Source organism: Acidicapsa acidisoli (genome assembly GCF_025685625.1).
Classification (GTDB): Bacteria; Acidobacteriota; Terriglobia; order Terriglobales; family Acidobacteriaceae; genus Acidicapsa; species Acidicapsa acidisoli.
On the sequence record NZ_JAGSYI010000002.1, the window covers coordinates 57,672 to 173,014 of the forward strand.

Below are 115,343 nucleotides of genomic sequence, written 5' to 3' on the forward strand. Positions count from 1 at the left end.
CTGGCGGAACTGGATCGAAATCAAAAGCACATCACGCAGACCGCCAAAGCGCTGGGCCTCGAACGCAGCCATCTCTACAAAAAGTGCCAGCAACTGGGCATCGATCTGCAAAACCTTCCCAATCGCGATTAAAACGAAGGCAAAGATCGTGGCTAAGGTCGGTACAATTCGATTCAAAGACACCTGGGGCCTTCGGGAGGCTCAATGCCTGCTTGGCTGTAACTCATTGCAGTCGGCATTCATCTATATGATTTTAGGAACAAGGACGCGTCCCGAAGCTAAGGGATCGGGCGTCTTGCAAGAACGACGGCAAAAACGACGATTGACAGGCGAGATCAAATCCGGAACGGCAGAAAAGGAAGCGACAGCGGCGCTCATTACTCGAGTGCTGGCCGGCGAATCGCATCTCTTTCACGACCTGATTCGACCAATCGAACGTGCAGTTTACGTGATGCTCCTCATGCTCCTGCGCAACGAGACAGACGCGGAGGATGTGACGCAGGAAACATTCATCAAGATTTACCGCAACCTGCATAACTTTCGCGGCGAATCCAAATTCAGCACGTGGGTGCTCTCGATCGCTCGCAACGAGGGTCTGGGCTGGTTGCGCAAACACGCATCTCGTCCGGAAGAGCCGTTGGAACCGGTGCTCGACGAGAGCAGCGGCGATTTTACCCCGGCGCTGCTCACCGACTGGCGCGAAGTACCAGCGGAGGCGCTGGAGCGCAAAGAGCTGCGCGCATGTCTGTGTCGAGCCATTATGGATTTACCCCCGATCTATCGAGAGGTCGTGCAGCTACGAGACGTTGATGAGCTCGATGTGCAGGAAACTGCGGAAGTACTTGGAATTACTCCGGGATCGGTGAAAGTAAGGCTGCATCGGGCCCGGGTCATGTTGCAAAAAGCATTGGTGCCCGTGTTGAAAGGATTTGCCCCGGCAACCAAACGGTCGTGGTTCGGGAGGCGCGCATGAAGATCGATTGCAGGCATGTCTGGCAGCACATCTCGTCGTATATCGACGGGGATGTGGACGCCGTCCTGCGTACCGAAATCGACCGTCACCTGGAGCACTGCGAGATCTGCTCCGCAGTCCTGGACTCGACCCGCAACGTAGTTGTGCTTATGGCCGACGATCGCGTCTTTGAAATTCCCCGAGGATTCAGTGAGCGGCTGCATCGGCGTCTGGATGCAGTGTTGGCAACGGGCCCTGGCGTAGACTGATTGTGAACTGACCCCTGAGTTATGGAAGTGAGTGCATGATGAGTAAATCTCCTGCGATCCTGTGCGTCCTGGTTCTCGGATTCGCGCTCTCGCCGTGTCGTACCGCGTATTCGGCTGGCGCCTTGAAGTCGAACATGGTTTTCTGGGCGGCGCAGCAATGCCACATTAACGGCACGGTGGATTATGGCTGTTTTCAGAAGAGCCTGGGCCGTTTTGAGCAGTTTGTCTTGCAGGATGAAGCTGGGTGGTTGCAAAAGTCGATCGTGGCCGAGGCTTTGGTCAAGACATACGATGCGCTGCACATCTCGTCGCCCGCTGAGGCTGCGGTGCGAGCCAAGGAACAGATCTACAGCAAGGCGAATGAGGCTCTCGACAAGAGGGAACTGGGTGAGATTAACGATTGCCGGGACGAGGCCAGTCCCGACGGCTGCCTGAAGACACGGTATTGCTTCAAGGAAGCATATATCAAGGTTAAGAATGTACTCGTGACCAACGAGCCGGAGCGGTTTCAAGCGGAGATTCGATGGTTTGACCGGGAGATCAAGGGGCACTGCTGAGTTTCTTTTCGAAAGCGGCTGATGCGCCTCACCAGACGTGGCAAGCGTTGGCCGGCATCATTGGCTGGCCCGTTTTGCATCCGAAGGCCCGACCAAATTCCGGCATATTTTGCACAACGCCCGTAATGCGAAATTCGTCTGGCGAGTGTTCATTGGTTTGCACTTGCAGGCGAATCTGCTCTGGGCGACCACCCCCGCACCATTGTTGCCCGTGAGCCAGAAAGAACTGCTGCGCGGGCGTGTATCCGCTGCCATCCCTGGCGTTCAGATCAATATTCTTGCGCTGGGCGTCCGCCTGTAACGCCACCCACGCAAGGCGCAACCCGCCATTGTCCGCGGTGTTTTCGCCCAGAGTGAGCTTGCCGTTTAATTTGACATCATCGACCGCGGTAAAGCTCCCATACTCCTTCACTTCGCAATCTGTCATCGCTTCGAATTTCTTCGCATCCTCAGCCGTCCACCAGTCGGATAAATTGCCATTGCCATCAAACTTCCGTCCCTCGTCGTCAAAGCCGTGCGTCAACTCGTGGCCAATAGTGCCGCCGATATGGCCATAATTTTCGGCATCGGTAGAGTTCGGACTGAAGAGTGGCGCCTGTAGAATACCTGCCGGAAAGTTAATGTCGTTCATGCTCTGGTTATAGTAGGCATTCACAGTCGGCGGAGTCATGCCCCACTCTCCGCGATCTACCGGCTTGCCTATTTTGGCTAACCAACGGCGATTTTCAAATTCTTCGCCACGCAAGCTGTTACCGGCAGCATCGCCACGAACGATCTTCAAGGAGGAATAATCCCGCCAATGGTCGGGATAGCCGACTTTATCCGCGATCAATCGCAGTTTCTCCTTGGCTTTGATCTTGGTCTCGGAACTCATCCAATCCAGTGTGTCTATCTCCTTATCCATCGCGTTCTCGATGTCCTTTACCATTTGCAGGGTCTTCGCCTTGCTCTCAGGAGGGAAATAAGCTTTTACGTAGGCTTCGCCCAGAGCTTCGCCTAACTCTGTGTCAGTCTCTTCGGCGCAGCGCTTCCAGCGATCCCGCTCCTGGATCTGTCCCTGTAACTCCCGATCGAAGAAGTTGAAGCGCTCCTCGCCGAAAGCAGTGGGAAGTGCAACGCGAGGTACAGCGGCGAGAAGATGCCATCGCAGATAGGTTTGAATGGTCTCGAGATCGGTGGACTTCAGCAATGCCGCTAATCCTTTGAAGAAATCCGGGTTCCTCACGTTTACTTCTGTGACCGGCGGTGCGCCAGTTCGCGCGAAGAAGTCTGTCCAGTTGATCTCGGGAGTTAACTTCGCCAGCTGCGAAACAGCCATAAGGTGATAGACATTCTTCGGATCGCGCCGAGATTCGACATCCATCGATATCCTGGCCAGCGCGGTCTCAAGCGTCATGATTCTCTGCGCATCACTCACCGCCTTGGCCTGCTGCTCACCCAGCAACTTCAAGGTATTGGTGAGATGCAGTATGTATTGCTGCCGGGTCTTTTCCGCGGCATCCCCTGTGCGCAGATAGTAGTCGCGCTCCGGCAGTCCAAGACCTCCCTGGTCTACTGCTGCGATTTGTTTACTCGCATCTTTGAAGTCCTGCTGCTCGCCGTAGCCGAAGAATGCATTTACATTGATCAGTTCGAAACCCGCAAGCAAACTGGTCAGTTCGCTCTTTGCCTTCATGTGCGCAATGCGGTCCAAATCCTGCTGAATGGGCATGAGTCCGGCTGCCTGGACGGCATCGTTATCCATGCAACTTGCGTAGAAGTCACCTACCTTCTTCTCGTTCGGCGTTCTTGAGGGACTATCTGTTTCCAATTTTTCAAGCAACGCGCGAAGCGCCAATTCGTTGTGCTGGAAAACTACATCCCATGGGTCGAAGGAAGACATATCTGCCGGAATCGGAAATACCTTGGTAAAGTTTCCGCATGCGTACTGAGCAAAATTCACGCAAGGATCTGCTGTCGTGTCGAGGAAGCGGGCATCCAGGCCCGTTGGCAGTGCAGAGTTCTTGTCTGCCTGCACTGTAGACTGCACTGTGGACTGCACCGTGGAATTGACCTGTGGATCTGCGAACGGAGCATCGATGGCGACAAAAGCGCCAACCAAAGCTAATACGGCAATAGCCCCATTATGCTTTTTCATCGCGTTCGGAACCTGCTTTTCAATCTGTTTTTGCTTCTGGGTTTGAAGCAGACCGATTGTCACACACATTTGGGCAGTTTTTCTAAGATAAAGCAGGAATTGTAAGTCGATGCTAAGTTAGAGGACTTTAGCCAGCCATTTCCCGGTGTGCGAATGGAGATTGGCGGCGATCTCTTCTGGCGTGCCTGCGGCTACTAACTGGCCGCCGCCGGAGCCGCCCTCCGGACCGAGGTCGATGACCCAGTCGGCGGATTTGATCACATCCAGGTTATGTTCGATGACCACCAATGAGCCGCCTCCGTCGATCAGTTTGCGGAGGGCTGTCAGAAGTTTTGAAACATCGTCGAAGTGGAGGCCGGTGGTTGGCTCGTCGAGGATGTATAGAACGCGGCTGGCGCCGGCAGTACGGACGTTGGCGCTCGCCGCTCGCACCTGCGCCAGATGCGCAGCCAACTTGACGCGCTGGGCCTCGCCGCCGGAGAGCGTGGTTGCCGACTGCCCGAGCCGCAGATAGCCGAGCCCTACTTCGTCCAGCACTGTCAGGCGGTCGAGCAGGCGCGGCAGGCCGACGAAGAAGCGAAGCGCTTCCTTCACGGTGAGGTTCAGCACCTCATGGATGTTCTTGCCCTTGTATTGAACGCTCAGAATTTTGGGCTGGAAGCGGGTTCCGTTGCAGTCCTCGCAGGGCAGTTCGACATCGGCGAGGAACTGCATTTCGACCGTGACGGTGCCGTCGCCTTCGCAGGTCTTGCAGCGGCCGCCGGGAATATTGAAGGAGAAATGGCCTGGGGTCAGCGATTGCTTCTTTGCCTCCGGCTGGGAGGCAAACAGTTCGCGTATCAGATCAAAGGCTTTGATGTAAGTGACTGGATTGGAACGAGGTGTGCGCCCGATCGGGGTCTGATCTACGAGCACCACGTCGTTCAGTCGCTCCGCGCCTTTGAGGTCACGGAAGAGTCCAGACGGATCTGCGCCGTCTGACTGGCCAAGGGCGCGCGCGACGGCGCGATACAGAACCTGATGGACCAGCGATGATTTTCCCGAGCCGGAGACGCCTGTGATCGCGACCAGCATGCCGAGAGGGATTTCGATGTCGATGTTCTTCAGATTGTTGGCACGCGCTCCGCGCAGAAGCAGCATTTCCCGTCCGGGCTCGCGGCGCCGAGTGGGAACGGGAATCGTAAGTTGGCCGGAGAGATAGCGGCCAGTGAGGGAGTTGGGGTTGGCGAGAATTTCTTCGACTGTTCCTTCGGCGAGCAGTTTGCCGCCGAATTCGCCGGCTCCGGGGCCAAGGTCGAGGAGATGATCGGCGGCGCGCAGGACATCCGGATCGTGTTCGACGACGAGGATGGTGTTGCCGAGGTCGCGCAGATTTTTAAGGATACGGATCAGGCGGTCGGTGTCGCGGGTATGGAGGCCGATGGACGGCTCATCGAGAACATAAAGCGCGCCTACGAGACGCGATCCGAGCGAGGTCGCCAGTTGGATGCGCTGGGCTTCGCCACCGGAGAGCGTGCTGGCGAGCCGGTCCAGCGTGAGGTAATCTAGACCGACGGCGTCGAGGAAAGTGATTCGTTCGCGGACTTCGTCTAGGATGGGGCCTGCGATCTCCTGTTGCATTTGGCCGAGGGTCAGTGCTCCGAAGAACTCCTTGGCTGCGGAAATAGTGAGCGCGGAGGCCTCGCAGATATTGCGGCCGCTGATGCGGACGGAGCGGGCTTCGGCGCGCAGACGCTGGCCGCGGCACTCAGGGCAGGTAGCGTAGCCCCGGTATTTCGAGAGCATAACGCGGACATGCAGCTTGTACTTCTTGCGCTCCATTTCGGCGAAGAAGCCGTAGATTCCGAGGAATCCGGTGCCGCCGGGACGCTTGTCGCCGTAAAGCAGCACCTCCTGCTGGAGCGGCGTGAGGTCTTGCCAGGGAACGTCCATAGGCACCGTCAGAGCCTTGGCCTGGCGCTTGAGGTCGGTGAACCAGGAACGGTATTTCGGGCGATTCCAGGGGTCGATTGCGCCGTCGTTGAGGCTCAGGGACTTATCGGGGATGACCAGGTTGAGATCGAAATCGATGGTGTTGCCAAAGCCCTGGCAGCGGGGACATGCGCCGAAGGGATTGTTGAAGGAGAACAGGCGCGGCTCAGGTTCGCGACCGGGTTTGTGGCAATTGCGACACTCGTAAGCTGTTGAAAATCGGTGCCTTGGACGCTGGCTTCCGTCGGCCAATTCTTCTCGCGGCACTTCTTCGAAGAGGACTTCGCCTGCCTCGCGATAGGCGATTTCGACGGCGTCGACGATGCGGGCGCGATTTTCCGGCGAAACTACGATGCGGTCAATGAGCACGAATACTGGAAGCGAGAAATCCAAGTCCAGGAGCGATTCGGGGCTTGAGAACTCGAAGATTTGTTCGTGCTGGTATAAACGATTGAATCCATTGGCTCTTAGCTCGACCAAGCGGGATTTCATCGCTTCCGACAAGGGCGATGGATCGGCTGCCGGCTTGGTGGTGGGCTTGCGGCTTCGCTTGACTGGAGTGGCTGTATCTTCCTGTTTTTCAATGGCTTGCGTACGGACGGGGAAGATTGCGTGCAGGCGCGTGCCGTCGCCGAGCGCGAGGATGGATTCTGCGATTTCGTCCACGGAATCGCGGCCGACCAGTCCGTCGCAATGGATGCAATGGACGGTGCCGCAACGGGCATACAGAAGTCGCATGTAATCATAGATTTCCGTTGCGGTTGCGACGGTCGAGCGGGGATTTCTGGTGGTGTTTTTCTGTTTGATTGCGATGGCTGGGGCGAGGCCGTCGATCAGGTCTACGTCGGGTTTTTCAATTCGTTCCAGGAATTGGCGGGCGTAGGCGGAGAGCGACTCTACGTAGCGGCGCTGGCCCTCGGCATAGACGGTGTCGAAGGCGAGGGAACTCTTGCCGGAACCGGAAACTCCCGAGACCACGGTGAGTTTTCCGTGGGGAATATCGCAGCTTATGTTCTTTAGATTGTGTGTCCGCGCGCCGCGGATCTGGATCGAATCGTTCAAAACTGGTGTCCTGACTGGGCCGCTTGGCCTGTGTTCGGTTCAGGGTTTGGGGCGCAAAAGTCCAATCCTGATTATAGGCTGAGCGGCATGAAAAGGTCCGATTTTGGCCTGCCGCACTGTCGCGATGAGCAACATAAAAGGTTCGATTTCTAAGACAGGTTCGCGGATTTCTTACGTAGAACAACGGATTGCGTAGAATAAGCGCCGGATTTTTTACGATGGAAATCAGTTTGGGCGAAACAGGAGGCGAAGTATGAGCAAAGCTGGGGATCGAGCACGAAAACTGAATCGCGAATGGGCCAGAAAGGAGGGGTATAAGGAGCAGCCGGGGGAGTTGGTTTTTCAGCCGCATACTCCGGAGGATTTCTTGATGGATGCGCGGAAGCTCAAGCTGAATGTGCATGAGTTTCGTGCGGCGTTCCGGGCTGGAGCGTTCAAGTCGATTTTGCTAAAGGGTGGGGGAGGACATTTTGAGATATTTGGAGAACCGCGAACTCCCCGGCGCAATCTTGCTTCGAACGGAGGATGGCTGATATTGGCGACGACGAGGGGAAAGAAGGACCGCACGTTTCGAAATCCGGAGACAGCGCTCGAATTGCTTTGCACCATGGGAGTGACCGAAGTGCGGGTAGAGTTGGAACACTGGCATCCGACACGGGTGAAGGAGTGGGCAAGAAAGCGGCCGGATATGGCGGAGCGGCTGCGATTCGCGCACGTGTGTGCGAGGGCTGGCGATCTCAAGAACCCGAACGAGGGCGGGGATACCACGCTTGACCAGCCAGATAAGGGCGAAGGTGCTTCCATGTTTTTGGCGGACGACGATCATGGGTTGACGAGGGAAGGGGATTTTGACTGGCCGGAGGAGTGACGGCCATGCGGTCGCGCTCTACTTCGCCTTTTACAACTTCTGCATGGTCCATCAAACTCTGCGCGTGACGCCTGCGATGGAAGCTGGCCTGTCCGATCACGTCTGGAGCGTTGAAGAATTGGTATCCCTGATACCAGAGCCAGAAGCCAAAAAGCGCGGACCTTATAAGAAAAGGGCTGAGTAGTAGGGCAGTTTGATAGAAGCCCTCCTCGGAGGGCTTTTCTCTTGCTCTTGGACTGGAGATCAAGAGATCATGTACGGCATGAACAGTTTCATTGCTGCTATACCGTGGCAGGTTTACCCGTTGCTCATGATTGCATTCGTGATCTTGATATTCATCAGGAACACGAAGAAGTACCGCCGTGAATTCGGTGATTCTCCAACGATAGAGGACATTCGCGCTCGCTATCCTCGCGCTAAGGTCATTCGCTTATGGAAGAAGCGTGGTTAATTCAAATTTCAAACTGACCCACTACCAAAAAATTCCCGAAAAATAAAATTCTCCCGACGGCTTGTAGAATTCCAACCTGGCCGTTCGTCGTTGTAGTGAAGGCCGGGCAAGCAAGCCCACCTGAAGACCATGACAGGAGAAAATATGCCGCAATTTCTGGTTGCTATTCAACACCCTGAGAACTATGAACTGCCCGATGCTGAAGCAATGATTCGCGACATCCGCGCACTGAACCGAGAGATGATCGCTGCCGGGGTGAGAGATTTTGCCGGTGGGCTGCAACCGGCGGGGAAGGCAAAATCGGTGCGTCAGCAGGCTGGCGGAGAGGTCGTTGTCAGCGATGGGCCGTATCTGGAGACGAAGGAGCATGTGGGCGGTCTGTGGCTGCTGAAGTGTGCCGACATGGACGAGGCGGTGGAGTGGGCGCGCAAGGCCGCCGTCGCTTGCAGGGTGCCGGTGGAGGTGAGAGAGTTCCTCGAAATACCAAAGGAATGGAAAGCCGAACCGGAGAGGTCTAACTAAGTCAGGAATTAACGAGAAGGAGCAGACCAAATGCGTTTCATGATGATCGTGATTCCGAAAGGATATGAATCGGCCGCGCCGGATGCAGTTCCCAGCGCGGAGGCGGTGGCGAAAATGCAGGAGTACAACCAGAGTCTGCAAAAAGCGGGTGTTCTGCTCGCGCTCGATGGACTTTTTCCGCCTTCGACCGGGGCGCGCATTTCGTACCTGGACGGCAAAGCTACGGTGACAGACGGACCATTTCCCGACGCCAAAGAAGTGATCGGCGGCTACTGGATCATTCAGGCGAGTTCGCGCGAAGAGGCAATCGAATGGGCCAGACGCGCGCCGATGTCCAACAACGAAATCATCGAAGTTCGACGCATCTTCGAGATGGGCGATTTCCCGCAAGATGTTCAGGTGGCAGCCGAGGGCTACGAGAAGCTGCCGCATTAGGGCAATTCTCTTTCCGCGATACGCCGAAGCGACAGCGAGAACAAAAAAATCTGGGCGGCTTGTAGAATTCCGGTCTGGCCGTTCGTCGTTCCAGTGAAGGGCAGGATAAGCAATCCGCCTGGAAGATCATTTCGAGGAGAAGACAATGCCGCAATATCTGATTGCTGGTTACATCCCCGACGATTTCGACCCGTCCCAAATGGACGAAGCTGCGGGTCGCGCCATCCACGAGCTCAATGCAGAGATGGAGGCCGCAGGCGTCCTGAAGTTCGCTTGCGGTCTGGGGTCTACGAAATCGCTGCGGGGGCAGTCCGATGGCGGAGCCCTCATCACCGACGGGCCATACCTTGAAGCCAAGGAACACGTAGGAGGTTTCTTGATATTGGAATGCGCTGACATGGACGAGGCGATGACATGGGCGCGCAAAGGCGTTGTCGGCCCCCAGGGGGGGATGGAAGTGCGGGAGATTTTCTTCGTGCCGGACCCCGCACAGGACTGAGCGGTAGGGCAACAGCGAAGTGGTGCTGCGCAGCGGCGTCTTCGGAACCCGGCTGGCGACAGACTCTAATCAACGAAGAAAGACACGTGGGCGGTGGTGACAGGCCACTGCACGCTGCAGGACGGCCTTGTTCGTGAAAAGGCCGATTCTCAGGAGGAGATCAATGTTGAAAAATAAGGTTGCCGCAATCACAGGCTTCGCACTACTCGCTGTGCTCGGTGCCGCGAATCACGCTATGGCGCAGGATGCGGCCACGCAGGATGCTACGACGCCCTATCCGAAGATGGCCCCGATCGAACAGTATTTGATGGATCGCGACGCGGAGATTGGGCTGGCGCGCAGCGCTGCTCCGGACGCCATCTCGCACGACGCCTCCATTGTCGTTCTGACCCGCCACGGCTACGAAACCGCAGTCGAAGGAAAAAACGGCTGGGTCTGCTGGGTGGGACGCGGCTGGCTGGCGATGTTTGATCATCCCGAATTCTGGAACCCGAAAGTTCGCGCCGCAGAATGCATCAATCCGCCCGCGGCCCGCTCCGTCCTTCCGTACGCCTACAAACGCACCGAACTCATCCTGGCTGGCCATTCGAAGCAGGAAGTCATCGCCGCTATCAAAGCCGCCATCGACAAGAAAGAATTGCCACCGCTTGAGCAGGGCACCGTCTCATACATGATGTCCAAGTCCTCTTACCTGACCGACGGCGGCGGCCACAATATGCCTCACATGATGTTCTACGAGGCCGAGAAAGACGGCACAGCCTGGGGCGCCAACCTGACCAACTCGCCGGTCATGGCGGTGAATTATTGGTACCTCTCCGGCGAAGACTACCCACAACTCAAAGCCTTCCCACCCCTGTCGGTTTTCTTGATAGCAGCAGAAAAATGGTCCGACGGCACTCCCGCGCCACCCATGTAGCTCCGCAAGCATAGAAACTTCAACCCCGTTCGACGTGTCAGCAGAGAGCCAGTACGATAGCGAGCAACGGCGATCCAACTGCGCTCTCAATCTGAGTTCAAGGCATCCAAGCATCGCTCAACCCAAAGGAGATTTCGCAATGCGATTCATGGCCATAATCAAAGCAAACCCAGAGACAGAAAAAGAAGGCTTCCACCCCGATCCACAGATGCTGCAGGATATGGGCAAGTTCAACGAAGAGCTCATGAAGGCCGGCGTCGTGCTCGCCATGGATGGCCTCCATCCAAGCTCTAAAGGCGCGCGCGTCAAATTCTCCGGCAACTCTCGTATCGTCGTCGACGGCCCTTTCACCGAGACCAAGGAGCTCATCGCCGGCTTCTGGATCCTGAAGGTCAAGTCGCTCGAAGAGGCCATCGAGTGGGTCAAGCGTGCCCCCAGCGGCGGCCCGGACGACTACGAAATAGAAATCCGCCAGATCGGAGAGATGGAAGACTTCGCATCCATCCTGACGGAAGAGGAGATCCAGTACAAAAAAGCGAAACGGGCTGAGCTCCCGAATCAGACCTTCAACAATTAGGCCGCACTTACATCCCCACTTGCATCCATGAATCGAAAGATGATGTGATCGGTAGCAGTGTCCGCTACCGATCCACATCACGTCCCACATCAAGCCCTGCATCGCACCATCGAAGCCGTCTGGCGCATCGAGTCCGCGCGCGTCATCGCCGGACTCACCCGCCTCACTCATGACGTCGGCCTAGCCGAGGACCTTGCACAGGAGGCGCTTCTCGCCGCACTCGAAACGTGGCCGCAATCTGGCGTCCCCGACAATCCCGGCGCTTGGCTGATGACAGCGGCCAAACGGCGCGCGATCGATTCGTTGCGTCGCGGAAGCATGCTCGTACAAAAGCATGAAGAGATTGCCCGCGAGTTGGAGTGGCAACAGGAGCGGCTTGGAGACGCTTTGGAGCACTCGCTTGATCAGGTGATCGATGATGACGTGCTGCGGCTCATCTTTACCGCGTGTCATCCCGTGCTTGCGATGGAAGGACGCATCGCGCTCACGTTGCGCCTGATCGGCGGCCTCACCACTGCGGAAATCGCTCGTGCGTTTCTTGTACCGGAAAAGACGCTGGGCCAACGCGTCTCTCGCGCCAAGAAGACCCTCTCGGAGGCACACGTTCCCTTTGAGACGCCTAGTGGGGACGAGTTGCGTAGCAGGGTTGAATCTGTGCTCATGGTGGTCTACCTGATTTTCAATGAGGGCTACACCGCGACCTCAGGCGATGAATGGATGCGGGCGGCTCTCTCTGAAGAGGCGCTGCGCCTCGGACGCATGCTGGCGCAGCTTCTCCCCGGCGAATCGGAAGTTCATGCACTTGTGGCATTGATGGAGTTGCAGGCATCGCGCAGCACAGCACGCCGCGGCAAAAACGGCGAGGCTATTTTACTGATGGATCAGGACCGCTCCTTGTGGGACCACGCGCAGATCCAACGAGGAATGACCGCGCTCGAACACGCGCAAAGGCTGGGCGGTGGCGCGAAACCCTACGCGTTGCAGGCAGCCATTGCCGCATGTCACATGCGCGCGCGTATCGCCGAAGAGACAGACTGGGACCGTATCGTTCTTCTCTACGACGCGTTGCTGCAAATCAATCCATCGCCAATCGTGGCACTCAATCGCGCAGTCGCCGTCGGCATGGCACAAGGCCCAGCCTCAGGACTCGATGCCCTCGACGCACTCGACGCAGCCGCCACCCTTGCCGGTGACTCTGCGCTAGCCGGGTACCATCTCTTTCCCAGCGTTCGCGGAGACCTGCTCATGAAGCTGGGCAGGCTCTCTGAAGCACGCGAAGAAATCCAACGCGCGATCGCAATGACCAAGAACCTGCGGGAACAGGAATTGCTCGCAAACAGGTTGAAGCAGTTGGAGAAGGCGGCCTCCGTATAGGTGCGGTTCTCTCCGTTGAAACGGGCATGTCGTCGCGGACATTTCTGGATTTACGTGAAATCGCCGATGTGCCCGTCACTACCGGTCTTCGGAGATGTCCAGAAGGTTTTGGATTCCAGATTTGCCGCAGAGGATGGGCCGATCTGGAATATTTCCTTCTTAACTTAGCGCCTATGAGTTAGTGGTCGGGGCTGGGATTGCGACGCGCCATTGGGGCGGGAATCGGCGCGGGTTGCTACTTGGCCTTGCCGCCTTTGCCGACTGCGCTCCAGCCGGTGGCGGCGCTGGGGACGGACTTTGTTCCTGCGGTCGCGGTTTTCACTCCGAGGGATGCGACGCCGATTGTGCCGCTGCCACCTTACCGGCAGTTGGTATCCCTTCGACGGATGAATTTTGTCGGACGATTCTTCCGCCCGATTCTCTATCGGGCGGTTCAGAGAACCGGCCGGGAGGGGCGCGGCGCGCAAGTTCAGGAAGTGACTCTTGGTCCGTCCGCGACCTGGACCTGAACGAGTTCATCGACGAGGGTGCGATAGTTGATCATCGCAGACCGCAGTTCCTCGGTGCTGGCTTCGGCCTTTCCGGGGCGGACGGCGACTCCGTGGGCTGAACGATAGTACTCCATCATGCGGGGATAGTTGACGGAGACGTCTTCGGCGCTTTGTTCGAAGCCGGCTACAGGATAGCCTCGTGCCAGGAGAAGCGCATTTACGAGTTCGTCGGCTTCTGTAACTGCGCCCTTGGGGTGATCGAGGAAGCGGGCTTCGACGGTGTGCCAGTCGGAGACGAAGCGCTCGCGCTGGGATGCGCCGAGTTCGCGGATTTTAAGCTTTTCGACGCGGGATTCGCGAGCTGCGAGGCCGGCTTCGGCTTTGCGTTGGGAGCCATGCTCCTCAACGGCGCGGTCGTATTCGGAGCCGAAGTGCTTGCGCAGTTTGACGGTGTTCCGCTTGCGCTGGACGAGATAGACGGCAACGCAGACTGCGATGACACAGACGGCGACGATCAGGATGGAAATTAAAGTGGGACTGGAAAAGTTTAGCGGCATCGCGTTCTCCTTCAGGAGCGGTGGACTGTCCACGGGGTCATGATATGAATCCCTCGTGGGAAGGCCGTTTGGGTTGAGTCCGCCCGGCTCTATCTGACAGCGAATGTTCTACGAGTCAGTGCTTTTCAGGGACTGACTGTGGATGTTTCCTCTCCATTGCCGGAGCAAAGATCGATCTGCTCCGACGTCCTTCACCGTAGCGGTGTGGATGGTCTACGTCTGAGCACTATGGACCGTTGAGAGGAATAGGGATTTGACTGCGGACAATTGCGAGGCGAGTGCTGGCGCTCAGGCCATTGGAGACGCGTGGTGTAGCCCATCTCCACACATTGAGGATGTGTGGAGATGGGTGCCCGAGAGGTTGGATTAGTTCTGGGGAGTTGCTGGTTGCTGAGTGGAAGCTCGATTGTCAACAGGTTGAGGGGCTGGGGCTGGCGCGACTTGCGACTGTGCGCCGGGAGCGGCTTGCTGGATGCCGATGGCGTCGCCAGAGACTACGAGCTGGACGCGTCTGTTCTGGGCGCGGCCTGCATTGGATGAGTTATCGGCGATCGGGTCGCTCTTGCCGAAGCCGGCTGCGGTGACGTTTCCGTTCTGCACGCTTTGCGATACGAGATAATCGCGTACGCCATCGGCGCGCTGCTCGGAGAGCTTCTGGTTGTATTCATCGGAGCCGATGTTGTCGGTGTAGCCTTCGACTTGCAGCTTGAGGTTGGGGTATGCGAGGAGGATTCCAGAAACCTTGGCGAGTTTTTCGCGGGCTTCCGGTTTCAGCGTGTACTTGTTGAAGTCGAAGAGCACGTCGGACATGTTTACGATCAGTCCGCGGGCTGTTTCTTTGGTTTGCAGTACTGCATTCAACTGCTCTTTGAGGCGTTCGCGCATCTGCTCGGTTTGCGCGGTGGCTTGCTGCGCGCTGGCTTCGGCTGCCTTTTGCGCGTCGCGCGCCTTTTGTGCTCGCGCTTCTGCTTCAGCAGCAGCGGCTTCGGCTTGCGCGCGATGGGCTGCTTCCTGCTCGGCTGCTAACTGCGACTTCTGGGCGTCCGCTTGCGAATTCTGCGCGGATTGTTCGGCGTCTTGCTTTGCTTTTAGCTGGGCGGCTTCGTCTTCCGCTTTCAATTTGCGGATGGTGATGATGCGCGCGTCTTCGGCGGATTGGACGGCCTCGCGGGCGAAGGTTATGGTTTCTTTGCGGTTGTCCTTGTGAAGATCGAGATCCTGGGCGTTCTTGAGCGCTGTCTTGGCGGTCTTCAGGGTGTCGTCGGCGTACTGGGCTGCTCCGGCGGCCTCTGCTATCTGTACTGCATTGACGGCTTCGTAGAGTTCCAGAGGGGAACGCTCGTCGCGGGTGATGGGATTGAGGACAGCGTGGCGTCCCGCTGTTTCGGCGTATGCTCCGCGGGGCAGGAGGGAGTAATGCGCATTTACATGCTCGATTACGCCCTGGGTCTTGTCTTCGATGACGACGTTCTGCACCACGACGATATCGCTGGGCATGGTGACGGCGAAGTAGGGTTCAGCGGTAATGATCAATCCAAACGTTTGCAGGTTCGAGGTTACGGTGATCTGGTTCTTGTCTTTGGAGCCGGTGGGGAGCACTTCGCCGAGGTTTACGGGGCGGCCTTCTGGCGTGATTGCCCACAGAACGTACGTCAGGTACTCGTTGCCGAAACCGTTGGCTGGGGTCAAGCCTTCGAGGTTGGCCTCGATGGAGGTACGGCCTGCTCGAGCCTCAACTTTGGCGGTGCCTTTGGCGTTCGGTAGAAGGCTTGTGCCTTCGAAGGCGATCTTAGTCGAGCTTCTGCGATGGAAATAGTTGATGGCTGGGATGTCGCGGCCTACGACCTGCACCTTGTAGACCGGAATGCCGTCGCGCATCTCGGCCTGACTGAGTGGTCCGGAGCCTTGTTGATTTGGCGTAGTCGTCGGATTTGATTCCTGCGCATTCAACGCTCCGCACATAACCATGGCTAAGATGAGTACACTCGAGTTTCTGAAGTTATTGATCATTTCGGTGTTACTCCTTCATTTGGCGTGTCGCATCCGGATTGGGATGTACAAAGTGTTTGCTTTAGAGACGTGATATCTCCTGCGCTGCCAATTGGTTCGAATGTTAGTCTTTTTACTGCGAAAGTTCTGGGCAATATAGGACAGTGCTTATTTCTATCTATGTTCGATTGTGCTCAGTAACATTGCGGGATTTGGTAATAAATACGTTGGCTAACAAAGCGCTGCACATCTGTATCAAGGGTATTCACCCAAGATTCGAGGTGGGTTTTATTGTGAATTGACTGGGTAAAGCATTCTGGACAAGCTGAACCCTCGGCAATCGTGGATCTTTTCCAACGCTTCCAGATCGGCTTTCAATTTCTCGCGGGCAATTATGAGGAAGCATTTGGGGCAGATTGATTCAATAAATCCGCCTGCAATCGGCCTGTGCGGGAAAGGCTGCTCGTTTCGATCGGCCATGGCTGGCCTCAGTTCTGTGGCTCTAATCCTATTCTAGAGCTGCAGGCTTCAGGATACTCTCGAATCCCAATATTCGGTGATGTTTAATTTTGGCATAAATATACTTCGTCCAGCACTCTCCTGTACGTTGGAAGCTTATTCGCAATTCGCGTGAAAAGATATCAATGGACGCGGGCATTAGGCTCGAACTTGTTTACCGTTCGTCCGATGTATGCCTTTGTCGCAAGGCTCTTAAGCGCAGGACGGATAGCAGCCCGGAGTGTGACCGTTCTCCACAGAGGACGCAACGAACCGGGAATCTAAATATCAGGCAGTGGGAAATATCCGAGAGACGCAAAGTCGAAGGGCGCATATGCCTACTGCCGCAGGAGGAACATTTCAAGAAGTCACCCCATCTCGATGATTTCACTCTTGGATGAATTTTCTAGAACCCCACAGTCTATCGAGGATCTCTAACCGGCAGATGTGGAGTTCTTCTCCGTGCTTCAAATCGCATTCAAGGACTTCCAACGCAACTGTCTGAAAGCAATCGGGGCATAGGGACTCTTGGTCTCCGTCTTCATTTGTACGGTGAAAAAATATGCGTGTAGTGTAGGTCAACGCCAGCCTCTTTTCGTAAAGAACCCTTGGTTAGATGCTCAACTCCAACCAAAAGCCTGTACAGTACAAGAAATCATTCTCAGAGGCTGGACGATCAGCGAAGGCGACCTTCCAAAAGCAACGGTCACGAATGAGGCCGCGCTAGAAATGTGGGAGAGGCTCAAACATTCGTTCAGTTGGGTTAGTCAGCGTAGTTAATACCCGGAATTTAGTAGTGTCTTAATTTTGGTGTAAGTATTCCCTCGTCGGCTAAAGCCGCATACAAGTGTGGCGTTTCAGGAGTAGCTGAAGCTGCACCCCTTTCAAAGCAAAGGCAAATCAGGACCTTAGCCGGGCTTGAGATGATTTGACAATTGCGGTTTGGGGCAGAATACTGATTGAGATGTTGAATCAGAGTCCGATTGTCGCGATTTCCTCTGCCATGTGCTGCTGTATGTGCATGTGTGGCGGGCCCGTGGCTGCGGTTCTGAGACGGCGAATGCGATAAGCGCATAGCAGTTTCAAGCAAAGCGGCCCGGGTCCACAAGGATTCGGGCCGTTTTGCAGTTTGCGGTGGGGAAGAAAAGCAGATCCTTCGCTTTGCTCAGGATGACAAAGTTTGTCCGTCATTCATGACAGAGCTTGTGGGCTGGGTTGAAAAAAGAAACCGAATCTGAAATTCAGAATCAGGAGAATGTGATGTCCGATACGGATCAGGCTAAGCAACATCTTGGAACTCTTGCTGTTCATGCGGGTCAGATGCCTGACCCAACAACCGGCGCTCGGGCGGTGCCGATTTACCAGACTACTTCGTATGTCTTTCAGGATTCGGATCATGCCGGACGGCTGTTCGGATTGAAAGAGTTTGGGAATATTTATACGCGGATCATGAATCCGACAACGGATGTTTTTGAGAAGCGGGTTGCGGCGCTTGAGGGCGGCGTGGCCGGGCTGGCCACGGCGTCGGGGCAGGCTGCGGAGACGCTGGTGATTACGACGTTGGCGGCGGCGGGAGATGAGATCATCTCTACGACTTCGCTGTATGGCGGGACTTACAACCTGTTTCACTACACGCTGCCGCGACTGGGAATTACGGTTCGGTTTGTGGATGCGGACGATTTTGACGGGCTGCGGGCTGCGATCAACGACAAGACCAGGGCGATCTATACCGAGAGTCTGGGGAATCCCAAGCTGGATGTGGTGGATCTGGAGCGGTTTGCCGCGATTGCGCATGAGCATGGGCTGCCGCTGGTGGTGGACAACACGACTCCGTCGCCGGCGCTGGTGAGGCCGATTGAGTGGGGCGCGGATATTGTGGTGAATTCGGCGACGAAGTTTCTGGGCGGGCATGGGACTACGATTGGCGGGGTGATCGTGGATGCCGGGAAATTCGATTGGGCGGCTTCAGGGCGGTTTGCCGAGTTTACGACGCCTGATCCTTCGTACCATGGACTTTCTTATGCGGAAGCGTTTGGTCCGCTAGCCTTTATTTTGAAGGCCAGGGTGCAGGGATTGCGGGATACGGGTGCGGCTTTGTCGCCGTTCAGTTCGTTCCTGCTTCTGCAGGGGATTGAGACGCTGCATCTGCGGCTGGAGCGGCATTCGCAGAATGCTCTTGCCGTTGCGCGTTATCTGGAACGGCATCCCGGCGTGGAGTGGGTGAACTATCCGGGGCTGGAGTCGAGCAAGTTTTATACGCGGGCGCAGAAGTATCTGCCTACGGGGCAGGGTGCGTTGGTCACGTTTGGAATTAAGGGTGGGTACGAAGCTGGGAAGACGTTGATCGATTCGCTGAAGCTGTTTTCGCATGTGGCGAATATCGGGGATGCTAAGTCGCTGGTGATTCATCCGGCTTCGACGACGCATCAGCAGCTTACGGCGGAGGAGCAGGAGTCGACGGGAGTTTCGGCGGAGCTGGTGCGGTTGTCGGTGGGGATTGAAGATATTCGGGATATTCTTGCCGACCTCGACCAGGCGATTGCCAAGGCTACGCCCGGGAAGAGGCAGGAGCTGGTGGCGCAGTGAGCGTTGTGACTCAGTCTGAGACGGAGACTTCAGAACGGACAACGAGTGGAAGCGCAGGCGCTCAAGGTCGAGCGCCTGCGCCGACATACGAGGGAGATTTTGTTCTGGAGGAACATCTGCTGCTCGATTGCGGGCGGACGCTGGCGAATCCAACGCTGCATTACTCGGTCTACGGGCGGCTGAATGCGGCAAAGGACAATGCGGTGCTGGTATGCCATGCGCTGTCCGGCTCGGCGCTGGTTGGGCTTTGGTGGCCGGAGCTTTTCGGGCAGGTTGCCGGATCGGACGCCGGGACTGGTCAGGGTTCTGGCGGGATCGTCGATCTACGGCAGGATTGCGTGATCTGCGTGAATCTGCTGGGATCTTGTTACGGGTCTACGGGGCCGGGTTCGGTGGATCCGGAGACCGGGCAGGTATATGGGCCGGAGTTTCCGCTGATCTCCATTCGCGACAATGTCCGGGCGCAGGCCCGGCTGTTGGACTCGCTTGACATCGCCTCGTTGCGGCTGGTTATCGGAGGATCGATCGGCGGGATGCAGGCGCTGGATTGGGCGATTCTGTTTCCGGAGCGGGTACATCGTGCGGTTGTGATCGGCGTTGCTCCGCTGGGCGCAATGGGATTGGCGTTGAATCATGTGCAGCGGCGTGCGATTCAGAACGACCCGGAGTGGCTGGAGGGAAGATATCTGCCGCAGCGGCAGCCGCAGAGGGGGCTCGCCCTGGCGCGGCAGATTGCGATGCTCAGCTACAAGTCCGCTCCGCTTTTTTCTGAGCGATTCGGTCGGAATCCGAATCGAAACGGCGAAGATCCGTGGGCGCTGGATGAGCACGGGGGTGGTTTGAGAGCCGATGCCGGGTCCGGAGGGCGGTTTGATGTTGCCGGATTTCTGGATTATCAGGGCGAGCGATTTCTGGAGCGCTTCGATGCAAACGCCTATCTGGCGATTCTGAGAACCATGGACACGTGGGAGCCGACGCGGGGATATCGCGACGCACAGGAGGCCTTCGGGAGGATTCGGGCGGAACTGACATTTATCGGTATCAGCTCGGATTGGCTATTTCCCCCGGCGGATGTGCGGCGATTGGCTGAGGCGGTTCGGGAGGTGGCTTGCGGGAACGGAGCGTGTGTGACGTACCGAGAGATGATCACAGACCATGGCCACGACGCGTTCCTGGCGGAACAAGCGGAACTTGTTTTCCTATTACAACCGGAGCATTCCGGGAATGTCTGATTCGCCGCTTGTCACTTCCGGCCTGTGTTTCTATAATCCCCACATCACCGCATGGAAGGCAGGACCCGAATATCGGCTACCCTGGGATCCAGCATCTAATTCTGTTTGGCAGTTGTTGGCAAATCGTTCCCTTGCGCGTGTTGCATCGATTATGATCTTTTTGATCTCCCAGGAGCATTGAATGAAGAAGTTTCTCCTCGCGTCCGTCTTCGCGTCTGCGTCCGCCTCTGTGCTTGCGCTGGCAGGGCTCACACTGGCTACTGCGCCCGCCCTTCTGGCGCAGGCCCCGGCTCCGGCTGCCGGCGACCAGCTCACCATCAAAGATCCTGCGGAGTTCAACGCCTATCAGAATTGCACGACGCAAACCACGCCTCAGGCAAAAGCTTCCGCCTGTGAAGGGTTTCTGACGCAGTATCCGCAGAGCATTGTGAAGAAAGCGGTGCTGAACGATCTGGTCGATGCTTATGCGGCAACTGATCCTGTCAAGACCATTGACACGGCGAAGAAGCTGCTGCAGATTGATCCGAATAACCTGAAGGCGATGTATCTGGTCGCTGCTCTCGAGAAGCAGCAGGCTGCGACCACGCCGGCCCAGGCCCCACAGTTGCTGGACGATGCGGCGGCGATGGCCACCAAGGGCTTGGCGGCGACCAAGCCGGCCGACGTGAAGGACGATGACTTTACGAAGCAGAAGGCTGCCACGGACCCCGTCTTCTATTCGATTCTGTCCAATGATCTGCTGGTTTCGAAGAAAGATCTCCCGGGTGCGGTTGCGGCGTTCCGCACTGAGCTCGAGTACCTGGCGAAGAATAACCCGGACGGCACCACAAAGGCTCCAGGGTTGAACGACACCCTGCTGCTCGGCCAGACGTATACGCAGCTGACCCCTCCGGATTTTGTCAACGGAGTATGGTTCCTGGCGCGTGCCGAGAATTTTGCTCCTGCCAACTACAAACCGGTCATCGATAAGCAGGCCAAGTACTATTACAAGCGCTTCCACGGAAAAGAGGACGGCTTCGACAAGGTTCTCGCTCTTGCCGCGACGACGATCTTCCCTCCGCCGGATTTCAAAATCGACCCCGCCCCGACATCGAAGGACATTGCTGACGGCGTCGTAGCGAGCACGCCGGATCTCTCTACGCTGGCGCTGGCTGACAAGGAATACATTCTTGCCAATGCCTCGAAGGAGAATGCGGAGAAGCTCTGGGCGCTGCTGAAGGACCAGGTCACGCAGATTCCGGGAACGGTGCTGGTCGCCACCGCGAGCCAGATTCAGCTTGCAGTGACCGACGACGCGAAGGCGGACAAGAAGCCCGACTTCACGATCAACATGAAAACGCCGCTGACGGACAAGGAAATTCCGGCAGTGGGCACGGATATCACCAACCTGATCGGAACGTTCGACTCTTACACGCAGAGCCCGGCTCAGATTATTCTGCGCGATGGAGAGCTCCAGACCGCGAAGAAGCCGGCAGCACCTCACAAGCCTTCAGCGGCGCACAAGAAGGCAGCTAGCTAATAGATGGATGGGTTTTGAATCGAACAAATGGGCATGGCGGGGCATCTCTTGCGGATGCCCCGTTTGCTTCTGGGTCCACTCGTTACGGCGACCTCTTTGGGTGGATGGTAAGCTTTAATCCAGATATGAAGGCTTGTTTATTTCAGATTTGGCTTATTCTTGTCGTGTTGGCTGGCCTAGGTTCGTGCTGGCGGGTGCAGGCTCAGACGGCTGCCGGGGCCAATCCCGGGTCTGATCTCGGGACTAATCACGGGTCTAATCACGGGACTGGGGATACACACGGTCTGACTGTAGGAGTGATTCACCCCAGGGAGACGCCTTCGCCGTTTCCACTGGATGCCAGGACTGGGCACGGACAGGCTGGGCAGGCTCTGGAGTTTCGTTCGCCGGAGCGGATGTCGGCGACGGACAGGGAACTGGCAGACGCCAACCAGGCGGAGATCGTCCGGCGAGCGGGCTTGCTGGGCTTCGATCTCCGGAATGATGGCAAAGAACAGGGAAGCTGGGGCTACGAGCAGGCAGTCTGCCCCGTGTTTCCGCAGCACGTGATTCTGGAGTATAGCCGCAACAATGGGCCAGGGGACGTGACGCTGTTCTCGGCTGTGATTCCGCGCGGCGAGGGTCATGTGCGGGTGATTCCGGTGCGGCGGCGCAGCTATTCGCTGTTTACGCCCGCTCCGTCGAATGCGCTCACTATAAACGACTTCAACCACATAGTTCTGGAGGGGCATGACGGTCTCTCGCCTGACTGGCTGACCCTGGGGCTTTGCTACACGGCGTTGGCTGGCGGACATGTACGGGCTGCCCTGCTTGCGCAGACGCCCGGGGCGGAGGTTTATCCGCTGTTGGCTCCTGCGATACTGATCGTTTCCGCCAAAGGGGGCGCAGAGGTCCGCTTTGACGATGAGACTCCGCATACGAAGGCGATGCAATGGAATCTGACATTTGCGCAGAATGGACATCTGCTTAAAGTACAGCACACCGCTTCCCGAGAACTGGTTGAGCGGCCGGTGCCGGGGAGTGCGGTGGAGGTCAAAGGCGCACCGTAAGGGGGCAGGTGGTTGATCTGAGCAGGCCTTGAACAAGCACTGAACAAGCCGGTCAATTAGGAAGATTCACATTCTCTGCTTGTATGGAGCAGCTTGAATAAAGGCAAAGGAGGGGCCTGCAGCAATGGTGGGGTGCTGCAGTGCTGCGCGCAGTCGCGCCGCTGTCCTCGCTTATTTACACTGCCGTCAATGCAGGAATATCCCGCAACACCTCGGTCAACTTGCCGGAATTGATCTCGTAGAAGAAGCCGTAGAGCTTGACATGCTTCGGCACTGCCGGGCTCGCGCGAAGCAGCTCAAGATCGTACTGGAGCGACTTCTCGAAATCCGGAATGGCCAGGCTATCGCGATCAAACAACGTCGAGATATCAGCGTGATAATCATCGTGGAACTTCCTGAAGACGCGCTCTGGAATGAACGAAGAAGTGCCGCAAAACGAGTGGTGAACCACAACGACATTTTGGACGTGGAACAAGTAATCCATCTCCGCTACCGTCATCAGGGCAGATGCGGCACGGCCGCCTGCGTTCGTCACGGTGAATAGGGTCCGCGTGGAACCAACCCGGTTTCCGGCTTCGTCGAGAATGACCTCGCCCGGGTAGACCTCGTCCCCAAAATGCCCGGCGACCGCCTGCGGGATGTCGGATGCGCGCGGATCAACGCAATAGATCACCATGGTCTTCATCGGGATGGCAAAGTTGAAGCCGTTGAAATTGGACTCATCGAACCAGGGTTGTCTCCTAGTTTCGAATTCGCTGTACTTTCCCATCTTCTGACTCCTTCTGCGGTTGACTGTAAGAAAGAGGTGTAGCTGCCGCCAGCCGCCTCCGAATCTAGACATCTTCGGCCACTCGAGAACAGCCGTGAAGCCGATGTGTTGATTAAGTCAGAGAAAATAAGGGGCGGCCATTGGACGAAGGTATCGATCGATACTTTCGTATCAGCGAACATTAAGCTCCGACTACTGCGGGGATATATGAGATCTAACGCCCTCCGTGGTCGGACCGGTCGCATAGACCGCTCCGGTTCCTTAGAGTGCGATTTTAGACGTTTGGTGTGGCGCCCTCCCCCATCCCTTCTCGCAGTTTATGTACGGGCTGAGGCCTGCGTCCTTCAAACGGACCCGTTACCTATTGCAGCTACTTATCGCGCTACCGGATGTAGTGCAGGATGGATGTGCCGGGAAATGGAGCGGCGGAGAATGTTAGCGCCAGGACGCACAAGGCGGCGGCGCTGAGCAGGATTCGCTTACGGTCCAGGGGTTCGTCGGTGGGCACTCGCGGATGGCGCATGGCGGGAATGAACAAGAGCAGGCCCCAGAGAACCCAGCCGATCCAGAAGAAGATTCCAGCGAGGATGAGTGCGATCGGCAAGATGAATCTCAGGCCGCGATGCAGGCGGGGAGAGATGGCGTAGAGGATGTGTCCGCCGTCTAGCTGGCCGCCGGGAATCAGGTTCAGGGACGTAATGAAGAGGCCGACCCATCCTGCGACGAGGACAGGGTGACGTAGCGCCAGTTCAAAGGACGGCGTGGCCGGGTAGAACCGGGCCAATGCGCTGTGCACGACGTTCAAGGTAAGCGAGTTGCCGAATCCGATGATCGGGGCGGCCTGGGCTGACGGAGGCATTGGTGCCGTTCGCGAGAGCAGGAAGCCGATGGCGATTACGACGAGCGAGGCGCAGTAGCCGATCAAGGGGCCGGAAACTCCGACATCCATGAGCGCCCGGCGGTTGGGAATGCGGCTGCGGATTTGGATGACTGCGCCGGCGGTGCCGCTGAGGGTGGGTGCCGGCAAGACCCACGGGAGGGTCGCACGAATGCCGTGTGCCCGGCAGGCGAAGTAATGGCCGAATTCGTGGGCGAGAAGAATGGCCAGCAGCGCTGACGAAAAGGGCCAGCCGAGCAGGAATCGGCTGGGATGCTCGATCAGCCAGGGCCAGGGCCAGAGATCACCCTCGTTGACTACCGTGGGCAGGCCGTCCAGGAAGTTCTGCATGAATCGGGCGCCGATGGCTGTGGTCGTGACCACACTGACGGCGAGCAGCACGGCAGGAAGACCGTACTCGCGCCAGCAGGAGGTAATGGGAATCCGCACATTGTGTACTAACGGGTTTGTCTCAGCCAAGACCTTCGGGCCTGAGCTTGAGTCCCGGGAAGTTTCCCACAATGAATTGCTCAACTTGCGTCTTCCCGCTTTGGAGCCATAGGTAGATCAGGATCATCCGAGTGCCGCCAGACGCCGGCAAATGGCGGGGACGGTCAACCCTGACTGGAGGAAGAATCCAGCGCATGAAGTTCCTTGCCTGGCTTGAAACGAACTGCTTTACCAGGCGCAATGCTGACTTCGGTGCCGGTTCTGGGATTGCGGCCAATGCCGGTCTTGCGAGGACGAACGCTGAAGACGCCGAATCCGCGCAACTCGATGCGGTCACCGGCGGCCAACGCCTGTTTGAGCCCCTCAAATACAGTGTCTACGGCCGCTTCCGCTTTGGCCCGCGGCAAGCCGGTCCGCTCAATAACGTGGTGCACTATATCCTGCTTGATCAATGTCCTAGCCCCTCAATCGAAGAGAATTTGGCGCCCTTGTGCTGTGGCCCGCAGGAGTGTCCTACTGGCGAGATGCTATTGGGAGTTGGCTCCGTTGTCAATCTTCGCGTACTCCAATACCATAAACAACTTAGGGACTTCGCGTCAGCATAAACGACACGAGGGGCTGGGTAGTTTGAAAAAAAGGCAAACCCTCAGGGGCTAAAGCCCCCGGATATTGCAAGATTCAATGTACGGGCTGAAGCCCGTACCCTTCAAACTGATCCACTACAAGCGCGGGACGAGAGGAAATTGTCAGAATGTCTATTCAAAGTGATCGCTGGATTCGGGAACAGGCGCTCCAGCACGGAATGATTGAGCCCTTCAGCGAAAAACAGGTTCGAGAGGGTGTGATTTCGTATGGCCTTTCGTCTTATGGCTATGATCTGCGTGTCTCCGATGAGTTCAAGATCTTTACCAATGTCAACAGCGCGATCATCGACCCCAAGGCTTTCGATGAGCGATCGTTTGTGAGCGTACAAGCGGAATCGGTGATTGTTCCACCCAATTCTTTTGCGCTGGCCCGGTCGGTGGAGTATTTTCGCATTCCCCGGGATGTGATCAGCATCTGCGTAGGGAAGTCGACGTACGCGCGATGCGGAATTATTGTCAATGTCACTCCCTTTGAGCCGGAGTGGGAGGGGTACGTGACGCTGGAAATCTCCAATACGACGCCGTTGCCTGCGCGTGTCTATGCCAACGAGGGGCTGTGTCAGATTCTTTTCTTCCGTGGCTCTGAGCCATGCGAAGTGAGTTACGCAGACCGTAAAGGCAAGTACCAGAAACAACAAGGGATTGTTCTGCCTCGTTTGTAATGCGCAGGGTTAAAGATTTCTAATTCACGACAGTAACAGGATGTAATCGGCAGGCTTTTCTCAGCTCAGGAAAATGCTTGCCGCTTTTATTGCTTCAGAGTTAAAATCTCGTCAATGTTACCTTCATGAGTGCAAGCCATGTGACCAACATGACATGGTGCGTCGCCTTATTGTGCCTGCTTCTTTAGAGGCGCGAGTTGGACGCTAGTGTGCTGGAATGACCGGTTCATGAAAAAAGACTTTGGCAAGGCGGGCTATGCAGGCTGTGCGCAGTTATCAACCCACCAGAGTGGGTCTATTTTCAAATGAACCGATTAGACGAACGGGAGTTCATAGCGCATTCGAGGATCATCCGACCATAGAGATTGTGGCCGGCGAGATCGAGACGCTTCTCGGCGACACTTCTCTTGCGTACCTGATCCTGGATGTGGGAAGCGATCCTGGGTGGATGGAAACGCAGGGGATGGTGCGCCGAATACGTCCGGATATTCGGCAGGCTTTGCTTGGCCCGTCTGGAGCTGAGGAATTCATTTTGCGAGCGATTACGGCAGGCGCACGCGCGTATCTCGACCCAAGCTGCGGGCCGCAGGTTGTCCGGCAGGCGATGGAGGTTGTCATTGAGGGATCTATCTGGGCGCCGCGCCGGCTGATCTCAAAACTCCTGGACGGGTTCATGAGTCAGAGCGTCCCAATGATGGAGCCCGCGGCTCCCACTTTTAGTCCGCGGGAACGGCAGGTGCTGGATCTTATTATGAATGCGTGTTCGAATCGAGAGATCGCAGATGAACTTGGCATAGAAGAGCGGACTGTCAAGGCATACGTCGCCAGCCTGATGCGAAAGACGGGAGTGGACAATCGCGTGTCCCTCTCTGTGCGCGTGACGCAGGGTTCACTGCGAGAACAGCGGAGTCTGGCGATATGAGCCGCTTGTGATGCCATTGCCTAAGTTGGTAAGGGGGTTGGTTCGAAGAGTGGGGCGACCCCCAGAGGCTTAAGCCCGGTGATGTAACCGGACGCAAGAGTCCTTGTCGAAGTTCCATAACTTGAAATTGCGATCGTCAAAACATTCCCTCGGCGGCTAAAGCCGGTTGAGTGGTTTGACTCCAAGACGTAGCTGAAGCCACGCCCTTTCAAAGCAGCCTGAACCCGGGATTGTTCGGAGGTTCCTTAGTGTGCGAACTGACGTTCGAACCCTTCATGCTGACCCACAACATGGGGTGGCTTCCGCATTCATGATTAGAAACTTTTAATGACGATTCTTATTAGAAGGAATTTGTGCGGAGCCAAGATAATCATGCTACATGACGCGCGATTTATGTTTCATGTTATTAGGTGAGTTTATTGGCGTGCAATAGCATAAGTTACTTCCAGACAGTGCCCGTTCGTCATGTTGTCTTATTTATTTGTGTACCGGATTATACAGACGTAACAACGCAGATCTGGGGAATGGACTTCAACGGGGAGATGGAAACCATCGTTCCGGTGAAGTCCTCTTTTTTTTGCGCGATTAGTTCGGCATGCTGTTAACGCATATTCGTATTCCTGTTCTGCTCCTTCCAACCTTTTTGGGGCGAATGGCGTCATACCAGTTGGGAATAGCTGGGCAATTGTCGAAGCGGGGTTAGTCCACGGTCGGGCCACTATTGCATTCGACACGGAATGGCATGTAGTTTTGACAGCGGAGCGCAATAAAGCTTCGCAAAACAGGAGAGAACGTATGAAAAAGATCACTTCCCCATTTCTTGCACTTTGCCTGGGTCTTCTAATCCCAGGTTTGACGACCGGCACGGCACGGGCCGCCGCTTCGCATGAGGATTTGCAGGATCGCGTTGATGCGGCCAAGGTGGTCGTGGATGAAATTGTGAACACACCGGACAACACCATTCCCCTGGGTATTCTGAAGCAGGCGACCTGCGTTGCCGTGATCCCCAGCCTTAAGAAGGGCGCTTTCATTGTAGGCGCCGAATACGGGCGGGGCGTCGTGACGTGCCGTACCGGCCATGGCTGGAGCGCTCCGGCATTTATTACGCTGGCAGGCGGCTCCTTTGGATTTCAAATTGGCGGCCAGGCAACGGATCTGGTGCTGGTTGCCGTGAATGATCATGGCTTTCAGGATCTGTTGAAGAGCAAGTTCAAGATCGGCGGCGACGCTTCGGCCTCGGCTGGACCAGTTGGGCGCAACTCGCAGGCGTCCACGGACTGGAAAATGGGCGCGGAACTGCTGACTTATTCGCGCAGCAAGGGACTGTTTGCGGGAATCGATCTCAACGGCGCATCGGTATCGCAGAGCACCGATGATACGGAAGCGTATTACGGACAGGCGCATGGATTCCGCACTATCCTCCATGGCGATATTGCGGTGCCGCCGGGAGCGGTGCCGTTTGTTCGAACTGTCGCCAAGGCGTTTGTGGATGCCAAGAATAACTAACGGCAGGGAATAGGCAACAGGGAACAGGGAATAGCGAGTCTCGGTCCAGATGCAGCAACTATTGCTGCATCTGGACCTGATGAACGCTGTTCCCTTTTCTATTTGGAAGTGCTTGCCTTCTATTGCTGTGTCCTTGTCCCTGTGTCCCAGCCCTCTGTCTGTCCTATTCTCTATTCCCTAGTCCCCGTTCTGAGGCGTTTACACTTGGGAAGGCAATTGCCTTGCGGACGGAATGACGGAAACTATCGAGTATTGGCTAGTATGGTTCATTGCGCATGGTCTGGGCTGGCTTCCGCGCTCGGTGGCACGCCTGCTGGGGGCTGGGGTAGGACGGTTGGTGTATGCGGTTGCCGGCCGGTTGCGTCGCACAGGGTTGCGCAACCTTGAGCTCGCGATGCCCGAAATGTCTGACGATGAGCGGTGGCGGATACTCAAGAGACTCTATCGCAATCTCGGTTGGCAACTGGCGGAGTTTTGCCGCATGGAGCGGTATACGCCGGAGAATACGGCAGACTGGATTCGCTATGAGGGGCTGGAGCGATTTCTAGAGGCGGAGTCGCGCGGCAAGGGTGTTCTCATCCTGACGGGGCATCTTGGGGCCTGGGAGCTTTCGAGCTTTTATCACTCGTTGATGGGACATCCGATGGGAATGGTGATTCGGCGGCTGGATAACCGGCGGCTGGATGGACTTGTGAATCGGATACGGTGCCTGCACGGCAACCGGGTGCTGCACAAAGATGACTTTGCGCGCGGGTTGATCACGGCGATGCGCCAGGGCGAGAGCGTCGGGATTCTCATGGATACGAATATGACTCCTCCGCAGGGAGTGTTTGTGGACTTCTTTGGAACGTCTGCTTGTACGGCTTCGGGGCTGGCGCGGGTGGCGCTGAAGACTGGCGCGGCAGTGGTACCGGGGTTTCTGGTGTGGGAGGCTGCGGAGCGGCGCTATGTGTTGCATTTTGGCGAGCGGATCGAGTTTGCGGCGACAGGCGATTCGGAATCGGATATTGTTGCTCTCACGCAGGCGTGCACTTCGGTGATTGAGTCCTGGGTGCGGCGCTATCCGGATCAGTGGCTGTGGATTCATCGGCGATGGAAGACGCGGCCGGCGGGGGATGATCCGGTTTATTTCTGATTGATTCGGACGCCGCTAATCGCTGGAGCCCACCCTTGCCACAAAAAGCGTGTCAAGAATGGGATACCGATGGGACACCCAGATTTGGGACTGCTCAATTGAGGGGGGGATTTCTGTGACTGTTGGGGAACTGATCGATCGACTTGGCGGTGATCTGGTGCAGGGTGATCGGGAGACGCTGCTGGCTGGCGTGGCCGATGTCGAACAGGCGAAGGAATTGGACCTTGTCTTCGGTGAGAATGAGGCTGCTGTCACTCGGGCTTTGAGCGGATGGGCGAGCGCTGTGGTGGTTCCGGCGGATTACCGTCCTGACGAAACTGGCCGGGCAGCCGTGATTGCTACTGCGCAACCGCGGCTATGGTTTGCGAAGGCGGCGCGGCTGCTGGCTGAGCCGCTGCCGGCGATGGGATGGCATCCTGCGGCGACCATCTCCCCGGACGCGCATGTCGCTGAGACGGTTTCGATTGGTGCAGGTGCAGTCGTGGGGCATGGGGCGGTAATTGGCGAGTTTAGCCGTGTCGAGGCCGGGGCGGTGATTGGGAATGGAGTGCGGATTGGCGAGCATTGCCGGATTTATCCGCGGGTGGTGTTGTATCCGGGAACTCAAGTTGGGGATCGCGTTGTGATTCATGCCGGAGCGGTGTTGGGAGCGGATGGTTTTGGGTATGTTCGCGATCGGGAGACGGGTGCGTATACGCAGTTTCCGCAGCAAGGAACGCTGGTGATCGAGGATGACGTGGAGATTGGCGCGAATAGCACAATCGATCGCGGGGCGCTGGCTGAGACGCGAATTCGACGCGGCGTGAAGCTGGACAACCTGGTGCACATCGGGCACAACTGCGATATCGGCGAGGATGTGGTGATTGCTTCGCAGACTGGGATTTCGGGGTCTTCGAGTGTGGGCAAAGGGGCGATTCTGGCGGGGCAGGTTGGGATCGGGGACCATGCGCATGTGGGGGATGGCGTGATTCTGGGCGGGCAGGCTGGTGTGCTTTCGGGGAAGACGCTTACGACGCGCGGGACGGTGCTTTGGGGGACTCCGGCGAAGCCGCTGCGGGAGTATCTGCGGGAGCTTGCTACTTTGACACGGCTGGCTCGGCGGAAGAAGGACTAAGAACCTTTCTGCATGGGGATTTGTTTATCCCACCCTTGTCGCGATGAGGCTGCGACAAGAATGGGGCACCCACTTTTGTGGTCAGGACAGGAGTGCCTGTGGCGGTACTGGTGATTGCCGGGAGTGGGCGTGGGGCGGGGAAGACAGCGGTTGGATGTGCGCTGATTGCTGCTATGCCTGAGTTGCAGTGGATGGCGGTCAAGGTTACTCCGCATTTGCATGACGTGGGCGAGGAAGTTTGGGAAGAGCTTGATGAGGGTTCGGACAAAGATACGGGGAGGTATCTGGCGTCGGGAGCGCGACGGTCGTTTTTGATTAGTGGCGCTTCGGAATCACGGGCGGCTGCGTTGATTGGCGAGGTCAGGAACTGCGCGCCGGAGTGCGATGCGTTGCTGGTTGAGTCGAACCGGATTGCTGCTGGAGTTGTTGCGAGTCGAGGTGAGCGGGTGTGTTCGATTGCGGTGCTGGCGGGGACGGAATCGGAGTGGAAGCCTTCGCTGCGGGAGTGCGTGGGAGGCGTGGATGCGCTGGTACTCGCCAATGGTCTTTCGCCGGAGGAATTTGAATCGCCTTTTTTGCGGAAGCCTGTGTTCGGGTTGGTGGCGGGACAGTGGTTGGTGCCGGAGTTGGTCCGGTTTGTGCGTGCGCGGCTGTTGGATTGATCTCGCTTGCGGCCAGAATGGGGACTATAATTCCCGCCATTCTGTTCCCCTTCAGGAGGCACTGTTTGAAACGTCGATCGTTTCTCAAGTCTGCTGCTGCGTTTATACCGACCGCTGGACTTCAAGCTCTTGCGCTGAGTCATGGCTCTGAATCTCCTTCTTCCGATCAGGTCCATGTGGTGACTGCCGGGCAGGACAGGCTGTGGGAGGCGCACTCGCGTGGATACAGCTCGATTCTCTTCAAAGTGCTGCCGCGCGAGACGAACGGCGGCATGTTCATCATTGAGCATGTCGGGCTGGTTAAGGGAGGGCCTCCGCTGCATCTTCATTTGCATCAGGAAGAGTGGTTTTATGTGATGGAGGGCGAGGTTTTGTTTCAGATTGGCGATGGCCGGAAGCAGTTGCGAGCGGGCGATTCCGTGCTGGGGCCGCGCGGTGTTCCGCACACGTTTTCGTCGGTGGGGGAAAAGCCGGGACGGATGGTGATTGCGTTCAATCCGGCGGGGAAGATGGAGGATTTTCTGCGGGCGACTGCGATACCGAATCCTCCGGTGCAGGATGCTGCATTTTTTAGGCGATATGAGATGGAATTGGTGGGACCGCCGATTTTTGCGAGTTAGGTCAATTTGAAAAGGGCCAACCCTCAGGGGGTTAAAGCACGGTTTGAACTGATCGCCTTGTGCGCCGGGGTTAAAACCCCGGCCTACCAGCCCGTACCCTTCAAACTGACCCACCAGGTGAGTCCTCGTCCACATGCTCGAGGCAACCGTACCAGCATAGGATCTTTCCGTCTTCGTCGAAACGGGCTGCTCCCCGTGCTCGAAGTCTTTTCCACTCCCCGCCCGGACGTCGAACGCGATATTCCAGATCGATGGGGTGGCCTGTTTGAAGCGAGGCGCGCATTATTTCCAGAGTCGGTTCGAGATCATCGGGATGGAGTGCGTCGAGCCAGCCGAACCCTCTCCACTGGTCGTCGGTCATTCCTGTGATGTCCAACCAACGCTGGCTGACGTCCAAGGCGCGGCCTTCAGCATCGATAATCCAGGGAATTTGTGGAAGAAGCTCCAGCATGTGGCGGAAGTGCTCTTCGGTTTCGCGGCGCGCTTTCTCGGATTGTCTGAGTTCGGTAACGTCTACGAGGGCGACCGAGACGCCAACCACTTCTCTTGCTTCGTCGCGCGCCGGTTCGTAGGACATGAGTATCGTTCGTTCTCCATTTGCGCCGGAAGCTGGGCGGGTTATCTCGACGCCGGGAATTGCCTCGCCTTTGAGCGCGCGCCGGATAAAGGGTTCAATGTGCGGGAAGATCTCTGGAATGATCTCTGCGACTGTCTTGCCGAGATGCTCTTCCATTGCAATTCCGTTCATGTCGGCGAGTCTCCGGTTGACGCTCAGGTGCCGAAGGTTGCAATCCAGGAATGCGAGACCAACGGGAGCGCCGTCGTAGATAGCCTGAAGTTGAGCGAGACGCTGGGTGGGCAGGGCTTCCAAACTACTCAGAGAGACACGGCCTTTCGCATCGGTCGAGAAATGCGGAGTCAGCGCATGCCGTGGGACCGAGACGGTGGTAGCAAGCTCCTCGACTGGCCTGGGACGTCCAAAGAACCAGCCCTGCCCGAGTTCGCAGCCCATCCAGAGAAGCATGTCGGCTTGCTCCTGAGTCTCGACGCCTTCGGCGACCGTGGTTAGCCCGAGTCCCTGGCCAAGACCTACCACGGCAGCGACGATCTTCCGGCTCTCTCGTTTTTGGGTCATGGAACTTACAAAACTGCGGTCCACCTTCAGTTCGTCGAAGGGCAGGGACTGCAGATGCAAGAGACTGGAAGATCCCGTTCCAAAATCATCCAGCGCAAGCTTGCAGCCCATCGACTTGTATTCGTGCGTTACCGACCGCGCGTGCTCCATGTCATCCGCTAAAGCGTTCTCGGTAATTTCGATGATGAGCCGGTCCAGGGAAAAGCCCGCGGAGTGCGCCGCGCATTGGATCTGTCCTGGCAGAGTGAGACTGCGTAACTGACTGGGAGACATGTTGACTGCGAGCGTGAGCGAAGGGGGCAGTGTCGCGGCGGCGGATAATGCCTTGCGCAGCAATTCTGCGGTTAACGCGTCAATCCAGCCGTCTCTTTCCGCTAAGGGGATAAATGCGTCTGGTTGAACCCATCCCCTCTGGGGATGCTTCCAGCGCGCCAGTATTTCGAAGCCTTGCAACTGGCCGGTGCGAAGGATGACGAGCGGCTGGAAATAGGGGTGAAACTCGCCATTCTCGATTGCCAGGAGCATTTCCTCGCGGTCGCTAGACATAGCGGTGACTATACTCCTTCACGAAATCGTTGCGCGAAAGGTAAGACGCTCAGCCTTTTTATTCCCGGTGCGAAGTGCGGTCAAGTGACTTTGGTCTAGCACCGGAGGATCTTAGGGCTGGTTATGCCTTTGGTGGCGTTGCGGGTATCGATGACTAACTTCGACTGCTCGACGATTTCTTTGTAGTTGTAGGTGGAATGGTCGGTGACGATGACTACCGCGTCGTAACTGCCAAGGTTATCGAGCGGGGTGTTGATCATGTTGAGGGCGTAGTGGCGGCCATGGCCTACGGTGGGGAAATATGGATCGTTATAGGCTACGCTGGCTCCGCGATGGCGTAGGAGTTCAAGGATGGTCAGGGAGGGTGATTCGCGGAGGTCGTCTACGTCGCGTTTGTAGGCTAATCCTAAAACCAGGATATTTGAGCCTTTGATGGATTTGCTGTGTTCGTTGAGGCCGGCTGCGATCTGTTCCAAGACGAAGTAGGGCATGGCGGTGTTGACTTCGCCGGCCAGTTCGATGAAGCGGGTGTGGAAGTCGAACTGCTTGGCTTTCCACGAGAGATAGAACGGGTCGATGGGAATGCAATGGCCGCCGAGGCCGGGGCCGGGATAGAAAGGCTGAAAACCGAAGGGTTTGGTCTTGGCGGCGTCGATGACTTCGTGGATGTCGATGTCCATCTTCATGCAGAGTTGCTTGAGTTCGTTGACGAGGGCGATGTTGACGCAGCGGTAGATGTTTTCGAGGAGCTTGGTCATCTCGGCTACGGAGGTTGAGCTGACCGGGACTACCTTGCGGAAGATGCTGCCGTACATGGCGGAGGCTAATTCGAGGGCGGCGGGGCCGCAGCCGCCGACGACTTTGGGGATATCGTGACGGGCTACGGTGTCGTTGCCTGGGTCTTCGCGCTCTGGCGAGAAGGCAACATGGATGCCGGGTTCATCAGCGACGCGGGCGACTTTGAGGCCGGATGGATTTCCCTTTTCGAGGCGCGGGACGACCAGTTCTTCGGTGGTGCCGGGGTAGGTTGTGCTTTCGAGGACGATGAGCTGGCCCTCGTTGACGTATGGGGCGATGGATTCGACGGTTTCGCGGACGTAGCGCAGGTCTGGCTCGTGGTAGTCGTTGAGCGGAGTGGGAACGCAGATGATGACCGCGTCCATCTGGGCGACTTCGGAGTAGTCGGCGGTGGCGTGGAAGCCCTTTTTCTGCGCCTGCTGGATGGAGTCGGGCGGGATGCGGACGATGTAGGAGCCACCGCTGTTGAGGGTGGCGACTTTGGCCGGCTCGATGTCGAAGCCGGTGACGCGGAAGCCTTCGTTGCTGAAGAGCAGAGTGAGGGGCAGGCCGACGTAGCCCATGCCAACGATACCGATGCGGGCTTCGCGGGTTTCCATTTTGAGCTTGAGGGCTTGGAGTCTGGTGGGGGCGGCAGTGGTCATGTCTTCTTGATTGTAAAGCGGTGCTTAGGGCTCGCGGGCTTTAGCGGGGCTCTCGCGGCGCGAGTATTGTGCGGATTCCCGAAGCGGGCAGAATGCAGTTTGGTTCCTGGCTGGCCCAGAGGCTAAAGGCCAGTTTGAGTTGATCGGCTTGGCAGTCCGTGCCCTTCGCACGGACCATGAGGCGATACCCGGATGCGCCGGATTCCTGGGTTGTATGCTGAGGTTTGTGTGTTGGAGGATGTTGGAGTGGCGAAGTATCTGGTGACTGGAGCGGCGGGGTTTATCGGGCGGTCGATTGCGGCGGCGTTGTTGGAGCGGGGCGAGGAGGTGCGCGGGGTCGATAATTTTGCCACGGGCAAGCGCGAGAATCTTGTAGGCCTGGAGAGGATGGAGTTTGTCCAGGGGGATCTGGCTGATCTGGACGTTTGCCGTGCGGTTTGCGCGGGCGTGGAGGTTGTCTTTCATGAGGCGGCGTTGCCTTCCGTGCCCCGGTCGGTGATGGACCCGATTGCTTCGAATGTGGCCTGCGTGGATGCTACGGTGAATCTGCTTTGGGCTGCGAAGGAGGCCGGGGTGCGCAGGGTGGTGTATGCGGCTTCGTCGTCGGCGTATGGGGATACGCCGACGCTGCCGAAGCATGAGGAGATGCTGCCGAATCCGATCTCTCCGTATGCTGTGGCGAAGTTGACGGGCGAGCACTATATGCGTTCGTTTGCCAGGGTGTATGGGATGGAGACGGTTTCGCTGCGGTACTTCAATGTGTTTGGGCCGTATCAAGATCCAACTTCGCAGTATTCGGGAGTGCTCGCGGTGTTTTGCCGGAAGATGCTGGCGGGGGAAGAACCTACGATTTATGGCGACGGGGAGACTAGCCGGGATTTCACTTTCATTCAGAACACGGTGGAGGCGAATCTGCTGGCGGCGGATGCTCCTGCGGAGCGGGTATCGGGGCGGGTGATGAATGTGGCGACCGGGGTTCGGATTACATTGAACCAGGTTGCGGAGGTGCTGCGGGAAATCACCGGATATGCGGGAGCTGTGGCTTATGCCGCGGAGCGTGCGGGTGACATTCGGCATTCTCTGGCGGACATTTCGCTGGCTCAGGAACTGCTTGGATATCGGCCGAGTGTGGACTTCCGCGAAGGGCTGGTGCGGACGGTGGAGTGGTATCGAAAGACAGGGAATAGGGATTAGGGATCGAGTTGAGTCCGCATCAGTTTTGTGCCATCTGTGTTTCCTGGGATGTTGTTTAAGAAGAGTTTCAGAGACTTTGAGATTATGTCGTTGACGGATTGAGCGGAATGCTTGATGCTGCTCAAGAGCAGTGAGTAAGTTTGAAGAAAAGCCGACCCTCAGGGGCTAAAGCCCCCTGATATAGGAGGATTTAATGTACGGGCTGAAGCCCGTACCCTTCGAACTGACCCACGACGTGCTCAAGGCACCCCCTTGTAATACTTGTTTTCTTTTTCCCAATCTGTGCGTACTTACCCTGCTGGGTCGATTTTCCAGCTTCAGGATATTGGTGCGTGGCGGATTCTACATTACCGGATGTTGAAGGGAAGTCTCATTCAGCCTCGCAGAGGGGGCAGGGCGAGTTATCTTCCTATTCGATTCTTGAATTAATTAGCCTGTGTCGGCGACGGCGGCGTTTCCTGTTGGGAACGATCGTCGGATTGTTGCTGTTATGCCTGACTTATTGCGTGATAGCTTCCAATCAATATGAAGCTTCCGCGCGGGTTGCTTTGCGGATGCAGCCGACGTCGTCACTGACGGTGGATACGGCCGAAACGATTGCTCCTGCTTCGATCCTGAGTACTCCGCTCCAGCTTGAAACACTGGCCAATGTGCTGCGCAGCGAGCGGTTGACCTGGCGTGTGATCTGCGGGCTTAAGTTGTACGAATCGGCGGCTTTCAGCCGTGATTTCAAGCAGAGATTTCCAGAATTTGATCCGGAGAAGCCGACGCCGGAAGCGCAGGGGTATCTGCTGGAAACCTTTGGAAAGCGGCTTCATGTTCGCTCGTTGCCGAGGACGCTTCTGCTTGAGATTCGGTTTCGGAGCAAAGATCCGGCGCTGGCGGCAAAGGTGGTGAATGCGCTGATCGGGGAGTTTCGTGCTCAGGAAGGCGAAAGCCGCGTGGATGCGACGCAGGAGGCTTCGAAGTGGCTGCAAGGGCAACTTAAGACCCTGACGGCGCAGGTGGAAGCGAAGGAACGGCAGCTTGCGGAATTTGAACGCCGGAACGGATTTATGACCACCGAGGAGACTGTGCCGGGAGGGCAGCCGGTAGAGTCGCTGCGGGCGTCCGCGGTGCGTGAGGTAGACGAAGCGGAGCGCATGTGGGCGGCGGCAAATGGAGACCGGATTTTGCACGAGGCGCTTTATATGCAGGCCCAACAGGGCGATCCAGAGCAGATTTTGGCGGCGAATCCTGAGTTGCAGGCGGAGATGGGAGCGGGTGGAGCGGCTTTGGCGCAGCAGTTGCACGGGAAGTTGAGCGATGTGAATGTGGAACTGGCTCAACTTGAGGCGGAGCATGGGCCGAAGTTTCCGCGGGTGGTGGAGTTGCGGCGTGCTCAGCAGGAGGTTCAGGGCCAGATACAGGCTGAGGACGAGAACCTGGTGAAGGCTTTTGAGCAGAGCTGGAAAACGGCCGAGGCGCGGGAGCAGTTGTTGCGGAAGGAGCTGGACGCGCAGACGGAAGCGGGTTTGCGGCAGAATGACGCGACGATTGAGTACTCGGTGCTGCATGACGAGGTGCTGTCGGGCAGGGAGCTTTGTACGCGGCTGGCGCGCCGGATGGAAGAGGCGGAGTTGTCGGCGGGAGTGCGGGGTTCCAGCATCACGGTGGTGGATTATGCGCGGGTTCCATTCAAGCCTGTGACTCCGGACCCGGTGCTTTATCTGGCGATTACGCTGTTTTCGGGGGTGTGGGTGGCGTTGGGCGGGGCGCTTTTGCTGGATGCCTTGCGGCCTTCGGCGGGGCAGGTCACAAGTCAGGTTAAGGGCGTTGTTGTTTGTCTGATTTTTCTGATGGCAGGGGTTGCGGCGGCCTATGGGCAGGCTCCTATTCCGAATACGCAGGGATTGCCGAGCGGTGTGGTCAAGCTGCCGGAGGATCAACCGGCGGGTTTGAGGCCGAATGCGAAGGAGGCGCCTCCGGTGTGGAATTCCACTGCTCCAGCGACGGGAGTTGCGGAGGTGTTGGATCGTCCGGCCGGGACTGCGATGGCGTTGCCTATTGCGGTGGGGGATTTTCTGGATGTGAGCGAGTTTCATATGCCGGAGTTTCGTTCGGCGGTGCGCGTGGCGAGTGACGGGACGGTGCTGCTGCCGCTGGTGGGGCAGGTGAAGCTGGCCGGAATGATGGAGCGGCAGGCTTCCGAGGCGATCGATAAGGCGCTGGTGGATGGGGGAATGCTGCTGCATCCGCAGGCTTCGGTGCTGGTGACGAATGCGGCTGGGCAGGACGTCAGCGTGATGGGAGAGGTGGCGCGGCCCGGAGTGTATTCGTATACGGCGCATCATCGGCTGCTGGATTTGATCGCGGCGGCGAGCGGGCTTTCGGCGAATGCGGGGCGGCTGGTAAGCGTGTTTCATCGGGAAGATGCGCATACCGGCCATCCGGTGATTTTGGATGGGGGCGGTATAGACGCCAAGGGCGATCACAATCCGGAGCTAGCGCCGGGAGACACGGTGATGGTAAGCCGCGCGGGACTGGTTTATGTGATCGGAGATGTGGTCCGTCCAGGGGGATTTGCCGTCGATCCGGCGCAGGGACTTACGGTCGTGCAGGCGCTTTCGCTGGCCTGGGGAGCGTCGGCCAATGCTGCGGCTTCCAAGGCGATTCTGATTCGGGATCAGACTGGCGGACGGACTTTGACGACGCTGAACCTGCGGCGCATGATTCGCGGGCAGGACCCGGATCAGCCGGTTCGAGATCGGGATATTCTCTTCGTTCCGGATAGCACTGCCAGGGATTTGATGAACAAGGGGCTTGAGTCCGCGATCCAGTCGGCTATCGGAGTTTCGATTTATGCGGGGCTGGTGTATTCGCAGAGGTTTTAAGGGCGAGGGACTAGGAAATAGGGGATAGATTTTGTGCTTTGCACGAGCTGGCACATGGCTTTTGGAGGTCTGGTGAGGCGGCTGACGGTTGCGTTGCTGATGCTGTATGCATTTGCGGTGCCGTGGGAGTATTCGCTGGATCTTGGCGAGCCATTTGGGAATGCGGCTCGCATTCTTGGTATTTTGCTGCTGGTTACGGTGGCGCCTCTTGTGTTGATGATGCGAGGCGCGCGCAGACCGGGAGTTGTGCAATGGCTGGTGCTAGCGCTTTATCTATATTTTGTTTGCAGCTATTTCTGGACTGTAGAGCAAGATGCCACTATGGACAAGATTCGGGCCTACTTCCAGGTGATGATGATTGTCTGGCTTGTCTGGGAGGTTGCAGAGGCTCCCGAGGACTTGCGGGGGCTCTTTCGCGCCTTTGTGGCTGGTTGCTGGGTGTTGGCGATTTTGACCTTCCTCAACTTTGCGTCTGCCAGTTCAGCGGTGGAGCAATTGGCGGGACAGGTGCGGTTTGTGGCGGAGGGGCAGGACCCGAATGATGTGGCGCGGTTCCTGGATCTGGGATTTCCGCTGGCTGCGCTTTTGTTTGCGACGGAAAAGCAATGGCTGACGAGGTTTCTGGCCATCGGATATATTCCGGCGGGATTGCTGGCGGTGTTGTTGACGGCGTCCCGAGGAGGGTTTTCGGGGGCTCTTGCGGCCTTGCTGGGGTCTGCGATTTTGCTGGTGATGTGGCGTCCGAGGGCGTCGTCGGTCGTATTCGTGGGGCTTGCCGTGACGGTCGTTGCGATCTTCCTGTTTGTGCCGGCCGGTTCGTTGGACAGGCTGGCGACGATTCCGGAAGAGGTCGGCGGCGGAGACCTCAACGACCGGCTGAATATCTGGGATGCCGGATGGCATGCGTTCACTCGGTCGCCGTGGTGGGGTTACGGGGCGGGGACGTTTACGACGGCTGCGGGTCTTGCGTCTGGCGATACTGCGCACAACACGGTGATGGCGGTACTGGTAACTGGGGGACTGGCAGGAACGGCGATCTTTGCGGGAATTCTAGCTGGTGTCGCGCGGGCCGTGTCTCGAACGGGCGGGTTGCTGCGAGTGGCTTTGGGTACGGGGATGGTGGTGTGGCTGATTACCTCCATGGTTGGGTCGGTGGAGGAGAATCGTGCCACCTGGTTGCTGTTTGCCATGGTGACCTTGGCTGGGCGGCTGGCGGAAGAGCGGCGCGGGGCGATGATGGAGCTGTTTTCCGGAGAAGGCGGCACGGAAGTGAAGATGCTCGTGTACGCCGGCAGGTAGACTGACGGTAGCATCCGTCCTGTTGAGTAGTGGGTCAATATTAAGAAAGGCCAACCCTCAGGGGCTAAAGCCCCCAATATTGCAGGACTTAATGTACGGGCTGAAGCCCGTACCCTTCAAACTGACCTATTACGTCCTATGGCAAGATGACTCAATCTCCCGTGATATTGCCGAGTATCAATCGCCGTATCTTTCGTGCAGCGTTGATCGTCACGTTTGCCGGTGTGTTCGTGAAATTGGTTGCGACTGCGAAGGAATTTGTGGTGGCCGGTGCGTTTGGGCGCAGCGATGCGATGGATGCGTTCCTGATCGCGTATCTGGTGCCCGGGCTGCTGGTGAATCTGTTCTCGGAGTCGATGAACCAGGCGCTGATTCCGACGCTGGTGCGGGTACGGGAGACGGAGGGCCGGGCGAAGGCGCAGGAGCTGCTTTCCAGCGCGATGGGTTGGACGTGCCTTCTGCTGGCGGGCGGGTCAGTTGTGATGGGAGCGACGGCGCGGCTGTTCTTTCCTTTGGTGGTACCGCACTTCTCCGCGGGCAAGATGTTGCTTACGGAGGAGTTGTTCTACGGGTTGCTGCCGGTCGTCCTGATTGCTGGAATTACCCAGAACTGCGCGGCTGTGCTGAATACCTTTGAGCGGTTCGCGTTGCCGGCTCTGGCTCCTGTGGTCTGGCCGCTGGCGATCATTCTGGGTGCGTGGTTTCTTGCGCCGCAGTTGGGGATCTGGGCGATGGTCTATTCGAATGTGGCCGGAGCGCTGGTGAATGCGGTGCTGGTGATTTGGATGATGCAGACGCATGGGTATCGCTTTGAACTTCACTGGTTTGGGGGCTGGAATCGAAGAACCGACGCGATGCGGGAGGTTGCTGGACAGTATGGGCCGATTCTGCTGAGCGGGCTGGTAGCGTCGAGCGGATTGCTGGTGGATCAGGGAATGGCGGCGATGCTGCCTTCCGGGAGTGTTTCGACGCTGGTCTATGCCAATCGTTTTGTGAGCGTAGTGCTGAATCTGCTGGCAGGCGCAATTGCAACGGCGGTGACGCCGTACTTTTCGCAGATGGTGGCGCGCCGGGACTGGACGGGCTGCCGGCATACGATCAATACGTATGTTCGGGTCACGGCGCTGGTTTCGGTTCCGGTGGCTCTGGCGATGATCTTTGGGTCGCATCTGCTGGTGCGCCTGACCTACCAGCATGGGGCGTTTGGAGCGCAGGATACGGCGGCGGTTGCTCCGGTGCAGGCGATGTATGCGATTCAACTGCCGTTTTATATCGTCAGCCGGGTGTTCTACCGGTATCTGGTTGCGATTCGACGGACTTCGCTGATTCTGTATTGCGGGATTATCAACCTGGTGCTGGATGTGGTGTTGAACATCCTTTGCATGCGGTGGTACGGCGTGGCGGGAATCGCGCTTGCCACCTCTCTGTGGACGGTGAGCACGTTTGTGTTTCTGTGCTTCTGGACGTATCGGCTGCTGCCTGCGGCGGATTCGCCGAATAAGGACGCGCTGACGGCATGAGGAAATCTCCGGCGAAGGCGCAGTATTTGCTGCGGTTTGACGATTTGTGTCCGACGATGGATCGGGCGCGATGGGCACGGATGGCGGCGCTGGTGGCTCGATTTGGAATTCAGCCGATATTGGCGGTTGTGCCGGATAATCGTGATCCCGAGCTTGAGCACGACGCTGCCGATGAAGGGTTTTGGGAGCAGATGCGCGCGCTGCAGAATTCAGGAGCGACGATCGGGCTGCATGGTTACCGGCATGTTTGCGCGGCCGGTGGACGGAGTTTGATTCCGCTGCATCGCCGGACGGAGTTTGCGGGGGTGGCGCGGGAGTTGCAGCGGGAGTGGATCGGGCGTGGGCTGACGATTCTCCGAGCGAATGGATTGCATCCGCGGATCTGGGTTGCGCCGCGACATGGGTTCGACCGCCGGACGCTCAGAGCTTTGCGCGCGGAAGGAATTGGGCTGGTTTCGGACGGATTTGCAATGGGACCGTTTCGGAGCGAGGGGGTGGTTTGGGTTCCGCAGCAGATATGGAGTCCGGTCGAGAAGTCTTCGGGACTATGGACGATCTGTGTGCATGCGAATTCGGCGACCGATGAGACGGTTGGGGCATTGGAGGATTTTCTTGAGCGGCACTCTTTTCAATTTACTTCTGTGGATCGGGTGCTGGCAGAATGGCCGGTTTCCGGGCGCTCGCTTCGGGACAGATGGTTCCATGCGCGGATGATCTGGCGTCTCCGGTTGAGGAAGTTCCGGGGGCGATTGCGGGTTTCTTAACGCCGTCTTCGCTGTCTTGCTTGATGGGATGGGTTCGGATTCTCTTCGAGCAGTTGGCAATAGAGGGACTCCCATTGGTCGACGATGGCGCGAAGCGAGAAGTGCTTTTCGACGAATTCGCGGCCGTTTTCACCCATTTTCAGGCGGTGATCGAGGGGCATGGTCATGACTTGCGTCATGGCCTCGGCTAGGGCCGCGACGTCGCCGACCGGGACGACGCGGCCGGTTTCGTTTGGGCGCATGGCCTCGCGGGTGCCGTGGCCGTCTGTGGCTACGACTGGAAGGCCGGCTGCGGCGGCTTCGAGAACGGCGATCGGCAGGCCTTCCCAGAGAGAGGACAAAACGAAGGCGTCGGCTGTGGCCAGAAAGGGCTTGACGTTGCGATGGAAGCCGGCGAACTGGACTCGATCCTCGATTCCGAGTTTGCAGGCCAGGTTGCGGAGGGTGTGCTCTTCGGGTCCGCTGCCTACGATTTGGAGCGTGGGCGCACAAGTTAAGGTTGCGAAGGCTTGCAGCAGGGTTGGATAGTCTTTTACCGGGGCCAGGCGGCCCACTGCGATCCACCGGAATGGCTCTATTCCAGATGGGCTGTGTTGGCTGGGACGGGGCGAGACGTCTGGTTGGGATATCTCTACGCCATTGAAGAGGATGGTCACGGATTTCTCTGGCGCGATGTTTGCGACTATAGCTGCGGATGCAACGGAGGTGCTGACGGCTGTTACGTGGTTCGTGAGCCAATGGGTGAGGCGGTAGGTGTGCTGCCTCGCTTTGCTGCCTGTGCTGCTGGTGTGAATGGTGTCCACGAGGACGCGGACGGGAGCCAGCAGGCGCGCGCAGCGGGCGAACCAGGTGGCGTGCGGCAGGTGGGTATGGACGATTTCCGGCTGGTTGCGCCGGACCCAGGCAAGATAGCGGAGCCAGCCGTGGGGGTCGATCCATGCCTTGCGCATTTGGAGGGAGAGATAGTCGACTCCGGCTGTCCGGAGTTCCTCTGCCGAGCCGGCTCCTGTACCGGACAGGGCGATGACGGTGACTTGCCAGCCGCGATTTGCGTGTTCTTTTGCGAGGAGAAACACCTGCTTCTCGGCTCCGCCGATTCGATCGATGGTTGGGACAAGCATGGCGACCCTGGTCATGTTTTCTTTCGCGCGGCAGCTTGTTCGATGAAGGCTGCATAGGCTGCTATAGCTGTGTCGAGTTCGAAGGGAGCGAGGAAGGCGTGGCGGAAACGGCGCGGCGTGGCGGGAGGGTGCGCGAGCTCGGGGAGGGAGGCGACGATGGTCTCGGCCAGGGAGTTGGCGGAGATGCTGGAGGTGAGCCATGTTCCCGGGGCGTCGCGGAGCAGATCGCTTACTCCATCCGAACAGGGAGTTGCGATGATGGGCAGGCCGGCGGCGGCGGCTTCGAGCATGGCGTTGGGCATTCCTTCGTAGCGGGACGGCAGGACGAAGAGCGTGGCGCTTGCATAGTATTGAGCCGGGTTTCTGTGGCCAGCGAAGGTTACTGCGGCTTCGAGATTGAGACTCCCGGTCAACTGCCTGAGAGCTTCTTCTTCCGGACCCGCGCCGAGGATCTGGAGATGAGCTTGAGGATATCGTTGCCGGACCACGTGCCGTGCTTGGAGGAGCATGTCCAGGCCCTTTTCTTTTGAAAGGCGGCCAACCGCAAGTATGCGTGGCCAGGTATCGGGCGGCCAGTTTCCATGGTGCGAATCGTCTTCTGTGGGATGGGCGTCTAAGTCGACGGGATTTGCCAGCACTGCCAGCTTCGTTCGTGGCAGGCAGAAGTTGATTGCGAGGTCATTTGCCATGGCTTCGGACTGGCAGATGATGGCGTCGGCGCGCCGGTAAAGGTGGCGATATGGTTGCCGTGCGAGCCATGTTCTGGCAGATGAGGAGGCGGTTGTATTCTGCCGCACCAGGATGACGGTGCGGCGCGGCAGGAGTGGCTTGAGGAGCAGCACGAGGAAGTTGAGGTGAGCCATGCCGGAGAGAATGACGTCGGGCTGACGAGCTCGAATGAGGCGGACGAGTTGCAGCCAGGCGTGGCGGACGCGTTTGACTTCGAAGCGCGTGACTCGTATCTGCGTGGGGACTGGCCCTACTAATGACCTATCTTTCGTGAATAATATGAGGTCTATCTCGAAGCGGGCTTGGCTTAGATGGCGAGTTAGAAGATGAGTTACCCGCTCGGCACCACCTCCGCCAAGATGCGGGATAAGGAGCATTAACTTGATGCGCGGGGTCATTGGTATCTATCGATCTTATACTCGGAGAGAGACATAGACTCAGGATTCCCATTGCGGTAGTATTGCCATTCCGGGACATTGATTTCTTACTAAGTTCAAACTATTTGTGCCGTTTCTTCTTTTCCCTGGCTGCGTCGCGTATTCAGTAAGGATTCCGCGATGATGGCAAGTACTTCTGACGATATTTTGGGATGTGATTCCGGCCTGGGTGTGGTCCATACTGGGGCCAGGAACGCTCCCAGGCTGGTGATGGGCGTTACGAGTGACCAGACTTGCCTGGTGCTCCGGGGACGCTTGCGCGCGCTGCGGCTGGCGGGGTTTGATGTCACGCTGATTTCCTCGCCTGGGGAGAATCTGACTCGACTTGTAATGGAGGAGGGTGTGACGGCGTGTCCGCTGCCCATGCGCCGGGGGATTGCGCCGCTTGCGGACCTGGTTTCGTTTGTCGCAATTTACCGGATTCTGCTGCGGCTGCGGCCTTCCATTACAGACTTCAGTACGCCGAAGGCGGGGTTGCTGGGGAATCTGGCGGCGTGGTGCTTGCGGGTGCCGCATCGCGTGTATACGCTGCGTGGGCTCAAACTCGAGGGTGCTCGGGGAGGGAAGAAACGGCTGTTGTTGTGGTCGGAACGCCTGGCTGCCTGGTGTTCGCATGTGGTGCTGTGCAACAGCGAAAGTTTGCGGGCTGCGGCGCTTGCGCTGAGAATCGCTCCGGCGGGGAAATTGCATTTGCTCGGAGATGGCAGCAGTAATGGTGTGGACTGTGTGCGGTTTTCGCCCGGTGCGAGCCAGGTACGGCTCAATCTGGAGATCGATGACGGGGATCTGGTTCTGGGGTTTGTGGGGCGGCTCACTGGGGACAAGGGTGTTCCGGAGCTTCTGGTGGCTTTTGAGGAGATTTTGCGCGCGGAACCGCGATGCTGGTTGCTGCTGGTGGGGTGGTTTGATCGATCAGAGGATGCGCTCGACCTGCGCTGGCCGGCGCACATTGCGGGGCATCCGCGAATCCATTGCACCGGGTTTGTTGCGGATACAGCGCCGTACTACAGGGCCATGGATTTGCTGGTATTGCCGACGCACCGGGAGGGATTTCCCAATGTTGTGCTGGAGGCTGCCGCGAGCGGGTTGGCGGTGATTACGACGGAGTCGACCGGGGCGCGGGATGCGGTTGTGCCTGGGGTGACGGGGCTGCTGATTGAGCCGAAACGGTCGGAGGCGATTGCCGGGGCGGCGATTGAGCTTCTCAGGGATGAGGAGCGGCGGAAGCGATTTGGTGCTGCTGCGCGGGCCTGGGTACTGGATCGCTATACCAAGGATCGGGTACTGGGGCTGGCGGTGGAGTTTTATCAGCGATTGATTGAGGCGTCTTGATGAGGGATCGGGCCTCGGATTGAGACCCGATCACGATCCTAGCGGACCCAGCGGACGTTCTCTGCGGCGGGTGGATTGGCAGATGCTGGAGCTTTGGAGAAACTGGCGGCTCCGGCCTGGGCTGCACCGAGGATGTGCTGAGGATGGATGCCAAGAATCAGCGTGGCGATGGCGGTGAAGACGAGCGCTGTTCCGACCGCGAGGCCTAGTCGCGGCGTTACGAGCTTTTGGGCTCCGGCGGCTGGGGGCTGAGCTACGGTGACGGCCAGCTTGAGGTAGTAGGCTGCGGCTAATCCAGAGTTGAGCAGGCCGATGAGACCGAGCCAGACCGCTCCACCCTGGAGCGCGGTGGAGAACGAGTAGAACTTGCCGAAGAAGCCCGCGGTGAAGGGGATTCCGATGAGGGACGCCAGGAAGAAGATAAGCACACTGCCGAGGACCGGGGCGCGATAGATCAGTCCGCGGAAGTCGGCGATAAGGGGAAGGTCTTCGTTGTAGCCGCTGACTACGGTCACTACCGCAAAAATGCCGACTTGCATGGCGGAGTAGGCAGCGATGTAGAAGCTGGCGGCGGCGATTCCAGTAAAACCGACGCCGGCGAAGGCGGCCAGCAGGTAGCCTGCGTGGGCGATGGAGGAGTAAGCGAGCATCCGCTTGACGTTCTCCTGGCGCAGCGCGGCCAAGTTGCCGACAGTCATGGAGAGAATGGCGATGATCCACATCAGCGGCATCCACATGGGCTGGAGCATGGGGAAGCTCGAATAGAGGAGGCGGATCAGGAGCGCGAAGGCTGCGGCCTTCGGTGCGGTGGACATGAGAGCGACGACGGGCGAAGGTGCGCCTTCGTAGACGTCGGGGGTCCAGACGTGGAATGGGGCGGCGGAGACTTTGAACAGGATGCCGACCATCAATAACGCGAAAGAGGCCAGAACCAGTGACGACGACCTGGCGTGGGGGATGAGGCCTGCGATTTGGTTGATCTGGGTGGTGCCGGTGGCTCCGAAGATCAGGGCTACGCCGTAGAGCAGGAATCCTGTGGCGAAGGAGCCGAGCAGGAAGTACTTGATCGCTGCTTCGGGGCCTTTACCGGTGTGTTTGCGGAAGCCAGCGAGGATGTAGGTGGAGATGGAGGAGATTTCGAGGGCGATGAAGACGACGAGCAACTCGATGGCGGAGGTCATGAGGCACATGCCTACGGCCCCGAAGACCATGAGGGCGAAGTATTCGCCGCGATGATGCTGGACAGGACTGGAATCTGGTGGCAGCGCATCGAGCGAAATGAGCAGCGATACGAGGACGATTCCGCAGATGAGGACGTGGAAGAAGACGCTGAAGGCGTCGGTCTGTACGGTGTTGTAGAAGGCTGTTCCGGCGGGCAGGGAAAGCTGCCAGAGGCTGGCCCAAAGGGCGGCCATGACGCCGAATGCGCCGAGCCAACCGAGGCCGCGACGGCTGGAGGCGGCGGGCATTGCGGCGTCGATGAGCATGATGAGGACGCCGGTCAGGGTGAGGACGACTTCGGGCAGAATGCGGTAGATGTCGGGCACGGCTGCGGAGATCGAGTTCATTGCTGGCCTCCTGCGGAGGACGCCGAGTTCGAGATGGGGGCGCTGAGGGCGTTGGCGGCTCCTCTTATTCCGGTTTCAATTTCCGAAAGCCAGAGGTTGGGGAAGATTCCCATGACGAGCATCAGAGTGGCGAGGGGATAGAGCACGAACTTTTCGCGCAATTCGAGGTCGCTGGCCGGTTTGCTGAGAGAGAGCTGGGACTGTGGTCCGTAGAAGACGCGTTGAACAAGGGTGAGCATATAGGCGGCGCTGAGGATGACTCCGATGGTTCCCGCAGTCGCCCAACTACGGCTGACTTCGGTGAAAGTGCTTGAGAGGACGAGGAATTCGCCGATGAAGCCGTTGAGCATTGGAAGGCCGATCATTGCCAGGCTGGCGATGACGAAAACTGTCGCGAGTACGGGTGTCTTTTTGGTGAGACCTCCGTACTGGCTGATCTGGCTGGTGCCGTAGCGGTCGTACAGAACGCCGAAAAGGACGAATAGCGCGGCGCCAATGACGCCCTCGTTGATGGTCTGGAAGACGCTGCCGTCGAGGCCCGCGAGGGTGAATCCGTAGATGCCGAGAGTGCAGAAGCTGAGGCTGCTGATGGTTCCGTAGGCGAGTAGCTTCCAGAAATCCTTTTGGACGAGCGCGAGCAGCGCGCCGTAGAGGATGCCGGCGGCAGCGAGGGCGATCATCCAGGGAGCAGCCTTGTGGGCCTGAACAGGGAAGAGGCCGACGTGGAAGCGGATGAGAGAGTAGAGACCGAGCTTTCCGGCGACGACCATGGCCATTGAGACGGGGGCTTCGGAAAAGGTATCCGGGAGCCAGCCATGCAGGCCGAGGACGGGGACTTTGACGGCGAAGGCGATCAGGAAGGCCAGCGCGGCCCAGCAGAGCGGTCCGGCGGGAATTGTGCCGCTGGCAATGGCGGATTGCAGGTCAGAAAATTGGAAGCTGCCGGTTTTCGCGTAAAGCCAGAGCAGGGCCACAAGGAGAGGCGCGGACGAGATAAAGGTGTAGAGGAAGAAGCGGGTTGCGGCTTTGGGGCCACCGTTTTCCGAGCTGCCTCTTCCGTACATCGCGATCAGGATGGCCATCGGGATGAGGGACAGTTCCCAGAAGCCGTAGTAGAGCATCAGGTCAAGCGAGACAAAGACGCCGACCATGGCGGTCTGTTGCAGAAGGAAGAAGGCGTAGAAGACCTTGCTGCGTTCCTTGACCGTCTTCCAACTGGCCAGGACGCCGATTGGAGCGAGCAGGCCGGTGAGGACTACGAGCCAGAGCGAGAGGCCGTCGACACCTACGTGGTAGCGGATGGCCGGGTTCGCGATCCAGGGAATGTCCTGGACGAATTGAAAGCCCTGCGCGCCGGGGTTGAAGTGCGCGGGCAGATGGAGCGTCAGCAGGAAGGTAACGAGTGCGGTTGCGAGGGCTGCCCAGGCGGGAAGTTTGCCGCGGTCGGGCAGCAGCAGTACAAGCAGCGCGCCAGCGAGGGGAGCGAGGAGAATCAGCGAGATGATGACGTTATCCATTTTTAGTGCCCCGCCCATATCATGCGAATGTCGACTCCACCGATTCCGTAGGCAACGACTCCGACGACGGTGAAGAACAAGATGGCTGCTGCGCCAGCGGCGAGCCAGCCGGAGTAGGAACGGAGATTTCCTGATTGCCAGCGGCGCAGCAACTCTCCGAGGAGGGTTGCTATGCCTGCAAGCAGCCAGGCCGAGCCGCGGATGATTGCGCCTTCACCGAGCCAGCCGAGGACGTAGCGCGAGGCGAGCGTTAGCGGCTTTACGACCGTGTTGGAGTACAGCTCGTCGATCCAGTATTTGTGTTCGAGAAGGTTGTAAACGCCGGGTGCGGAAGCGGCCAGTTTTGCGGCGCGGTCGTTCTTTCTGCTGTAGAAAAGATGTGCGACGTACCAGCCCAGGATAGCGACGACAACCGCGAGGACGCTCAAGCCGATATCGAGGCTCTTGCCACCGGATTCGAGTGCGGGGTCGACGACCGGGCCGACTACTGGAGCGAGGAAGTTGCCGAAGTGTTCGATGCCGATCCAGCCGCCGCAGAAGGAGAGGATGGCGAGGATGACTAGGGGGCCGAGCATCACCCAGGGACTCTCGTGGGGTGAATGGGCATGTTCGGATTCGAGAACGAGCGTGGTGTCGGAGCGGGAGTGGACTGCTGCGCCGTGCTCTTCAACGCTGCCTGCAAACCGGGATTCGCCCATGAAGGTGAGGTACCAGAGGCGGAACATGTAGAAGCTGGTGAGGAGCGCGGTTACGAGGCCGACAAAGTAGAGAGTCTTGCCGAGCGTGCCGTGCTGGAAGGCTTCGTAAAGGATTGCGTCTTTGGAGAAGAAGCCAGCGAATGGAAAGATACCGGCGATGGCGATGACGCCTGCGGTCATGGTCCAGAAGGTGACGGGAAGTTTCTTGCGCAGGCCGCCCATCTTGCGTAGGTCTTGCTCGCCGCCGAGGCCGTGGATGACCGAGCCCGCTGCGAGGAAGAGCAGGGCCTTGAAGAAGGCATGGGTCATCAGGTGGAAAACCGCTGCGGAGTACGCCGCGACGCCGCAGCCGAGGAACATGTAGCCGAGTTGCGAGATCGTCGAGTAGGCGAGGACGCGCTTGATGTCTGTCTGGACGAGCGCGATAGTAGCTGCGAAGAGCGCGGTTGCTGCGCCGATGATGGCGACGACTGCGAGCGCGAAGGGTGAGCGGTCGAAGAGGCCGTGGGTGCGGGAGATCATGTAGACGCCGGCGGTGACCATAGTGGCGGCGTGGATGAGCGCGGAGACTGGCGTGGGGCCTTCCATGGCGTCCGGGAGCCAGACGTAGAGCGGGATTTGTGCGGACTTGCCGCAAGCTCCGACTACGAGGCAGAGGGCGATTGCGGTGAGGATTCCGCCTTGCAGCGCGGGTTGGGCGGCGAGACTCGCCCCGATCTTGCCGAAGCTCAGAGTGCCGAACTGAGACAGCAGCAGGAACATCGCGATGAGGAAGCCGAAGTCGCCGATTCGGTTAACGACGAAGGCTTTGCGGCCTGCGTCGGCGGCGGATTTCTTATCGAAGTAGAAGCCGATGAGCAGATACGAGGCCAGACCGACGCCTTCCCAGCCGACAAACATCAGGAGGTAGTTTTCGGCGAGGACCAGGACGGTCATGAAGAAGAGGAAGAGGTTCAGATAGCTGAAGAAACGCCAGTAACCTTCTTCGTGGGCCATGTAGCCGACGGAGTAGAGGTGGATGAGGAAGCCTACTCCCGTGATGATCAGGAGCATGAGCAGCGTAAGTTGGTCGAGCTGAAAAGTGAAGTCGATGTGCAGAGCGCCTGCGGAGATCCAGCTTCCGGCGAAGTTTTCGTTGTAGGGCAGGGCGAGGGAATTCGAAAAGACGAACTGCGCCGCGCGGACGACTACTGCAAATGCCGCCAATGGGAACGCAAGGGCAACTGTCGAAACGAGCGCCTTGGGCAGACGGCTGCCGACGAGGCCGTTCACGAAGAAGCCGGCGAAGGGCAGGATGGGAATCAACCAGAGATAGAGATGTATGGTCATATTTTCGTCAGAGCTTCATTAGATCGATCTGGTCGACGTTGAGGGTTTGACGGGAACGGAAGATGGCGATGATGATGGCGAGGCCCACGGCGGCTTCGGCAGCGGCAACCATCATGACGAAGAAGACGAAAATCTGTCCCTGGACAGCGTGCCACTCGTGGGCGAAGGTCACGAAGGAAAGATTGACGGCGTTGAGCATCAGCTCAATGGACATGAAGACGGTGATCAGGCTGCGTTTGATGAGGAAGCCGACGACGCCGAGTACGAACAAGAGCGCCGAGAGAATCAGGTACCAGGAGCTAGGGACTGAGTCGAAATGCATCAGGAGTGGCCTTCCTTTCGTGCCAGCGCTACTGCGCCGAGGATGGCAATGAGGACCAGGACTGAGGTGAGTTCAAAGGGCAGGAGCATATCGGTGAAAAGTACTTTGCTCAGTTCCTGGGTGGTGGTGATGCCGTCGCTCAGTTTTACGCCGCCGAGACGGCGCTGGGCTTCGAGGATGACGGTGGTGATGACGGCGAAGAAGACGAAGATTGCGGGGAAGCCGATGGTCTTGGCTATCTTGCTGCCGTGGGTGCGTTCTTCTTCTCCGACATTAAGGAGCATGACGACGAAGGTGAAGAGAACCATGACAGCGCCGGCGTAGACGATGATCTGTGCGATGGCGAGGAACTCAGCGCCGAGGAGCAGGTAGAGCACCGCGAGCGAACTCATGACAACGATCAGCGACAGGGCGCTGTTGATGGGGTGAGTCTGGAGGAGCAGATTGACCGCTCCGGCCAGACAGAAACCCGCGAAGATCAGAAATAAAATCAGATGCATTTTGCTTTCAATCCGTCAATTCGTGAATCCGTTCAGACTGGGCGCGGAAGCTTACGTGATAGCGGTCATTTTGCTTCGGCCAAACCCGATTGTAACTTACGGAAAGACAGCCATTACGAGGCTGGTTCCCACGATGTTGAGCATGGCTACGGGAAGAAGATACTTCCATCCGTAGCCCATGAGCTGGTCGTAACGGAAACGCGGCAAAGTGCCGCGCACCCAGACGTACAGGAACAGGAAAAAGAAGACTTTGACAACGAACCAGAGCAGCGGAATGATGGCCTGGAGAATGATGTTTTGTGGCTCTGGAAGCAGGTGTCCGAAGGGGCTGGTCCAACCGCCTAAAAAGAGCAGCGTGGCTACGCAACCTACGGTGATCATGTTTCCGTATTCGGCCATGAAGAACATGGCGAACTTCATCGAACTGTATTCGGTGTGGTAACCGCCAGTCAGTTCGGTCTCGGCCTCGGGAAGATCGAAGGGGGCGCGGTTGGTTTCGGCGTAAGCGGCGGTGAGGTAGATGAAGAAGGCGATGAACTGGCCTCCGCCGAAGAGGTTCCAGGAGAGGAAGCCGTGCGTGGATTGGACGCGGACGATTTCAGCGAGCGAGAACGAGCCGGTGCGAAGGACGATGCCGACGAGTGAGAGGCCGAGCGCCAGCTCGTAGCTGACCATCTGGGCTGAGGAGCGCAGTGCGCCGAGCAGGGAGTATTTGTTGTTCGAGGACCAGCCGGCGAGTGCGATGCCGTAGACGCTGATCGAGGTGACTCCGAGGATGATGAGCAGGCCGATGTTGAGGTCGGCGATTTCAAAGATCTTGATGCCGCGATAGGTGATCGGCGCGCCGAAGGGAATGACAGCGATGGAGAGCAAAGCACAGCCGAGGGCGATCAGCGGCGCAAGCAAATAAAGCGGCTTGTAGACGCCAGCGGGAATCATGTCTTCCTTGAGGAAGAGCTTGAGACCGTCCATCATCGGTTGCCAGAGGCCGAAGGGGCCGACGCGGCTGGGCCCCCAGCGGTTCTGGATACGGCCGACGAGCTTGCGCTCAAGCAGCACGGTATAGGCCACGGCGCCGAGGAAGATTGCCAGCACCACAACCACTTTCAAGATGCTTAACAACAAAAACACCCAGAAGATACTCAAGGAACTTAAACCTTTCTTTGTCCGGGGAGTTTCCGCTTTTGTGTTCTCATCGGAACTCCCTCGGGGGCTAAAGCCCTATACATTTTGCTCTTCTTGTGGCGCGGCTGAAGCCGCGCCCTTTCAAAACGATGCTTCCTTGATTGGACCTTAGTCCGCGGCGGTTTGAACGACTTCGGAGCTTTGGTACTGGTTGAGTTCGGTAAGTGCCGACGTGTGTTTGCCCAGCAGGCCGGAAGTGAAAAGTCCTTCGTGGGCAGGTAGGACGAGATCGGGACGGGTGGTCAGTTGGGTGACGGATACGAAGCCGGGTTCGGATTGCGTGTCGTTGCCGCCGAAGAGATTGAGCCTGTCCAGTTTATAGCTTGAGACGAGGCGCTCGATCTCGTCGAGGACGGCGAGTGGATCGAAGGGGCTGAGGCGTGGTTCGAGGCCGTTGGCGGTAAGCCAGACGGCGTGGCGGTCGGCTTCGCCGGATTGCGCGCCACGGGATTGGCCCATGTCGGCGGAAACGCCATTTGTCTTGCCGAAGGGAACCAGTTTCTTGACGTCTGCACCCATTCCACCGGCTATGCGGACGAGAATTTCGAAGTCCGGCTTGATGCCCGCCTTGTCGGCTGCTTTCTTAGCCAACTGGACATCGCCGTAGCTGTTGGTGACGGTGCCGGTCTTTTCGTAAAGGCTGGCGGAAGGCAGGACTACGTCGGCGAGGGCTGCGGTTTCGGTGAGGAAGATGTCCTGGACGACGAGGAAGGTGTTCTTGAGAGCTGCGTGATCTGCTCCGTAGGAAGCGATCGGGTCGGAGCCTACGACGTAGAGAGCGCCGAGTTTGCCGTTTCCTGCGGCATCGAGCATTTGTACGGCGTCGAGTCCGGGTTGCGCGGGCAGGTTGGGGTATTCTTCGGCGAAGGCTCCGGGAGTTGCGACGGGAACGTAGCCGGGGAGCAGATCAGGGTAGAGGCCCATGTCGGCTGCGCCACGGGAGTTGGCGTAATCGCCGAGGTAAGCGAACTTTACGCCTTCTTTGCTCAGGCCCCATTTCACGAGTGCTTCAACGGCCTGGCCGCGGAATTCCTCGCCGAAGACGACGAGCAGCGATTCCTCGGCGTGGAGGGCGTCGCGGAAGCCTGCTGCTCCTTCTACGCCAGCGAGGGCTGCGTCGTTTCCGGTGAGATAGTCGGTGAGGGCTTCGTAGCCTTCCAGAGGAAGGAGCAGGGATTGCCGAGCCTGTCGCTCTAGCTTGATAGGGCTGTCGGTGGCGATGTAGAGACGGACCTGGTGGTGGCGGAAGTTGGTGCGGATGTTCCATGCGAGGAGCGGATGCTCTTCGGTGGGATTGCCGCCGATGACCAGGATGGCTTTGGCAGACTCGGTGTCACGGAGGCTGGCTGCGCGGCCTTGCGAGCCGGCGAGGGCCTGGGCGAAGGCTGCGTAGTCAGTGGTGCGCACATGGTCGATGTTGTTGGTGGCGAGGACGGTGCGGGCGAATTTCTGGAGGAGGTAGTTTTCCTCGTTGGTGGTGGTGTTGGAGCCGATGACTCCGATTGCGGAGCCGCCCTTGCTGTCGCGGACTTCCTTGAGCTTCGACGCGACGAGGCGGATGGCTTGTTCCCAGGTTGCTGGTTCGAGCTTGCCTGCGGAGTTACGGATAAGGGGCTTGGTGATGCGGTCTTTCGACTCGACGAAGTCGAAGCCGAAGCGGCCTTTGGCGCAGAGGAACTCGCCGTTGATGCCGGATTTATCGCGGTTGTCGGCGCGGATGATCTCGGTCCCGTCGTTGGCCTGGCGGATGCCGAGGGTGACTTTGCAGCCGTCGCTGCAATGAGTGCAGACGGTGGAGACGTGGTTCATCTCCCAGGGACGGGTCTTGTAGCGATAGGTGCCGCTGGTGAGTGCGCCGACCGGACAGGCGTCGATGCACATGCCGCACTGTTCGCAGTCGAGATGGTCGCCGCCGTTGGGGGCGATAATGGAGGAGACGCCGCGGTTTTCGACACCGAGGGCCCAGACGTCCATGCCTTCGCCGCACATGCGGACGCAGCGGTAGCAGAGGATGCAGCGGGGCCGGTCGAAGTAGACGGCCGGGGACCACTGCTGTTCTTCGCGATGCTGCTTGGCCTCGATGTAGAGGCTTTCTCCTGCGCCGTACTTGAAGGTCATGTCCTGCAGCTCGCATTCGCCACCAGCGTCGCAGACGGGGCAGTCGAGCGGGTGGTTGCCGAGGAGCAGTTCGATGGTGCCTTTGCGGGCCTGGATGATTTCGGGCGATTCGGTGGTGAAGGACTGGCCTTCCGCGACCTGCGTGGTGCAGGCGGTCTGAAGCTTGGGAACCTTTTCCTGGCGGACGACGCACATGCGGCATGCGCCGCAGAGGCTGAGGCCTGGGTAGTAACAAAAGGCTGGGATCTCGATGCCGGCCTTGCGGCATGCTTCGATGAGCAGGGTGCCTGCCGGGGCGGTGAGCTTTTTGCCATCGACTGTGAAGGTTACGTCTGCCATTCTATGTCCTATGCTGCCTGGTGGGCGTCGCGGTGCTTGTGAACAGCTTCGCGGGCCGGTACGTTGACCTCGAGCTGTTGGATTACGAAGTACTCGACGTCGTCGAAGTCGCCGGGCTTGAAATCGACCTTCTCTGTAACTGCTTCCGGAACCGCTTCGCCCCGCTGAACCATCGTTTCGAGATGAAATTCCAGAGCTTCACGCATCATGGCTTTCATCTCTTCGAGCGTGTCGCCCGCAGAGACGCAACCCAAGACATCCGGCGCGTGGCCTGAGAAGTTGCTGCCTTTGCACTTTCCGAAGACAACCAGGTAGTTTTTTGTCATTTCAATCCCGCCTGCTTCAGGATACTTGCAAGATTCGCCTTGGAAATATCCTTACTGCCGTGAAATGGGACGGTTGTGATTCCCGGCTTGGTTGGGTGTTCGAATTGCATATGACTACCCTTTTGCCGAGTCAGTCTCCGGCCATCCTCTTCAAGAATCCGAATGATCTCCCTAGCCTTCACCGCTGATACTCTCCTGTTCCCATTCACTTGCGAGTCGGGAGAGCGGCAATGAGCCGGGAAGAGCATAGCTCATCAAAAAAGCACTTCAAGTCCAGCAAAAATAATGCATCTCGTGGGACGATCTCGCGACGTTAGCCTGTCTGGCCCGAAATGTTCCGAGTCGTCCTCTTTGGTATCCAGAAGTTAAACAACGGCCAACTCTACATGCTTTGCGTAGGGGCAGGGTTTGCCGTCGAGGTGTTCTTCAAATTCCTTGCGGAATTTTTTGACGAAGCCGATTGTGGGCATTGCTGCTGCGTCGCCGAGCGGGCAGAAGGTGCGACCCAACATGTTTTCGGCGAGGTACTGAATGTTGTCGATGTCTTTCACGCTGCCAAATCCGGCATGGACGCGGGTCAGCGACTTCTTGAGCCAGTCGGTGCCTTCGCGGCAAGGGATGCACCAGCCGCAGCTTTCATGTTGATAGAAGCTGATGGTGCGGAGGGCGAACTCGACGATGCAGGTCTGGTCGTCGATGACGACTACTCCGCCGGAGCCGAGCATGGAGCCTGCTTTGCCTACCTGATCGAAGTCCATGCCGAGATTTACGATTTCTTCGGGGAGTAGAACCGGGGTCGATGAGCCGCCGGGAACAACGGCTTTGAGTTTGCGGCCGCCGCGAATTCCGCCTGCTACTTCGTAGATCATTTTGTGCAGGTTGTAGCCCATGGGCAGTTCGTAGATGCCGGGGCGTTCGACGTGGCCGCTTATTCCGAACAAACGGGTTCCGCCATTGCGCTCGGTGCCGAGAGCTGCGTAGGCAGGGCCGCCCATCTGAAGAATGTGGGGGACAGCGGCAATGGTTTCCGCGTTATTGATGACTGTGGGTCCGCCGTAAAGGCCGACTACGGCCGGGAACGGGGGTTTGATGCGGGGAACGCCGCGTTTGCCTTCGAGCGACTCCATGAGGGCGGATTCTTCGCCGACTTCGTAGGCTCCTGCGCCAGATTGCGTGATGACCTGAAACTCGGTTTCGGTGCCGAAGATGTTCTTGCCCAAGAAGCCTTTGGCGTAGGCATCGGCTACGGCCTTCTCCATGATCTCAAGGAGATAGCGATACTCGCCTCGGAGATAGATGAAGCCTGTTTTCGCGCCGATGGCGAGGCCGGCGATGATAGTTCCCTCGATGATGGAATGAGGGTCATGCAGGAAGATCAGGTGGTCTTTGCAGGTGCCGGGCTCGCTTTCGTCACCGTTGACGAGTACGTATTTGGGCTTGGCGGATTGCTTGGGGACGAAGGACCACTTGAGGCCGGTCGGGAAGCCGGCGCCGCCGCGACCCCGCAGGCCGCTGGCTTTCATCTCGTTGATGATCCAGTCGGGACCCTGGGCGAGGGCTTTGCGGGTGGATTCATAGCCGCCCAGTTCGAGGTAGCGATCGATATTGGCTGCGCCCATGCCGAATCGCTTGGAGATGACTTTGACTTCGTCGGGATGGGAGACGAGTTTAGGCATTCTTCGAATCTCCCTTTGCTTTGTAGGTTGCCAATACAGCGTCTACCTTGTCGTTGGTTAGATCGTCGTGAAAGTCGTAGTTTACCTGAATGGCCGGGGCCCAGCAGCAGACGCCGATGCATTCGACTTCTTCGAGAGAGAACTGACCGTCTGCGGTGACGCCTTTGTGGCCGATGCCGAGCTTGTGCTGGAGGTGATCGAAGATTTCATAACCGCCGCGCAACATGCAGCTGATGTTAGTGCAGACCTGAATGTTGTACTTGCCTGCAGGCTTGAATCGCAGCATGGAGTAGTACGTGGCCACGTTGCGTACATCAAGCTGCGTGATGCCGATACGATCGGCCACCTCGGCGATCAGAGCGTCGGAGAGATAGCCGATCTCGTCCTGTGCGTAGAGGAGCATGGGAACAAGCGCGGAACGCTTGACCGGGTATTTCTGGACGAGAGCGTCTAACTTGGCCGCTAGCTGCGGCGAGAATATCGACATCGTCTCCTTACTCGTTTCTTGGGGTGTCATTGCATCAGCTCCCGTGCCCAGGCTTCGGCTTGCATGTCCATCTCTTCCTCTATGTCTTCGTGTGGCTCGTGGTCCACTCGGGTTTGCAGCGTACCTTTGATAGTAAAACGCATCAGGCCGGTTGCACTATTTTCGCGGGCCCATTTGACTTCGGCTCCCGATCGATCGAGGCGGAGCCAGCGATCTCCGATTCGTACGATGATGCTTTCTTCGCCTAGTTCGACCGTGGCTTGCTCTTTGCGGTTGAGGCCGTGTGCTGCGGTATAACTGCGCAACAAGGATGCGAGTGATACCCATAACTCGGCGTACAAAGTGGAAGTTACTGCGCTCAAGGCGCCCCCGTGATCAGCTCTTCTACGAATGTCGCGGCAAGCTCGTTGGCGTCGACCTTCGGTTCAGTGTCCGGCGCAAGACTCAGCCTGCGCGCCCTCAAGGGTGATTCGTCCACAAGAATGAGAAACGTAACTGTTTTTTCCCCTGATTCCCCTACGATGGCGGCTCCGACTGAGGGAGCGCTGCGATCCTGCGATACATTGCAGCTAGCCTGGCCGCAGACGAGTTCGATTGTCGGTTCTCCCAGGGATGCCGGTTGGATTTCAACCTTGGGAGCGCCAGCCTTGCCCAGTTCAACATTGGCTACCGCGACTTCCTTCGTGAGGCCCGCTCGCACATCTTCGAAGAAGGCCGTGAGATCGAGTCTCCTCTTTACCTTTGCATCCAGCCTTGCTTTGAGCTCGGAGGCAGCTTTCGCGTAATCAGTCATTCAGACCTCCGACCTTAGCGGTCAATCTCTCCCAAAACAACGTCGATGGACCCGATGACGGCAACTACATCAGCGAGCATGCGGCCCTGGCACATGGTTTCGAGGGCTTGTAGCGACGCGAACGAGGGGTTGCGCATATGAACGCGGTACGGCTTGGCGGTGCCATCGGAGACTATGTAGTAGCCCATCTGGCCTCGCGAGGACTCAATGCCTTGATACACTTCGCCAGCAGGTACGGCGAAGCCTTCGGTGACGATTTTGAAGTGGTGGATGAGCGACTCCATTTGAGTCTTCATCTTTTCGCGGTCGGGCAGAACGATCTTGGGCGCGTCCGCTTTGACTGGCCCCTCGGGCATTCCGGCAAGCGCCTGATTGATGATGCGGACGGACTGGCGCATCTCTTCGAGGCGGACCTGGTAGCGTCCCCAGACGTCGCAGCGATTGGAAACCGGTACGTCGAATTGGAATTTCTCGTAGCTGGAGTATGGCATGTCACGGCGAAGATCGAAATCGACGCCGGAGGCGCGCAGCGGTGGTCCGGTTACGCCGAGAGCGATGGCGTCTTCGGCGGAGAGATGGCCTACATTCTGCAGGCGATTGACGAAGATAGGATTGCCGGTGAGCAGATTCGAATACTCGTCGATCTTCTCCGGGAAAGTCTTAATGAATGCCTTTACACGATCGAAAAAGTCGATGGGCGGCTCCATGGCCAGCCCGCCGATGCGGAAATAGCTGGTCATCATGCGCTGACCGGAGACGTGTTCGAAGATGCGGAGGATGTCTTCGCGTTCGCGGAAGGTGTATAGGAAGACGGTCAGCGCGCCGATGTCCATGGCGTGCGTACCGAGCCAGACGAGGTGCGAATTGAGGCGGGTGAGTTCGGAGAGAAGTACGCGAATCCACTGAGCCTTGTCTGGAATCGGAAGTTCCAAGAGCTTTTCTACGGCGAGACAGTAACAGAGATTATTGTGCATCGGGCTGAGATAGTCGATGCGATCGGTGAGAGGGACGACCTGCTGGTAGAACTTGGCTTCGCAGGTCTTTTCGATGCCGGTGTGGAGATAACCGATTTCAGGATAGAGGCGGTTGACGATTTCGCCGTCGATTTCGAGCACGAGGCGTAGAACGCCGTGGGTCGATGGGTGCTGCGGCCCCATATTCAGGACCATGGTCTGGTCTTTGGAGCCTTCGGCCACTGGTGCTTCCAGAATCGGAGTTCCTGCCACGTCGGTCATTGAAACTTGTCTCCCATTGCTTTGTGTCTCCTCAGATGCATCGGAGTCGGGGATTGATTCGTCGGATTTGAGAACGGCAACTTCTCAGGATACATCCGCTTTGCCGGACGACTCGCACGATGCGAGAGTGAACCGGGGCCTGTGAACAGGCCCCGGACGACTGGTGGTTTAGCGGTAGCCTTCGACTGGATAGTCCTTGCGCAAGGGATGGCCTGACCAATCCTCGGGCATCATGATGCGGCGCATGTTCGGATGGCCGTCGAAGCGAACGCCGAAGAGATCGAAGACTTCGCGCTCGTAGTAGTTGGCGGACGGCCAGACATTGGTGATGGTTTCGAGCGAGGGGGAAGCCTCGTCGACGAGAACACGCAGGCGAATACGCTCCTTGTGGGAGTGCGAAACGATGTGATAGCTGATCTGAAAACGCGGAATGGCGGGGAACCAGTCGACGGCGGTGACGTCTTCGAGGAAATTGTAGCCGGCCTGCTGAACGGTGCGGGCGGCGGCGACGATCTCTTCCCGAGCAATGGTTAATGTAAGTTCGTTGCGGTCCCAGCGGGCGTCGGTGAGGGCTTCCGCGTTCCAGGCGGCGATTGCGCTGACGGCGGGATGATTGGCCATCTCACGCAGTACGGATTCTTTATCTGGCAGTGTCTCGCTCATCCATTCCTTTCAAGATCCGTTGAAGGACCCTTCAAAAATCTTTAGAGGTCGCCCCGGTCCTTGGACCAGTCCAGGATGCCTTTTTTCACGATGTAGAAAAGGCCGACGGCGACGAAGCCCAGGTAGACCAGCATCTCCCAAAAGCCGAACCAGGCTGAGCCGGTGATGGCAGGGAGCTGCTTGAAGATGATTGCCCAGGGCATCATGAAGACGACTTCCACATCGAAGAGGATGAACAGCATGGCGACCATGTAGAAGCGGACGCTGAAGCGGCCACGAGCATCGCCCACGGCCTCAATACCGCACTCGTAGGTTGCAAGCTTGGTCTTGGTGTTGCGATGCCTGCCGATGAAGTACGAGGCCGTCGCCATGCCGATTCCCAAGCCGAAAGCGGCGAGGATCTGTAGCAGCAGTGGGAGATATTGCCAAAAATAGGGGATCTTCATGAATGCTCTCGGCGGTGGCTATCCGCTTTCGGCTCTGCTGCCTGGCGGGATTGCCAGTCGAGGCTCGATGCGTTGCCGCTAGCTTTGAGATTAGGTTTTCACCCTCGCCGCGTCAAGTTCGAACCGGTGGAAGAATTCACTTGCATTGGCACGATGGAAGCGGGGTGATGAAGATCGCGGCGGACTTTTCGCAAAGACGGGAGGATCATTCCGGTGCATAATTCGACTCGAATTGACGGATTCCCTTGAAATATCAAAGCGAATCGAGTCTGCGACGGTACCTTTGTTATCTGAATTTGAATAGAGGGTTCGCCGATTAAGGACTCAGGAAAGGTAAATCATGTCCACGACGGTTACCGGCGACAAGTTAATTTTCGCGACCCCCTCGGAATGTGTTGGCCACTGGACGCGCAGGGCGGTTGGGCAGCGTCGAAGAAGAGTCTCTCCGGAAGAGGGACGAGCGATTGAGATTCTTGGCCATGCGATTGAGTATCTGGAGGATGAGTTTGCTCTGGAATGCATGAGCCGTCAGGCACATGTCGGAGTTGGTATGCACCCGAGAGTGGTTGCGATTGAAATCCTGAAGAAATGCAATCGGGTGGTCTACCTGAGTTGTCCGGAAATTCCTACTCTCGGCGATCGAATTCGGGGAGTGCTAGGTCGGCGGAGGGCTGGAGAACGATGATTTCGCGACTGCTCTGATCGATTCTGATTAATCGTCCAAAAATACTCACCGTTCAGAGCGCCGAGGGTTGCCAGGCTTTCTTTAGCCCATTGCTAGAAGGCTGAAGAGTAGTAGCCATGCCAATCCCATGGCGTGCCAGTACCAACTGAGACTGTCGATGGCGATTTGGCGGTATTCGACTTTGCGCAGGAATCCCAGGGCTCCGAGGCTTACGGCGAGCGCTAGAATGCCCAAGCCCAAGTGGACGGCATGGATGCCGGTGATGATGTAGAAGAAGTAAATAGCCGGGGTCGCCCAGCGGTCGAAGGCGTATCCCTCGCCCGTGAGCTGGGTCCAGGCTGTCCACTGGCCAGCGATGAAGAAGCAGCCAAGGACGAAGGTCGCGGCCATCCAGGGAAGCGTGCGTTTGAGCGCGGGGCGGCCGAGGCCCAGCCATTCCTCGACGACGTCGAGTTCGTAGAAGATGTGGCGGCGGGCGATCTCCATGGTCAGGCTGCTGAGGATGAGGACGGCAGTGTTGAGGAAGAGGATGGGCGGGAGTTGGACGGGGTGCCAGTCGCCGATGAATTCCTGGGTGCGGACGTCGAGGTGGCCGGTGCCCTGATGGGCGAAGAACATGACGGCCAGGGCCAGGAAGAACATCATGTCTCCGGCGAGGATGAAGAAGACGATCAGGCGGAAGCGCTTGAGGAGTTCTCTGGGGCCGCCGCGGCCGAGGCGCTTCCATTCATCGTCGTCGCCGCTGCCGCCTCCGCCGGTGGGCCTCCGGTCTACAGGCGGTTTGCCGCCGATGCCTGGGTCTTTTCGCTCGGTTTCAACCGGGTGTCGCGTAAAAGTGCTGGGCATGGCTTCAAGCCTCAATGAAGCTCAGATTACACCGACTCTTGGAAGGATGCACTGGTTTCCGCGCAGGTTGTTTTTTTCCTGTGGAAGCAGTCTCCAAATATGAGACTCGGTGAGGCTGCCGTTGGTTTTATGGATTTGAATTTTATTCGGGACGATGCCCGGCGTGGCTGTTTGCATGGACGAGATCGACGAAGAGCTGGTGGACACGGCGGTCGGCCGATAGCTCGGGATGGAAAGTGGCGGCAATGGTGTGGCCCTGGCGGACGAGGACCGGGAAGCCTTCGCGCTCTGCCAGGATTTCGACTTCGGGGGCGGCGGAAACGATGCGGGGGGCGCGGATGAAGACGGTTTCGAGCGGACCGCCTGGAAGTTTGGTGTCCAGGGTGAGGATGGCGGAGTCGCGCTGGGCGCCGTATGCGTTACGTTCGACGGCGATGTCGAGGATGCTGAGGCTGGACTGGCTGGGCTTGCGGACTTCTTTTGCCAGAAGGATTGCTCCGGCGCAGGTGCCGAAGACGGGTTTCTGCTGGGCGAAGACCTTCAACGCTTCGAAAAAATTGTTGCGATTGAGAAACTTGAGCATGGTGGTGGATTCACCGCCGGGTAGGATCAGGGCGTCGAGTTCTGCGAGGGCTTCGGGGGTCTTGACCAGGGATGGCTGCGCGCCGGATTCTTCGAGGGCGGCGGCGTGGCGTTCGTAGTCGCCCTGGATGGCTAGAACGCCGATGTGGGGCGCATTTCGATGGGCCAACTCGTCTCCTGTGTTCGATTGGGTGCTTTCAATGGGGATCATGTCCTCCTATAGTGATAGCATCGGTGGTCTTGGCGATCCAAAAAAGCGGAGTCGCGGATTGTGAAAGCCTGTTCCTGGCAGTAGAGGTCGATCTCAGTGGTGGCAAGTCCTTCAGGTATATTTTCAGGTCAGTTTTGGGGCCAATTTTCGGGACAGGGTGTGGATTTCATCGCGCTTATAGCGCAGCATGGGTATGCGCTGACGGCGGCTGTCATGTTCTTTGCGGCACTCGGGCTGCCCCTGCCGATGGCGATTTCACTGCTGGCGGCAGGCGCGGCGGTGCACAACGGACTACGACCCGAGGTGGTGCTGGCACTGGCGTGGTCGGCGGCGATGGCTGGGGATTTACTGCTTTACCTGGGCGGACGATTTACGGGGTGGTGGCTGCTGACCGGAATTTGCTGGGTTTCAATCAATCCTGAGCAATGCATTTTTTCTTCAGCGGATTCGTTTTACAAGCGGGGACCGCAGACGCTGCTGTTTGCCAAGTTCATCCCCGGTCTTGGAACGGTGGCCGCGCCGCTGGCTGGAAGCCTGAACATGCGGTTGCCACGGTTTCTGCGCCTGATGGCTGTGGGAGAGCTGTTGTATTGCGGAACGTGGCTGGTGGCCGGATATATTTTCTTTCGATTTGTGCGCGAAGTGGCTGCGTGGATGGAGAGCGCGGGTCATGTGGTTCTGCTGGCTTTGCTGCTGCTGGCGGCCGGTTACGGGGCGACGATTCTGTTTTTTGTGATTCGTTCCCGACGATACCGGCAGATTGAGAAGATTTCTGCGGAGCGGCTGCAGGAGCGGATCGATGCTTCGGGCGGGGACCGGCTGGTGGTAATTGCCGATGTGCGCAGCCATAACTACTACGACCCTGGAATGCACCGGATCAAGAATTCGATTCGCATAGAGCCGCACCGTTTGCAGGAAGAGCTAGAGGCGCTGAAGGAGTTCATGGCTCCTGATTGCGAGATTTATTTGTATTGCAGTTGTATTCGCGACACGACAAGCGTGCGGGTGGCCCACGCGATGAAGGAGGCGAATCTGAGGACTATGGTGATTGAGGGAGGTATGAAGGCGTGGGCTCGGGCTGGGGGTGAGTTGGAGCCGGTGCCGGAGGAGGATTTACAGAGATTGCCTCGGTTTGATTGACCTCTTAGCTGGGGCATCTGGGATTAAAGATTCAGAGGTCTGGAGTGACTTATCTCTCTGGTACACTTGGCCAGCCATGAAAACCTTTGCTTTTCGACTGCTCTGTATTGTGCTGTTGCTGGCTCCCATTGCATCGGCGCAGGATGTTATTCCGCTTTATCCCGGCGTTGCGTCTGGTTCGACTCAGGAGAGCTATCCGGAGAAGCAGTACTTTTCCAAAGTCTGGAATACGGATGTGGTCACGAATGTGACTCGGCCAACTCTCATGGTTTTCAAGCCTGCTCCGGAGTTGAAGATCAATACCGCTGTCGTTATCTGCCCGGGCGGGGGATTTATGGCTTTGTCCATAGGCAGCGAAGGCACGGATGTCGCCAAATATCTGGCTGCCAGAGGTGTGACTGCTTTCGTGTTGAAATATCGCCTTGCGCACACGGGTGAGGACGCCACGCAGGAGTTTGGGCCGTTGTTCGCAGACAGGCCGAAGTTCGACGCGATGATGAAAGACGAGGAACCGCTGGCTGTGGCGGACGGCTTAGCTGCGGTTGCTTACGTAAGGCAGCACGCTTCGGAGTTTGGAATCTCCCCGGATCGCGTGGGGATTATTGGATTTTCCGCTGGTGGAGCGGTAACGGCGGAAGTTGCGTTGCACTACAAGCCTGAGGGGCGGCCTGCTTTTGTCGCTCCTATCTATGGCGGCGCGTTGTCGAAAGATGCTCCTGTGCCCTCGGATGCGCCTCCCATGTTTATTGCGGCGGCTACGGACGATTCGCTGGGGCTGGCGCCGGGGAGTATTGCGCTCTGGCAGAAATGGGCAGACGCTCACAAGTCGGTTGAGTTGCATATGTATGCGAAGGGCGGCCATGGCTTTGGAATGCATACGAATAACATTCCTACGGATCACTGGATTGACCGGTTTGCGGATTGGTTGCAGTTGGAGGGGTTTGTGAATAAGTAGGGCAATTTGCGCGGGAGTGAGGAAAGGGATGCAGGATTCGTGCTGCGCACGAATTTGGTCCCAGGTCTCAGAAGCGAGACCTGGGGCACCCGGCACCCGGCAGATCCTTCGCTTTGCTCAGGATGACAAATCGTTTGGTGCGGGCTTTTGTGGTACCCACCCTTTCCGCAAAAGCGGCAGAAAGGATGGGCACCCGGCGTTTATTTTCCAGAATCGCGCACACACAAGGCGCGCATTCCCGAGAATGGGTAAGGCCAGCCACTAGGATCTTTGTCTGGCCTGCCCTCATTGAAGTCAAAGTGATATTCATACGACTCTAGGGGCGTGCGGCCCGTCACTTGGTGACCGCTCCATTGATCTCCGGTCAAGAACAGATTGCCCTTTACATGCCAAGTGAAAGCTCTGGGAGCCTTGGTGGGACCCGCCAGCCCGGGAGCTTCGACTGTCTTGTCGTATATGCCTTGAAGCTCAGCCATATTCGCCAACCTCCAGTCGGAATGACCATCTAAACGCAGACAGTAGCAGTACTTCATGGCCTTTCTCCAACTTATATCCTTACCGTTATCCTTCCCGGCCCACATCAGGCCGGTGGATGAATCAACCCAAACTGCTCGCATTTGGTTTTCCTGTGCGTCTGCGCGCTCCGGTGATCGAGCAGAGACAACCACGGCAGAAGTAAGGGCGATCAGTAGAAATGTGCATTTGATTTTCATTGCGACGATTTTACTTCTGCCGGTTGCGTCTGTGCTTGCAGGAGAAATCAAGGTCATGTCGTGGCCTGCTCCCGCAGTCACCTTGTGCCCAATACTCCAAAACCTTTTACAGACGATGGTGTCCCCCGGCGCGTCTCACAAAAGGTAAGTTTTGGGACGATCTGCGGAGTTGCTTAAAACGAGGGCTTGCGGGTCCCGAAAGTCTATCCCCAAAAGCAGATTCCCTTCGGGAATGACAGATAGAAAGGCAAGAGCAAAAGCAGATCCTTCGCTTTGCTCAGGATGACAAATCATTCGGTGCGGGCTTTTGTGGTGCCCCATCCTTTCCGCAAAGGCGGCGGAAAGGATGGGGCACTTAGCTTCGGTTCGCTCAGAGATAACAGTCTGATTTATTGCGGGACCTAAAGGTCATATGAGGAAGCCGGAGGTGCGTGGTATCTCCGGCTGAGTTATTTCTTGCTTTTGCGCCTGAAGGGCGCGGCTGCCTTGATGGCAAATCACCAGCCGCGGGTTTGGAGGAGGTGTTGCTCTTCTATGGCTGCTGCGGCAAGGCCCTTCATGGTGCCGGTGACTTGTTCGCTTACTTCTGCGAGGATTTTGGGGTCGTTGAAGTGGGTGGTGGCGATTACGATGGCTTTGGCGCGGGAGACGGCTTCTTCGCGCTCCTTCTGGTTGTGCTCTACGTCCAGAGGGGTGGCGCGTTCTTTCATGAAGATTCCGCTGCCTACGAATACCGTTTCTGCGCCTAGCTGCATCATCAGGGCTGCATCGGCGGGGGTAGCGATGCCGCCGGCAGAGAAATTCGGGACGGGGAGCTTGCCGTTCTTGGCGACCATGCGGATCAGTTCGTAGGGCGCGCCGTGCTCTTTGGCGAGATTGTAGAGCTCTTCTTCACGGGCGACGGTGAGCTGGCGGAGTTCGCGGGTGATCTGGCGCATGTGCTGGACGGCGTGGACTACGTCGCCGGTGCCTGCTTCGCCCTTGGTGCGGATCATGGCTGCGCCTTCGGCGATGCGACGCAGGGCTTCGCCGAGGTTGCGCGCTCCGCAGACGAAGGGGATGGTGAAGGCGTGCTTGTCGATGTGATGAGCTTCGTCGGCGGGGGTGAGGACTTCGCTCTCGTCGATGAAGTCGACGCCGATGGCTTCGAGGATCTGGGCTTCGGCGAAGTGACCGATGCGGGCCTTGGCCATGACCGGGATAGAGACGACGGCTTTGATCTCTTTAATGAGCTTCGGATTGGCCATGCGGGCTACGCCGCCCTCGGCGCGGATCATGGCGGGAACGCGTTCCAGGGCCATGACGGCGACTGCGCCGGATTCTTCGGCGATGCGGGCCTGCTCGACGTTCATGACGTCCATGATGACGCCGCCCTTGAGCATCTCGGCCAAACCTACCTTGAGACGCAGGCTGGTGCTTGTAAGGCTTCCATTATGATTCGCTTCTGCCATTAAACTACCTCGCTTCCTTCAAAAACCTCGGCAGCCCCGGCTCGTTTTGGGCCGGATGCCGACAATTCTCATCTTTAGTCTTCAACTATCAAGTGTAGCAGCGATGTGGATGCGACGTTTGCTTTGCCGGGTTGTGGTTTTGGTGGAGCGAATGCAAGGCTTGTCTGACAAGATTCGCAGGAAAAGGATCAAGCCGAATTTGCAGCATTCGGGAAGGATTTTTTTGCGAGCTTTGCTGGCGGGTGGGTTAGAGCTACATTACTGATTCTAAGCAAGTAAATGATGCTGGATCAGTCAGGGATGCGAACGGGGTTGTTTCGTGTGGATGAATTTAGGCTCATGGGGTTCGGCGGGGCGAATCGGCAGCGATTTTGAGTTGTAGGATTAGAAGCGGTCCGATGGTTTTTGGGGCTGCTTTTTTCGAGAGAGTGTGAGGTGGAATGGACGAAGGACGTTGGGTGCTGCTGATTGCCAGCGAAGTGGGTGGTACGGACTCGGTTTCGGACCGGGCGATGGAACGGCTGGTGGATGCGATCAGCAAAGAGGGATATGAGGTGGTTCGCACCTCGACGCCGGAGGATGGTTTGTCCCTGGTCAAGAGCGATCCTTCGCACTCGGCGATTCTGCTGGACTGGGATCTGGCTGGAGAGCACCAGTTTGACGAACGCGCTGCGCTGCGGATTATTCGCGCGGTGAGACGGCGGAACAAAAAAGTCCCAATCTTCCTGATCGCCGACCGGACGCTGGTGAGCGAGTTACCGCTGGAGGTGGTCAAGCAGGTGCATGAGTATATTCACCTGTTTGGCGATACGCCGGCGTTTATCGCAAGCCGCGTGGATTTTGCCGTGGAGCGGTACAACGAGCAGCTTTTGCCGCCGTATTTTCGTGAGCTGAAGAAGTATAACGACCAGGGCGCGTATAGCTGGGATGCTCCGGGACACATGGGTGGCGTGGCGTTTCTGAAGCACCCGGTCGGCATGGAGTTCCACAAATTCTTTGGCGAGAACATCATGCGCTCGGATCTGGGGATTTCGACTTCGCCGCTGGGGTCGTGGCTGGATCATATCGGGCCTCCGGGCGAGTCGGAGCGGAACGCGGCACGGATCTTTGGAGCGGACTGGACGTTTTATGTGCTGGGTGGTTCGTCGACTTCGAACCAGATCGTCGGACACGGGGTTATTGGGCAGGACGACCTTGTCATCATCGACGCGAATTGCCATAAGTCGATTTGCCACTCGCTGACGGTCACCGGAGCGCGGCCGGTTTATCTCACACCGACGCGCAATGGCTACGGGATGATCGGGCTGGTGCCGCTGAAGCGATTCAGCCCGGAAACTATCAAGGAACTGATTGCGAAGAGCCCGTTTTCCGCCGGGGCTGTTTCGCAGGAGGCTACTTATGCGGCGGTGACTAACTCGACGTATGACGGGTTATGTTACGACGTGAATCGCGTGGTAAGTGAGTTATCGCAGAGCGTGCCGCGGATTCACTTTGACGAAGCGTGGTATGCGTATGCCAAGTTTCATCCCATCTATCGCGGGCGTTTTGCGATGGATGTTCCGGATGAGATTCCGAACCGGCCGGCGCTGTTTGCGGTGCAGTCGACGCACAAGATGCTGGCTGCGTTTTCGATGGCGTCGATGGTGCATATCAAGCTCAGTCCGCGTGCGCCGCTGGATTTTGATCAGTTCAATGAATCGTTCATGATGCATGGCACGACTTCGCCGTTTTATCCGCTGATTGCTTCGCTGGATGTGGCGGCGGCGATGATGGACGAGCCTGCGGGGCCGACGCTGATGGCGGAGACGATCTTTGACGCGATCAGCTTCCGCAAGGCAATGTCGTCGATTGCGCACAGGTTGCGCGCGCTTGAGGATGGGGATGGCTGGTTCTTCCGGCTCTTTCAGCCGGACAAGGTCGAGGACCCGGTCGATGGGCAGCGGTATCTGTTTGAGGATGCGCCGGATGAATTGCTGGCTCTGAATTCAAGCTGCTGGACGCTGAAGCCTGGAGACGACTGGCATGGCTATCAGGATGAGGATGTCGAAGACGACTACTGCATGCTGGACCCGACGAAGGTCACGATCCTGATGCCGGGCGTGAATGCGCAGGGCGTGGTCGCGGAATGGGGCATTCCAGCGGCGATTCTGACGGAGTTTCTGGATGCGCGGCGGGTTGAGATTGCACGCACCGGAGATTACACCGTTCTGGTGCTGTTTTCGGTGGGAACCAGCAAGGGCAAGTGGGGAAGTTTGCTGGAGAATCTCTTCGAATTCAAGAGGCTGTACGATACCGAGGCGACGCTCAGCGAGGCGCTGCCGGATCTGGTTGAGAAGTATCCGTTGAAGTACCGGAATGTAACGCTCAAGGAACTTAGCGACGAGATGCACGCGGCCATGGTGGAACTGCGGCTGAGTGCGCTTGAGGGTGAGGCTTGCGAGCTGGATACGCAGGAGGTTTTGACGCCCGCGCAGACGTATCAGAAGCTGCTAAGGAACGGCACGGAAAAGGTCAAGTTCACGGAGATGGCCGGGCGGATTGCGGGAGTGATGCTGGTGCCGTATCCGCCAGGGATTCCGGTGTGCATGCCGGGTGAGCGGCTGGGTGGGCAGGACAGTCCTGTGATCAAGCTGATTCTGGCGCTTGAGGAGTTTGGCAAGCGGTTCCCTGGGTTTGAGCGCGAGGTGCATGGGATCGAGGTAGACGCGCAGGGGGATTACTGGATGCGCGCGGTGATCGAAGTCGTAGAGACGAATGGGAAGCGGTCGAATGGAAAGAATCGGCCGCCGAGTTCGGCTCCGCCGGTGAAGCGGAAGCGGAAAGCCGGTGCGAAGTCGACCACAGGTTCTCTATCGCGTGATTCGGAGAGCAAGCCGCTGACTTCAGGGTGAGCCAGCCACTCCGGGGAATCTTGCGGCTTCGGTGCATAAATTTTCTTGACGCTGGGCATGATTAGAATCACAATGTAGTTCTAATCATGCTTGGCGAATTTGAGTACCTGATTCTTTCGGCGGCGGCGAACCTGGGCGAAGAGGCCTATGGGGCGGCGATGCGTGCGGCGATTGAGACGACGGCGGGGCGGACTTGCTCGTTGGGCGCGCTTTACACGACACTCGACCGGTTGGAGACAAAAGGCCTGGTGGAGACATGGATGGGCGAGCCTACGCAGCAGCGCGGCGGACGCGCACGCCGCATGGTGCGGGTAACGAGCGAGGGCAGCCGGGCAGCGCGTGAGTTCTATGATGCTGTGACACGGATGAGCCGCGGGACGGCCTGGGCCGATGGCCGAACCGGAGAACTGCCGGGAGATCTGGCGTGACGGGCGCGGGCTGGTACTGCGTCGAGGCCGCAGCCGGCATACTGGGCGCGCTCGATCGTGAGGCCGTACTGGGAGATCTTGCGGAGTCGGACTGCGGTGCTTTGCGTGCACTTTGGGATGTGCTGGGGCTGGCAGCGCGGCGACATCTGGAGCTTTGGGTGAATTGGCGTCCGTGGGCTGCGAGTTTTGGCCTTGCGCTGCCCGCAAGCCTGTTTCTCATGGGCTGCTCCGTCGCTGCGAGCCGGGGGTTCGACGGTCTGTTGGACCGACCGGTCACGGCGTCGCTGCTTGGAATATCCCTTTTGAGAATGCTTTTATTATTCTGCTGGGGGTGGATGGCGGGGTTTGCCGCTGGCGCCGTCTCCCGGCGTACGTTGTGGGCTAGCGCACTAGCGTGCGCTGCGCCTTGCCTCATTTGCCTATCGGAATGGCCAGGGAATTGGGTTTCGGGGCTGCGGCTGCTGCTGTTTCTGGCGCCTGCCCTATGGGGCGTATGGCGTGGACGGCAGAAGCAACAGCTCGAATCGGGGTGGGCGACCTTTCTGGCTGCGACAGGGATGCTCGTCCCGCTGATGTGGGACAAGGGTGGCGGCCTTTACGGCCTGGGGCTGCTGTGGCCAGGCTGGTTTCTGGTAGCAACGGCTCGACGCAGGGGCAAGCCAGCTTAAACGACAAAATCGAACGGAGGGCAAGGACCATGGGATTCATGGGATATCGCATACGTGTGTTTGCCGTGGCGCTGGTATTGGGAACAGCGTTGCTGGGGGCAAAGCAGCTCCATGCGGCTGAGAGCGGCGGCCAGGTGGTAGTGCGCGAGTTGCGCGGCGAAAGCCTGACGCACAGCCTGATCGGCACCAATCCTGTGCGGCGGCTGGCGGTCTATCTGCCTGCCGGATATGAAGGATCTGCGAGGCGGTATCCAGTCCTTTACTACTTGCAGAATCCGCTTTCGGAATTCAGCTCATCGTTTTACGAACATGAGGCGCGAGCGGTGCTTGATCGGGCGACGGAGCCGGGAGGGATTGGGCCGTTTGTCATGGTCGCGGTTGATATGGCGACGCCGTTTGGCTGTTCGTGGTACGTAAATTCACCGGTAACGGGCAACTGGGAAGACTTCATGATGCAGGAGGTGGTGCCGTATGTGGACGCGAATTTTCGGACGCTGCCGACGCGCGACTCACGCGGTATCTTCGGAGATTTTATGGGCGGGTATGGAGCGATTCGATTTGGCATGACACATCCGGAGGTCTTCGGGGCGGTGTATGCGCTGCATCCCGTTGGGACGGGGTCGGGGATCTACACGATGTATTCGCGGCCGGATTGGGAGAAGCTGGCCAGGATCAAATCCACCGATGAGTTGTCGAAGGAAGTCTGGGCCAATATTTTCCTTAGTATCTTTCAGGCCAGCGTGCCGGATGTGGACAAGCCGCCCCTGTATATCGACTTACAGGCTCATAAGACCGGTGATGCGCTGGAGATCGATAGTGCGGTTACGGAACGGCTGCGGGATGACTTTCTGCTGGAGACGATGATTGGCAAGTACGCGGATAATCTGAAATCGCTGCGCGGATTCCGGTTCGACTGGGCGCGGAATGATGGAAACCAGGATCACGTGTACGCGAACCAGGCGTTTACTCACAAGCTGAATGAGTTTGGGATTGCTCATGAGGCGGAGGAGTACAACGGGGTCTGGGGCAGTGGTAACTGGAGCACGGATGGACGCGTGGCGACGGAGGTGTTGCCGTTCTTTCAGAGGAGTCTGGTGTTTGAGACCAGCGTGAAGACCGGTGGTGCGGATTAAGGGATGAATTCCGCCCGGTTGCAGATTTCGAGGATTTGGGGGCCGTATTTTTCTACTTTTGCGGGGCCCATGCCGGAGATTTCCTGGAGTTGATTGGGAGTGGTGGGATGAGCGTGGGCGATGGCGTGGAGGGTGCGGTCGTGAAGGACAACGAAGGGCGGCATCCCAAGCTTTTTTGCAATGGCGGTGCGCCAGCCTTTGAGGGCTTGTTCGAGTTCCTGGGCTGCGGGGCTTAGCTCGACCGGCGGTGGTGTTGCTGATGGCGCTGTTTTCTTCTTTGCCGGCTTCCGGTCGGAGGCAAAAGATAGCGAGCCGTTCTTTTTATTGGATCGTCCGTCGTCGAGCATTTGCAGGTTGAGCGCGGTTCCTTCTTCGCATTGCTCGCCTTCCGCAGTCAGGATGGCCTTTCTATAGAGGATGGTTTCGCCGTCTTTGACCCATTCGGCGTCTTCTACGGCGATCAGGCCAGCTTTGGCCAGCGCTGACAGATAAGTGTCCAATTCTTTGCGGCTCAGATTGCCGGGGAGGTCTTTGAGGAGACGGCCGAGGGATTTGCCCTGGGTGTTGCGCAGGCAGTCGAGGATTGCGTGGAGTGTGGCTTGCTCGGCGCGGGACGGGGCGCGGTAGTTTTGCGCTGAGCTGTCGGAGGGGCTGCAGAAATCGCAGAGGCCGCAACGGGTCTGGCCGTCTTTGAGGTCGCCGAAGTGGAGGACAAGCGCGGCCATGCGGCACTGGTGGCCGTCGACGTACTTCTGGACCAGTTCGAGCTGGTTGCGGCGGTAGTCGGATTGGCGGGTGTAGGGGGCGGTCCATCGAGCTTCGCCGCGCGTGGCGTTGTTGTTGTAATCGACCATTGCGCCGCCGTGGATGAAGAGCTTTTCGATGGCTTTGGAGAAGGTTTCTTCGTCGAGGCTCAGTGCGGCGCGGATTTCGTCGAGGGGTTGCGGCTCGGCGCTGAGGACTTTGTAGACCTGATGCATGGTGTCGATGGGCGGGTAGTCGCGCTTGAGGAAGAAATCGTGCGTCCGCTGGTCGGCGTAGGAGTGCATGAGGATGGCGCGGCTGGGTTTGCCATCGCGTCCGGCGCGGCCGATCTCTTGGTAATAGCCTTCGAGGGTGCTTGGGAGTGCGGCGTGGATAACGGTTCGTACATCAGCTTTGTCAATGCCCATTCCGAAAGCGATGGTGGCGACGACGCAATCGAGCTGGCCGGATTGAAAGGTCTGCTGGACGTTTTCCCGTATTTCTGAGGGAAGGCCGGCGTGGTAGGCCGCAGTCGGGCAGACCTGGCTCAGCTGGGCGGCGAGTTCTTCGGACTTTTTGCGTGCGGGGGCGTAGACGATGGCTGGGCGGCGCGCTGGGTCTTTCAGTAGCTCGCAGATCAGGTCGCCGCGCATGGGCATGGGAACTTCGGTGACTTCGATGGCGAGATTGCTGCGCCGGAAGCCGTGGATGAACTTCTTCGCCTTTTCGAGGCCGAGCTGGGTGAGGATGTCGCGTTGCACGGCTGGAGTTGCCGTGGCGGTGAGAGCGACGACTGGCGCAGGGCGCAAGGCGGGCAGGTATTGGCCCAACATGCGATAGTCGGGGCGGAAGTCGTGGCCCCATTGCGAGATGCAGTGAGCTTCGTCGATGGCGATGAGGGCGGGCTTGCGCTTGGCCAGCATTTCGGGAAAGCCGGGGACGCGGAGGCGTTCGGGGGCGATGAAGAGGAACTGGAGCGAGCCGTTGAGGTAGTCGACGCAGGCCTGCCGGCTGACGGCGCGGTCTAATCCCGAATGAATGCGGGCGACGGAGAATTCGAGGGCGGTCAGTTTGGCGCACTGATCTTCGATGAGTGCGATGAGTGGACTGACGACGAGGGCTGTTCCTCCGCGAGCGATGGCGGGGAGCTGGTAGCAGAGGGACTTGCCGGCGCCAGTGGGCATGACGAGGAGTAGATCTTCGCCGTCGACGGCGGCGCGGCAGACTGCTTCCTGGTTGGCGCGGAAGGAAGAAAAACCGAAGGCGCGGCGGAGCAACTCTGTCAGCGAGGGGAAATCCGCTGTTTTTGGGATGGGAAGAACTCCGGCGACCATTGCTTCATTCTATTTGCTGGCGTGCCGTTGATTCAGCCCCGGAACCAGCGTTACCACTGAGACCAGTCGCCACGCGAGAGAACCCAGATTGCCAGAAGGAGGTTGCTGGTGGCGTGGGCTATGACTGCGTCGCCGAGCCTGCCTTTCCATTTCATTAGACCTGCGTAGACCAGCCCGGCGAGAATGCCGACAATCCATTGGTGGCCATGCATCAGTCCGAAGAGCACCGAGGAGAGGCCGATGGAGAGGATGGTGACAGCGGAGAAGGGAACTATGTCGAACTCCCGGTTGACGAGTCGACGGGCGAGGTAGCCGCGGAAGGCGAGTTCTTCGGCGATGGGTACGGTGATGACTGCGGCAGCTACGCGGAAGGCTATCCAGGACAAGCGGGCGACCGGGGATAGAGCCGCGAGGGCTGCGCCAAGCTGGCTCCTTTCGTTGCTATGCGTGAGAAAGGATGGAACGAGCCAAAGCGCGAAGACGGCTGTTCCGGTTATTGGCGCCCACCAACTGAAGCGCCAGTTGATTTGTTTCAACTCGGGCCAGTAATACCAGATGGCAATGGACGCGGCCAGAAAGCGCAAAGGGTAGAGCCACTCGAAGTATCCGGAAGCGGCTTTGGAAACAAAGGATGCGGCGAGGATCGCGAGGAACGGAACGAGGTAGGCTCCGGTTAAGGGTGATTCTCCGACTTGAGTGTCTTCATCATCAAGAAAGATAGGGGTTGTGTGGGCGTGATCTGCTGTGGACGGAAGAAAGTAATAGCGACGCCGTACCCACGGGAGTTTGCGCGTTGCCATGGAAAAGGCGAAAGCGACGACGGTAAATGCGATCCATCCGGCCTGGGAGTGGAAACCTACCATGGCAACCTCGCCGTAGCCCGCGTTACCGATGAGAACAAGAGCGGAGATGCGGAGGACGTTCAGCATCCATACGCTAAGAAGCGCACAGGGAACAAGCAGTAATGCCTGGGGAAAGCGGCTCTCCCGGCGAAAATACCATAGCCAGATCACAGTGAAAGCCAGAACGAGTCCGATCCCTTCCAATCCGGAGCAAGCTTCAGCCACGAAGATTGAGAAACGCGGCGTCCCTATGATGAAAGTTTCGGAGTCCACATAAATATCGGGAAGGAATACTCGAAGTAAAACTTTGACGGAATGAAAGGTCATTCTCTGCAGGAAGCGCCCCGGTGCGGTACTGGAGGAATCCCAAAAGGACTGAAAGGGAAAGCGCAGACACCAGGCGAGTGTACCGGTGAGGATGGAATAGAGCCACAACCATTTCGTTTCCCGGATGGTGCGGACCCACACTTGAGCTGGAATACATGCCAAGGCTGTCAGAGAGATTGCGGCGAGTAATAGAACGCGGGAAACGATGTGCGCACCCTCGGAGTTCAGCAGAAAACTGAATCCGTGCAGGGCGGCAAAATTGATGGACCAAATGATTGCAATGCAAGCGATGTGGGCCACAAAGAACCGCGCGCCGAACGGCAGGTCTTCCTTGTGCTTCTTGAAATAGGAGTGGCCGAGACCCAGGAAGACTGCGTACGAGACAATCCCGAGTGGAGCGAACGGACCAAGAAGAGCCGCAGTGTGAAAGATGCTGGCTACCAGAACGACGTCGAGGGTCAGGATACCGGCCAACAAATATAACCGCCCAAGAAGATGGCGGTGAAACTTGAAGAACGATAGCGACTGGGAGTGAATAGTCAGAGTTTCCTCGCCTAACTGCGACGTCGAGAGCGCAGGACAGTGGTTGCGCCACGAAGCAGCTTCAAGCCGTCAAGCACGAGGGCCGGGTCGACTTCGGATACCAAATTGATTGGCGGCTGGATATGGCTGATTCCGTTCTGAGTATAATCCGGTCCCGCCGACGACAGGGAACTTTCCTTGGGTTCGCGGCGCGGACCGTTGGATGGGGAAGATCCTCTGAAGACGAATTGCCAGCAATTACTCGGTGACAATTCGCTTCAGGGATCGGTCCCGAGCAAACACGGGCCCAATGAACGATGCACAACAAGAATGCAGGAACCAAATTGAAACCCTGCGGGTGCGCCCACAGTGGCGGCTTGAGTTAATCGCTACCGCTTTGAGCGTCGAGAGCGAACCACGGTCAACGTTCCTGCCAACAGTGCAAATCCGCTGATGGCAAGGCTGGGGTCGACTTCGGGGGCCGTTGCTGGACCATGCGGTGGCGGTGGTGGCAGTCGTGGCGGTGGCGGTGGCGGTGGAGGCGGTGGTGGAGGCAGTGGTAACCACCCCAAGATGCCGCCGTATGCATGGGCGCTGGGGCTGGTGGAGAGCACCAATGCCAAGGCAAGTAGAGAGAGCTTCAGATATTTCTTCATGGTTCTTGTCCTTTCGGGCAGTTATCTGACTACGTACCAGGATCACGGAACATCTAAACTTCCATGACTTAGCAGTTTTGCGAAGCCCTGAAGGCTACAGCAATTTCGATTTTCCGTTTGAAGCCTGGGCGACGACGGTTTCCATGAGTTGAAGTACCCGGAATCGTCCGATCGCCTCTCGCTTCGCATTGCGCCAGAGTCAACTGATGAGCAGCCATTCCTCGCAGAGTGGCGACGCAAGTTGTATCAGGCCGGAATGCAACGATTCGAGAAGGGCTACGGCCCGGCGGACCAGAACATCTTTGCACTAGATCCCGGGAAGGACAGCTTTCTGAGACAAGAACGCCTCCCGGAATCCGTGACAGGAATTGGTTGATTCCTCGGAGTCTCGCTCAGATTATCGTTGCAATCGGAGCAAATGAAAATACCTCTAATGACTGAATCTAAAGGATTAAAAGGAACTGATTTTAGACACTTTGGTACCCACTTGGTGCTGCTCTACATGGGCAAAAGAAAAAGCGGGCGACGAAGCCGCCCGCCTAAGAGACTGCTCAGTTTATTGCCGGACGCCGGGAGCGCCGGCTGCGTAGGACCGTCAGCGTTCCCCCAAGGAGCATGAATCCGCTCATTGCCAAACCGGGATCGACTTCGGGAGCTACGTTGGGTTTTGGATTGCCTTGATTGTGATTTCCTTGATTGTGGTTGCCGGACGAACCGTGGAATAGCCACTCAATAATGTCCTGGATTATTCCTCCGACTCCTCCGTAGGCAGTTACCATCTCAGCATGGGCGTACGTGCTTGTGCCGAGGGCTAAAGCCAAGGCCAAGACTGAGTGCTTCAGTAGCTTTGTCATGCTGCTTCCTTTTCAGACCGGTGGCAAGTTCCGCTCTTCACACGTTGAAACGGAAAGACGTCGGGGGTTGGTTCTATCTACGTCGTTCTTCGATCATGCTGTATTCGTTTTACGGTATGAACTTACGTCGGGAACTGCTGGTTGTCGTCTCCAGGGGTATTGAGTCCTGGCGGCCTCTCGGATTCTGCTCCGTATCGGGACGGTCGAATTGGTCGAGGCACGCCCAACTCTCCATTTACGGATTCCGAAAGAGCCAAAGCATCTTTCGCCTCTGTTGCAGAATTCCTCAGCGCTGCTCGATGTGCAATTCCTCGTCTGCGCCAACCCCATATCGAACCGGGCAGGGATCGGACTATTTGTGTTAGCTGGCATCACGGTTTGGTAACTTGACGAAGCGGTCAGAAGTAACTTGATTTTGCATGTCCCAGTTGAACTGCTGACGAACGCTTGTGCTGCTAAGTTCGAATTGCAATGAAGAGACCGGTGGCGCGCGCCAGGACCATTCCGTCCTCTGCCTGGATTGTTGCTGCGGCCCAGTGCTTTCGGCCTTCGCTGCGGTTGACTCGACCTTCAATGCGAATCGGGGCGCCGGATGGCACTGGACTTAGATATTCGACTTGCATCTGGCGGGTCATGGCAGTTACTCCGCGAACGCGGTTTGCTTTGCTCATGGCTTCGTCGAGCATTGTCGCGATGATGCCGCCGTGAACGCAGCCGGGAGGACCTTCGTATTGGTCTGAGATTACGGCTTTGGAGACGACGGCCCCTTCGGGAGACTTTGCGAATTCCAGCTTCAGGCCCGCGGGATTGGCCTGGCCGCAGCCGAAGCAGCGATTCCGCGCGCCGTGGACGAGTGGTGTGAGTCCTTCGGCGGAGGTATCGGACAAGGAATCTGACAACGGATCTGGGCTCAATGGGCTCAAAGTGTTCCTTCCAAAATTTTGGCGTAGAGGTCGCGATCGACATTTCCGCCGGTGAGAATAATTCCTATCGATGGGGATGAGTTGCGAAGGCTGTTGCGCTCTTTCAATGCTCCGGCGAGGGCTGCCGCGGCGGCGCCCTCTGCAAGGTTGTGGGTGTCTTCGTATAGCGCCCGCATGGCGGAGGCAATTTCGGCGTCGGTGACCTCGATGATGCGGGCGACGTTTTCCCAGATGACTTGCATTGCGTCGCTGTTGGGCAGGCGGCAAGCCAGGCCGTCGGCAATGTGGGTCTGCGAGGGCGCTTCTACGATGCGGCGTTCGCGAAAGGAGAGCGCATAGGAGGGCGATTCGGCGGCGACTACACCGACGATTTCGGTCTTGAGGCCGAGTGCGTTGCGGGCGGCTGAGACTCCGCAGATGGATGAGCCGAGGCCGATAGGAACGTAGATTGTATCCAGTGGCGGCGTGGCGCGCAGGAACTCGAGGGCGTAGGTGGCCGTCCCAGCCACGAGGCACGGATGGAAGGACTCAACCATCGCATGTCCGGGACGCGTGGCAAGTTCGCGGGCGTATTCCAACGAAGCCTGGAAGTCGTCGCCGTGTTCTATGAGTTCAGCTCCCTGCGCTCGCATGGCGTTGTTCTTTTCGCGGCTGTTGCCGTGGGGGATGACGATGACGGCGTGCAGGCCGGAAAGACGGGCGGCCATGCCGACGCCCTGACCGTGATTTCCGCGGGTGGCGGCTACGAGCGTATGAACGTCCGGCTGGGATTGCTTGAGCCAGGACGAGTAGACCAGAGCGCCACGGAGTTTGAAGGCTCCGACAGGCGTGTGATTCTCATGCTTAACCCATGCCTCGGTGTGACCGTGGACGCTGAGTCGTTGATTGAGCAGGGGCCATGTGTATTGAGGGGTGGGCGGCATGACCCGGTAAATGATGGCCTGGGCGGTTTCGATCTCGCTGAGGGTGGGCAATTGCATGAATTCAGCTTACGATAAGGTGTCTGAATGCCTGTGTTTGAATCCGATCATCTTATTGTGGACTCAAATGGCAGGCTTAGATCTTTGCAATGTGTGTCATCCGAACAGAGAAAATCGGGGAAACCCCAACAGCGAATCCAAGGAGAGATGGGTTTTATGAATCGCAGAACAGCTATCAAGCAAATGAGCGGTCTTGCCAGCGCGGTCCTATTGACCGCTACGAGCGCGAGTCAAGCAGGTGCGCAGGCTGCCTCGGCTCCGGCGGCCGCGCCTGCCGGACCTTTTACGCTGCCTCCGCTGCCGTACGCATACGATGCGCTTGAGCCTTACTTCGATGCGGAGACGATGCATCTGCATCATGACAAACATCACCAGTCGTATGTGGACAAGCTGAATGCTGCGGTCGTTGGGCATCCGGATTTAGCCAGCAAATCGGTCTATGAACTTGTCGCTAATTTGGATTCTGTGCCGGAACCGATTCGCAAGGCAGTGCGCAACCAGGGCGGCGGTCACGCGAATCACTCGTTCTGGTGGGAGACGCTCGGCAAGGGCGGCGCTGCTCCGACGGGCGAGCTGGCCAAGGCGATCGATGCAAAATTTGGCAGTTTTTCAAGCTTTCAGGAGAAGCTAACGGCGGAAGCAGTCGGAGTCTTTGGCAGCGGCTGGGCGTGGCTGGTCGCTTTGCCGGGCGGAGGGCTGGATATATCTTCGACGCCGAATCAGGATAGTCCGCTGACGGCTGGGCATAAGCCAGTCCTGGGAATCGATGTGTGGGAACACTCCTATTACCTGAAATATAAGAACAAGCGGCCGGATTATGTGAAGGCCTACTTCTCGGTTGTGAATTGGGACGCGGTGAGCGCGAAATTTGCCGCCAAGGCGTAACCCCAGAAGTGTAACCGGCGCGACTGCTTATGCGAGTTGATGTTGCGCCGGTTCCTCAATCGGTTCTTTGATCAGTTCCTCTAAGGGCGATGGTTCTACGGAGACTCCGCACCATTGCGCGATGGCGCGAGAGATCGGGCTTAGATTCGATTCCTGAAAGAGCCGGTCGTGATCGAGCGAAATCCATTGCTCGGTGATTCCCCGACGCGCTACATGTCTCCAGCCGAAGCGGGAATTGCCTCGGATGGGTCGGTGTTCTTCGATACTCAGAAAATGCAGGATGGGAACGTCGAGTTTCTTCAGATGGTAGAGGGGAAGATAGCCCTGTTGCGATTGCTTGAGCATCCATTGCAGCGCAGGGGGTTGGTTGACGCGGTCCAGCATCCGGCGTGCCGGCCGGATTGAAAACCACATTGCGCGCCGAATGAGACGCCGGAAGTTTACGGCAGGATTTGCGGCGCCGTTTTTTCTCCGGAACTGACGCCCCTCGGAGACCGCTCGTTGGGCAAATGTTCCAAAACCTCGGAACATTGTGGGGAATCCTGGGGACGGAACGTCGAATAGCACCAGCTTTACCGCGTGGCCCTGTTTGCGCAACAGGTGAGCGGCAGCGAAGGCTACGATACCTCCGTAGCAGTAGCCGCCAAGGATGTAGGGACCGTCCGGCTGGACTTGCTGAATCGCACGTATGGTTTTTTCGGCGGCTCGCTCGAAGGTGAATAGGGAAGAATCGTGCCAGGTATTGACCGGGCGGACAATGGAGAGCGGAAGCTGACCGGCGAGATGGCTGGCGAGTCTGCGGAAGTAGAGCCCTTCGTCGCCGTCGCCGGGGATGCAGAAGATTGGACTCCTGCCGGGCTCCTCGCGGACTGGGAAGACTTCGACTTCGCTGGAGGCTGACGCGGCACTGAGAGAACAGACAGAATTACTGAGAAGCGTGGCGATATTGGCGAGAGTCGGGTTGTCGAGAAAGCTGGCGGCCTCAGCCTGCAAGTCGCTGCCAAAGCGAAGGTCGATCTCTGCCAGAAGATTGACGGCTCCGAGGGAATCTCCACCAGCGGTGAAGAAGTCTTCCGTTTGGTCAATCTCATCGCGCTTAAGGACTCGAGCCCAGATTTCGATGAGCCTTCGAAAGGTGGGGTCGTTGGCAAGGTCGGGAAGGCTTAGCTCCGATTTCGCAGAAGGCGATGCAATCAAATTGATGACGTTGTTGGCAAGGCCTGTCTTAGACGGAGTTCCGGAGATCCCCGAGGCAGCCGGTTTCTGGGTAATTCGTTCGGCCAGCAGGTGGCGACGGGGTTTACCTGTTTCGCCGCGAGGAATTTGATCTACGAAATAGACGCGGCGAGGAACCTTGAATGGCGCGAGCTTCTGGGAGGCAAAACGACGCAGTTCCGCCTCGCTTGTACTCGAATCTGGCCGGGGTACTATGGCGCAGGCGATATCCTCGCCCAGCGTGGGATGAGGAACGGCAAAGGCGGCGGCGGCGAGCACGGCGGGATGTGCGGCAAACACTCGATCGACGTCTTCGGGAACAATCTTCTGGCCGCCACGGTTGATCATTTCCTTCGATCGACCGGTTACGAACAGGAAACCCGCGGCATCAAGCCTGCCGATGTCACCGGTACGGAACCAACCATCCCGAAAAGCGGCCTCGTTGGCCTCCGGGTCATTGGCGTAAGCGGCCATGACCGAGGGTCCGCGCACCACGATTTCTCCTTCCGCTTCGGGAAGGAGAAATTTGCCGGAAGGGTCCATGATAGCGATGGTTGGGCCGACGCTGCGGCCGACTGAACCGGGCCGATATGGACGGAGATTGAGGGCATCGCTGGTGATGGCTCCGGTTTCGCTCATGCCGTAGCCGTTCAAGACGGGAACGCCGAGAAGGCGTCCGAGGTCGCGGGCGAGTTTCACGGTAAAGGCTGCGCCGCTGGAGCGGACGAAGCGAAGCGAGACAGGTTTCTTGAGTGGACGATTCTCCAGAACAGTCACGACTGCCTGGTGAATTGCCGGGGCACAGGTGTACCACGTGGGATGTAGATCCTGGAGCCAACCGGGGTAGCTTGCGGCTTCAAAGCCGCGGGTAGCGATGATTGTGCCCCCGACCGATAACTGGGCAAAGGTCGAAACGATTCCCTGGGCATGGTACAGAGGCGTCACGAGCAGCAGACGGTCGGATGCCGAGAGCGCCAAGGCGGTTTGCGTGTATCGGAACATCGCTTCCAGATTGCCGCCAGTGAGGGGGACGAGTTTGGAGCGGCCGGTTGTCGCGGATGTATTGAGCAACACGGCAGCGCCGGAAATCAGGTCCGGAAGAAAGTGGTTGGCTGATGTGGTATCGGCGGTTTTTTCGATGTTCCAGACGGCACCTGCATCGCCCATGTGCCCCAGGAGTACTGTGATCCCGAGGCGCAGAGCGATTTGCCTGGCTGCTTCGAATTCCGGAGTGAGAACAATCGCAGCGGCGTGCATGGCGACAAGATGGGATTCGATCTCGGAGGCCGTCAGGTTGGGATTGAGAGGGGCGCAACAACAGTGGCGCATGACGGCTGCAACCGCAAGGACAGCGAGCGCTCCGGGCTGAACGAGAACGACTACGACTTGATGCGATTGCAGGCCGGATTGGCGCAGATGGGTGCTGAGCGCGTCGATCTCCTGCCAGAATTGGCTGTAGGTGAAGGCGCTCTTGCCTGGCTCCTTGACTGGTTCAAGGACAGCAGGGAAATCGGGCTTCAGACGAGCGTGGAATTCAATGGACGCAAGGGCGGTTTCCTGGGGAGGGAAGACCTTCATGCTTGTAACCCTTTCGATGGGGATTGGAGAAGGGTATCATTTTCTTCAAGATCGCGACGAATAAAGGGGTTGGGTGAGGTGGATGGCAGGGAGTTGTGAGCCTGATTGTGAAACGAGTTTTGAGCAACTACGCGGAATGAGGGAGACCGGTGCAGGGTGGCGGAAGCGATGCTTCCTCGCAGTTGTCCTCAGCTTTGCCTCAGTTTTGTGGGGATGCCGGGCCGGGCAGGAGCTAACGCCGCAACAGGCCGAGGGGCAGCACCTTTACTCAGTGCGATGTGCGCATTGCCACGAGGACAACGACCTGGCGCTGAAGCCGCCGCCGCCGAATATTCATGGCGCAATGAGCAGGACAAAGCTACCGAGCGGCGCTCCGGCAACGGATGCCGAGGTGAGGCGATTGGTTCTGGTTGGCAAGGGCAAAATGCCGAGCTTTTCGGGGCGATTTACCGAGGAGCAGATGGCGGCGCTGCTCGCTTATCTGCATACGGATATGCGGCTGCCCCATTGAAGAGTGGGGAAAGTCCGTGTCGCGGTATACTCGGGAGTATGGCGACCGGAAAAACATTCTATATCGAGACCTTCGGATGCCAGATGAATGCCCATGACTCGGAGAAAGTCATCGGGACGCTGGAGCAGCAAGGGTACGCGCAGGTGCAGGTGGAGGAAGATGCCGACCTGCTGCTGTACAACACCTGTTCGATTCGTGATAAGGCGGAGCAAAAGGTCTTCAACCGGCTGAACGACTACAAGAAGCTGCATAAGCTGGGCAAGCGCTTTGCGGTGATCGGGTGCGTGGCGCAGCAGGAGGGCGAGAAGATCTTTGAGCGTGCGCCCTATGTCTCGCTGGTGGCGGGGTCGGCTTCGTATCGCAAGTTGCCTGAAATGCTGGCGCGGCTGGAGGCAGGGGAGACGCGGATCACCGGATTGGATGATCGGCAGACAGATCTGACCTTTGAGACGGAGTTCACTTCGCGACAGAATCCTTATCGCGGCTACATCACGATTATCGAGGGGTGTGACAAGTTCTGCGCCTACTGTGTGGTGCCGTATACGCGGGGCAAGGAGCGCAGCCGCGGGTCGGACTCGGTGCTGGAGGAAGCGCGGCGAATCGTTGACCTCGGGTACACCGAGATTCAATTGCTCGGGCAGAATGTGAACAGCTTTCGCGATCCGCAAGGGAAGCGGAGTTTCGCGGAATTGCTGGCCGCTCTAGGGGAAATCCCTGGAATACGGCGGGTGCGGTTTACGACCAGCCATCCGAGGGACTTTACGCGGGATATCGTTGAGGTAATCGATGCGGTGCCGACGCTCTGCGACCACGTGCACTTGCCAGTGCAATCTGGATCGTCGCGGATTCTACGGATGATGGCCCGGGAATATACGCGAGAGTGGTACCTGGAGCGGATTTCCTGGATTAAGGCGGCGAAGCGCAATATTGCGTTGACGACGGATATTATTGTGGGGTTTCCTGGGGAGACTCCGAACGACTTTGAACAAACCGTAGACTTGTTGAATGAGGTGCAGTACGACGCGGTCTTTGGGTTCAAGTATTCGCCCCGGCCGAATACGCCTGCGCTGGTCATGATTGACTCGATTTCAGATGTGGAAAAGTCGACACGGCTTCAAGTGTTGCTTGACCGTCAAAGAGAGATTCAAAGGGTGAATTATGACAAGCATTTAGGAGAAATAATGGAAGTAATGGTTGAGGGCACGAACCCGGGGCGCGGTCAGATCACCGGACGAAGTTCACAGAACAAGCCAGTGAACTTCACCTGGGGTGGACCGATTGCACCTGCGCCGGGGAGCTATCACAGGGTGAGGGTTACGAAGACATTTCCGAATAGCCTGGTGGGTGAGGCGGTTTGAGGGGTCCTGAATCTGGAAAGGAGGCTGTATGGATGTCGAAATGCGAATCCGTGGCGTGATGCTGGATCCGAATACAAATATGCCCATTGTGGTTCTGAAAGATGTGGCCTCCGATACTGTGCTGCCGATCTGGGTCGGGATCTTTGAGGCGAACGCGATTCAGGTTGAGATTGAAAAGCTTTCGGCACCTCGTCCAATGACGCATGATCTCACGCGAAATCTCATTCAATACATGAATAGTTCGCTGGATCGTGTTGTTATTAATGATCTTAGAGAAAATACGTTTTACGCTACGCTGTGGCTGACCCACGCCGGCAACTCGATGACCGTGGACGCTCGTCCGTCTGATGCGATTGCGCTGGCGCTGCGGGCGGATTGTCCGATCTATGTTGCTGAGCCTGTACTGGCGGTTGCCAGGCTCAATCCCGCAGGCCAGCCTGAAAATCCTGGTACGGAAGATCTGCGGAAGTGGCTGGAGGGATTGAACGATGAAGATCTGGGCCGATACAAGATGTGATTCAGGCCTGCGAGTGTTCTCTTAGATACTTTAAGTATTACGAGGGAAGTGATTGGTTCGAATATGGATAGAGAATTTATTAGGTTGTCGGGACTTGCTGAACTTAACTTTACAGAATATCTGTTATCGGACATGATCGCTCTTCCCGCAAGCCGGGCCTTGGCTTGCGGTTTTCAATGTAACTTCATGTGAAATCAATACTTGCTGCGCTTGTGAGGGCGTCTTGACGGGGTGTACCAACCTGCTGGTCAGCCCTTCTACTTATCTCACAGGCTTAGTTCATTTCTCAACGATTTTCCATAAAGATGAACCCATATCCCGGATCTCTGCATCAGTTGTGGCGATAACTTTACACTTTCGACGGCTGGTGAATGCCAGTAATTTCTTGTTGGGGTTCGACGCGCATGACGATCAGGAATCGACAGTTCTCTGTTTTTCTATCCATTTTTGCTCTGGCGCTTGGGAGCTTCTCGCCCTTGCGTGCGCAGGAGCCAAGACAAATCGTTCAACAGGTGGTTACGACTGAACTGACCGCCGGAAAGGCCGATCAGTCGCTTTGGCTCTATTACGAGGCGGATCGGAAGCCAAATAGCCGCGTTCAGCAGTGGGTGGCGCAGACTCCGAAAGGCGATCTCCGGCGAGTCATGGAGGAAAACGATCGCAAGCTTTCGGAGGCGCAACAGCTCCAGAGAATGGATAGTTTCCTGCGTGACTCCGGCGCCCAGGCGAGAGATCGCAAGAAACAGGAGGAAGACATCAAGCAGACGGTGGATTTGCTTAACCTCTTGCCGGAGGCTTTTTTGTGGACATGCACGGGAACCCAAGGCACCGACACAACGCTGCATTTCACACCGAACTCGAAGTTTCACGCTCCGACTCGGGAGGCTCGCATTCTATCCGGCGTGGAGGGCGATTTGGTGGTGAACGCGACTCAGCACCGGATTGTCAGTTTGAAAGGCCGGCTCGTGCATGACGTGAAATTTGGCGGGGGACTGCTGGGTGAACTCAAGGCCGGCGGCAGTTTCGATATTGAACGGCGCGAGATCCAGGATGGCGAGTGGCAGATCGTCGAGACGCATGTTCATTTCGCGGGTCGCATGCTGCTCTTCAAGAGCGTCTCGGAACAGGAGGATGATGAGAAGTCGGAGTTTAAGCTGCTTCCCTCCTCCGTGTCTCTCGAGCAAGCTAAGACTGAACTGCTTCAGAGAAGCGAACTCGCGAAGAATTAGGCGAACTTTTCGTTTTGCTTCGAGAATTGCAGTGCCTGATGCTGCGTCCTGCTGAAGGCTGGCGAAATGCTCCGCACTCCTGATTCGCCTTTGAGCTAACTCCTGCGTTGGTATGGGCATCCCAATCAATAGCCGGTTGGGAGACGGATCACGTTCAGGAGGATCATGTTCAGGAATAGATCTCGGGTGGTTTGGGTCATTGGCTGGATTCTGATGCTCCTGTGGTCTGTCGCAGCCGTGGCGGCGGACGGCGAGGATGCAAAGCAGGTTGTGCAGCAGGCTGTAAATACGGAGTTGTCCGCGGATCATAACGATCATTCGCGTTGGCTATATTTCGACGTGGATCGGAAGCCAAGAAACAGCGTGACGCAATGGGTGGCGCAGACCGCAAAGGGAGATGTGTGCCGGGTTTTGGAAAAGGACTCTCACAAGCTCTCATTCTCGGAGCAACAGGGATTGATGGACGGATTTGTGCGGAACTCGTGGGAGCAGGCGCGGCGGCGAAAGGCCAGCAGCCACGATGACGAGCAGGCTGCCGAACTCTTGAAGATGCTACCGAGCGCGTTTATCTGGAGCAGGACGGAAAGCCATGGCGGAACTACGGTTCTTCACTTTAAGCCAAACGCGAGCTTTAGCCCTCCCGATCGGGAGGCGCGAGTGTTCGCGGCGATGGAAGGCGATATGACTGTGGACGACGCGCAGCATCGGATTGTGAGCCTGAAGGGCCGCCTGGTTCGCGATGTGAAGTTTGGCGGCGGATTTTTTGCAGAACTCAAGGCTGGCGGATCATTCGACGTGGAGCGCCGGAAGACTGGCGATACAGTGTGGCAGATTACTGAGACGCACGTTCATATAGATGGGCATGCTTTGCTTTTTAAGAGCATCGCGGAACAAGAGGACGAGGTGAAGACGAAGTTCCACCAGCTCCCCGACAATGTGTCTCTTGAACAGGCTGAGAAGGAGTTGCTCCGGGAAAGCAACTAAACCTATATTGCAGAACTTGGTGAACCATTCGTATTCGACTCGCATCTACCAGAGCATGAGCGAAATCTTGAGGACTTTCAAATTAGGCGGCGACCTTGAGGTCAACCGCCTGGGTTTTGGCGCCATGCGCATCGTAGGCGACGGGGTTTGGAGTGAGCCGAAGGATGCCGGAAATTCGAAGCGCGTATTGCAACGGGCTGTCGAGCTGGGTGTGAACTTTATCGATACTGCTGATGCGTATGGGCCGGCGGTGAGCGAGCGGCTGATTGGTGAGGCTTTGGCGCCTTATTCAAACGGCACGGTGATTGCGACGAAGGGTGGACTGACCCGTCAAGGGCCTGCGAAGTGGGCGCCGCTTGGGCGTCCTGAGTACCTGATTCAACAGGTGGAGCTTAGTTTACGGTTTCTGAAGCAGGAGACGATTCAGCTTTGGCAACTGCATCGGATTGACTCCAAAACACCGGTTGAGGAATCGCTAGGGGCGATGAAGGAGATGCGGAAGCAAGGCAAGATCCGGCATATCGGGTTGAGCGAAGTGAACGTGAAAGAGATCAAGCGTGCGCGCAAGGTGGTGGAGATTGTCAGCGTGCAGAACAGGTACAACCTGAGCGACCGCGTTCACGAGGATGTGCTGGAGTACTGCGAGAAGGAAGGTATCGCGTTTATTCCGTGGTCGCCTGTGGCCGCGGGTAAGTTGGCGCAACCGGGCAGCAAGCTGGATGCGACGGCAAAGAAGCATGGCGCGACGGTGAGCCAGCTCTCGTTGGCGTGGCTGCTGAAGCATTCGCCGGTGATATTGCCAATCCCCGGGACGTCGTCGGTGGAACATCTCGAAGAGAATATGAAGGCGGCGAATGTGAGATTGAGCGATGCCGAGTGGAAAGAGATCGAGACAGCGGCTAAGGGATAGTTCGACAGGATCATTAGGCTGTGAAACATGGGTCGCTGATGCGGCCCCTTTTTCTGTAATGGGTCCGACCCTCAGGGGCTAAAGCCCCTTGATATTGCTTGGCTTAATGTACGGGCTGAAGCCCGTACCCTTCAAACTGACTCACTACGCCTCGTTGTGCGTAACCTTCAACTGACCCCCTACGCCTTTTTCGTATTCGTTGTGCGATTGCTTCCCTGAGCGTTATCTTGGAGCGCAGGAGGCGACGATGGCACTGAAGCTGACAACTTCTTATCTTGAGGATTCGATCGGGGTCTTTCGCTATTACAAACGGCTTGCTGAGGGCGCAATGCGACAGGTCTCCGACGAGCAGCTTTATGTTTCGCTCGATCCGGAGATGAATTCCATCGCTGTGATCGTGAAGCATATGGCGGGAAATATGTGTTCGCGGTGGAGCGATTTCTTGACTACGGATGGAGAGAAGCCGTGGCGCGACCGGGATTGTGAGTTTGAGCTTCCGCCGCAGGGGCGTGAGGGTCTGATGGGGCTTTGGGAGACTGGTTGGGGAATGCTGTTTGCTGCGCTGGAGCCGCTGACGGAGGCCGATCTTTTGCGGACGATCACGATTCGCGGCGAGGCACACTCGGTGATGCAGGCGATGAACCGGCAGTTGGCGCATTATCCGTATCATTGCGGGCAGATTGTGTTTCTGGCGAAGCATCTCAAGCATGAGAGCTGGCGGTGCCTGAGCGTGCCGAGGGGCGGGTCACAGGAATTCAATGCGAAGGTTGCGGCGGGCGAGGCCAGCCAGCGATGACGCTGCGCGTTCGCCTGGTGGGTAACTTTGAGGCTTGCTTAAGACACCGGGAGGATTCAATCACTTGTCAATCACTAGCTAAAGGCTGATCCCTCACCGCGTATCGTACGCTAAGAATAATACAAGGCTAAAATTGGAACGCGAGGATTGAGAATGAATGGATACTTTCCCGAGGTCATCACGCTGAAGGCAGAGTCTTCGACCCATCGCCAATACGACAATCACGCGATTGCTAATGTCAATGACCATGTTGTTCGGATTGCCGCGATGACAGAACCCTATCATTGGCATTTTCATCCAAACTCCGACGAGTCATTTCTGGTGATTGAAGGACGGCTTTCCATCGAATTCGAGGGCGGATCGCGCGAACTTGATCCTGGCCAATTGCTTACTATCCCTCGCGGAGTCCGCCATCGGACCCGGCCAATTGGCGCGCGATCAGTGAACCTCACGTTCGAGTTGGCAGAGTCTGAAACCGTTGCTGTTGTTCCCTAAGCCGGTTCTGCGTTGTACTTTTCGGATGCTTTGTACCAGCGATGCAGCAGGCTCGATGAGATGACGATGAGAGCCAACGTTAGCCCGATCCACATGCCGTAGATGCCCCATTTGAGGACAAAGCAGAGGATGAGGCCGAGTGGCAGGCCGAGGATCCAGTAGCCGACGAAATTGGCGATCATGGGTGCGCGGGTTTCGCCGAGGCCGCGTAAGGCTCCGGTGCAGACGGTCTGGACGCCATCGAAGATCTGGAAGGCTGCGGCGATCCACAGGAGACTTGGGCCGACGGCGAGCACGCGCGGGTCATGCGTGAAGAGTTCGATGAGCGGCCGCGGTGCGACGAGAAAGACGATGCCGGCCAGGACCATGAAGCTGGAACCGAGGGCCAGCGACAGCCATCCTGCGCGGCGAGCGCGGGCTTTATCTCCTGCGCCAACCGCGTGGCCGACGGCAACCGCGGCGGCGGCGGAGATTCCGAGCGGGACCATGTAGGTGATGCTGGCGTAGTTAATGGCGATCTGGTGTGTGGCGAGGGCTACGGGCGAGAGCCAACCGGCGGAGAGTGTCGCGGCGTTCCATGCGCCGACTTCGAGGATGATCTGTCCGGCGGCTGGCAGACCGAGACGGATGAGTTGGCGAATTCGAGTCCATTGCGGACCGGCCCAGTGTTTGAAGAGCGGATGGCCGCGCTTGCGCTCGTAGCGCCAGGCGAAGATGGTCAACGAAACGGCCATGCCGATGCGGGCAATTACTGTCGACAACGCACTGCCGCGCACACCCATGGCGGGGAATCCGAGATGGCCGTAGATGAGCGCCCAGTTCCCTCCCCAGTTGAGCAGGTTGGCGAGGACGTAAGTAATCGTAATGACGCGGACCTGGCCTACGCCTTGCAGATAGCGGCGGGTTGCGCCGTAGATGAGCAACGGCAGGAGGCTCCAGTTGAGCATGCGTAAGTAGGCTGATGCTGGCGTTGCGACCTCTGCCGTGATGCCGAAGTGGCCGTATCCAAAGCTAGCGCAGGCGACCAGAATCATCAGGACGGGTGTGATGGCCGCTGCGAGGTAGATGCCCTGGGCGAGCCAGCGATGGCAGTCGTCGTAGTCTTTGCGTCCGTATGCCTGCGCGACCATGGTATCGAGGCTTAGCAGGAGGCCGATGCCGAAGAGCGATGGGGTATAGAAGACAGCATTACCGACGGCGACCGCGCCGATAGCTGCGGGACCGAGGCGGCCGACCATGATGGTGTCGACTACGCCTTGCGCCATCCAGCCGAGTTCGCTGAGGACGACTGGTATGGCGAGATTTACCAAAGCGGCCAGTTCCCTTTTCCAATGCTGGCCTTGTTCGGTCGCCGGTGCTTGACTCATCTCTCCACTTTAATGGGTGAGATGAGGTGCGGGGTAGATGGCTGCGTTTCAGCGCAGTTCGGCTATCGGAGCCGGGTCCATATCGCTATAGACTTGATTCTCGCCGCCCATGCCCCAGCAGAATTTGTAGTTGCGAGTGCCGGCGCCGGCGTGGATCGACCAGCCAGGAGAGATAACGACCTGCTTATCGGCAACGATCAAATGACGGGTCTCCTGGGATGGCCCCATGAGGTGGATTACGCGGTCTGTTGCCGGGATATCAAAGTATAGATACACTTCGGAACGGCGCATGTGCGTGTGTGGAGGCAGGGTGTTCCAGATGCTGCCTGTGTCCAGTTGAGTAAGCCCCATCACTAACTGGCAACTGCGCGTGCCTTCGAGATGAATGAGCTTGGAGATGTGACGACGGTTGGCGGTTTCTGCTGCGCCGATGGTTGTTGGTTGTTGATTGCCGAATGGGATGAGCGTCGTGAGATACGCCGCGTGAGCTGGGTAGCTGAGCAGATAGAAGTTAGCTGGTGAAGATGGGTCGCTGCTGTGGAATGTTATGGTGACCGCGCCGCGACCGATATATAGTGCATCGAGTTTATCGAGTGAGTACGATTGGCCGTCGACTTCGACTGTGCCGAGGCCTCCGATGTTCAGGACTCCCAGTTCCCTTCTCTCAAGGAACGATGTTGCGCGCAGTTCGTGTGGACATGGGAGCGTCAACGGGGCTGACGACGGGACGGCGGAACCTATGATTGTGCGGTCGAGGTCGACATAGACGAGTTCCACGGTGTCTTGTGCGAAGAGTGATTCAAGGAGGAAGCTGCTTCGGAGTTCTTCCGTGGACATGGATTGATAGCGGACTGAATCGGGGAGTTGGAGTATCTTCATGGGCTTTCTCTCTTGTTTGGTAAGTCGGACTTATTGGGAAAGCAGATCCTTCACTTCGTTCAGGATGACAAACTTAGACAGATGCAATTGTCACTCACCGTCGGCCCGTGGGATGATCTCGGGTCCATTGGATTTTCAATGGATGGTCCAGTTCGAAAAGCTTTTCCTTCAGGTAAGTGTTCCAGGCTTGTTGCGTTGGCATATCTGCCTTGGACCATCCGGAGCCGGCGTAGTAAGTGAAGGTCTGACCGGAATGAACCGGAAATGAGAGCACACCCTGGCCGTCTATCTGAGATGCGCTTGCCTGCTGAGTTGGAAACTCGATGAGACCAGTAGCAATGCGGCCTGCGGTTGGGTCCTGGGGAGTGTCCCATACGGAGAGGATGCGGCCGTTTTCGATGGCTGTGAAGTCCGCGCCGGGATGGATGGCGATGGCTGCGGCTGCCTGGATGGTGGATTCTCCGGTGAAGGTGAAAGTGGACTCGATCTTGTTGAGATGGGTTCCGGCATCGAGGGTGATGCGCTTGGTCTCGGTTACTTCGATACCGTTGGCATTCCAGGGAGCGTAGGTTAGCTCGAATTGGAAACGGACGGGGCCATCGGAGATTTGTTTGAGATGCGTGTAGTTCTTTGAGACCCATAGCTTGTTGCCACTTACAACGGCGGTGCCTCCGCAGCCGCGAGTTGGGCCTACCAGGTAAGAATCGAGGCCAACGCCGTCATCGACGTGATAGGAGAGCTTGGGATTATGCGTTCGCGCACCTTCCGCATCGTGTTTGTAAAAGCTGTTGATGACGAAGTTAGGAACGCGCTTGGACCAGACATCGATGCCGGAGGTAATCTCGCCGGTTGCCTCTAATGCGGGGCCGTAGACGCGATAGGCTACGTACTTGTTTTCCCATGCGAAATCGTCTTTGCGTTCGGGGGCTTCGCGGCCGAAGACTTGCGGGTCTGGCTGGCTGCTGACGTCTCTGTTGATGAAGTCGATGTTTAGCTTGCCGCTGGCGGGCAGTTGTACTGCGATCAGGAGCAAATCATTCGAGATTTGCGTTGGAAGGTGTTCGTGGGTCTCTGCGTTCTCGGCGATTTTCTGGTCGAGGTTTGCGATATGTTTGCGTGCCTCTGCTAGAGGCAATTCGATAACTTCGGGTTGCCGGGGATGATTTGGCAGGCCGGAGATTGAAAGCTGCTGGGCTTTGACTTCGCCTATCGATGCAAATGCGGCCAGCAAGAGGATTGCGGCCTTGATCGATGAGGGAGCGAGTGAGGTATTCATATACGTTTCCTAGTTCGACGACATGCTGTAGATTTCTGATCCGGCGAGGAGAAATGCGCCTACGCCGTAGACATAGCTGGACGTGACTTTGAATTGGTCTGGAGCTGCGCCGACTGGTTGAATGCAGCCGAGGCGGCCGTCCTGATAGATGTGTGAAAGAAGGCCGGTCCATGCCTTTTTCACGACAGGCAGATATTGCTTGCGATCGAGAATTCCGGTGCGGATTCCCCACGCAATGGCATAGGTGTCAAAGGCCGATCCGGAGACCTCCGGCAGTGGATATGCGCCCGGATCAAGCAGGCCCGGACGCCATAGGCCGTCTGCGCCCTGGATTGCTGCGATGGCCTTTGCCATCTGCTGGAACTGCTCGACGTATTTTTGGCGATCGGGATAGTTCGCCGGCATGGATTGAAGGACTCGTGCGAGGCCAGCCATGACCCACCCGTTGCCGCGTGACCAGAAGAGTTTTGAGCCGTTGGCGTCGTGTTTAGCGAGGAAAGTTGCGTCACGCGAGAAGAGATGTTGCTGCGGATCGTAGAGAAGATTGGAGGTGATCCACCACTCGCGATCCATGAAGTCGAGATACTTGCGGTCGCCGGTGATTTTGGATAGATTCGCGAGCACGGGCGGGCCCATAAAGAGAGCGTCGCACCACCACCAGAGGGGCTTGTGCGGGTCGTCAGTTCGTTGAAGGAGCGCATCCATGCGCTCGCGCGTCGGAGCGAGCATGGCTGGATCATGGATCTCTTCATATAGCGCCAGATAAGTCTGGCCTATGGCGTGGTCATCGGCGTGTTCGGGACGCGCGCCTAGCTGCCAGTTGAATTGCCTGCCCATGGACTGCATGGCATTTCGATAGGTGCTTCCATTGACTGCTGGCGGAACGGCCATAAATCCCGCGTAGAGAGCGGCGAGCGTCCAGTCCTGTGTGTAATTGCCCTGCACTCGATTCAGTTGCCAGTCGGCGACTTTGCGTAGAGCTTGCGCTACATCATTCTTTCTGAATGCCGGGGACAAGCCGGTTGCGAGCGGGCCTGCATCTGCTGGCGAGTCGCCGACGACTGGAAGGCTATCACTCGATGGCCGCTGCGATTGCAACGTTGCTGGGGATGAGAATATCAGCCCAAAGACTAGCAGGGCGAATGCAGCGCAGACTTGCGGACGCAGTGCGCTGCGACGGTTCGAATTGCGAGGCTCCACTATCGTCTCCTGTTAGTTGGGAGTTGCAATTGCTTTGAGCTGATATTGATGTGACTTAGGCTGCGCGAACTCATAGATTCGTTTCTGCAATTCTTTTTCAAATTGCAAGAGATCCGAGGCGCCTGGCTCTGCCGAGGTTCCGTATTTCATCTGATTGACGAACATTTGAAGCCGCACGTAATGGGCGTCATCGCGGTCGCGAACGAGCCAGCTGACCCGGAAGGCCTGACCGCGCATAGGTGTGCTCAACCTTGCCAGATTAACACCCGTGTTCAGCTCTGCGTTGGTGAATATGCCGATGGGAGTGCCATCGATTGTGAATTGATAGTTGCCTTCCGCCAATCCGTGGACGGTTAACAATTGCTGATTCAGATCCCGCTCGATGTCGGTGATTTGCTGGAGGAAATGATTGGCGGCGTTCTTGTCATCATCGAACGGTAGTGGAAGGGCGTCGTCCAGTTGGGTCCAGCTGATGCCTGACTGCTTTGCTGAAAGGTCGGAGACATGGGCGTTCTTTGTTTCGATGGTCGTAAGCTGCTTTGCGTCGATGGTCGTCGAAGAGACGATGGATGGAGCGTTCCATCCCTTCAGGATAGCCGCGGCCATGAACCAGTGAGCCATGGGTTCCGGATGTACGCGGTCTGGGAGGAGCAGTTCCGTTGCCAGCGGATCGATGGCGGCGCCTCTATTGAGAGATGCGACGAATGGCGCGTTGAGATCGATGAAGGTTGCGTTGTGTTTGCGGGCTAATTCGCTGTCGATTTCGGAAAAATGGGTCAGGGTCGAGTTGTAGCCACCAGGAACTTTTGCCGGCCTGGTTACTTCATCGTACGGCGAGGGGCCTAGGAGCGACAGGCGCACGCCGGGGAGTGCCGTTTCGAGGGAGTTGAGGATGTGCTCGTAGCCCTGGGTGTACTTGCTCTCGATCTCGGGAGTCAGGTTTCCATAGCCGCCATCGTTCATGCCGAGCATGATGGTGACCACGGTGGGCTTTTGTGGAAAGACATCTCTCGGCAGGCGTGTGTCGATGGACCCGGCGCTGCCGCCGGAGACGCGGTCACCTCCTACTCCGGCATTGAAGAACTGCACCTGCATGTGAGGAAAGCGGGTGACGGTGTAGACGTCAACGTCCTGGGTATAGTAGCGCTGCTCGGTTATGCTGTCTCCGTAGAAGACGACGGTGTCGCCATCGTGGAGGTAATAGGACTTCTCGGCCGGTTGAGCGAAGAGGAACGGCGAGGAAGCAATAACTATGGCAATGAAAGCAAAGCTATTCGGAACTCTAAAACGCATCGATAAAAACCCCTGACGAGGATACACGGAAGGGTGAGGGGCTGTCTGCTCGATGCGGGTTGGGCACTTGGGTCAGTTTGGAAGAGGGGTCGCCCCTCAGGGGCTAAAGCCCTCTGATATTGCCGATTTAACGTACGGGCTGAAGCCCGTACCCTTCAAACTGACCCACTACCCGGGATGAAAGATCATCGGACTATGAATTGAGTTGCGGAAGGAATGGCGACAGGGGCCAGGTCCGCGGAGTTGAACTGCGCTTTTGCGAGGCCGTCTCTTGAGTGAAGCGGGCTTTGGGTTGCGATGTGTATCCACTCGTGCAGGATGACTCGGGCGATGGCGATAGCCAGAAGCTGGTCGCGGTACTTCCGATCGTGTCCGTAGGCTCTGGTGGCAAGCATCTGAGCGAGAGGGCCGCATTCCACATGGACGAAGGGTTCAATGTGACCGTGGTTTCTTCTTACCCAGCCGAGTGGACCGGATATCTGGCCATCCTCGAAGAGAACACGGGGCGGATGCGGGAGTATGGTGCAGTCTCCGTGGAGAAAGACGGTGACTGGGTTTTCTATAGACTGGCCCGGGGTTATCCGGTCTCCGCGAAGGATCTGGATCTGAGCACTTGACCCTGATTTCGACGACTGACTTGAGATGCCGACGGCGTCTTGTTTCAGCCCGCGTATCTCGGCGGAACTTGATGCCAATTCTTCCCCTAGCGCGGCGACGAGCGCAGTCCACTGTTGATCTGTCATTGGACGTGCTTTTCGATCTGTGAAGACTGCCAGCGTCGCTTGTGTTTTAACGGCGTAATCCGAGCCTGGTTCCGAGATAGGGCTTTGGGCGGCAACGGAGTTTACCGAAGCAATGAGCAACAAGCAAAGAGTGCACTGGAGCAGGTGTGTCGCGAGGGCCGGAATTCTGGTGATTCCGCCGTTCTCACGGATATCTTCGCGGCGATGGTCTGTCTTCCGTGTTGTTGAATCATGCTGCATGTCGGCCTCCCGAATGCTTGAACGAGGCTCAGAATAGCGATTGCGGAGAGGCATCCGATATCCGAAGCTTGCGCGTAATTTGCTTTGCAAATGCGTGATTCGTGCGGCCGGATTTTGCTTGCGGAATGGCCGGTCATTGCGGCGAACGCCAGTCGCACCAACATCCCTGTCTTCAGGTTCACGCGGATCGTGTCATTCGTCCAATAGATTGATATAATCCACTCCATCTGAAACAGAGATGGATAGGGAGGGACAGATGGAAGTCCGCCAATTGCAAATCTTTCGGATCCTGGCTGAGGAGCTGAACTTTACCCGCACCGCGGAACTCGTTCACACGGTGCAGTCGAATGTGACGGCGCAGATCAAGGCGCTTGAGGAAGAGCTCGGGATGCCACTGTTTGACCGGCTAGGGCGCCGCGTGGCGATCACGGATGCAGGACGACGCTTTCTGCCCTTTGCCGAGCAAGCCCTGGCGGCGATGGAACAGGGGCAGCGTGCGATGCAGGCGGGGGCGGCTCCAAGCGGTCCATTGCGGATCGGCGCGCCGGAATCGGTGCTTACTTATCGACTGCCGCAGGTGCTGCGGGCTTACAGGAAACGGTTTCCTCATGTCGAACTGATCTTTCGTCCGTATTCCGATGCATCTCTGTGTGCGATGCTTGAAACCGGCAAGTTTGACATGGCCATCCACATGTCCGATGCGGCTCATGGACCGGCATTTAAATCTATTCGATTGCGGACCGAGCGGGTCTTTTTGCTGAGCGATGCGAGCCATCCGCTGGCTAATTGCCGTACCGTGAAACCGACTGATCTGGCTGGACAGATGCTGCTTCTGACGGAGGCCGGTTGCAGTTACCGCGAAAAGCTTGACCGGGTGCTGGCATTGCAAAATATCCGCCCCGGAAATGTGACGGAGTTTTCGAGCGTTGAGGCCATTAAGCAATGCGTGATTGCAGGCATGGGGCTGGCTTTACTGCCGGCGATTGTGGTTTCGCGCGAACTGCGCCAGCATCAGATCAAGGCGCTGCACTGGGCCGGGCCGTCACTGGATATTGCTACCCAGGTCCTATGGCACAAGGACAAGTGGGTATCTCCGGCGATGGCGGCTTTTCAGGAGGTTATGCAGGAAAAGCTGGAGGATTCGGAGAGTTCGAACGGTTGTCTGGCGATCGAGGGGCAGTTGGTGCGGTAGTGCGACTAGCCAACTGAACGAACCGTTTGATTGGTAATGGGTCAGTTTGAAGAATGGCTAACCCTCAGGGGCTAAAGCCCCTTGATATTGCATGGCTTAATGTACGGGCTAAAGCCCGTACCCTTCAAACTGACCCACTATGTTTTGTTTCGAAGGCCGACAAAGATTGCAATCAGGGAGTATACTTCTGGCCTAGAAAATCCTGTGTCAGCGTGCGTCCATGTATGGATGGCGTCTTAAGGCTTAAGCGAGAGTTGCGGGTTCTCGTTTTTGGAGCGGAGGTATGATGAGATCGCTGAAAAGCTGGTTTGTAAAAGAGACGCCGCCAGAGCGTCGAGGCGCCGAGCGGATAGCTTCGCCCTGGCTTGTTGCTTATGACTGGAGTAGCTCGGAGACGAAGAGGCACGATATTCGAGATATCAGCGCGACAGGGCTTTACTTACTCACAAACGAGCGCTGGGCTCCCGGAGAGTTGGTTTCTATTGGATTACACAAAAAGGATCTGCCGTTGGAGAATGGCGGACATGGTATCCCGGTGCAGGTTAGGGCTGTTCGATGGGGCGCAGATGGTGTTGGCCTCTCCTTTGTTCAGGCAAAGGATATGGACTTACACCTTGGAGAAAACCCTCTTGCTGACGCGGCGGACCGGAAGGAGCCGGAAGGCGTGAGGCGGAAGCTGCGCATGGCCAAAGCCAGCGCGTTTGTGGATCGGATTTGTCCGTCTATCTCTGAGGATGTGAAGGTGCTGTTTCGCGACCGGCTTAGTACCTTCCGAGTTGGAAACGCAATCGAAATTGCGCTGAAAGCGGAAGAGATGTTGGTATCTGGTGAGTTTGTCGATCGGAAACGAGCGCATCCTCGGCTTGTGATGCGCATTCTCGAAGACGGATCGTGGACTGACGATGATGCCATTCAGAAACTATGGGCGGGGTTGTTAGTTGGGTCGTGCACGAAGGATGGGGATGACGAGTCGAATATGGAGTTCGTTACCCTGCTAAGTGACATCGCGTCCGAGCACGTCCAGATTTTTGCAACTGCATGCGCGAGGGCGAATGTATTTGTATCCGAATCCGGTTCCGTGTCGGCGCAGCCGCTGGTATTCACCCTGGAGGAGCTTGGGAAGATTACCTGTCTGCACGATATGAATCGAATCGATGTGGATATCGATCATCTGACTGTCTTCGGGCTGTTTGAGAAGCGAGTCAAGACCTCAAGTTATACGTCCGTTTCCGACGCGATGATCAGGCCGAGCAGGCTCGGTTTGGAACTATATGCACGTTGTTACGGACATCGCGGAGCTACACAGGATTTCTACTCGGCGCTGCGCAAGAGAGAGCCCGCGCCGGATGAAGTGGCGCAGGCTCCGGTTTAGAGCGCTTGCTCGGGCAAGCGCTCTAAACCATTAAGCTATCAAGCCATCTGCGGACGAAGTGCGATTTTCTTTGTTGTAATGGTGAGTTTGGTCGGAGTCAGTTCCGGGCCATCCCAGCCTTCCTTGACTGCTTCGATGCGAATCTCTCCCGGATGTTTTGTGGACTGCAGGATTACCTGAGCGAGCCCGTTGAAGAGTGAGCGCTTCGGTTCTTTGTCGGACTGCAAGCAGTTGGGGTCGCCGTTGCCTACTCCGATGAGCTTCCCTGCCCCCGAGATCTTGAAGCCGATCAGGTTGCTTGCGGTCGGAACCGGGCGGCCATCTTTGTCTAGGGCTTCGACGCGAAGGATTGCGATGTCTTCGCCGTCGGCGTTGATCTCGGTTCGGTCCGCTGTTAGCCGGATGCTGACTGGGTCTCCGGTGGTTTCTCGCTTCTCGGTTAGGACGACTTTTCCATCCTTACTGCCGCGTGCTTCGATGCTTCCCGGTTGATATTTTGCAGTCCATTCGAGATGGCCAAGGTGCGGCACTTTCTGGCTGCCCGCGCTTACTCCGTTTACGAAGAGTTCGACTTCGTCGAGGTTGGAATAGACCCATATCTTAATTGGCTCGCCTTCCCTGCCGGTCCAATTCCAGTGGGGGAAAACATGTAATGCCGGTTCCTGGCCCCACCAGGCTTTGTAGTAGTAGAAGGTGTCTTTGGGAAAGCCGCACATGTCGATGATGCCGAACTGGGAATTGATGGACGGCCAGCCGTAAGGCGTGGGTTCGCCGCGATAATCGAAGCCGGTCCAGGCAAATCCGCCTGCCATCCAGTCGCGGGTGCCGTAGAACTTCCACCATTCCTCCGCGGTCTCGCCCCAGGGAACGACGCCGTCATACGAGTTGACTGTATTTCGGAGCGGGTCGGTTGAGTAGACGCCGCGCGTGGCGATGGCGCTGGAGGTTTCTGAGCCATAGACGGGACGCTTCGGGTTCTTCTTGTGGAATTCGTCGGGGAACTTGAGGTTGTAGTTGAAACCAATGATGTCGAAGGCCTCCGAGACGCCCTTTTCATTGTTGCCGTTAACGGCGGCGGAAACGACGCGTGTGGGGTCGAGTTCGTGACAGCGGCGGACCATGGTGGTTGCGATCTTTGCGCCCTGTTCGGCGAGCGGGTCTTGTAACTGCCACTCTTCGTTGCCGATGGACCAGATGATAATGGAGGGTGAGTTCCGATAGCGCTTGACCATGGCTTCGAGTTGGGCCAGACCTTCGGGATTGGAACTCATCTGGCGGGTTTCGCACATCATCATGACGCCGAGGCGATCACAGGCCTGGACCCACTCCGGCGTAGGCATATTGTGGGAGGTGCGGACTGCGTTGCAGCCCATTTCCCTGAGTACGCCAAGGCGGAAATACTGCAGACGATCTGGCAATGCTGCGCCCACGCCGGCATGATCCTGATGATTGCAGGTGCCCTGTATCTTGAGGGGCTTTCCGTTGAGAAAAAATCCCTTGTCCGCGTCAAAGACGGCCGTTCGGACACCGAAGTTGAATTGCTCGGCATCGACGGACTTTCCGGCTGACTCAACAGTGACGATCGCGTTGTAGAGATTGGGTGATTCCGTGGACCACAAAGCTGGATTGGCGAGATTCGTGGTCGCTGTAAAGACCGCGGAGCCATCAGCTGTGATCGATTGCTGGGCTGCATCGGCAGTGGCGACGGTCTTGCCTTCTGTATCGAGGATCTTCCAACTCACTTTGGCATTGGCAGCTATCGCACCAGCATTGCGGACTTCCGTTCCGAGACTGATGGTTGAGGAAGTGCCGTTGAGCGAGGCGCGGGCGTAGCTTTCAAACTTGCCGAGATAAACTGCGTCTGTTTTGGTCAACCAGACGTGGCGATAGATTCCGGCTCCTTCATAGAACCATCCGTCGCCGAAGCTGGCGTCCACGCGGGCGACGATGCAGTTCTTTGCGCCAACGGCGAGGAAGTCTGTGAGATCGAAGTGAAATGGAGCGTAACCATTGTCGTTTCGGCCGACGAAACAGCCATTGACCCAAACCAGAATGTCGCGGAAGACACCGTCGAAGTCGATGGTGATTCGGCGGCCTGCATCCGATGCCGGAATGTCGAAGGTGCGACGGTACCATCCGACGCTGGTGTCAGGATAGCGGCGGCCGACGGGCTTGAATCCGTGCGAGTTCTGGACTTCGTCGTGAACAAACGGCAATTCAACGGCCCAATCGTGAGGCAGATCGAGTTCGCGCCACTTTGAATCGTCGAACTTGACTTTTGCGAACTCAAATTCTCCGGTCTTTGCAAAGTCCCCTTGACCGTTGCCGAAGGCGAGATCTTTGGCCGGATCGATGGAGTTGCCGAATTGAAATTTCCAACCGAAATCAAAGAGGAGCTTTTCTCGGGGAGCGAGCGCCGGCAGTGCGGCGTCCGATGCGGCCGCAAGCGCGTCAGCACTAGCCCATGCTGAACGAACAATGAGAGACGATACACCAAAGGCGAGGCCGGACACGGCAGTCGAACGGAGCAGATTGCGACGAGTGATGCTTGGCACGGAGGGTTCCTCCCGGAGAACCGGAGTTGAATATTGGGTCGCCCCGGAAGATCGCCAGAGCCTGCGCGAATTGAATTCCTGGAGGGCGATCTGCAAGCAAACTATACAGCATGAAACTGTTCACTGTAAACGCTTTCACAGCCCTGGCCTTGAGCGCTGCTATCGGCTTTTTCGCGCGACGAATCTGGTACACTCATGAAGATGGATTGACAGCCGGAGAGATGGCCGAGTGGCTGAAGGCGCACGCTTGGAAAGCGTGTTTACCGCAAGGTAACGTGGGTTCGAATCCCACTCTCTCCGCCATTCTTTCTCATATTTATTTGATTTTCAACGTAAGGCATAGAATAAAAGCTGCTTAGTCGAATTCCATCTCTTCTCCAGAGTCTCCAGAATCTCTCCAATGCAGTCCTTTTCGATGGTTTTGCACGACAATAGACCACCTGCACGACAAAGCAACATCGAGCGCCGGGAAGATGCAAATCCGGACCCTTGACCTTCTTGTCAGCCCACAGCACATGACGGTTCAGGGACTTCCAATAAGCGGCCCCGGGAGCACGCATGCAGGCTGGTCTGTCCCTTCCGAATCTGAGAGCTGGCAGCCGTGGAGGAAGTACATGGATTCCTGAAGAAAGCCGACGCCACAAACTTCCAGTTGACTTCCGGAGTCCCTCGTACATGAATGGATTCACTGGGTTTGGATTGTTCCGGCGGCTGGAACCTCCTTATCAGGTATCGCCTACGTCAATCGCCACCTTGGTCTACTGGTTCAAGCAGTAGGCTAGAGCATGACCCATCCGGTTGGCTTGCGGCCGACCTGGGGATTCACGAACAGTGAAGCACCCTTCCCTTTTCAATCTGCCAACAAATCAAACCCTGCACGCTCGAACGTTTTGTATCTGGCAGTTTCCGCTTCCTTTGGCGCGGCCAGATTCTTTGTTGACTTTCTTCCAACTCCAAGCACAAACTGTTATCGGGCCGTCCGGCCCAGGGGGCGGTGGACGCCCCTGGGTGCAGCGAACGAAGTTCTGGGGTTACCGAAGCAACATTCGAAGTAGAACAACCAAGGCCAGCAGGAATCGCCAGTCAAGCACGACACTGCTAGCAACCGTGAGCCACCCGCCTCTTGGTTTGGGCATTCTGCCCACCTCCTTACCTCGACCGATCCGAAGACCGTTCCTGCGGTTTTCGGATCGATCGATATCGGAAGAGATCGACTCTACGTTGGTTGGCAAACGCCAAGTGAGTCGGAGCACATCATTCTGCAAGCACCGACAGAACCTGATTTGGTCATCGGGTTGAATTCGATGAGGGAGATATGGCGATCATCACCGGAATATCGATAAAGTCCATGATTGAAAGCATCAAGCGAGATCTCAACAGCGCAACAGCTGACATCGAAGTCATTCAAATTAAGATGTAGGCACTGTCTGAGATGCACGATCCCTTATTCGAGCGTTATGAGGAATTGATCTTTGAAAACCTCGGGTTGCGCGGAGAGCTTGCTAAACGCCCCGCGGTTCCGACAGTGTGAGGCGGTTGGGTACAGTTGGACTTGCTTCACGGCCGCGGGAAGACTGTTCCCAGCCAGTTCAGGATCGATCAAAGACGACCACCGAGTGACCTCTGCTCTGCCTGACGTTTGCCTGGATTACCGCCCACTGTTTGTCCTCTGCGTGATCCTTCGCTTTCTGCTTCCTGCGATTCAGCTCCCAGTCGACTGGGCCAGCCTGAAGGCCTTCACTGAACTTGGTGGGTCGGTAAATCCTCCCGTTGAATTTGGCATTTAGCAAGCCGGACTGTAACTCTGAGTCAGCAGGAACAACAAGGCCCGGATTGCTCCCGGCCCATTGTGAGTAGTCAAGCTGCATTCCGACTATCCGGCAGAAGTTCCTGCCGCCAATCATCCTTCAGTTTGCGAACCCCTTTGAGCATAAGTGCTCCCTGGTGGAAGCTCGAGGACGCTGCAATTGACGCTCGACAAGATGCTTCGATCGTTCCACAGTAAGCCAATCAGCCAAAGACCGCGTTCTCTGTTGCTCATGGCTTTCCACCTGGACAGAAGCTTCTCTGACCAGATGTTGTTCTCGCCGAACTCCTCGTCAAGGAAATCTAGCCAGGAACCGTTTGAAACATAATCTAGCGATTCCAGGAACATGTCCCGGATGAATCCCGGAGCTCTATTACCCGGTAGTGTTGCTCTCATTGGTTTTCTCCATAAGGAAATTACCACTGAGTTTGATAGAGAGTGTTTGTTCTCGGGGCGACCCCGCTGGATACGCTCAAGTTCTTCCAGTCGTCACGATGAATCCGTGACTGCCGCACCATACCATGCCGCTAATCATCGACAGTGGTTAGCGTAATTGTACCCTGCGCGTCAGGCTCGGACCGGATTCCAGTCGCGCTCGGCGACGATGTGTCATCGAAGGGTGATTCGTGGTGAGATGCGTGTTTATGAGGACTTTTCTATGCGCAGCCGAAGCCTGCGCCGGAGGCGAAAGCCTGACGCTGGCGCGGCAGATTCTCCGGCAAGTAGGCCTTAACCTAGCGAAGGCCGAAAAAGCGGCAAAATATTCGCCTTCTGGTCAGCGGCTGGCCGCTTGAGCGGGAGGCACTGCCGCATATCGAGGGTGAAGGTGCCGTAGGGATTGACGTGCTGCCACTTGAGGGGCGAGAGGGCGCGGAGGTCTACTGCCGTGAGCCGATCCCGCCATTGTTCTTCCTCCAGCACCTGCTGAATCATGAGGGTATTCACGTAGACGAGGCTGATTTGCAGCAAATGCAGTGACAGCATGAGGATTTCCTGGTCTTCCAGCCTGTTGCTGGCGAACTCGCCGCCCTTCCCATAGAGGATGAAGTTGTTGGCGCTGTTCCAGTTTTTGATGACCTGCAAGCCCTCGTGAATCTCCCGACGCAGCTGCTCCTGGCGGAGATAATCGCACAGGAAGATGGTTTTCAGGGCCTTGCCCAACTCGCACAGCGCCCTATAGGTCGGATGCTGCACGTTGTTCTTGGTGAAACGTCGCAGGATGGATTCAGCATCCGCAGTCCCCAGGCGCAGAGCAGTCGTGAACTTGATGAGCTCGTCGTATTGCTGTTCGATGATCTCCCAATTGATTGGGCGGGTCAGGATCGGCTGCAGATTGGCGTATTTTTCCGGCGCACCACTTTGCGACCTATAAAGCCGCTGTTTCTTGAGGTTTTTCAAGCGTGGCAGAAGCTCAAACCCCAAAAGATCACTGAAAGCGAAACCGACTTCGCTCTGCCCATGAGTGTCCACGTATTGCTTCTCCACGTCCATCTCCGTGTCATGGCGCAGCACTCCTTCGATCATGGAGGAAACCTCTGAGGAAGAAGGCGATTTCAGTTGCGAGTAGATGCACGCTGAGTTCTTCTCGACGTGCCGATAGATCATGACGCCGCGACCGTTATAGCGCACGTGCCATTCAGTGATCAGGTTCTGGTCCCAGGCCCCAAACTGTTTCGAGTCCGAGGCACACGCCGTGGTTCCCTCGCCCCACAGCCTCGGATTGCGGGTGTGGAAGATAGCGTTGCATACTCTGGCGATTGCCGCTCTCAACTGTTCTTTCGTAATGTATCGCCGACGGATGTATTGCAAGTCGGCGTAGCCGTCCTCGCCTCCTCCACTGCACATTCGTTTGAGGCCGGCATTTGTTCCCAGGCCATACAAACACAAAAGCAGGCGACGTTGCAGAAAGTCTCCATCAAGAACCTCGCGGGCACCAACCGTGCGAAACGCATCGGTAAAGTGGACGCGCAATTCCGTCTCCTTCAAGATGTCGAGCAGGTTTGTCATGGGCCAGCGTTCGACCAATGCAGCTGTTAATGCCACGATGTTGGACGGCTCGGGCAGCGCCTCCAGCGGCGACAAGACGATGCGTCCCTTGCTTTTTTTGGTGGGGACGATTTTGACTTGCTTGTCGGTTGGTAACTCAGTATCGAAGGCGGTGAGTGCGGCCTCCATCCGTGCGCGTATCTTTTGTACAAACGCTCCCGCATCACGAGGTTAGTTGAGCGCCGCGTAGTACTCGTCGCGACGCAGATCGAAATCCTGTGGCAGATCCTCGTCGGGGTTGCGAAAGCGATGCGCGCCCTTCGCCCATATTTCCTTGCAACGCACTTTTTCGCGCAATGCTGTCAGCACACACCACTCATAGGAGATGCGATTGATCGCTCCCTCGTGCGCATCGTCCAGCACCAATTCTCGCCAATCGTCACTCACCACGCCGTCCAGCGGCACCTCCTCGCTTGTGGGAAACACTGCGGTCTTGCGATCGCGGTATTTGTAGAGCAGAGCCAGCGCATCCATCACCGGGCGATGCCGGTCGTTGTTGCACTGGAACGACAAAACCTCGACCAAAGCTGGCACAATGCGGCGGTAGTGATGGCTGTAAGATGCGCGCGTCACCACCTTCACCTGCCGTTCGTGCTTCTCGGCTGCCTCAACTTCCTGGATCAGTTCTTCCAGCGTTCTTTCGCCTACTGCGGGGTAGATTACGTCTTTCACGATCCCGTCTGGCTGGTCTTTGGCGGCTTTGGCGAGCTTGTACAGCAACCTGGCCTTGCCCACAACCTTCTTGGCAAATTTCAGAAGCTCGATGTCTACCTTCTCCTCTGCGCGCACGCCTACTCGGTGGGTTATGCGGATCAACAGTTCGACCAGGCTGTCTGTGATTTCCTTCTGTCGCTGCCAGCAGAGAGCGGCCAGCAGCGTATAACGGACTTCGGGTGGATGACGCCGCAACTCGCGAGGAGGTTCGCTGGCGGCGCGCTGGCGGTATTGTGTAACCAGCCTGGCGGGCACGCCGCGAAACAGTCCTTCCGGCAAATTCAGTGCACGCAGTTGCTGGAGCTTGGCGATTTCATCCAGGACAGTCTCGACACTCACCGCACCGGCATCGTCTTTCACCGCGGCAAGCTCGGAGCGTATGGGAACAACGGCATCTGATCCACGTCGGCGGCACTCCCTGGGATCTGGGTGTTGACCAGAGCATCCAGGGCTTGGCGGGTGGCGGGCATAAGCTGCGCCGTGGCCTCCGCCACCATCCGTTCCTCACGCTGCCCAACCGCCAGTCGCAAAAGACGGCGCATCCGCTCAGGTGACGGTGGTTCCAGACGCAGCGTGCGCAAATGGCCGTACGCTGCAATCTTGAATGCCTCCGCTTCTGGGTTGAATGAGGCGACCCGCTCTTTCAACCACGCAATAAAAGCCGGTTCATCTTCGGCATGGAAGAGCTGGAAACCGCAGTACTCTCGATCTGGGCGCGCTGATGGCGCTGAGTCCTCTCGCTCCATTCCTCTTCGAGGTATGCCCCCGGTGGCACACCGGTCTGGTTGGCCAAATGGAAAACGATCGTGGTTACAACTTCCTCGCGGCGCTCTGGAAAGTGTCCTTCGAATTGAGACGTCTTGAGCAGAACAGCGAAGCTGAGCCGGGTAGCGCCAGCTTTATTGCCCAGCAAGGCGCGCTCTTCGCCGGAGAGTGTCCAGTGTTGGGCCAGCTCGTCTGGATGCCAGTCCTGCTTCATCGGCTACAAACACTCCCCGGCGCGATCGCAGGAGCGGTGGGGAATCCTGGTTTCGCAGTGGGTTGATTCGGCTGGTAGCCAATATAGATGGCCAAATGGGAGATGGCCAAGTAGAATTGTCTTTCGCGCTTCTTGGCCACATGGTTACAACTTGGCCAAGTGGCGTATACCCAACTTGACCGCCCGCCTATGAAAATCGCCCGAATCTACCTCCGAGTCTCCACCGATGATCAAGATCTTACTCGCCAGACCGAAATCGAGCACAGTACCCGCACTGCCGGCTTTTATGTCGCCGGGGTCTACCGCGAGAAGGCCTCGGGGGCCCGCGCCGACCGGCCAGAACTGCTGCGCATGATCGCCGACCTCCAATCAGGCGAGGTTGTCGTCGCCGAAAAGATCGACCGGATCAGTCGGTTGCCACTGGCTGAGGCTGAGAAATTGGTCGCTTCGATCAGAAGCAAGGGTGCCAAGCTGGCAGTTCCGGGCGTCGTAGACCTATCGGACCTCGCGGCAGAGGCTCACGGAGTTGCACGAATACTTCTGGAATCTGTGCAGGAGTTGTTGCTGAAACTGGCTCTGCAAATGGCCAGAGACGACTATGAAACTCGCCGAGAACGGCAACGCCAAGGGGTACGACTCGCCAAGATCGCTGGCAAATACATGGGTCGTATCCCTGACACTACTGCCCACCACCGCATCATCGCGCTACGCACCGCCGGCCAGACAATCAAGCAAACCGCAGCTCTAACCGGGTGCAGCCTCAGCCAGGTCAAGCGCATCTGGGCACTGCGTCTGGCAACCGCCAGACCTGCCGAGGAATAACATAAGTTGCTTTTTGGCCTTCGCTAGGTTAAGGCGTTTCAGGAAGGGTGAGATGAAACGTGCTTCCGTTTGCGGTCGGCAAGACCGCAAACGTAAACCAATACTCAGCGATCAATCGAACTGAGCGAAGGAATTGGTCGAAATCGATAGGCTTGATGATGTACGAGCTACAGCGCAGCTTGTGCAGTTTCAGAATCTCTTCTTCCATCTGCAGTTACCTCTATGGATACGATAGTCCTGCCTCTTCATGGAGAATGTAATATACGTCACTCTTTCTCTGTGACTTGCGTCGCATCGTAATCACCGGTTTTCAGTGCAATCTGAAAGTAAATAACAACCAACTAATATCAACAGCTATTGTGTACCGTGGTCGAAGCACTGGGAGGTTTCAAATCATTCTGCGCCTTGCTGCAACGGTTCATCGTGGCCGGAGATGTGCGAAAGAAGGATACGTCTCCATTCGGCTCGGCAATTGCCGTTCAATGACACGCTCACGCTCACCATTGCGACCGGATAGCTCAGGCGCAATGAGATTCCAGCGGGTCCAGCGCATAGTGCAGCAACATCGCCACGGCACAAGAAGTTAGACGCGTCGCCGCTGAGTCCGCGCGACTCGTAAGAATCACCGGAACTTTCGTCCCCAGCACAATCCCAGCCAACTGCGCGCCCCCCAGATACTCCAGCTGCTTGGCCAACATATTGCCGGATTCAAGATCCGGCACCACCAAGATATCCGCCTGCCCCGCCACCCGAGACACGAGCCCTTTGATCTGTGCGGCTTTCGCGCTCACTGCGGTGTCGAAGGCCAACGGACCATCCAGCATCCCGCCAGTGATCTGACCGCGCTCGGCCATCTTGCATAGTGCAGCGGCATCGAGGGTTGATTTGATCTTGGGATTAACAGTTTCAATCGCGGACAGCAAGGCTACTTTCGGTTCGGGGATCCCAAGTGCATGAGCAAGTTCGATAGCGTTTTGGACGATGTGAACCTTGTCCTCCAACTCAGGCTCGATGTTGATCGCGGCATCTGTGATAAGCAGAGTGCGCGGGTAGGCTGGCGTATCCATCACAAACACGTGTGAGATCCGCCTTGAGGTGCGCAGCCCGGTATCCCGAGCCATCACCACGCGCATCAGTTCATCGGTATGCAGGCTACCCTTCATGAGAGCCTGAGACTGCCCGCTGCGGCACATGGCTACGCTGATCTGGGCCGCTAGTTCTTCCGTTGCGGCATCAACAATCGGATAGCCGGTGATATCCAGCCGAGCCTTCCTGGCCAATGCATCTAATGCCATCGTCGGTCCAACCAGCGTGGCCTTGATGATTCCGGCCTGAGCCGCCTCAGTTGCGCCGCGCAGCGCCACCTCGGAGAGTGGCCAGCAAACTGTGGTGGTGATTGCCGGCAGATTTTTGCAACGCTCCAGAAACTGATAAAAGACGTGAAAGTCCGGAGGATGGCTGACCAATGGATCCACGGTAGTCGATTCCACCAGACTTGCGAGATCGCTCATCAAGAGTTCTCCTTACAGGATCGGACTGCCTCTAGAATCATCTCGTCCGCTCTGAGCGTCAAGACTCGATCTGGAGGGTTGAAGACGATCGTTTGGCGCACTAAAGGCTATCCGGTTTACGCTCGCATTCAATCAAGTTCTCTACGTCTATTGGAGACCTATATCGGCCAACTGCTTGGGGTTGGGCTCGTCGACAGCAACCAGATTATGGCACATTGAGCAGTCATTCGTGATGCTAGTGCCATTCTTCGCCGTATGACTTCCGTCGTGACAACGCATACACCCTCCTGTCAAGGCGGCGGAGTGACCTATGTTGTTTGGATGCGTGCCCCATGTGACTTTCATGAATGGAAAGACATTCTGGTTATAGATCAAAACGAGTGCATTGGCCGCTTGCTCCACCTGCACGCGTTGGCTGTTCCAGATATCCGGATATTGAGATCGATAGAAGCCTTCGAGACCACCAGTGATTTTGGCGGTTGCCTCCTCAGCGGAGGTGTAGCTGGCTCTTATGAGCACGAGTCCTTGCTTGTGAACGAACAGCAGGGAGGCGGAAGGAGTGCCAGCCGCCATGTCCTTGTTGAGCGCGTCCTCTGGAGTATCGAAGGAGTGCGCTGGACGATTGTGGCAGTCAATGCAGTCCATCTCATGCCTCTGGCCGGTAATGGTTCCGCTTGTCGAACCAGAGTTGAAATCAGTGGCCGAACCATCGTCATTTCGCTTGCTGACGAAGTTGATGGTCTGGCGGTGGGAGTCGGTGGCAACGAATTCAATATGGCCAAGGTGGGCGCCGTGAATGCCACTGAGCTTGCCAAATTGATTGCGGCCGCCGATATGCATCACAATTAGGGTTCGCGAGACGGCGTTCTTTTCATCATCACCGTAGGATGTTTTTACCAGGAGCTTGTCGCCGATCGATCGATCCGGATTATGACAGTTGAGACAGGTTGCGCTGGCGGGAGGCAGCCTGTCTCCAGGCATAATCGGTTGCGGGTAGTTGTGAAAAATGACCATGAGCAACTGCCTGGTGCCGTTCATTTTGGCGTGGACATAGCCGGGAACTCCGGGCGCGACATGACATTCTGTACACGCAACGCCGGAATGCGAGGCCACGCCATAAGCCTTCCACTCAGGAGCCATGACGTGGCAGCCCTGGCCGCAGAAGTTGGGCGTATCCATGTACGCCACGCCGCGGTAACTTGCAGTGCCGACAATGACAAAATTGATGAAGGTGGCTACGACAACAAAATTGACTCCGTGGCGAAAGATGGGGTCGGCAAAGTCAATTTTGGGATAGACCGCAGGCAGGCGGTCGAGAGCTACCAGGTGACGATGGCGCAGCCACATGCCGATTGGAATGAGAAGCAGGCCAAGGACAAAGATCGCAGGCAGGCAGAGATCGAAGATGATCCCGATGTAGGGATTGGTCGAACCGCCGTGGCCGAAGATATCCACGACCCAGAAGCCGACCAGGGTCAGGGCTGACGCGCTGGTGAGCGCTCCGCCAATCAAGCTGATCGGGTTGTTCCCGAAAAAGAGAGATGGCCTGAGCCACTCCTTCTCAAATCTGGTGAACCAGCTCATACCTGCCCTGTCCCTCGACTACTTCTTCTGCAAAGTGTGGATGTAGCCGATCACTCCCTTGATCTCCGCGTCCGTGAGCTTGCCCTTATAAGCGGGCATCTTCCCTTTGCCGTTCGTGGTAGCTTCGATCAGTTCGGCGTCGGACTTCTGCAGGATCTGCGGGTCGTTGAAGGGAATTGCCTTCATCGACTTGCCGGCCGGCGTAGCGCCAAGTCCGTCGGCGCCATGGCACATCTGGCATTTCGCCTTGTAGGTATCGCCGCCAAGGCCTTGGGCAAGGGCAGGAATGCTGGTGACGACAAGGGTGAGAGCAACGGCAACAGCCTGGGAGGTGCGATTCAGCATGGGAGATCTCCTTTTGAATTCAGGGCGGGCACGATCGACGACCGAGTTGAAAATTCAGAACGCATAGTTTACCGAGAGCGTGTAGAGGTTACCGCGAAAGTTCCGGGGCGCCGTGGGCCCAATGGGCGATCCTTCGCCGTAGCCGAAGTAGTTGTAATCGGCCTTCCAGGACCAGTTCTTCTGAATATCCATGACGACATTGGCGTAAGGCGACTGATACTGAGACTGCAGTGATCCATTCACCTGACGTAGATTGATCGCGTCGCTGTTGCCATTGACCGCGCTCATGCGATAGCCGCCGTTCAGATGAACACGCTTCACGGGGGCCAGCATGAATGCCAACGATCCGAATTGCGTCGGCGCGTTGTAATATCCGGTGCTCGCAAACGGCGTTCCGGCTGCAACACATACATCCGGTGCCGTACTGGCATTGGGCGGGGCGGGCGTGGATGCGTAGCACTCGATTGTGCTCGAATAGACGCTGTCGTAGCCGTAGTTCATGTCCAACGACCACTTCTCGCTGGGTGCAATCGAGGCGCCAACGGAGAAGTCGCGATTGTGCTCCAGATGATTGACAGTCTGCACGTTATCGCTGCTCTCACGAATGTTGATTGCACCCGAGAGGGTAAGCCATCCCTGCGGCTTGTAGGTACTGCGCAGGCGGTAGTGTTCCATGTGGCGCGGGCTGATGCGGGTAAAGGCGTTATCCGCATACATGGCGTCAACGTCGAAGTTGACACGCCATTGTGGGCTCGGCCGCAACGCAGAGCCGAAAAGACCCCAGTTTTCGTGAATAGGAATGAAGTCTCCGCCGGCGTCGGTGATGATGCGGCTGCGATAGCGGTAGCCAAGCGAAACTCGCGCCCGCGACGTAGCGTCCCAGGCCACGAGGAAGGTATTGGTCTTGGTCTTCTGATTGAGGAATTCAGAATCGGCCGTTACTGCGGGCGGATTGGGGGAAATCACCGGGGTTGCCAACAACGATGCCCCCAGATAGTCGGTTTCGCTAAGGTTATTTCTTCCCGGCACACGGAAGTTCCAGAAATTGAAGAGATTTGTTGCAGTAACTGTCGGGGTAATCTGCCATGTCACGCCGAGGTCGCCATTGACATCCACCCGGCGCGCATTGGCTGAGCCAGTTACAACCGATTCGCGTAGTGTTGTGCGGCTTTCAAGGCCGTTGAATGTTTCGTTGAAATTGTTTAGATTGGCGGTCGCTCCGCTATAAAGCAGCCGCCCATTGAATGTGAAATGTGGAACATCTGCGCTCTGGAATCGGAGTTGTTCGCTGGGCATCAGCGTACGAGTCGGCGCAGTACGGCTGTACGAAAGAAAGGCATTACAGGTTGGATTGACAGCCCCAGTCGAGGTAAATGGTGCGGCGCAGGGAGTCTTCCATACCGAAGAGATATCGATTCCCAGACTGACCGGCGTGCCATTGGACAGTTGATAATTCAGGCCACCAAGTCCCCAGGTGGTATCACCCTTGTAATTGGTCACGAATTCGTCATAACTCACGGTCGTGTGCTTGAAAAGTCTCCAGTCGAGGCCGCCTGTCCAACTGTCAGTCATATTGCGCCAGTCTTGTGTGAGCAGAGCTTCGGTGCCAAAATGCACGGAACTGTAGGATGGCCCTTCGCTGATGCTGTGGTTGTACCCGAAGCGCACGCTGACGCGCGACAACGGAGCCAGAGTAAGGTTGAGGTCGGTCATGCGACGCACGGTGTTATAGAGATGCGGCGAATCGAGAATAGGCAGAAACGGTGTGGATGCCGGCGGAATCAGAGGATTGGCCAGCAGGTCATAATCGAAGTACTGGCGGTCGCGGCGAAAGCTTCCTCGGAAATCGTAGATCTTTCCCTTGGAGATATTCAAGAGCGATACGCTGTTAGGATCCCCTGCGTACCCGAAGCTACTCGTCGTAAGCGTATCGAACAGCTTCGCTTTGAACGGATCTACGGCATGCATATCTAACGATTGATTCAGGACGCGCGGTCCCGACTGCAGATTGACCATTGTGTCGTAGACCGCGCCGCTGCCGGAGTAATCCGCAATGTGGCCGCCAAGCTCGAGCGCCTGATGAATCACGTAGCCGTAACGAATGTTGTCTCCAGGTGCTGGCGGAGTTGTGTTATCGATAGCAGCCGGTACTTTCGCAGGTGCGCCTGCCTGTGCTGTGGCCGGATCGCTAGTCGGCGCGACCGTCTGGGCGGTCGCAGCCGAGGTATCCGTCGTCATACTTGTGCATACTGCCAGGGCGCACGCGAGCCGGACAGTGCGGGAGAGACGTGCCGTGAGCAATGTCGACAATGCGCGTATCATGCGAAGCAGCCTCTCACTTGAAGAACACGCTGCTGGCGTTTGAGCCATGGATCTGAACGTGGCAAACTGTGCAAGCCTGATATTGATTAGCCTGATTGTGGAATGAAGGCGTGCCAGGCGCGGTAAAGTTCATCGAAGCAGAATGGCACTGCAGGCACAGCGAGTTCACATTATTGCGAGTGAGCAAACGCGGATTTGGCGACCCATGGGGAAAATGACAGGAAGTGCAGCCTTCGGTCTTGAGCGGAGGATGTTCATACACGAACG

101 protein-coding genes, 1 tRNA gene and 2 pseudogenes (2 of these 104 cut by a window edge) are annotated in these 115,343 nt (G+C 57.4%); 52 read left to right on the forward strand and 52 right to left on the reverse strand.

The genetic code is table 11. The annotated features are described in order from the left end of the window. The 4 genes in view from OHL23_RS10370 to OHL23_RS10385 are tightly spaced (at most 35 nt apart) and all read left to right on the forward strand, a layout consistent with a single transcriptional unit that may run on beyond the window. A protein-coding gene (locus tag OHL23_RS10370) for a sigma-54-dependent transcriptional regulator (RefSeq protein ID WP_263351816.1) crosses the window boundary here: on the forward strand, nucleotides 1-132 show its 3' end. It extends 1,248 nt beyond the left edge of the window; the window shows 132 of its 1,380 coding nt (coding positions 1,249-1,380); its start codon lies beyond the left edge, outside the window; it ends in the stop codon at nucleotides 130-132. Nucleotides 133-148: 16 nt separating this feature from the next. Then, nucleotides 149-973, forward strand: coding sequence for an RNA polymerase sigma factor (locus tag OHL23_RS10375; RefSeq protein WP_263351817.1), 825 nt, complete (start codon nucleotides 149-151; stop codon nucleotides 971-973). Then, entirely contained in the window at nucleotides 970-1,221 is a 252-nt protein-coding gene (locus OHL23_RS10380; RefSeq protein WP_263351818.1) for an anti-sigma factor family protein, read from the forward strand. The genes OHL23_RS10375 and OHL23_RS10380 overlap by 4 nt, the downstream gene beginning before the upstream one ends. A gap of 35 nt (nucleotides 1,222-1,256) precedes the next feature. Beyond that, nucleotides 1,257-1,778, forward strand: coding sequence for a hypothetical protein (locus tag OHL23_RS10385; protein WP_263351819.1), 522 nt, complete (start codon nucleotides 1,257-1,259; stop codon nucleotides 1,776-1,778). 28 nt (nucleotides 1,779-1,806) lie between these two features. Here OHL23_RS10385 and OHL23_RS10390 read toward each other — a convergent pair whose 3' ends face one another. Together OHL23_RS10390 and uvrA are read right to left on the reverse strand one after the other, a co-directional pair. Continuing rightward, nucleotides 1,807-3,915, reverse strand: coding sequence for a M13 family metallopeptidase (locus OHL23_RS10390; protein WP_263351820.1), 2,109 nt, complete (start codon nucleotides 3,913-3,915; stop codon nucleotides 1,807-1,809). A gap of 117 nt (nucleotides 3,916-4,032) precedes the next feature. After that, on the reverse strand, nucleotides 4,033-6,948 hold the full coding sequence (uvrA, locus tag OHL23_RS10395; RefSeq protein ID WP_263351821.1) for an excinuclease ABC subunit UvrA: 2,916 nt from the start codon (nucleotides 6,946-6,948) through the stop codon (nucleotides 4,033-4,035). A gap of 253 nt (nucleotides 6,949-7,201) precedes the next feature. On the opposite strand from uvrA, the gene OHL23_RS10400 reads away from it, so the two are divergent. From OHL23_RS10400 to OHL23_RS10440, 9 genes and pseudogenes are all read left to right on the forward strand, one after another. After that, nucleotides 7,202-7,816: a hypothetical protein gene (locus tag OHL23_RS10400; protein WP_263351822.1), complete on the forward strand. Its 615-nt coding sequence runs from the start codon at nucleotides 7,202-7,204 to the stop codon at nucleotides 7,814-7,816. Nucleotides 7,817-7,820: 4 nt separating this feature from the next. Beyond that, a pseudogene (locus OHL23_RS10405) lies at nucleotides 7,821-8,000 on the forward strand (IS1 family transposase); the annotation flags it as partial. Between the two features lie 411 nt (nucleotides 8,001-8,411). Then, a complete protein-coding gene (locus OHL23_RS10410; protein WP_263351823.1) occupies nucleotides 8,412-8,789 on the forward strand; it encodes a YciI family protein in 378 nt (125 codons plus the stop codon). A gap of 30 nt (nucleotides 8,790-8,819) precedes the next feature. Then, nucleotides 8,820-9,224 carry a YciI family protein gene (locus tag OHL23_RS10415; RefSeq protein ID WP_263351824.1) on the forward strand — a complete coding sequence of 135 codons (405 nt, stop codon included), beginning with the start codon at nucleotides 8,820-8,822 and terminating at the stop codon, nucleotides 9,222-9,224. 145 nt (nucleotides 9,225-9,369) lie between these two features. Continuing rightward, the gene (locus OHL23_RS10420; protein ID WP_263351825.1) at nucleotides 9,370-9,723 is read left to right on the forward strand and encodes a YciI family protein; all 354 of its coding nucleotides are present in this window, start codon (nucleotides 9,370-9,372) and stop codon (nucleotides 9,721-9,723) included. A 163-nt stretch (nucleotides 9,724-9,886) separates the two neighbouring features. Then, the gene (locus OHL23_RS10425; protein ID WP_263351826.1) at nucleotides 9,887-10,639 is read left to right on the forward strand and encodes a hypothetical protein; all 753 of its coding nucleotides are present in this window, start codon (nucleotides 9,887-9,889) and stop codon (nucleotides 10,637-10,639) included. A 139-nt stretch (nucleotides 10,640-10,778) separates the two neighbouring features. Next, nucleotides 10,779-11,216, forward strand: a complete 438-nt coding sequence (locus OHL23_RS10430; RefSeq protein ID WP_263351827.1) for a YciI family protein — start codon at nucleotides 10,779-10,781, stop codon at nucleotides 11,214-11,216. A 57-nt stretch (nucleotides 11,217-11,273) separates the two neighbouring features. Further along, nucleotides 11,274-12,590, forward strand: coding sequence for an RNA polymerase sigma factor (locus tag OHL23_RS10435; RefSeq protein WP_263351828.1), 1,317 nt, complete (start codon nucleotides 11,274-11,276; stop codon nucleotides 12,588-12,590). Nucleotides 12,591-12,787: 197 nt separating this feature from the next. After that, nucleotides 12,788-13,099 (forward strand): hypothetical protein, encoded by a 312-nt coding sequence (locus OHL23_RS10440; protein WP_263351829.1) that lies wholly within the window; start codon nucleotides 12,788-12,790, stop codon nucleotides 13,097-13,099. On the opposite strand, the gene OHL23_RS10445 is transcribed toward OHL23_RS10440, so the two are convergent. Both OHL23_RS10445 and OHL23_RS10450 read right to left on the reverse strand, forming a co-directional pair. After that, the gene (locus tag OHL23_RS10445; protein WP_263351830.1) at nucleotides 13,060-13,638 is read right to left on the reverse strand and encodes a hypothetical protein; all 579 of its coding nucleotides are present in this window, start codon (nucleotides 13,636-13,638) and stop codon (nucleotides 13,060-13,062) included. The two genes, OHL23_RS10440 and OHL23_RS10445, sit on opposite strands and share 40 nt — an antisense overlap. A gap of 366 nt (nucleotides 13,639-14,004) precedes the next feature. Continuing rightward, nucleotides 14,005-15,648, reverse strand: a complete 1,644-nt coding sequence (locus tag OHL23_RS10450) for an OmpA family protein (protein WP_263351831.1) — start codon at nucleotides 15,646-15,648, stop codon at nucleotides 14,005-14,007. 1,737 nt (nucleotides 15,649-17,385) lie between these two features. Here OHL23_RS10450 and OHL23_RS10455 point away from each other — a divergent pair. The 4 genes from OHL23_RS10455 to OHL23_RS10470 all read left to right on the forward strand — a co-directional run bounded on the left by OHL23_RS10455 (nucleotide 17,386) and on the right by OHL23_RS10470 (nucleotide 22,511). Continuing rightward, nucleotides 17,386-18,711 (forward strand): homocysteine synthase, encoded by a 1,326-nt coding sequence (locus OHL23_RS10455; protein WP_263351832.1) that lies wholly within the window; start codon nucleotides 17,386-17,388, stop codon nucleotides 18,709-18,711. Further along, nucleotides 18,708-19,943, forward strand: a complete 1,236-nt coding sequence (gene metX, locus OHL23_RS10460; protein ID WP_263351833.1) for a homoserine O-acetyltransferase MetX — start codon at nucleotides 18,708-18,710, stop codon at nucleotides 19,941-19,943. The genes OHL23_RS10455 and metX overlap by 4 nt, the downstream gene beginning before the upstream one ends. Before the next feature lie 181 nt (nucleotides 19,944-20,124). Further along, entirely contained in the window at nucleotides 20,125-21,462 is a 1,338-nt protein-coding gene (locus OHL23_RS10465) for a hypothetical protein (protein ID WP_263351834.1), read from the forward strand. Nucleotides 21,463-21,476: 14 nt separating this feature from the next. Continuing rightward, nucleotides 21,477-22,511: a hypothetical protein gene (locus tag OHL23_RS10470; protein ID WP_263351835.1), complete on the forward strand. Its 1,035-nt coding sequence runs from the start codon at nucleotides 21,477-21,479 to the stop codon at nucleotides 22,509-22,511. 175 nt (nucleotides 22,512-22,686) lie between these two features. On the opposite strand, the gene OHL23_RS10475 is transcribed toward OHL23_RS10470, so the two are convergent. The 3 genes from OHL23_RS10475 to OHL23_RS10485 form a co-directional block, all read right to left on the reverse strand. Beyond that, nucleotides 22,687-23,280, reverse strand: coding sequence for a carbonic anhydrase (locus OHL23_RS10475; protein ID WP_263351836.1), 594 nt, complete (start codon nucleotides 23,278-23,280; stop codon nucleotides 22,687-22,689). 382 nt (nucleotides 23,281-23,662) lie between these two features. Further along, the gene (locus tag OHL23_RS10480; protein ID WP_263351837.1) at nucleotides 23,663-24,637 is read right to left on the reverse strand and encodes a site-2 protease family protein; all 975 of its coding nucleotides are present in this window, start codon (nucleotides 24,635-24,637) and stop codon (nucleotides 23,663-23,665) included. A 134-nt stretch (nucleotides 24,638-24,771) separates the two neighbouring features. After that, nucleotides 24,772-25,059: an HU family DNA-binding protein gene (locus OHL23_RS10485; RefSeq protein WP_263351838.1), complete on the reverse strand. Its 288-nt coding sequence runs from the start codon at nucleotides 25,057-25,059 to the stop codon at nucleotides 24,772-24,774. 299 nt (nucleotides 25,060-25,358) lie between these two features. Here OHL23_RS10485 and dcd point away from each other — a divergent pair, with 299 nt between their 5' ends. From dcd to OHL23_RS10520, 7 genes are all read left to right on the forward strand, one after another. Continuing rightward, a complete protein-coding gene (gene dcd, locus OHL23_RS10490) occupies nucleotides 25,359-25,913 on the forward strand; it encodes a dCTP deaminase (RefSeq protein WP_263351839.1) in 555 nt (184 codons plus the stop codon). Between the two features lie 241 nt (nucleotides 25,914-26,154). Then, the gene (locus OHL23_RS10495; protein ID WP_263351840.1) at nucleotides 26,155-26,835 is read left to right on the forward strand and encodes a response regulator transcription factor; all 681 of its coding nucleotides are present in this window, start codon (nucleotides 26,155-26,157) and stop codon (nucleotides 26,833-26,835) included. A 795-nt stretch (nucleotides 26,836-27,630) separates the two neighbouring features. Next, nucleotides 27,631-28,341: a lipid-binding SYLF domain-containing protein gene (locus OHL23_RS10500; RefSeq protein ID WP_263351841.1), complete on the forward strand. Its 711-nt coding sequence runs from the start codon at nucleotides 27,631-27,633 to the stop codon at nucleotides 28,339-28,341. A gap of 232 nt (nucleotides 28,342-28,573) precedes the next feature. After that, on the forward strand, nucleotides 28,574-29,476 hold the full coding sequence (locus OHL23_RS10505) for a lysophospholipid acyltransferase family protein (RefSeq protein WP_263351842.1): 903 nt from the start codon (nucleotides 28,574-28,576) through the stop codon (nucleotides 29,474-29,476). 115 nt (nucleotides 29,477-29,591) lie between these two features. After that, the gene (lpxD, locus tag OHL23_RS10510; protein WP_263351843.1) at nucleotides 29,592-30,590 is read left to right on the forward strand and encodes a UDP-3-O-(3-hydroxymyristoyl)glucosamine N-acyltransferase; all 999 of its coding nucleotides are present in this window, start codon (nucleotides 29,592-29,594) and stop codon (nucleotides 30,588-30,590) included. A 98-nt stretch (nucleotides 30,591-30,688) separates the two neighbouring features. After that, on the forward strand, nucleotides 30,689-31,252 hold the full coding sequence (locus OHL23_RS10515; RefSeq protein WP_263351844.1) for a hypothetical protein: 564 nt from the start codon (nucleotides 30,689-30,691) through the stop codon (nucleotides 31,250-31,252). A 65-nt stretch (nucleotides 31,253-31,317) separates the two neighbouring features. Beyond that, nucleotides 31,318-31,872: a cupin domain-containing protein gene (locus OHL23_RS10520; protein ID WP_263351845.1), complete on the forward strand. Its 555-nt coding sequence runs from the start codon at nucleotides 31,318-31,320 to the stop codon at nucleotides 31,870-31,872. Nucleotides 31,873-31,972: 100 nt separating this feature from the next. Here OHL23_RS10520 and OHL23_RS10525 read toward each other — a convergent pair whose 3' ends face one another. Continuing rightward, nucleotides 31,973-33,553, reverse strand: a complete 1,581-nt coding sequence (locus OHL23_RS10525; RefSeq protein WP_263351846.1) for a sensor domain-containing phosphodiesterase — start codon at nucleotides 33,551-33,553, stop codon at nucleotides 31,973-31,975. Nucleotides 33,554-33,648: 95 nt separating this feature from the next. Further along, a complete protein-coding gene (locus OHL23_RS10530) occupies nucleotides 33,649-34,995 on the reverse strand; it encodes a nucleotide sugar dehydrogenase (protein ID WP_263351847.1) in 1,347 nt (448 codons plus the stop codon). Nucleotides 34,996-35,187: 192 nt separating this feature from the next. On the opposite strand from OHL23_RS10530, the gene OHL23_RS10535 reads away from it, so the two are divergent. The 5 genes from OHL23_RS10535 (at nucleotide 35,188) to OHL23_RS10555 (ending at nucleotide 42,645) form a co-directional block, all read left to right on the forward strand. Further along, on the forward strand, nucleotides 35,188-36,189 hold the full coding sequence (locus OHL23_RS10535; protein ID WP_317891674.1) for an SDR family oxidoreductase: 1,002 nt from the start codon (nucleotides 35,188-35,190) through the stop codon (nucleotides 36,187-36,189). A gap of 461 nt (nucleotides 36,190-36,650) precedes the next feature. Next, a complete protein-coding gene (locus OHL23_RS10540; protein WP_263351848.1) occupies nucleotides 36,651-39,062 on the forward strand; it encodes an SLBB domain-containing protein in 2,412 nt (803 codons plus the stop codon). Nucleotides 39,063-39,116: 54 nt separating this feature from the next. Next, a complete protein-coding gene (locus tag OHL23_RS10545) occupies nucleotides 39,117-40,361 on the forward strand; it encodes an O-antigen ligase family protein (protein WP_263351849.1) in 1,245 nt (414 codons plus the stop codon). A 146-nt stretch (nucleotides 40,362-40,507) separates the two neighbouring features. Further along, nucleotides 40,508-41,881 (forward strand): murein biosynthesis integral membrane protein MurJ, encoded by a 1,374-nt coding sequence (murJ, locus tag OHL23_RS10550; protein WP_263351850.1) that lies wholly within the window; start codon nucleotides 40,508-40,510, stop codon nucleotides 41,879-41,881. Further along, nucleotides 41,878-42,645, forward strand: coding sequence for a DUF2334 domain-containing protein (locus OHL23_RS10555; RefSeq protein ID WP_263351851.1), 768 nt, complete (start codon nucleotides 41,878-41,880; stop codon nucleotides 42,643-42,645). The genes murJ and OHL23_RS10555 overlap by 4 nt, the downstream gene beginning before the upstream one ends. Here OHL23_RS10555 and OHL23_RS10560 read toward each other — a convergent pair. Both OHL23_RS10560 and OHL23_RS10565 read right to left on the reverse strand, forming a co-directional pair. Further along, nucleotides 42,642-43,781: a glycosyltransferase gene (locus OHL23_RS10560; RefSeq protein WP_263351852.1), complete on the reverse strand. Its 1,140-nt coding sequence runs from the start codon at nucleotides 43,779-43,781 to the stop codon at nucleotides 42,642-42,644. The two genes, OHL23_RS10555 and OHL23_RS10560, sit on opposite strands and share 4 nt — an antisense overlap. Continuing rightward, nucleotides 43,778-44,893: a glycosyltransferase gene (locus OHL23_RS10565; RefSeq protein ID WP_263351853.1), complete on the reverse strand. Its 1,116-nt coding sequence runs from the start codon at nucleotides 44,891-44,893 to the stop codon at nucleotides 43,778-43,780. Before OHL23_RS10565 ends, OHL23_RS10560 begins: the two co-directional genes overlap by 4 nt. Nucleotides 44,894-45,055: 162 nt before the next feature. On the opposite strand from OHL23_RS10565, the gene OHL23_RS10570 reads away from it, so the two are divergent. Next, entirely contained in the window at nucleotides 45,056-46,264 is a 1,209-nt protein-coding gene (locus tag OHL23_RS10570) for a glycosyltransferase family 4 protein (RefSeq protein WP_263351854.1), read from the forward strand. A 38-nt stretch (nucleotides 46,265-46,302) separates the two neighbouring features. Here the strand turns inward: OHL23_RS10570 and OHL23_RS10575 are convergent, their stop codons facing one another. The 16 genes from OHL23_RS10575 to OHL23_RS10650 form a co-directional block, all read right to left on the reverse strand. Beyond that, nucleotides 46,303-47,832: an NADH-quinone oxidoreductase subunit N gene (locus OHL23_RS10575; protein ID WP_263351855.1), complete on the reverse strand. Its 1,530-nt coding sequence runs from the start codon at nucleotides 47,830-47,832 to the stop codon at nucleotides 46,303-46,305. Beyond that, complete coding sequence (locus tag OHL23_RS10580; RefSeq protein ID WP_263351856.1) at nucleotides 47,829-49,349, reverse strand: complex I subunit 4 family protein; 1,521 nt, start codon at nucleotides 49,347-49,349, stop codon at nucleotides 47,829-47,831. The genes OHL23_RS10575 and OHL23_RS10580 overlap by 4 nt, the downstream gene beginning before the upstream one ends. Before the next feature lie 2 nt (nucleotides 49,350-49,351). Beyond that, complete coding sequence (gene nuoL, locus OHL23_RS10585) at nucleotides 49,352-51,376, reverse strand: NADH-quinone oxidoreductase subunit L (RefSeq protein ID WP_263351857.1); 2,025 nt, start codon at nucleotides 51,374-51,376, stop codon at nucleotides 49,352-49,354. A gap of 7 nt (nucleotides 51,377-51,383) precedes the next feature. Beyond that, nucleotides 51,384-51,698, reverse strand: coding sequence for an NADH-quinone oxidoreductase subunit NuoK (gene nuoK / locus OHL23_RS10590; protein WP_263351858.1), 315 nt, complete (start codon nucleotides 51,696-51,698; stop codon nucleotides 51,384-51,386). After that, nucleotides 51,698-52,198, reverse strand: a complete 501-nt coding sequence (locus OHL23_RS10595) for an NADH-quinone oxidoreductase subunit J family protein (protein WP_263351859.1) — start codon at nucleotides 52,196-52,198, stop codon at nucleotides 51,698-51,700. Before OHL23_RS10595 ends, nuoK begins: the two co-directional genes overlap by 1 nt. 96 nt (nucleotides 52,199-52,294) lie before the next feature. Continuing rightward, entirely contained in the window at nucleotides 52,295-53,344 is a 1,050-nt protein-coding gene (gene nuoH / locus OHL23_RS10600) for an NADH-quinone oxidoreductase subunit NuoH (RefSeq protein WP_263351860.1), read from the reverse strand. A gap of 147 nt (nucleotides 53,345-53,491) precedes the next feature. Continuing rightward, nucleotides 53,492-55,840 (reverse strand): NADH-quinone oxidoreductase subunit NuoG, encoded by a 2,349-nt coding sequence (gene nuoG / locus OHL23_RS10605; RefSeq protein WP_263351861.1) that lies wholly within the window; start codon nucleotides 55,838-55,840, stop codon nucleotides 53,492-53,494. A gap of 8 nt (nucleotides 55,841-55,848) precedes the next feature. Continuing rightward, a complete protein-coding gene (locus tag OHL23_RS10610) occupies nucleotides 55,849-56,166 on the reverse strand; it encodes a type II toxin-antitoxin system HicB family antitoxin (protein ID WP_263351862.1) in 318 nt (105 codons plus the stop codon). After that, entirely contained in the window at nucleotides 56,163-56,414 is a 252-nt protein-coding gene (locus tag OHL23_RS10615; protein WP_263351863.1) for a type II toxin-antitoxin system HicA family toxin, read from the reverse strand. Before OHL23_RS10615 ends, OHL23_RS10610 begins: the two co-directional genes overlap by 4 nt. Before the next feature lie 117 nt (nucleotides 56,415-56,531). Further along, a complete protein-coding gene (gene nuoF, locus OHL23_RS10620; protein WP_263351864.1) occupies nucleotides 56,532-57,842 on the reverse strand; it encodes an NADH-quinone oxidoreductase subunit NuoF in 1,311 nt (436 codons plus the stop codon). Continuing rightward, nucleotides 57,835-58,329, reverse strand: a complete 495-nt coding sequence (locus OHL23_RS10625) for an NADH-quinone oxidoreductase subunit NuoE family protein (RefSeq protein ID WP_263351865.1) — start codon at nucleotides 58,327-58,329, stop codon at nucleotides 57,835-57,837. The genes nuoF and OHL23_RS10625 overlap by 8 nt, the downstream gene beginning before the upstream one ends. 26 nt (nucleotides 58,330-58,355) lie before the next feature. After that, nucleotides 58,356-58,691: a transcriptional regulator gene (locus OHL23_RS10630; protein WP_263351866.1), complete on the reverse strand. Its 336-nt coding sequence runs from the start codon at nucleotides 58,689-58,691 to the stop codon at nucleotides 58,356-58,358. Then, nucleotides 58,688-59,122 (reverse strand): hypothetical protein, encoded by a 435-nt coding sequence (locus OHL23_RS10635; RefSeq protein WP_263351867.1) that lies wholly within the window; start codon nucleotides 59,120-59,122, stop codon nucleotides 58,688-58,690. Before OHL23_RS10635 ends, OHL23_RS10630 begins: the two co-directional genes overlap by 4 nt. A 14-nt stretch (nucleotides 59,123-59,136) precedes the next feature. Beyond that, entirely contained in the window at nucleotides 59,137-60,357 is a 1,221-nt protein-coding gene (gene nuoD / locus OHL23_RS10640) for an NADH dehydrogenase (quinone) subunit D (RefSeq protein WP_263351868.1), read from the reverse strand. A gap of 168 nt (nucleotides 60,358-60,525) precedes the next feature. Then, entirely contained in the window at nucleotides 60,526-61,020 is a 495-nt protein-coding gene (locus tag OHL23_RS10645; protein ID WP_263351869.1) for an NADH-quinone oxidoreductase subunit C, read from the reverse strand. Between the two features lie 41 nt (nucleotides 61,021-61,061). Next, entirely contained in the window at nucleotides 61,062-61,466 is a 405-nt protein-coding gene (locus OHL23_RS10650) for an NADH-quinone oxidoreductase subunit A (protein ID WP_263351870.1), read from the reverse strand. 340 nt (nucleotides 61,467-61,806) lie between these two features. On the opposite strand from OHL23_RS10650, the gene OHL23_RS10655 reads away from it, so the two are divergent. Beyond that, nucleotides 61,807-62,151: an F-box protein gene (locus OHL23_RS10655; protein WP_263351871.1), complete on the forward strand. Its 345-nt coding sequence runs from the start codon at nucleotides 61,807-61,809 to the stop codon at nucleotides 62,149-62,151. Between the two features lie 81 nt (nucleotides 62,152-62,232). On the opposite strand, the gene OHL23_RS10660 is transcribed toward OHL23_RS10655, so the two are convergent. Further along, nucleotides 62,233-62,997 (reverse strand): cytochrome c oxidase subunit 3, encoded by a 765-nt coding sequence (locus OHL23_RS10660; protein WP_263351872.1) that lies wholly within the window; start codon nucleotides 62,995-62,997, stop codon nucleotides 62,233-62,235. Between the two features lie 142 nt (nucleotides 62,998-63,139). Next, complete coding sequence (gene pdxT, locus OHL23_RS10665) at nucleotides 63,140-63,790, reverse strand: pyridoxal 5'-phosphate synthase glutaminase subunit PdxT (RefSeq protein WP_263351873.1); 651 nt, start codon at nucleotides 63,788-63,790, stop codon at nucleotides 63,140-63,142. 159 nt (nucleotides 63,791-63,949) lie between these two features. On the opposite strand from pdxT, the gene OHL23_RS10670 reads away from it, so the two are divergent. Further along, entirely contained in the window at nucleotides 63,950-64,930 is a 981-nt protein-coding gene (locus tag OHL23_RS10670; protein WP_263351874.1) for a rhodanese-like domain-containing protein, read from the forward strand. 76 nt (nucleotides 64,931-65,006) lie between these two features. Then, nucleotides 65,007-65,885, forward strand: a complete 879-nt coding sequence (locus tag OHL23_RS10675) for an alpha/beta hydrolase (RefSeq protein ID WP_263351875.1) — start codon at nucleotides 65,007-65,009, stop codon at nucleotides 65,883-65,885. A 200-nt stretch (nucleotides 65,886-66,085) separates the two neighbouring features. Here the strand turns inward: OHL23_RS10675 and OHL23_RS10680 are convergent, their stop codons facing one another. Both OHL23_RS10680 and pdxS read right to left on the reverse strand, forming a co-directional pair. Next, nucleotides 66,086-66,655 (reverse strand): Lcl domain-containing protein, encoded by a 570-nt coding sequence (locus OHL23_RS10680; protein WP_317891675.1) that lies wholly within the window; start codon nucleotides 66,653-66,655, stop codon nucleotides 66,086-66,088. Nucleotides 66,656-67,095: 440 nt separating this feature from the next. Continuing rightward, on the reverse strand, nucleotides 67,096-68,049 hold the full coding sequence (gene pdxS, locus OHL23_RS10685; protein ID WP_263351876.1) for a pyridoxal 5'-phosphate synthase lyase subunit PdxS: 954 nt from the start codon (nucleotides 68,047-68,049) through the stop codon (nucleotides 67,096-67,098). A gap of 440 nt (nucleotides 68,050-68,489) precedes the next feature. On the opposite strand from pdxS, the gene OHL23_RS10690 reads away from it, so the two are divergent. From OHL23_RS10690 to OHL23_RS10705, 4 genes are all read left to right on the forward strand, one after another. Beyond that, nucleotides 68,490-70,940, forward strand: a complete 2,451-nt coding sequence (locus OHL23_RS10690) for an Orn/Lys/Arg family decarboxylase (protein ID WP_263351877.1) — start codon at nucleotides 68,490-68,492, stop codon at nucleotides 70,938-70,940. An 86-nt stretch (nucleotides 70,941-71,026) separates the two neighbouring features. Next, on the forward strand, nucleotides 71,027-71,368 hold the full coding sequence (locus tag OHL23_RS10695) for a PadR family transcriptional regulator (protein WP_263351878.1): 342 nt from the start codon (nucleotides 71,027-71,029) through the stop codon (nucleotides 71,366-71,368). Further along, nucleotides 71,365-72,036, forward strand: a complete 672-nt coding sequence (locus tag OHL23_RS10700) for a hypothetical protein (protein WP_263351879.1) — start codon at nucleotides 71,365-71,367, stop codon at nucleotides 72,034-72,036. Before OHL23_RS10695 ends, OHL23_RS10700 begins: the two co-directional genes overlap by 4 nt. 29 nt (nucleotides 72,037-72,065) lie before the next feature. Further along, nucleotides 72,066-73,169, forward strand: coding sequence for an alpha/beta hydrolase (locus OHL23_RS10705; RefSeq protein ID WP_263351880.1), 1,104 nt, complete (start codon nucleotides 72,066-72,068; stop codon nucleotides 73,167-73,169). On the opposite strand, the gene OHL23_RS10710 is transcribed toward OHL23_RS10705, so the two are convergent. Further along, nucleotides 73,166-75,247, reverse strand: a complete 2,082-nt coding sequence (locus OHL23_RS10710; RefSeq protein ID WP_263351881.1) for a RecQ family ATP-dependent DNA helicase — start codon at nucleotides 75,245-75,247, stop codon at nucleotides 73,166-73,168. The genes OHL23_RS10705 and OHL23_RS10710 overlap by 4 nt on opposite strands. Nucleotides 75,248-75,297: 50 nt before the next feature. Further along, nucleotides 75,298-76,890: an exosortase E/protease, VPEID-CTERM system gene (xrtE, locus tag OHL23_RS10715; RefSeq protein ID WP_263351882.1), complete on the reverse strand. Its 1,593-nt coding sequence runs from the start codon at nucleotides 76,888-76,890 to the stop codon at nucleotides 75,298-75,300. A 501-nt stretch (nucleotides 76,891-77,391) separates the two neighbouring features. On the opposite strand from xrtE, the gene OHL23_RS10720 reads away from it, so the two are divergent. Beyond that, nucleotides 77,392-77,661 carry a hypothetical protein gene (locus OHL23_RS10720; RefSeq protein ID WP_263351883.1) on the forward strand — a complete coding sequence of 90 codons (270 nt, stop codon included), beginning with the start codon at nucleotides 77,392-77,394 and terminating at the stop codon, nucleotides 77,659-77,661. A 484-nt stretch (nucleotides 77,662-78,145) separates the two neighbouring features. On the opposite strand, the gene OHL23_RS10725 is transcribed toward OHL23_RS10720, so the two are convergent. From OHL23_RS10725 to OHL23_RS10735, 3 genes are all read right to left on the reverse strand, one after another. Next, nucleotides 78,146-78,448, reverse strand: a complete 303-nt coding sequence (locus OHL23_RS10725) for a hypothetical protein (protein ID WP_263351884.1) — start codon at nucleotides 78,446-78,448, stop codon at nucleotides 78,146-78,148. 455 nt (nucleotides 78,449-78,903) lie between these two features. Then, a complete protein-coding gene (locus tag OHL23_RS10730; RefSeq protein WP_263351885.1) occupies nucleotides 78,904-79,347 on the reverse strand; it encodes a PaaI family thioesterase in 444 nt (147 codons plus the stop codon). A 20-nt stretch (nucleotides 79,348-79,367) separates the two neighbouring features. After that, a complete protein-coding gene (locus tag OHL23_RS10735; RefSeq protein WP_263351886.1) occupies nucleotides 79,368-80,351 on the reverse strand; it encodes a threonine dehydratase in 984 nt (327 codons plus the stop codon). A gap of 156 nt (nucleotides 80,352-80,507) precedes the next feature. Between OHL23_RS10735 and OHL23_RS10740 the strand changes: the two genes are divergently transcribed. Beyond that, a complete protein-coding gene (locus tag OHL23_RS10740) occupies nucleotides 80,508-81,236 on the forward strand; it encodes a superoxide dismutase (RefSeq protein ID WP_263351887.1) in 729 nt (242 codons plus the stop codon). Between the two features lie 27 nt (nucleotides 81,237-81,263). Here OHL23_RS10740 and OHL23_RS10745 read toward each other — a convergent pair whose 3' ends face one another. Beyond that, nucleotides 81,264-84,029 carry an AMP-binding protein gene (locus tag OHL23_RS10745; protein WP_263351888.1) on the reverse strand — a complete coding sequence of 922 codons (2,766 nt, stop codon included), beginning with the start codon at nucleotides 84,027-84,029 and terminating at the stop codon, nucleotides 81,264-81,266. Between the two features lie 136 nt (nucleotides 84,030-84,165). On the opposite strand from OHL23_RS10745, the gene OHL23_RS10750 reads away from it, so the two are divergent. From OHL23_RS10750 to OHL23_RS10785, 8 genes are all read left to right on the forward strand, one after another. Beyond that, nucleotides 84,166-84,540, forward strand: coding sequence for a c-type cytochrome (locus tag OHL23_RS10750; protein ID WP_263351889.1), 375 nt, complete (start codon nucleotides 84,166-84,168; stop codon nucleotides 84,538-84,540). A gap of 38 nt (nucleotides 84,541-84,578) precedes the next feature. Next, the gene (miaB, locus tag OHL23_RS10755; RefSeq protein WP_263351890.1) at nucleotides 84,579-85,898 is read left to right on the forward strand and encodes a tRNA (N6-isopentenyl adenosine(37)-C2)-methylthiotransferase MiaB; all 1,320 of its coding nucleotides are present in this window, start codon (nucleotides 84,579-84,581) and stop codon (nucleotides 85,896-85,898) included. A 28-nt stretch (nucleotides 85,899-85,926) separates the two neighbouring features. Next, complete coding sequence (locus OHL23_RS10760) at nucleotides 85,927-86,415, forward strand: bifunctional nuclease family protein (protein WP_263351891.1); 489 nt, start codon at nucleotides 85,927-85,929, stop codon at nucleotides 86,413-86,415. Between the two features lie 404 nt (nucleotides 86,416-86,819). Then, entirely contained in the window at nucleotides 86,820-87,644 is an 825-nt protein-coding gene (locus tag OHL23_RS10765; protein WP_263351892.1) for a hypothetical protein, read from the forward strand. A 165-nt stretch (nucleotides 87,645-87,809) separates the two neighbouring features. Then, nucleotides 87,810-88,628 carry a hypothetical protein gene (locus OHL23_RS10770; protein ID WP_263351893.1) on the forward strand — a complete coding sequence of 273 codons (819 nt, stop codon included), beginning with the start codon at nucleotides 87,810-87,812 and terminating at the stop codon, nucleotides 88,626-88,628. A gap of 55 nt (nucleotides 88,629-88,683) precedes the next feature. Further along, on the forward strand, nucleotides 88,684-89,538 hold the full coding sequence (locus OHL23_RS10775; protein WP_263353219.1) for an aldo/keto reductase: 855 nt from the start codon (nucleotides 88,684-88,686) through the stop codon (nucleotides 89,536-89,538). 247 nt (nucleotides 89,539-89,785) lie between these two features. Next, the gene (locus tag OHL23_RS10780) at nucleotides 89,786-90,334 is read left to right on the forward strand and encodes a DUF1572 domain-containing protein (RefSeq protein ID WP_263351894.1); all 549 of its coding nucleotides are present in this window, start codon (nucleotides 89,786-89,788) and stop codon (nucleotides 90,332-90,334) included. Between the two features lie 153 nt (nucleotides 90,335-90,487). Continuing rightward, nucleotides 90,488-90,829 carry a cupin domain-containing protein gene (locus OHL23_RS10785; RefSeq protein ID WP_263351895.1) on the forward strand — a complete coding sequence of 114 codons (342 nt, stop codon included), beginning with the start codon at nucleotides 90,488-90,490 and terminating at the stop codon, nucleotides 90,827-90,829. On the opposite strand, the gene OHL23_RS10790 is transcribed toward OHL23_RS10785, so the two are convergent. The 5 genes from OHL23_RS10790 to OHL23_RS10810 form a co-directional block, all read right to left on the reverse strand. Further along, nucleotides 90,826-92,196, reverse strand: a complete 1,371-nt coding sequence (locus OHL23_RS10790; protein WP_263351896.1) for an MATE family efflux transporter — start codon at nucleotides 92,194-92,196, stop codon at nucleotides 90,826-90,828. The genes OHL23_RS10785 and OHL23_RS10790 overlap by 4 nt on opposite strands. A gap of 48 nt (nucleotides 92,197-92,244) precedes the next feature. Further along, nucleotides 92,245-93,075: a 5-dehydro-4-deoxy-D-glucuronate isomerase gene (kduI, locus tag OHL23_RS10795; protein WP_263351897.1), complete on the reverse strand. Its 831-nt coding sequence runs from the start codon at nucleotides 93,073-93,075 to the stop codon at nucleotides 92,245-92,247. Nucleotides 93,076-93,169: 94 nt separating this feature from the next. After that, nucleotides 93,170-94,351, reverse strand: a complete 1,182-nt coding sequence (locus tag OHL23_RS10800; RefSeq protein ID WP_263351898.1) for a DUF4861 domain-containing protein — start codon at nucleotides 94,349-94,351, stop codon at nucleotides 93,170-93,172. Nucleotides 94,352-94,360: 9 nt separating this feature from the next. After that, nucleotides 94,361-95,551 (reverse strand): glycoside hydrolase family 88/105 protein, encoded by a 1,191-nt coding sequence (locus OHL23_RS10805; RefSeq protein ID WP_263351899.1) that lies wholly within the window; start codon nucleotides 95,549-95,551, stop codon nucleotides 94,361-94,363. A gap of 12 nt (nucleotides 95,552-95,563) precedes the next feature. Next, entirely contained in the window at nucleotides 95,564-96,844 is a 1,281-nt protein-coding gene (locus OHL23_RS10810) for an SGNH/GDSL hydrolase family protein (RefSeq protein ID WP_263351900.1), read from the reverse strand. Between the two features lie 275 nt (nucleotides 96,845-97,119). Between OHL23_RS10810 and OHL23_RS10815 the strand changes: the two genes are divergently transcribed. From OHL23_RS10815 to OHL23_RS10825, 3 genes are all read left to right on the forward strand, one after another. Next, nucleotides 97,120-97,461, forward strand: a complete 342-nt coding sequence (locus OHL23_RS10815; RefSeq protein WP_263351901.1) for a hypothetical protein — start codon at nucleotides 97,120-97,122, stop codon at nucleotides 97,459-97,461. Between the two features lie 622 nt (nucleotides 97,462-98,083). After that, complete coding sequence (locus OHL23_RS10820; protein ID WP_263351902.1) at nucleotides 98,084-99,019, forward strand: LysR family transcriptional regulator; 936 nt, start codon at nucleotides 98,084-98,086, stop codon at nucleotides 99,017-99,019. 283 nt (nucleotides 99,020-99,302) lie between these two features. Further along, complete coding sequence (locus OHL23_RS10825) at nucleotides 99,303-100,391, forward strand: Abi-alpha family protein (RefSeq protein WP_263351903.1); 1,089 nt, start codon at nucleotides 99,303-99,305, stop codon at nucleotides 100,389-100,391. Between the two features lie 38 nt (nucleotides 100,392-100,429). Here OHL23_RS10825 and galA read toward each other — a convergent pair whose 3' ends face one another. Then, nucleotides 100,430-102,946, reverse strand: a complete 2,517-nt coding sequence (gene galA, locus OHL23_RS10830; RefSeq protein WP_263351904.1) for a beta-galactosidase GalA — start codon at nucleotides 102,944-102,946, stop codon at nucleotides 100,430-100,432. Nucleotides 102,947-103,161: 215 nt separating this feature from the next. Here galA and OHL23_RS10835 point away from each other — a divergent pair. Next, a tRNA-Ser gene (locus tag OHL23_RS10835) sits at nucleotides 103,162-103,249 on the forward strand. Nucleotides 103,250-105,482: 2,233 nt separating this feature from the next. Here the strand turns inward: OHL23_RS10835 and OHL23_RS10840 are convergent. From OHL23_RS10840 to OHL23_RS10855, 4 genes and pseudogenes are all read right to left on the reverse strand, one after another. Then, nucleotides 105,483-106,958: pseudogene (locus tag OHL23_RS10840) on the reverse strand (Tn3 family transposase); the annotation flags it as partial. A 12-nt stretch (nucleotides 106,959-106,970) separates the two neighbouring features. Continuing rightward, nucleotides 106,971-107,873, reverse strand: coding sequence for a hypothetical protein (locus OHL23_RS10845; protein ID WP_263351905.1), 903 nt, complete (start codon nucleotides 107,871-107,873; stop codon nucleotides 106,971-106,973). Then, nucleotides 107,870-108,160, reverse strand: a complete 291-nt coding sequence (locus OHL23_RS10850) for a hypothetical protein (protein WP_263351906.1) — start codon at nucleotides 108,158-108,160, stop codon at nucleotides 107,870-107,872. Before OHL23_RS10850 ends, OHL23_RS10845 begins: the two co-directional genes overlap by 4 nt. Beyond that, a complete protein-coding gene (locus tag OHL23_RS10855) occupies nucleotides 108,157-108,492 on the reverse strand; it encodes a DUF4158 domain-containing protein (protein ID WP_263351907.1) in 336 nt (111 codons plus the stop codon). Before OHL23_RS10855 ends, OHL23_RS10850 begins: the two co-directional genes overlap by 4 nt. A 189-nt stretch (nucleotides 108,493-108,681) precedes the next feature. Between OHL23_RS10855 and OHL23_RS10860 the strand changes: the two genes are divergently transcribed. Continuing rightward, on the forward strand, nucleotides 108,682-109,314 hold the full coding sequence (locus OHL23_RS10860) for a recombinase family protein (RefSeq protein WP_396127331.1): 633 nt from the start codon (nucleotides 108,682-108,684) through the stop codon (nucleotides 109,312-109,314). A 518-nt stretch (nucleotides 109,315-109,832) separates the two neighbouring features. Here the strand turns inward: OHL23_RS10860 and OHL23_RS10865 are convergent. The 5 genes from OHL23_RS10865 to OHL23_RS10885 all read right to left on the reverse strand — a co-directional run. Further along, nucleotides 109,833-110,825: a bifunctional enoyl-CoA hydratase/phosphate acetyltransferase gene (locus OHL23_RS10865; protein ID WP_263351908.1), complete on the reverse strand. Its 993-nt coding sequence runs from the start codon at nucleotides 110,823-110,825 to the stop codon at nucleotides 109,833-109,835. A gap of 147 nt (nucleotides 110,826-110,972) precedes the next feature. Continuing rightward, on the reverse strand, nucleotides 110,973-112,409 hold the full coding sequence (locus OHL23_RS10870) for a cytochrome c3 family protein (protein WP_263351909.1): 1,437 nt from the start codon (nucleotides 112,407-112,409) through the stop codon (nucleotides 110,973-110,975). An 18-nt stretch (nucleotides 112,410-112,427) separates the two neighbouring features. Beyond that, on the reverse strand, nucleotides 112,428-112,754 hold the full coding sequence (locus OHL23_RS10875; RefSeq protein WP_263351910.1) for a c-type cytochrome: 327 nt from the start codon (nucleotides 112,752-112,754) through the stop codon (nucleotides 112,428-112,430). 54 nt (nucleotides 112,755-112,808) lie between these two features. After that, the gene (locus OHL23_RS10880) at nucleotides 112,809-114,992 is read right to left on the reverse strand and encodes a hypothetical protein (RefSeq protein WP_263351911.1); all 2,184 of its coding nucleotides are present in this window, start codon (nucleotides 114,990-114,992) and stop codon (nucleotides 112,809-112,811) included. Between the two features lie 97 nt (nucleotides 114,993-115,089). Beyond that, on the reverse strand, nucleotides 115,090-115,343 hold the final stretch of the coding sequence (locus OHL23_RS10885) for a DmsE family decaheme c-type cytochrome (protein ID WP_263351912.1). It continues 697 nt past the right edge of the window; only the last 254 of its 951 coding nucleotides appear in the window; its start codon lies off the right edge, out of view; its stop codon occupies nucleotides 115,090-115,092.

Excerpts from the sequence above, each read along its gene's own strand:
- OHL23_RS10380 (WP_263351818.1), top strand. The coding sequence starts at position 970 with ATGAAGATCGATTGCAGGCATGTCTGGCAGCACATCTCGTCGTATATC.
- OHL23_RS10385 (WP_263351819.1), top strand. The coding sequence starts at position 1,257 with ATGATGAGTAAATCTCCTGCGATCCTGTGCGTCCTGGTTCTCGGATTC.
- OHL23_RS10390 (WP_263351820.1), bottom strand. The coding sequence starts at position 3,915 with ATGAAAAAGCATAATGGGGCTATTGCCGTATTAGCTTTGGTTGGCGCT.
- OHL23_RS10400 (WP_263351822.1), top strand. The coding sequence starts at position 7,202 with ATGAGCAAAGCTGGGGATCGAGCACGAAAACTGAATCGCGAATGGGCC.
- OHL23_RS10410 (WP_263351823.1), top strand. The coding sequence starts at position 8,412 with ATGCCGCAATTTCTGGTTGCTATTCAACACCCTGAGAACTATGAACTG.
- OHL23_RS10415 (WP_263351824.1), top strand. The coding sequence starts at position 8,820 with ATGCGTTTCATGATGATCGTGATTCCGAAAGGATATGAATCGGCCGCG.
- OHL23_RS10420 (WP_263351825.1), top strand. The coding sequence starts at position 9,370 with ATGCCGCAATATCTGATTGCTGGTTACATCCCCGACGATTTCGACCCG.
- OHL23_RS10425 (WP_263351826.1), top strand. The coding sequence starts at position 9,887 with ATGTTGAAAAATAAGGTTGCCGCAATCACAGGCTTCGCACTACTCGCT.
- OHL23_RS10430 (WP_263351827.1), top strand. The coding sequence starts at position 10,779 with ATGCGATTCATGGCCATAATCAAAGCAAACCCAGAGACAGAAAAAGAA.
- OHL23_RS10445 (WP_263351830.1), bottom strand. The coding sequence starts at position 13,638 with ATGCCGCTAAACTTTTCCAGTCCCACTTTAATTTCCATCCTGATCGTC.
- OHL23_RS10450 (WP_263351831.1), bottom strand. The coding sequence starts at position 15,648 with ATGATCAATAACTTCAGAAACTCGAGTGTACTCATCTTAGCCATGGTT.
- OHL23_RS10455 (WP_263351832.1), top strand. The coding sequence starts at position 17,386 with ATGTCCGATACGGATCAGGCTAAGCAACATCTTGGAACTCTTGCTGTT.
- OHL23_RS10465 (WP_263351834.1), top strand. The coding sequence starts at position 20,125 with ATGAAGAAGTTTCTCCTCGCGTCCGTCTTCGCGTCTGCGTCCGCCTCT.
- OHL23_RS10475 (WP_263351836.1), bottom strand. The coding sequence starts at position 23,280 with ATGGGAAAGTACAGCGAATTCGAAACTAGGAGACAACCCTGGTTCGAT.
- dcd (WP_263351839.1), top strand. The coding sequence starts at position 25,359 with ATGTCTATTCAAAGTGATCGCTGGATTCGGGAACAGGCGCTCCAGCAC.
- OHL23_RS10500 (WP_263351841.1), top strand. The coding sequence starts at position 27,631 with ATGAAAAAGATCACTTCCCCATTTCTTGCACTTTGCCTGGGTCTTCTA.
- OHL23_RS10505 (WP_263351842.1), top strand. The coding sequence starts at position 28,574 with ATGACGGAAACTATCGAGTATTGGCTAGTATGGTTCATTGCGCATGGT.
- OHL23_RS10525 (WP_263351846.1), bottom strand. The coding sequence starts at position 33,553 with ATGTCTAGCGACCGCGAGGAAATGCTCCTGGCAATCGAGAATGGCGAG.
- OHL23_RS10530 (WP_263351847.1), bottom strand. The coding sequence starts at position 34,995 with ATGACCACTGCCGCCCCCACCAGACTCCAAGCCCTCAAGCTCAAAATG.
- OHL23_RS10535 (WP_317891674.1), top strand. The coding sequence starts at position 35,188 with ATGCGCCGGATTCCTGGGTTGTATGCTGAGGTTTGTGTGTTGGAGGAT.
- OHL23_RS10545 (WP_263351849.1), top strand. The coding sequence starts at position 39,117 with ATGGCTTTTGGAGGTCTGGTGAGGCGGCTGACGGTTGCGTTGCTGATG.
- murJ (WP_263351850.1), top strand. The coding sequence starts at position 40,508 with ATGACTCAATCTCCCGTGATATTGCCGAGTATCAATCGCCGTATCTTT.
- OHL23_RS10555 (WP_263351851.1), top strand. The coding sequence starts at position 41,878 with ATGAGGAAATCTCCGGCGAAGGCGCAGTATTTGCTGCGGTTTGACGAT.
- OHL23_RS10560 (WP_263351852.1), bottom strand. The coding sequence starts at position 43,781 with ATGACCAGGGTCGCCATGCTTGTCCCAACCATCGATCGAATCGGCGGA.
- OHL23_RS10565 (WP_263351853.1), bottom strand. The coding sequence starts at position 44,893 with ATGACCCCGCGCATCAAGTTAATGCTCCTTATCCCGCATCTTGGCGGA.
- OHL23_RS10570 (WP_263351854.1), top strand. The coding sequence starts at position 45,056 with ATGGCAAGTACTTCTGACGATATTTTGGGATGTGATTCCGGCCTGGGT.
- OHL23_RS10575 (WP_263351855.1), bottom strand. The coding sequence starts at position 47,832 with ATGAACTCGATCTCCGCAGCCGTGCCCGACATCTACCGCATTCTGCCC.
- OHL23_RS10580 (WP_263351856.1), bottom strand. The coding sequence starts at position 49,349 with ATGGATAACGTCATCATCTCGCTGATTCTCCTCGCTCCCCTCGCTGGC.
- nuoL (WP_263351857.1), bottom strand. The coding sequence starts at position 51,376 with ATGACCATACATCTCTATCTCTGGTTGATTCCCATCCTGCCCTTCGCC.
- nuoK (WP_263351858.1), bottom strand. The coding sequence starts at position 51,698 with ATGCATTTCGACTCAGTCCCTAGCTCCTGGTACCTGATTCTCTCGGCG.
- OHL23_RS10595 (WP_263351859.1), bottom strand. The coding sequence starts at position 52,198 with ATGCATCTGATTTTATTTCTGATCTTCGCGGGTTTCTGTCTGGCCGGA.
- nuoG (WP_263351861.1), bottom strand. The coding sequence starts at position 55,840 with ATGGCAGACGTAACCTTCACAGTCGATGGCAAAAAGCTCACCGCCCCG.
- OHL23_RS10610 (WP_263351862.1), bottom strand. The coding sequence starts at position 56,166 with ATGACAAAAAACTACCTGGTTGTCTTCGGAAAGTGCAAAGGCAGCAAC.
- OHL23_RS10615 (WP_263351863.1), bottom strand. The coding sequence starts at position 56,414 with ATGCTCTTCCCGGCTCATTGCCGCTCTCCCGACTCGCAAGTGAATGGG.
- nuoF (WP_263351864.1), bottom strand. The coding sequence starts at position 57,842 with ATGCCTAAACTCGTCTCCCATCCCGACGAAGTCAAAGTCATCTCCAAG.
- OHL23_RS10625 (WP_263351865.1), bottom strand. The coding sequence starts at position 58,329 with ATGTCGATATTCTCGCCGCAGCTAGCGGCCAAGTTAGACGCTCTCGTC.
- OHL23_RS10635 (WP_263351867.1), bottom strand. The coding sequence starts at position 59,122 with ATGACTGATTACGCGAAAGCTGCCTCCGAGCTCAAAGCAAGGCTGGAT.
- nuoD (WP_263351868.1), bottom strand. The coding sequence starts at position 60,357 with ATGACCGACGTGGCAGGAACTCCGATTCTGGAAGCACCAGTGGCCGAA.
- OHL23_RS10645 (WP_263351869.1), bottom strand. The coding sequence starts at position 61,020 with ATGAGCGAGACACTGCCAGATAAAGAATCCGTACTGCGTGAGATGGCC.
- OHL23_RS10650 (WP_263351870.1), bottom strand. The coding sequence starts at position 61,466 with ATGAAGATCCCCTATTTTTGGCAATATCTCCCACTGCTGCTACAGATC.
- OHL23_RS10655 (WP_263351871.1), top strand. The coding sequence starts at position 61,807 with ATGTCCACGACGGTTACCGGCGACAAGTTAATTTTCGCGACCCCCTCG.
- OHL23_RS10660 (WP_263351872.1), bottom strand. The coding sequence starts at position 62,997 with ATGCCCAGCACTTTTACGCGACACCCGGTTGAAACCGAGCGAAAAGAC.
- pdxT (WP_263351873.1), bottom strand. The coding sequence starts at position 63,790 with ATGATCCCCATTGAAAGCACCCAATCGAACACAGGAGACGAGTTGGCC.
- OHL23_RS10675 (WP_263351875.1), top strand. The coding sequence starts at position 65,007 with ATGAAAACCTTTGCTTTTCGACTGCTCTGTATTGTGCTGTTGCTGGCT.
- OHL23_RS10680 (WP_317891675.1), bottom strand. The coding sequence starts at position 66,655 with ATGACCTTGATTTCTCCTGCAAGCACAGACGCAACCGGCAGAAGTAAA.
- pdxS (WP_263351876.1), bottom strand. The coding sequence starts at position 68,049 with ATGGCAGAAGCGAATCATAATGGAAGCCTTACAAGCACCAGCCTGCGT.
- OHL23_RS10690 (WP_263351877.1), top strand. The coding sequence starts at position 68,490 with ATGGACGAAGGACGTTGGGTGCTGCTGATTGCCAGCGAAGTGGGTGGT.
- OHL23_RS10695 (WP_263351878.1), top strand. The coding sequence starts at position 71,027 with ATGCTTGGCGAATTTGAGTACCTGATTCTTTCGGCGGCGGCGAACCTG.
- OHL23_RS10705 (WP_263351880.1), top strand. The coding sequence starts at position 72,066 with ATGGGATTCATGGGATATCGCATACGTGTGTTTGCCGTGGCGCTGGTA.
- OHL23_RS10710 (WP_263351881.1), bottom strand. The coding sequence starts at position 75,247 with ATGGTCGCCGGAGTTCTTCCCATCCCAAAAACAGCGGATTTCCCCTCG.
- OHL23_RS10720 (WP_263351883.1), top strand. The coding sequence starts at position 77,392 with ATGGCAAGGCTGGGGTCGACTTCGGGGGCCGTTGCTGGACCATGCGGT.
- OHL23_RS10725 (WP_263351884.1), bottom strand. The coding sequence starts at position 78,448 with ATGACAAAGCTACTGAAGCACTCAGTCTTGGCCTTGGCTTTAGCCCTC.
- OHL23_RS10735 (WP_263351886.1), bottom strand. The coding sequence starts at position 80,351 with ATGCAATTGCCCACCCTCAGCGAGATCGAAACCGCCCAGGCCATCATT.
- OHL23_RS10740 (WP_263351887.1), top strand. The coding sequence starts at position 80,508 with ATGAATCGCAGAACAGCTATCAAGCAAATGAGCGGTCTTGCCAGCGCG.
- OHL23_RS10745 (WP_263351888.1), bottom strand. The coding sequence starts at position 84,029 with ATGAAGGTCTTCCCTCCCCAGGAAACCGCCCTTGCGTCCATTGAATTC.
- OHL23_RS10750 (WP_263351889.1), top strand. The coding sequence starts at position 84,166 with ATGAGGGAGACCGGTGCAGGGTGGCGGAAGCGATGCTTCCTCGCAGTT.
- miaB (WP_263351890.1), top strand. The coding sequence starts at position 84,579 with ATGGCGACCGGAAAAACATTCTATATCGAGACCTTCGGATGCCAGATG.
- OHL23_RS10760 (WP_263351891.1), top strand. The coding sequence starts at position 85,927 with ATGGATGTCGAAATGCGAATCCGTGGCGTGATGCTGGATCCGAATACA.
- OHL23_RS10765 (WP_263351892.1), top strand. The coding sequence starts at position 86,820 with ATGACGATCAGGAATCGACAGTTCTCTGTTTTTCTATCCATTTTTGCT.
- OHL23_RS10770 (WP_263351893.1), top strand. The coding sequence starts at position 87,810 with ATGTTCAGGAATAGATCTCGGGTGGTTTGGGTCATTGGCTGGATTCTG.
- OHL23_RS10775 (WP_263353219.1), top strand. The coding sequence starts at position 88,684 with ATGAGCGAAATCTTGAGGACTTTCAAATTAGGCGGCGACCTTGAGGTC.
- OHL23_RS10780 (WP_263351894.1), top strand. The coding sequence starts at position 89,786 with ATGGCACTGAAGCTGACAACTTCTTATCTTGAGGATTCGATCGGGGTC.
- OHL23_RS10785 (WP_263351895.1), top strand. The coding sequence starts at position 90,488 with ATGAATGGATACTTTCCCGAGGTCATCACGCTGAAGGCAGAGTCTTCG.
- OHL23_RS10790 (WP_263351896.1), bottom strand. The coding sequence starts at position 92,196 with ATGAGTCAAGCACCGGCGACCGAACAAGGCCAGCATTGGAAAAGGGAA.
- kduI (WP_263351897.1), bottom strand. The coding sequence starts at position 93,075 with ATGAAGATACTCCAACTCCCCGATTCAGTCCGCTATCAATCCATGTCC.
- OHL23_RS10800 (WP_263351898.1), bottom strand. The coding sequence starts at position 94,351 with ATGAATACCTCACTCGCTCCCTCATCGATCAAGGCCGCAATCCTCTTG.
- OHL23_RS10810 (WP_263351900.1), bottom strand. The coding sequence starts at position 96,844 with ATGCGTTTTAGAGTTCCGAATAGCTTTGCTTTCATTGCCATAGTTATT.
- OHL23_RS10820 (WP_263351902.1), top strand. The coding sequence starts at position 98,084 with ATGGAAGTCCGCCAATTGCAAATCTTTCGGATCCTGGCTGAGGAGCTG.
- OHL23_RS10825 (WP_263351903.1), top strand. The coding sequence starts at position 99,303 with ATGATGAGATCGCTGAAAAGCTGGTTTGTAAAAGAGACGCCGCCAGAG.
- OHL23_RS10855 (WP_263351907.1), bottom strand. The coding sequence starts at position 108,492 with ATGAAGCAGGACTGGCATCCAGACGAGCTGGCCCAACACTGGACACTC.
- OHL23_RS10860 (WP_396127331.1), top strand. The coding sequence starts at position 108,682 with ATGAAAATCGCCCGAATCTACCTCCGAGTCTCCACCGATGATCAAGAT.
- OHL23_RS10865 (WP_263351908.1), bottom strand. The coding sequence starts at position 110,825 with ATGAGCGATCTCGCAAGTCTGGTGGAATCGACTACCGTGGATCCATTG.
- OHL23_RS10870 (WP_263351909.1), bottom strand. The coding sequence starts at position 112,409 with ATGAGCTGGTTCACCAGATTTGAGAAGGAGTGGCTCAGGCCATCTCTC.
- OHL23_RS10875 (WP_263351910.1), bottom strand. The coding sequence starts at position 112,754 with ATGCTGAATCGCACCTCCCAGGCTGTTGCCGTTGCTCTCACCCTTGTC.
- OHL23_RS10880 (WP_263351911.1), bottom strand. The coding sequence starts at position 114,992 with ATGACGACGGATACCTCGGCTGCGACCGCCCAGACGGTCGCGCCGACT.